This window comes from Cupriavidus sp. 01L45 (assembly GCF_056399885.1).
This window is the reverse complement of sequence record NZ_JBFTSG010000012.1, coordinates 57,672-145,212: the sequence shown is the minus strand read 5'-3', so window position 1 is coordinate 145,212 and position 87,541 is coordinate 57,672. Positions and strand designations below refer to the sequence as shown.

At 66.2% G+C, this 87,541-nt stretch carries 81 protein-coding genes, 1 tRNA gene and 1 pseudogene (1 of these 83 running past the window's edge); 44 read left to right on the top strand and 39 right to left on the bottom strand.

Annotation, left to right across the window (positions count from 1 at the left end; translation table 11 throughout):
• Window positions 1–326: pseudogene (locus AC1DT6_RS10880) on the bottom strand (NADP-dependent malic enzyme); the annotation flags it as partial.
• A gap of 350 nt (window positions 327–676) precedes the next feature.
• Here AC1DT6_RS10880 and thiL point away from each other — a divergent pair.
• The 3 genes from thiL to AC1DT6_RS10865 all read left to right on the top strand — a co-directional run bounded on the left by thiL (window position 677) and on the right by AC1DT6_RS10865 (window position 2,863).
• Window positions 677–1,657: a thiamine-phosphate kinase gene (gene thiL / locus AC1DT6_RS10875; protein WP_441635564.1), complete on the top strand. Its 981-nt coding sequence runs from the start codon at window positions 677–679 to the stop codon at window positions 1,655–1,657.
• A gap of 105 nt (window positions 1,658–1,762) precedes the next feature.
• On the top strand, window positions 1,763–2,329 hold the full coding sequence (locus AC1DT6_RS10870) for a phosphatidylglycerophosphatase A family protein (protein WP_035875449.1): 567 nt from the start codon (window positions 1,763–1,765) through the stop codon (window positions 2,327–2,329).
• Window positions 2,330–2,365: 36 nt separating this feature from the next.
• Complete coding sequence (locus AC1DT6_RS10865; RefSeq protein ID WP_035875451.1) at window positions 2,366–2,863, top strand: CinA family protein; 498 nt, start codon at window positions 2,366–2,368, stop codon at window positions 2,861–2,863.
• 39 nt (window positions 2,864–2,902) lie between these two features.
• On the opposite strand, the gene pyrF is transcribed toward AC1DT6_RS10865, so the two are convergent.
• The gene (pyrF, locus tag AC1DT6_RS10860; RefSeq protein WP_441635561.1) at window positions 2,903–3,721 is read right to left on the bottom strand and encodes an orotidine-5'-phosphate decarboxylase; all 819 of its coding nucleotides are present in this window, start codon (window positions 3,719–3,721) and stop codon (window positions 2,903–2,905) included.
• A 170-nt stretch (window positions 3,722–3,891) separates the two neighbouring features.
• On the opposite strand from pyrF, the gene AC1DT6_RS10855 reads away from it, so the two are divergent.
• Together AC1DT6_RS10855 and corA are read left to right on the top strand one after the other, a co-directional pair.
• A complete protein-coding gene (locus tag AC1DT6_RS10855) occupies window positions 3,892–4,794 on the top strand; it encodes a DMT family transporter (RefSeq protein WP_045237114.1) in 903 nt (300 codons plus the stop codon).
• 499 nt (window positions 4,795–5,293) lie between these two features.
• Window positions 5,294–6,256: a magnesium/cobalt transporter CorA gene (gene corA, locus AC1DT6_RS10850; protein ID WP_035875456.1), complete on the top strand. Its 963-nt coding sequence runs from the start codon at window positions 5,294–5,296 to the stop codon at window positions 6,254–6,256.
• A gap of 29 nt (window positions 6,257–6,285) precedes the next feature.
• Here the strand turns inward: corA and mtgA are convergent, their stop codons facing one another.
• The 8 genes from mtgA to mpl all read right to left on the bottom strand — a co-directional run bounded on the left by mtgA (window position 6,286) and on the right by mpl (window position 14,753).
• Window positions 6,286–6,987, bottom strand: a complete 702-nt coding sequence (mtgA, locus tag AC1DT6_RS10845; RefSeq protein WP_441635568.1) for a monofunctional biosynthetic peptidoglycan transglycosylase — start codon at window positions 6,985–6,987, stop codon at window positions 6,286–6,288.
• 93 nt (window positions 6,988–7,080) lie between these two features.
• Entirely contained in the window at window positions 7,081–7,974 is an 894-nt protein-coding gene (aroE, locus tag AC1DT6_RS10840; RefSeq protein WP_081862466.1) for a shikimate dehydrogenase, read from the bottom strand.
• The gene (locus AC1DT6_RS10835; RefSeq protein ID WP_441635566.1) at window positions 7,974–8,843 is read right to left on the bottom strand and encodes an energy transducer TonB; all 870 of its coding nucleotides are present in this window, start codon (window positions 8,841–8,843) and stop codon (window positions 7,974–7,976) included. Before AC1DT6_RS10835 ends, aroE begins: the two co-directional genes overlap by 1 nt.
• Window positions 8,844–9,004: 161 nt before the next feature.
• Window positions 9,005–11,116, bottom strand: coding sequence for a ribonuclease catalytic domain-containing protein (locus tag AC1DT6_RS10830; protein ID WP_477114662.1), 2,112 nt, complete (start codon window positions 11,114–11,116; stop codon window positions 9,005–9,007).
• Between the two features lie 181 nt (window positions 11,117–11,297).
• The gene (gene fabG / locus AC1DT6_RS10825) at window positions 11,298–12,038 is read right to left on the bottom strand and encodes a 3-oxoacyl-ACP reductase FabG (protein WP_441635557.1); all 741 of its coding nucleotides are present in this window, start codon (window positions 12,036–12,038) and stop codon (window positions 11,298–11,300) included.
• Between the two features lie 65 nt (window positions 12,039–12,103).
• Window positions 12,104–12,724, bottom strand: a complete 621-nt coding sequence (locus tag AC1DT6_RS10820) for a chorismate--pyruvate lyase family protein (protein ID WP_441635555.1) — start codon at window positions 12,722–12,724, stop codon at window positions 12,104–12,106.
• A 7-nt stretch (window positions 12,725–12,731) separates the two neighbouring features.
• Entirely contained in the window at window positions 12,732–13,352 is a 621-nt protein-coding gene (locus AC1DT6_RS10815; protein WP_441635553.1) for a YqiA/YcfP family alpha/beta fold hydrolase, read from the bottom strand.
• A gap of 12 nt (window positions 13,353–13,364) precedes the next feature.
• Window positions 13,365–14,753, bottom strand: a complete 1,389-nt coding sequence (gene mpl / locus AC1DT6_RS10810) for a UDP-N-acetylmuramate:L-alanyl-gamma-D-glutamyl-meso-diaminopimelate ligase (protein ID WP_441635551.1) — start codon at window positions 14,751–14,753, stop codon at window positions 13,365–13,367.
• A gap of 351 nt (window positions 14,754–15,104) precedes the next feature.
• Between mpl and AC1DT6_RS10805 the strand changes: the two genes are divergently transcribed.
• From AC1DT6_RS10805 to AC1DT6_RS10760, 10 genes are all read left to right on the top strand, one after another.
• Window positions 15,105–15,809, top strand: coding sequence for a UDP-N-acetylmuramate--alanine ligase (locus AC1DT6_RS10805; RefSeq protein ID WP_441635549.1), 705 nt, complete (start codon window positions 15,105–15,107; stop codon window positions 15,807–15,809).
• Window positions 15,810–15,886: 77 nt separating this feature from the next.
• Window positions 15,887–16,435, top strand: a complete 549-nt coding sequence (locus tag AC1DT6_RS10800; protein WP_441635547.1) for a TlpA family protein disulfide reductase — start codon at window positions 15,887–15,889, stop codon at window positions 16,433–16,435.
• A gap of 206 nt (window positions 16,436–16,641) precedes the next feature.
• Complete coding sequence (gene aroQ, locus AC1DT6_RS10795) at window positions 16,642–17,136, top strand: type II 3-dehydroquinate dehydratase (protein ID WP_441635545.1); 495 nt, start codon at window positions 16,642–16,644, stop codon at window positions 17,134–17,136.
• A gap of 160 nt (window positions 17,137–17,296) precedes the next feature.
• Window positions 17,297–17,755 (top strand): acetyl-CoA carboxylase biotin carboxyl carrier protein, encoded by a 459-nt coding sequence (accB, locus tag AC1DT6_RS10790; RefSeq protein ID WP_477114661.1) that lies wholly within the window; start codon window positions 17,297–17,299, stop codon window positions 17,753–17,755.
• 191 nt (window positions 17,756–17,946) lie between these two features.
• Window positions 17,947–19,314: an acetyl-CoA carboxylase biotin carboxylase subunit gene (accC, locus tag AC1DT6_RS10785; protein WP_477114660.1), complete on the top strand. Its 1,368-nt coding sequence runs from the start codon at window positions 17,947–17,949 to the stop codon at window positions 19,312–19,314.
• A gap of 43 nt (window positions 19,315–19,357) precedes the next feature.
• Window positions 19,358–20,272 carry a 50S ribosomal protein L11 methyltransferase gene (gene prmA / locus AC1DT6_RS10780; RefSeq protein WP_276291423.1) on the top strand — a complete coding sequence of 305 codons (915 nt, stop codon included), beginning with the start codon at window positions 19,358–19,360 and terminating at the stop codon, window positions 20,270–20,272.
• Between the two features lie 9 nt (window positions 20,273–20,281).
• A complete protein-coding gene (locus tag AC1DT6_RS10775; protein WP_477102592.1) occupies window positions 20,282–22,132 on the top strand; it encodes a DUF3426 domain-containing protein in 1,851 nt (616 codons plus the stop codon).
• Window positions 22,133–22,203: 71 nt separating this feature from the next.
• On the top strand, window positions 22,204–22,704 hold the full coding sequence (tpx, locus tag AC1DT6_RS10770; RefSeq protein ID WP_035875481.1) for a thiol peroxidase: 501 nt from the start codon (window positions 22,204–22,206) through the stop codon (window positions 22,702–22,704).
• Window positions 22,705–22,818: 114 nt separating this feature from the next.
• Window positions 22,819–23,766 (top strand): carbohydrate kinase family protein, encoded by a 948-nt coding sequence (locus AC1DT6_RS10765; RefSeq protein WP_477102591.1) that lies wholly within the window; start codon window positions 22,819–22,821, stop codon window positions 23,764–23,766.
• A gap of 21 nt (window positions 23,767–23,787) precedes the next feature.
• Window positions 23,788–24,255, top strand: a complete 468-nt coding sequence (locus tag AC1DT6_RS10760) for an outer membrane lipoprotein (RefSeq protein ID WP_441625527.1) — start codon at window positions 23,788–23,790, stop codon at window positions 24,253–24,255.
• Between the two features lie 244 nt (window positions 24,256–24,499).
• On the opposite strand, the gene AC1DT6_RS10755 is transcribed toward AC1DT6_RS10760, so the two are convergent.
• Together AC1DT6_RS10755 and AC1DT6_RS10750 are read right to left on the bottom strand one after the other, a co-directional pair.
• Entirely contained in the window at window positions 24,500–24,817 is a 318-nt protein-coding gene (locus AC1DT6_RS10755; RefSeq protein WP_441625529.1) for a DUF167 domain-containing protein, read from the bottom strand.
• A gap of 205 nt (window positions 24,818–25,022) precedes the next feature.
• Complete coding sequence (locus AC1DT6_RS10750) at window positions 25,023–25,601, bottom strand: histone H1-like DNA-binding protein (protein ID WP_441625531.1); 579 nt, start codon at window positions 25,599–25,601, stop codon at window positions 25,023–25,025.
• A 1,785-nt stretch (window positions 25,602–27,386) separates the two neighbouring features.
• On the opposite strand from AC1DT6_RS10750, the gene AC1DT6_RS10745 reads away from it, so the two are divergent.
• The 7 genes from AC1DT6_RS10745 (at window position 27,387) to AC1DT6_RS10715 (ending at window position 36,493) form a co-directional block, all read left to right on the top strand.
• The gene (locus AC1DT6_RS10745; RefSeq protein ID WP_441625687.1) at window positions 27,387–27,839 is read left to right on the top strand and encodes a DUF2147 domain-containing protein; all 453 of its coding nucleotides are present in this window, start codon (window positions 27,387–27,389) and stop codon (window positions 27,837–27,839) included.
• Between the two features lie 376 nt (window positions 27,840–28,215).
• Window positions 28,216–29,538: an MFS transporter gene (locus AC1DT6_RS10740; protein WP_477114659.1), complete on the top strand. Its 1,323-nt coding sequence runs from the start codon at window positions 28,216–28,218 to the stop codon at window positions 29,536–29,538.
• Between the two features lie 38 nt (window positions 29,539–29,576).
• Window positions 29,577–30,809, top strand: coding sequence for a metal-dependent hydrolase family protein (locus AC1DT6_RS10735; RefSeq protein ID WP_441625535.1), 1,233 nt, complete (start codon window positions 29,577–29,579; stop codon window positions 30,807–30,809).
• A gap of 266 nt (window positions 30,810–31,075) precedes the next feature.
• On the top strand, window positions 31,076–31,978 hold the full coding sequence (locus tag AC1DT6_RS10730) for a LysR substrate-binding domain-containing protein (protein WP_441625537.1): 903 nt from the start codon (window positions 31,076–31,078) through the stop codon (window positions 31,976–31,978).
• A gap of 169 nt (window positions 31,979–32,147) precedes the next feature.
• Window positions 32,148–33,131 (top strand): Bug family tripartite tricarboxylate transporter substrate binding protein, encoded by a 984-nt coding sequence (locus tag AC1DT6_RS10725; RefSeq protein ID WP_441625539.1) that lies wholly within the window; start codon window positions 32,148–32,150, stop codon window positions 33,129–33,131.
• Between the two features lie 344 nt (window positions 33,132–33,475).
• A complete protein-coding gene (locus AC1DT6_RS10720; protein ID WP_441625541.1) occupies window positions 33,476–35,716 on the top strand; it encodes a TonB-dependent receptor in 2,241 nt (746 codons plus the stop codon).
• A gap of 90 nt (window positions 35,717–35,806) precedes the next feature.
• Window positions 35,807–36,493, top strand: a complete 687-nt coding sequence (locus AC1DT6_RS10715; RefSeq protein WP_477102590.1) for a Fe2+-dependent dioxygenase — start codon at window positions 35,807–35,809, stop codon at window positions 36,491–36,493.
• Between the two features lie 56 nt (window positions 36,494–36,549).
• Here AC1DT6_RS10715 and AC1DT6_RS10710 read toward each other — a convergent pair whose 3' ends face one another.
• A complete protein-coding gene (locus AC1DT6_RS10710) occupies window positions 36,550–38,667 on the bottom strand; it encodes a TonB-dependent receptor (protein ID WP_441625545.1) in 2,118 nt (705 codons plus the stop codon).
• A gap of 249 nt (window positions 38,668–38,916) precedes the next feature.
• The gene (locus AC1DT6_RS10705; protein ID WP_441625547.1) at window positions 38,917–39,795 is read right to left on the bottom strand and encodes a LysR family transcriptional regulator; all 879 of its coding nucleotides are present in this window, start codon (window positions 39,793–39,795) and stop codon (window positions 38,917–38,919) included.
• 140 nt (window positions 39,796–39,935) lie between these two features.
• Between AC1DT6_RS10705 and AC1DT6_RS10700 the strand changes: the two genes are divergently transcribed.
• From AC1DT6_RS10700 to AC1DT6_RS10680, 5 genes are all read left to right on the top strand, one after another.
• Entirely contained in the window at window positions 39,936–40,328 is a 393-nt protein-coding gene (locus AC1DT6_RS10700) for a tautomerase family protein (protein ID WP_441625549.1), read from the top strand.
• A gap of 141 nt (window positions 40,329–40,469) precedes the next feature.
• Complete coding sequence (locus tag AC1DT6_RS10695; protein WP_441625551.1) at window positions 40,470–41,861, top strand: GntP family permease; 1,392 nt, start codon at window positions 40,470–40,472, stop codon at window positions 41,859–41,861.
• A gap of 130 nt (window positions 41,862–41,991) precedes the next feature.
• The gene (locus tag AC1DT6_RS10690; RefSeq protein ID WP_441625553.1) at window positions 41,992–42,825 is read left to right on the top strand and encodes an aldo/keto reductase; all 834 of its coding nucleotides are present in this window, start codon (window positions 41,992–41,994) and stop codon (window positions 42,823–42,825) included.
• 49 nt (window positions 42,826–42,874) lie between these two features.
• The gene (locus AC1DT6_RS10685) at window positions 42,875–44,278 is read left to right on the top strand and encodes an FAD-containing oxidoreductase (protein WP_441625555.1); all 1,404 of its coding nucleotides are present in this window, start codon (window positions 42,875–42,877) and stop codon (window positions 44,276–44,278) included.
• 28 nt (window positions 44,279–44,306) lie between these two features.
• Complete coding sequence (locus tag AC1DT6_RS10680; protein ID WP_441625557.1) at window positions 44,307–45,935, top strand: MFS transporter; 1,629 nt, start codon at window positions 44,307–44,309, stop codon at window positions 45,933–45,935.
• On the opposite strand, the gene AC1DT6_RS10675 is transcribed toward AC1DT6_RS10680, so the two are convergent.
• Window positions 45,932–46,180 carry a DUF6388 family protein gene (locus AC1DT6_RS10675; protein WP_441625559.1) on the bottom strand — a complete coding sequence of 83 codons (249 nt, stop codon included), beginning with the start codon at window positions 46,178–46,180 and terminating at the stop codon, window positions 45,932–45,934. The genes AC1DT6_RS10680 and AC1DT6_RS10675 overlap by 4 nt on opposite strands.
• A 189-nt stretch (window positions 46,181–46,369) precedes the next feature.
• A complete protein-coding gene (locus AC1DT6_RS10670) occupies window positions 46,370–46,765 on the bottom strand; it encodes a hypothetical protein (RefSeq protein WP_428178970.1) in 396 nt (131 codons plus the stop codon).
• A gap of 311 nt (window positions 46,766–47,076) precedes the next feature.
• Between AC1DT6_RS10670 and AC1DT6_RS10665 the strand changes: the two genes are divergently transcribed.
• Both AC1DT6_RS10665 and AC1DT6_RS10660 read left to right on the top strand, forming a co-directional pair.
• Window positions 47,077–47,655 carry a BPSL1445 family SYLF domain-containing lipoprotein gene (locus tag AC1DT6_RS10665; protein ID WP_441625562.1) on the top strand — a complete coding sequence of 193 codons (579 nt, stop codon included), beginning with the start codon at window positions 47,077–47,079 and terminating at the stop codon, window positions 47,653–47,655.
• A gap of 179 nt (window positions 47,656–47,834) precedes the next feature.
• Window positions 47,835–48,734: a recombination-associated protein RdgC gene (locus AC1DT6_RS10660; protein WP_035875521.1), complete on the top strand. Its 900-nt coding sequence runs from the start codon at window positions 47,835–47,837 to the stop codon at window positions 48,732–48,734.
• A 40-nt stretch (window positions 48,735–48,774) separates the two neighbouring features.
• Here AC1DT6_RS10660 and AC1DT6_RS10655 read toward each other — a convergent pair whose 3' ends face one another.
• Window positions 48,775–49,626 carry an IclR family transcriptional regulator gene (locus tag AC1DT6_RS10655; RefSeq protein ID WP_441625564.1) on the bottom strand — a complete coding sequence of 284 codons (852 nt, stop codon included), beginning with the start codon at window positions 49,624–49,626 and terminating at the stop codon, window positions 48,775–48,777.
• A gap of 218 nt (window positions 49,627–49,844) precedes the next feature.
• On the opposite strand from AC1DT6_RS10655, the gene AC1DT6_RS10650 reads away from it, so the two are divergent.
• Together AC1DT6_RS10650 and AC1DT6_RS10645 are read left to right on the top strand one after the other, a co-directional pair.
• Window positions 49,845–50,795, top strand: coding sequence for a Bug family tripartite tricarboxylate transporter substrate binding protein (locus tag AC1DT6_RS10650; protein ID WP_414629495.1), 951 nt, complete (start codon window positions 49,845–49,847; stop codon window positions 50,793–50,795).
• Window positions 50,796–50,849: 54 nt separating this feature from the next.
• Window positions 50,850–53,198, top strand: a complete 2,349-nt coding sequence (locus AC1DT6_RS10645) for a cytochrome P450/oxidoreductase (protein WP_441625566.1) — start codon at window positions 50,850–50,852, stop codon at window positions 53,196–53,198.
• 43 nt (window positions 53,199–53,241) lie between these two features.
• Here AC1DT6_RS10645 and AC1DT6_RS10640 read toward each other — a convergent pair whose 3' ends face one another.
• Together AC1DT6_RS10640 and AC1DT6_RS10635 are read right to left on the bottom strand one after the other, a co-directional pair.
• The gene (locus AC1DT6_RS10640) at window positions 53,242–53,868 is read right to left on the bottom strand and encodes a glutathione S-transferase family protein (protein WP_441625568.1); all 627 of its coding nucleotides are present in this window, start codon (window positions 53,866–53,868) and stop codon (window positions 53,242–53,244) included.
• A 62-nt stretch (window positions 53,869–53,930) separates the two neighbouring features.
• Window positions 53,931–54,287, bottom strand: a complete 357-nt coding sequence (locus tag AC1DT6_RS10635; protein WP_035875530.1) for a GFA family protein — start codon at window positions 54,285–54,287, stop codon at window positions 53,931–53,933.
• 56 nt (window positions 54,288–54,343) lie between these two features.
• Between AC1DT6_RS10635 and AC1DT6_RS10630 the strand changes: the two genes are divergently transcribed.
• On the top strand, window positions 54,344–55,189 hold the full coding sequence (locus AC1DT6_RS10630) for an AraC family transcriptional regulator (RefSeq protein ID WP_441625570.1): 846 nt from the start codon (window positions 54,344–54,346) through the stop codon (window positions 55,187–55,189).
• Window positions 55,190–55,215: 26 nt separating this feature from the next.
• Here AC1DT6_RS10630 and AC1DT6_RS10625 read toward each other — a convergent pair whose 3' ends face one another.
• Window positions 55,216–56,136 carry a LysR family transcriptional regulator gene (locus tag AC1DT6_RS10625; protein WP_477102589.1) on the bottom strand — a complete coding sequence of 307 codons (921 nt, stop codon included), beginning with the start codon at window positions 56,134–56,136 and terminating at the stop codon, window positions 55,216–55,218.
• A 124-nt stretch (window positions 56,137–56,260) separates the two neighbouring features.
• On the opposite strand from AC1DT6_RS10625, the gene AC1DT6_RS10620 reads away from it, so the two are divergent.
• Window positions 56,261–57,184, top strand: coding sequence for a DMT family transporter (locus AC1DT6_RS10620; RefSeq protein ID WP_441625574.1), 924 nt, complete (start codon window positions 56,261–56,263; stop codon window positions 57,182–57,184).
• A gap of 9 nt (window positions 57,185–57,193) precedes the next feature.
• Here AC1DT6_RS10620 and AC1DT6_RS10615 read toward each other — a convergent pair whose 3' ends face one another.
• The gene (locus AC1DT6_RS10615; protein ID WP_441625576.1) at window positions 57,194–57,430 is read right to left on the bottom strand and encodes a hexameric tyrosine-coordinated heme protein; all 237 of its coding nucleotides are present in this window, start codon (window positions 57,428–57,430) and stop codon (window positions 57,194–57,196) included.
• A 199-nt stretch (window positions 57,431–57,629) separates the two neighbouring features.
• Between AC1DT6_RS10615 and AC1DT6_RS10610 the strand changes: the two genes are divergently transcribed.
• Window positions 57,630–57,968, top strand: a complete 339-nt coding sequence (locus tag AC1DT6_RS10610; protein ID WP_441625578.1) for a thioredoxin family protein — start codon at window positions 57,630–57,632, stop codon at window positions 57,966–57,968.
• 91 nt (window positions 57,969–58,059) lie between these two features.
• On the opposite strand, the gene AC1DT6_RS10605 is transcribed toward AC1DT6_RS10610, so the two are convergent.
• The 7 genes from AC1DT6_RS10605 to AC1DT6_RS10575 form a co-directional block, all read right to left on the bottom strand.
• Window positions 58,060–59,262, bottom strand: coding sequence for a ribonucleotide-diphosphate reductase subunit beta (locus tag AC1DT6_RS10605; RefSeq protein WP_035875536.1), 1,203 nt, complete (start codon window positions 59,260–59,262; stop codon window positions 58,060–58,062).
• Window positions 59,263–59,344: 82 nt separating this feature from the next.
• On the bottom strand, window positions 59,345–62,287 hold the full coding sequence (locus AC1DT6_RS10600; RefSeq protein WP_441625580.1) for a ribonucleoside-diphosphate reductase subunit alpha: 2,943 nt from the start codon (window positions 62,285–62,287) through the stop codon (window positions 59,345–59,347).
• Window positions 62,288–62,788: 501 nt separating this feature from the next.
• On the bottom strand, window positions 62,789–63,406 hold the full coding sequence (gene ampD, locus AC1DT6_RS10595; RefSeq protein ID WP_441625582.1) for a 1,6-anhydro-N-acetylmuramyl-L-alanine amidase AmpD: 618 nt from the start codon (window positions 63,404–63,406) through the stop codon (window positions 62,789–62,791).
• Window positions 63,399–65,108, bottom strand: a complete 1,710-nt coding sequence (locus tag AC1DT6_RS10590) for a sigma-54-dependent transcriptional regulator (RefSeq protein WP_441625584.1) — start codon at window positions 65,106–65,108, stop codon at window positions 63,399–63,401. The genes ampD and AC1DT6_RS10590 overlap by 8 nt, the downstream gene beginning before the upstream one ends.
• Before the next feature lie 97 nt (window positions 65,109–65,205).
• A complete protein-coding gene (locus tag AC1DT6_RS10585; RefSeq protein ID WP_441625586.1) occupies window positions 65,206–67,275 on the bottom strand; it encodes a sensor histidine kinase in 2,070 nt (689 codons plus the stop codon).
• Window positions 67,272–67,547 (bottom strand): PP0621 family protein, encoded by a 276-nt coding sequence (locus AC1DT6_RS10580; protein ID WP_441625588.1) that lies wholly within the window; start codon window positions 67,545–67,547, stop codon window positions 67,272–67,274. The genes AC1DT6_RS10585 and AC1DT6_RS10580 overlap by 4 nt, the downstream gene beginning before the upstream one ends.
• A 7-nt stretch (window positions 67,548–67,554) precedes the next feature.
• A complete protein-coding gene (locus AC1DT6_RS10575) occupies window positions 67,555–68,487 on the bottom strand; it encodes a cytochrome C assembly family protein (protein ID WP_441625590.1) in 933 nt (310 codons plus the stop codon).
• A 103-nt stretch (window positions 68,488–68,590) separates the two neighbouring features.
• Between AC1DT6_RS10575 and ffh the strand changes: the two genes are divergently transcribed.
• Complete coding sequence (ffh, locus tag AC1DT6_RS10570; protein ID WP_441625592.1) at window positions 68,591–69,985, top strand: signal recognition particle protein; 1,395 nt, start codon at window positions 68,591–68,593, stop codon at window positions 69,983–69,985.
• Between the two features lie 79 nt (window positions 69,986–70,064).
• On the top strand, window positions 70,065–70,607 hold the full coding sequence (locus AC1DT6_RS10565) for a hypoxanthine-guanine phosphoribosyltransferase (RefSeq protein ID WP_441625594.1): 543 nt from the start codon (window positions 70,065–70,067) through the stop codon (window positions 70,605–70,607).
• Here AC1DT6_RS10565 and AC1DT6_RS10560 read toward each other — a convergent pair.
• The 6 genes from AC1DT6_RS10560 to AC1DT6_RS10535 form a co-directional block, all read right to left on the bottom strand.
• Window positions 70,591–71,211: a LysE family translocator gene (locus tag AC1DT6_RS10560; RefSeq protein ID WP_441625596.1), complete on the bottom strand. Its 621-nt coding sequence runs from the start codon at window positions 71,209–71,211 to the stop codon at window positions 70,591–70,593. The genes AC1DT6_RS10565 and AC1DT6_RS10560 overlap by 17 nt on opposite strands.
• A gap of 133 nt (window positions 71,212–71,344) precedes the next feature.
• Window positions 71,345–72,001, bottom strand: coding sequence for a LysE family translocator (locus AC1DT6_RS10555; protein ID WP_441625598.1), 657 nt, complete (start codon window positions 71,999–72,001; stop codon window positions 71,345–71,347).
• An 84-nt stretch (window positions 72,002–72,085) separates the two neighbouring features.
• Window positions 72,086–72,934 (bottom strand): helix-turn-helix domain-containing protein, encoded by an 849-nt coding sequence (locus AC1DT6_RS10550; RefSeq protein WP_441625600.1) that lies wholly within the window; start codon window positions 72,932–72,934, stop codon window positions 72,086–72,088.
• On the bottom strand, window positions 72,934–73,896 hold the full coding sequence (locus AC1DT6_RS10545) for a 2OG-Fe(II) oxygenase (RefSeq protein WP_441625602.1): 963 nt from the start codon (window positions 73,894–73,896) through the stop codon (window positions 72,934–72,936). The genes AC1DT6_RS10550 and AC1DT6_RS10545 overlap by 1 nt, the downstream gene beginning before the upstream one ends.
• Entirely contained in the window at window positions 73,893–74,651 is a 759-nt protein-coding gene (locus AC1DT6_RS10540) for a lytic transglycosylase domain-containing protein (RefSeq protein ID WP_035875556.1), read from the bottom strand. The genes AC1DT6_RS10545 and AC1DT6_RS10540 overlap by 4 nt, the downstream gene beginning before the upstream one ends.
• Before the next feature lie 5 nt (window positions 74,652–74,656).
• Window positions 74,657–76,378, bottom strand: a complete 1,722-nt coding sequence (locus AC1DT6_RS10535) for a proline--tRNA ligase (RefSeq protein ID WP_477114658.1) — start codon at window positions 76,376–76,378, stop codon at window positions 74,657–74,659.
• A 184-nt stretch (window positions 76,379–76,562) separates the two neighbouring features.
• On the opposite strand from AC1DT6_RS10535, the gene AC1DT6_RS10530 reads away from it, so the two are divergent.
• The gene (locus tag AC1DT6_RS10530; protein ID WP_035875560.1) at window positions 76,563–77,225 is read left to right on the top strand and encodes an RNA pyrophosphohydrolase; all 663 of its coding nucleotides are present in this window, start codon (window positions 76,563–76,565) and stop codon (window positions 77,223–77,225) included.
• Window positions 77,218–77,853: a CNP1-like family protein gene (locus AC1DT6_RS10525; protein WP_441625606.1), complete on the top strand. Its 636-nt coding sequence runs from the start codon at window positions 77,218–77,220 to the stop codon at window positions 77,851–77,853. The genes AC1DT6_RS10530 and AC1DT6_RS10525 overlap by 8 nt, the downstream gene beginning before the upstream one ends.
• A 92-nt stretch (window positions 77,854–77,945) precedes the next feature.
• On the opposite strand, the gene proB is transcribed toward AC1DT6_RS10525, so the two are convergent.
• The 4 genes from proB to rplU all read right to left on the bottom strand — a co-directional run bounded on the left by proB (window position 77,946) and on the right by rplU (window position 81,047).
• A complete protein-coding gene (proB, locus tag AC1DT6_RS10520) occupies window positions 77,946–79,064 on the bottom strand; it encodes a glutamate 5-kinase (protein WP_035875564.1) in 1,119 nt (372 codons plus the stop codon).
• A 92-nt stretch (window positions 79,065–79,156) separates the two neighbouring features.
• Entirely contained in the window at window positions 79,157–80,257 is a 1,101-nt protein-coding gene (cgtA, locus tag AC1DT6_RS10515; protein ID WP_477114657.1) for an Obg family GTPase CgtA, read from the bottom strand.
• Window positions 80,258–80,404: 147 nt separating this feature from the next.
• Window positions 80,405–80,665, bottom strand: a complete 261-nt coding sequence (rpmA, locus tag AC1DT6_RS10510; RefSeq protein ID WP_035875569.1) for a 50S ribosomal protein L27 — start codon at window positions 80,663–80,665, stop codon at window positions 80,405–80,407.
• Window positions 80,666–80,735: 70 nt separating this feature from the next.
• Window positions 80,736–81,047, bottom strand: a complete 312-nt coding sequence (rplU, locus tag AC1DT6_RS10505) for a 50S ribosomal protein L21 (RefSeq protein ID WP_006576525.1) — start codon at window positions 81,045–81,047, stop codon at window positions 80,736–80,738.
• Window positions 81,048–81,628: 581 nt separating this feature from the next.
• Between rplU and ispB the strand changes: the two genes are divergently transcribed.
• Complete coding sequence (ispB, locus tag AC1DT6_RS10500; RefSeq protein ID WP_051649341.1) at window positions 81,629–82,558, top strand: octaprenyl diphosphate synthase; 930 nt, start codon at window positions 81,629–81,631, stop codon at window positions 82,556–82,558.
• A 306-nt stretch (window positions 82,559–82,864) separates the two neighbouring features.
• Here ispB and AC1DT6_RS10495 read toward each other — a convergent pair whose 3' ends face one another.
• A complete protein-coding gene (locus AC1DT6_RS10495) occupies window positions 82,865–83,431 on the bottom strand; it encodes a hypothetical protein (protein ID WP_441625611.1) in 567 nt (188 codons plus the stop codon).
• Between the two features lie 85 nt (window positions 83,432–83,516).
• On the opposite strand from AC1DT6_RS10495, the gene AC1DT6_RS10490 reads away from it, so the two are divergent.
• The 5 genes from AC1DT6_RS10490 to AC1DT6_RS10470 all read left to right on the top strand — a co-directional run.
• Window positions 83,517–83,864 carry a transcriptional regulator gene (locus AC1DT6_RS10490; RefSeq protein WP_035875574.1) on the top strand — a complete coding sequence of 116 codons (348 nt, stop codon included), beginning with the start codon at window positions 83,517–83,519 and terminating at the stop codon, window positions 83,862–83,864.
• Between the two features lie 151 nt (window positions 83,865–84,015).
• Window positions 84,016–84,092: transfer RNA gene (locus AC1DT6_RS10485), tRNA-Pro, on the top strand.
• A gap of 247 nt (window positions 84,093–84,339) precedes the next feature.
• Window positions 84,340–86,094 (top strand): type IV-A pilus assembly ATPase PilB, encoded by a 1,755-nt coding sequence (gene pilB / locus AC1DT6_RS10480; protein ID WP_441625614.1) that lies wholly within the window; start codon window positions 84,340–84,342, stop codon window positions 86,092–86,094.
• Window positions 86,095–86,147: 53 nt separating this feature from the next.
• Window positions 86,148–87,413 carry a type II secretion system F family protein gene (locus tag AC1DT6_RS10475; RefSeq protein ID WP_441625616.1) on the top strand — a complete coding sequence of 422 codons (1,266 nt, stop codon included), beginning with the start codon at window positions 86,148–86,150 and terminating at the stop codon, window positions 87,411–87,413.
• Between the two features lie 3 nt (window positions 87,414–87,416).
• Window positions 87,417–87,541: the beginning of a prepilin peptidase gene (locus AC1DT6_RS10470; RefSeq protein WP_441625618.1), read on the top strand. Its footprint extends 793 nt past the window's final position; 125 of the gene's 918 nt are visible here — the first part of the coding sequence; it begins with the start codon at window positions 87,417–87,419; the stop codon falls past the right edge of the window.

Below are 87,541 nucleotides of genomic sequence, written 5' to 3'. Positions count from 1 at the left end.
CCTTCCATGACCGGCTTGGAAGCCGCCGGACCGATGTCGCCCAGGCCCAGCACGGCGGTGCCGTTGGTGATCACGCCGACCAGGTTGCCGCGCGCGGTGTAGCGGAAGGAATTGGCCGGATCGACCACGATTTCCTCGCACGCGGCGGCGACGCCCGGCGAGTAGGCCAGCGCCAGGTCACGCTGGTTGGACAACGGCTTGGTCGGCGTGACCGAGATCTTGCCCGGCGTCGGAAACTCGTGATATTCCAGGGCAGCTTTGCGCAGCGCCTCACGCTGCTGCTGCTTCAGGTCTTCTGGGGGCGTGGGCTGCTGGGGACTGGTCATCGGCGCATCTTCCGGTCGGTGGAGCCGTTATTGACGTTACTGGAAACGAAATGGCGGGCCGGCTCCACGTACCCGCGGTCTCTTCCTCTGGAACCCCGCATTTTATATTGTGAAATATTATTTCACAATAAGCGTTTTGCGCGGAGCACCTTTGCGTTTCGGTACAATATGCCGCAAGCCGCCAGGGCTGACCAGCAGGGCGAAACCCGCCCCGGCGCGGTCCTGGAGCCGGGATGTGAGTCACGCCGGCGAGCTGCCGCACCGCATGACGCCAGCTTGCCACCGCAAGCCATTCGTGTGGCGGTATTACCCAGCCCTTCGCCGAATCTCCGCCGCCTCGAAACCTCCCCATGCCCGAAACCTCCAGCGCCCAGCTCTCCGAGTTCGACCTGATCCGCCGTTTCTTTACCCGGCCCGCGCACAAGGCCGTGCTGGGTGTGGGCGACGACTGCGCGCTGATCGAGGGGCGGCCCGGGCACCACCTGGCCATCAGCACCGACATGCTGGTCAGCGGACGCCACTTCTTCCCCGACGTGGCGCCGCGGGCGCTGGGCCACAAGGCGCTGGCCGTCAACCTGTCCGACCTGGCGGCCATGGGCGCGGAACCCCGCGCGTTCACGCTGGCGCTGGCCTTGCCCGAAGCCGATCCCGAGTGGCTGGCCGAACTGGCCGCGGGCATGCTGGAACTGGCCGATGCCCACGGCTGCGAGCTGATCGGCGGCGACACCACCCGCGGCCCCCTCACGCTAAGCCTGACGGTGTTCGGCGACGTGCCCGCGCACAAGGCGCTGCGACGCGATGCCGCGCGCCCCGGCGACGACATCTGGATCTCCGGCACACTCGGCGATGCCCGCCTGGCGCTGGGCGACTGCCGCGGCGAATGGCTGCTGCCCGAGCCCGATTTCACCGAGGTGCGCCCGCGCATGGAGACGCCGACGCCGCGCGTGGCGCTGGGCATGGCACTGCGCGGAGTGGCTCATGCCGCACTAGATATCTCCGACGGCCTGGTTGGCGATCTCGGCCATATCCTGGCACGCTCCCAGGTGGGCGCCCTGCTCAACGTCGATGCCCTGCCGCGCTCGGAGGTGATGGCCGGCCAACCCGAGGCGCGCCAGCTGGAATGCACGCTGGCCGGTGGCGATGACTACGAACTCTGCTTCACCGCGCCCGCCGGCACCCGCGATGCCGTCGCCGCCATCGGCGCGCGGCTGGGGCTGCCGCTGACGCGTGTCGGCGCCATCACCCCCGAACCCGGCTTGCGCCTGGTCAACGAGGACGGCGACCCGAGCGCTTACTCGGGCAGCAGCTTCGATCACTTCGCTTCCTCCTGACAAGCCAGCGTCCGCCGTGTCATCATGCAGCCATGCCGGGCGCCAGACCCTGCCCGGACCCGTTGTCCGGAAAAATCCCATCCGAACCATACGAGCCAATCCTTGATGTCCGCCTACCCGCCCGGGCCTTCCGCGCACGATCCCGCCCTGACCCTGGAAGCCGGCCAGGCCGCCAAGGTCCTGCGCCCCACGGCGCGCTTCATGCTCTCCCACCCCGCCCACCTGATCGCGCTGGGCTTCGGCTCCGGCCTGTCGCCGGTTGGCCCCGGCACGGTCGGCACCCTGTATGCGTGGCTGTCATACCTGGTGATCTCGATGTGGGTGCAGCCGGAGGCCTGGCTATGGCTGATCGCCGGCGGCTTCCTGCTAGGGCTGTGGGCCTGCGCCCGCACTGCGCGCGACATGGGCGTGCACGACCACGGCAGCATGGTCTGGGACGAAATCGTGGCGTTCTGGCTGGTCATGGCCTTTGTGATGCCGACCGGATTCTGGGGCCAGCTTGCGGCCTTCCTGTGGTTCCGCCTGTTCGATATCGCCAAGCCGGCGCCGATCGGGCATCTCGACCGCACGCTCAAGGGACCCGGCCTGCGCGGCGGTTTCGGCGTCATGTTCGACGATGTGATGGCCGCCTTTTACACGCTGCTGGTGTTCGCCCTGTGGCGTTCGCTGTAATCCGCACTTCCCGCAACCCTTACTGAATCCGCCATCATGTCCGTCAGCCGCTTGCTCGACCAGCTTGCCGTCCAGGTCGGTATTTCCCTGAACGAGAAGTCGCTGTTGCTCGCTACGGCGGAGTCCTGCACCGGCGGGCTCGTGGCCGCGGCCATTACGGATGTATCGGGTTCGTCAGGCTGGTTCGAGCGTGGCTTCGTCACCTACTCGAACGAAGCCAAGTCGACCATGCTGGGAGTGCCGGCCAAGCTGATCCGCGATCACGGCGCTGTCAGCGAGGAAGTGGCGCGCGCCATGGCCGAAGGTGCCCTGCTCAACAGCCGCGCCCAGGTGGCGCTGTCCATCACCGGCGTGGCCGGACCGACCGGCGGCACGCCGGAAAAGCCGGTTGGCATGGTTTGCTTCGGCTGGAGCAACCGCATCACCACCACGGTGGAAACGCAGCGCTTTCGCGGCGACCGCCAGCAGATCCGCCGCCAGGCCGCCGAGTACGCCATCCGCGGCCTGCTGGAACTGGTCCGCAACGAGGCCTGAGGCATGCAGCGGCCTGACGGCCGCCAACGATGCGGCGGTTCAGCCCTGGCGGTAGCGGTTGATGGTTTCGCGTGTCTGCAGCGCGACGTTGCGCGCGGCGCTGGCGAAATCCTTCTCGCGGCTGGCATAGAGGATGGCGCGCGAGGAATTGATCATCATGCCAGTGCCAGCGGCAGTACGCCCGGCGCGAACGGTAGCCTCGATATCGCCGCCCTGGGCACCGATGCCCGGGATCAGCAGCGGCATGTCGCCCACGATCTCTCGCACCTTGGCAATCTCCGCGGGGAAGGTCGCCCCCACTACCAGCGACATCTGGCCGTTGGTATTCCAGCGCGTGGCGGCCGCTTCGGCCACCACCTGGTACACGGGCTTGCCGTTCACCGGCAGGAACTGCACATCCGAGCCGCCAGGATTTGAGGTGCGGCACAGCACGATCACGCCGCGATCGGGATAAGCCAGGTAGGGCTCCATCGAATCCAGGCCCATGTACGGATTGACCGTGACCGCATCGGCACGGTAGCGCTCGAAGGCTTCGATGGCGTATTGCTGCGCGGTCGAGCCGATATCTCCGCGCTTGGCGTCCAGGATCACGGGAATTCCGGGGTGGGCGTCATGGATATAGGCGATCAGCTGCTCAAGCTGGTCTTCGGCCCGCTGCGCCGCAAAATAGGCAATCTGCGGCTTGAAGGCGCAGACCAGGTCGGCGGTGGCGTCAACGATCTCGCGGCAGAAGGAGAAAATGGCGCCGCCCGCGCCCGTCATCGACAGGGGCAGCTTGCCGGGATCGGGGTCGAGCCCGACGCATAGGAGGGAATCGTTGCGCTGCCAGGCTGCAGCCAACTGCTCGGTGAATGTCATGGAATGCTCGCTAATCTGGGTCGGCCGCATCGGCTGCGCGCCGAGCCCTGTGGGCCGGGTCGGCGCTCCCCCGCGGCAACAGTCGTTCTGCGATTTTACCCGTTGCGTGCTATCTTCTGCCGTTCTTCCTCGATACAAAGAGCGGCGTCGCACACAGCCGCCACCCCGCCATGTCTCTCGACCGCCGCAGCCTGGTGCTGCTCGTCATCCTCACACTCGCCTGGGGCATCAACTGGCCCATCATGAAACTCGGCGTGGCGCAGTTCCCGGCCATGGGATTCCGTCTGCTCTGCATGGCCGGCGGCGTGCTGGCGCTGGGGCTGGCCTTGCGCCTGCGCGGCGAATCGCTGCGGGTCCCGGCGGGGCAGTGGCCGACCGTGATCAAGCTGGCGATACCCAACATGGTGTTCTGGCATCTGCTGGCGATCTGCGCCGTCAAGATGCTGTCTTCCGGGCGCGCCGCCATCCTTGGCTACACCATGCCGATCTGGGCCGTGGTCTGGGGCCTGGTGCTGTTCCGCGAACGCATTGGCGCCGCCGCCTGGATCGGCATCGCCTGCGCGCTGGCCGGCACCGCGCTGCTGCTGTCGGGCGAGATCGCGGCGCTGACCGGCAGCCCGGGCGGCACCCTGCTGATGCTGGGCGCCGCGGCCGGCTGGGGCCTGGGCACGCAGATGATGAAGCGCAGCAAGATCGAAATGCCGATCGGCGTGCTGACCTTCTGGATGCTGGTGGTCACGCTGCCCTTCCTGCTGCTCGGCACGCTGCTGCTCGAGCACGGCTGGCGCCTGCCCAATGCCGTGGAGTGGGGGGCGATCGCCTATAACGCGGTAGTGGTGTTCGCCTACTGCCATCTCGTCTGGTTCATGCTGGCGCGCAGCCTGCCGCCGGTGGTGTCGAGCCTGTCGATGATGTTCATCCCGGTGGTCGGTGTGTTCTCGGGCATGTGGATGCTGGGCGAGCAGCCGCACTGGCAGGACTATGCCGCGATCGTGCTGATGTTCGCCGCCATGGCCTCGGTGCTGCTGGTGCCGCTGTTGCGCCGCTGGCGCCGGAGCGCGCGGGCGGCATGACGGCAACACTGTGCGCCGGGGCCTGCATTCACCCAGATTTCACTTAACAAGCCCCCCTCGTTGGGCTACACTCGCGGCCATCATAATCCCGGAGAAACTACGTGGGCAGTAGCATCGGGTGTTCGTGTTGCCGCAGCCAGATTGCGATCGCACCGAATGCCATGTCACTGCGGGCTGCGTAACGACGACCGCCGGAGCCGGACCATCCCGCTCCACCGCCTCGTCGGACTCGCCCGCAGCACATACTGCGGGTGAGTGTTCTTCCGTGCCCCTGACGGCCGCCGCCGCGCGCGCCGCTTCGTCCCGGACTTTCCCTCTCCCGGCTTGCCAGCCATGAACGGCAAACGCCATCGCCTTGCACGCTCGCAAAAGCGCGCAGCGCGATCACGCTTGCCAGCGGGCTCATGCTTCGCCATTGCGCGCGAAGCGTGAGTTCGCCCGGGGCCGGCCAAGCCTAGCCTGCGCGTTTCTTCGCCAAACGCAACAAGGAAGCCCTGGGATGATCAACCTGTTCGTCCTGCAGAAAGGCCGGCTCGCACAGGAGCAGGTCGACGATCGCAATGAACTTCTGCAGCACAAGCCGATCTGGATCGACGTCATCAGCCCCGATGAAGAAGAACTCGCCTGGATCAAGGAAGCGTACGGCGTAGCCCTGCCGGAACTGGAAGACCTGGGCGACCTGGAAGCCTCGGCCCGCTACTTCGAGGGCGAAGACGAGAACATCCATATCCGCACCGACTTCCTGCTCGATGAGGAAGAGATCTCGCGCAACGTGCGCGTGGCGTTCGTGCTGACCCGCGACGTGCTGTTCTCCATCCACGACGAAGACCTGCCGGTGTTCCGGCTGGTGCGGTTGCGCGCGCGCATGCGGCCGGGTTCGGTGCGCAACGCCAAGGATGTGCTGATGGATCTGTACGCCACCGATGCGGAATACTCGGCGGACTCCATCGAGGAAGTCTACGAACGGCTGGAGGAAGCCAGCAAGCGCGTGCTGGCCGAAAACGTGACCGATGCCGCCGCCGCCGACGTGCTGGAAACCATCGCCCGCGAGGAAGACCTGAACGGCCGCATCCGCCGCAACGTCATGGATACGCGCCGCGCGGTCTCCTTCCTGATGCGCAGCCAGTTGCTGTCGGCCGAGCAGCAGGACGAAGCCCGCCAGATCCTGCGCGATATCGACTCCATCGAGAACCACACCGCGTTCCTGTTCGACAAGATCAACTTCCTGATGGATGCCACGGTCGGCTTCATCAACATCAACCAGAACAAGATCATCAAGCTGTTCTCGGTGGTGTCGGTGGCGCTGATGCCGCCCACGCTGATCGCCAGCATCTACGGCATGAACTTCAAGCTGATGCCGGAACTGGACTGGTCCGCGGGCTATCCGTGGGCGATCGGGCTGATGGCGGTGTCGGCGGCGATTCCGCTGGTGTATTTCAAGCGCAAAGGCTGGCTGAGCTAAGTGGCGGCGCGGCTGCCGCCGCGCTCAGCTCAGTCCGGCAGCGTGGCCGCGCCCATGCGGCGCGCGATGATATTGGCCTTGGCCTTGAAGTTCACGCGCACATTGGCGCAGTACTGCTTCTTGTCGAAGCACTTCGGCGCCGGCAGCGCGGCGGCCAGGCGCGCTGCCTGGCCCACGCTGAGCCTGGCCGCGCTGGTCTTGAAGTAGTGCTGGGCAGCGGCCTCGACCCCGAATACACCTTCGCCCCACTCCACTGAATTCAGGTAGATCTCGAAGATGCGTTGCTTGTCGAGCCAGAACTCGAGCATCCAGGTAATGGCCAGTTCCTGCCCCTTGCGCAGGTAATGCTGCTCTGATGAGAGAAAAAGGTTCTTCGCCAGTTGCTGGGTAATGGTGGAGCCGCCGCGCACGATGTGGCCGCGCTTCTTGTTGCGCTCCCACGCTTCGAGCATGGCGTCGAGTTCGTAGCCGGGATGGTTGACGAAATCGGCGTCCTCGCTGGCGATCACCGCGCGCTTGAGGCTGCGCGAGATATCGTCATAGCCGACCCAGCGGCGGTCCACCTGGCAGCTCCAGAATTGAAAGCCGCACAGCCGCCACTGCTCGGCCCGCATGAACGCCGTGGACGACGGGTTCACGTATTGCCAGGCAGCGATCTGCAGGAAGAAATAGACCTGCATGGCCAGCACGCCGGCGATCAGCGTGCCGAGCAGGTAGGCGAGCCAGCGCAGCGGCTTCAGACCGCCGCCGCGCGTGGCAGGCCCCGAACGGTCGGTACGCTTGCGCTCAGCCATGTTCGATGCCTGCAGGCCGCAGCGCCGCGCTCAACGCGCGGCTTCGGCCTGGAGTTCGGCGCGCAGCGCTGCCAGCACGGGGGCGGTGGCAGGCCGCACGCCGCGCCAGTTGTAGAAGGCTTCGGCGGCCTGCTCGACCAGCATGCCCAGCCCATCCGCGGTGCGCGCGCCGCATTGGGCGGCGAACTTCAGGAACACCGTGGGCTCGGCGCCGTACATCATGTCGTAGGCGAGCACATCCTTGCCCAGCAGTTCCGCCGGCACCGGCGGCAGTTCGCCCTGCAGGCTGCTGCTGGTGGCATTGATCACCACGTCGCAGGCGTCGTCCTCGGACAAACCCGCGAGCGCGTCGAAGCCGCCGCCCCACAATTCCACGCCGTACTCGTCGGCCTGCTGAGCCACGTTTTCCAGGATGTCACTGGCGCGCTGGGGTGTGCGGTTAGCCACCACGATGCGATCGGGCCGGCAGGCAATCAGCGGCAGCATGGCGCCCATGGCCGCGCCGCCGGCGCCCAGCAACAGGATGCGCTTGCCTTCGAGCAAGGTATCGAGATTGATCTCGATGTCCCGCGTGAGGCCGACGCCGTCGGTGTTGTCGCCATGGATCACGCCGTCCTCGATCCACATGGTATTGACCGCGCCGGCGCTTTCGGCGCGCGGCGTCAGGCGCTCCGCCAGGTCATAGGCTTCGAGCTTGAAGGGCACTGTCACGTTCAGGCCGTGGCCACCACCCTCGAAGAAGGCACGCACGGTGGCAACGAATCCGTCCAGCGGCGCCAGCAGGCGCTCGTACTCGACGGCCTCGCCGGTCTGCTGCGCGAAAGCGGCATGGATGGCGGGCGAGCGGCTGTGTGCGATGGGATTGCCGATCACCACATAGCGGTCGGCCTGGGTCTGGGATTGCATAGTCGTAGTAGAGGACATCATCGGGCCTGTAAGCGAGTTTCCAGCCCACTGCGCGAAAACTTGAAGGTGGAGATGACTTCGAGAATATCCTGGCGCGCCTGCATCTGCGCTGAGAACTGGCCAAACGGCGCCGCGGCCCGCACGATCGCCACCGCCTGGCGGTCCAGCGCGGGATCGCCCGAGCTCTTGACCACGTCGATGGCATCGATGTTGTAGCCGTCGCGGTTATAGCCGAGCTTGCCCTGCCGGTTGACGTTGATCACCAGGATCAGTTGCCCGTACAGCGGCTTGCCGTTGCGCTGGGGAAAATCGGTGGTGCCGCGCGCCTCGATCTTCTGGCGCAGGCGGTCGTAGTACTGCGCATATTCCACTTCCTGCGCGCTGGTGGCGGTGAGCTGATAGCGCTTGGGACGCTTGGCGTATTGCTCGAGGTTGCGGCCGATCTCGGCTTCGAGCTTGGCCATCTCATCGAGCGAGGTACGTTCGTCCTGCCCGCGCAGTGGATGCTCCATGCGCTGCTGGCCGGGCTTGAGCGGCTGGCTGTGCACGGACGGCGCGGCTTCGCGCGACTGCGTCATCAGGCGCTGCTGCTCCTGCTCCATCTGCTCCACGCGGCGCTGCATCTGGCGCACCAGGTCGCCGTCCTTGGTGACGGTCTGGGCCGGCAGTGGCGTGGTCGCGCGCTGCTGGTCCTGCTCGCCGCCACCGTCGAGGTTGGCCTGGGCCAGCACGGTGGGATTCTGCGGACGCTGCGCCGACTTGGAATTGACCAGCACCACGTCGAGCGCGGCATCGGTGCGCTTGATCTCGAACGCCTCCGGCGCCACCACGCGCACGGTCAGTAGCAGAACATGGGCAAGCACCGAGACGACCAGCGCCTTGGCCATCGTGCTGCTGGCGTTCCACCACTGGCGGGGAGAAAAAGCGGCTTTCACGATGGGCGGGACGTTGGCTGGACGGCGTCGATGGGACAAGACCGGGGCCGGGGTCGGTCGGACCCCGGTTCAGACTGCGATTGTAAGGGAGCGCCTCGTTTTTTCCGAGAACCTCAGCCCGCGCCGCCGGCGCCGGTGTCGCGTGTCTCCGACGAAGCGCCTTCGCTTGTGGCACCTTCGGCACTCGCGGCGTCGCCCTCGGCGCTGCCTTCCGCGGCCACGCCCTCGGCGGCGGCTTCGGCTACCTCCTCGGCGGCAGCTTCGGCCGACACTTCGCTGGCTTCGTCGTCGCCTTCCAGTTCTTCCGACGGCAATTCGCCTTCGCCGGCAAAGATCTCCAGGACCCGGCACGACACCTCCAGCGAGATTTCGTCGGTTGCGCCGATTTCCAGCAGCACCTGGGTTCCGCGCGAGGCCTGGACCAGTTCGGGCACGCGCGTGACCAGCGGGATCTCGGCAAAGCGCACCGCGCCTTCCTTGAGCACCGAGCCCATCAGGCGTTCGCGCTTTTCCTGTTGCAGCCAGCGCAGGCACCAGTAGCGTTCCATGGTCGACTGGTGATCGGCATAAGCGGCGTAGGTGCCTTCGAAGTCGGCTACGGCAGCCAGCAGGTCGGAGTCCTTGGGCTTGAACGGCGCCACCAGCTTGGCCGTGATCCCATGCTGGGCCACCGCCAGGATCTGCCACTGGTTGACCAGGTCGACATAGCGCCGCAGCGGCGAAGTGCTCCAGGCGTACTGCGCCACGCCCAGCCCTTCATGCGGGGCCGGATAGGTCTGCATGCGGGTGCGGTGCATGCCCCAGGCCTTCTGCGTGCGGTAGATGCCCGGCACGCCGTGGTCTGCGAGCAGCTTGCCCCAGGTGCTGTTGGCCAGGATCATCAGTTCGGCCACGATCTTGTCGAGCGGAGAGCCGCGCCGGCGCTGCTCGATGCGCACTCGCTCGCCGCCGTCGGCCAGTTCGTCGAGGTAGAAGTTGTAGTCGGCGCGGTTGTGCGACTCGGGCCGCAGCCCGCTCGCCAGGCGCGCCTTCTGGCGTTCATCGTGCAGCCATCCGGAGAAGTGCCACAGCTGGGTCAGCGCCTCGCGGAACGGGTAGTCGCCGGTGCCCGCGGCAAGCGCGGCCTCGGTCACCACGTCCTCAAGCAGGTTGTGGCGCAGGTTGGCCGCGATCATGACCATTTCGGCACGGGTCTCGCTGCTGACGATGGCTTGCTGGGCCGGATCGTAGACCACGTACAGCGACAAGGCCGGGCACTCGCGCCCTTCCTGCAACGTGTAGCGCTCCACCACGTCGTCGGGCAGCATGGTGATCTTGTCGCCGGGGAAATACACGGTCGACAAGCGCTGGCGCGCCACGGCATCGAGCGGCTCGCCACGGCGGATGCCGAGGCCGGGGGCCGCGATATGGATGCCCACGCGGATCTGGCCACCGTCGAGCGGCGTGACCGACAGCGCATCGTCGATCTCGGTGGTAGTGACGTCGTCGATGGAAAACGCCTCCACCTCCGCGCGCGGCAGGTCGCCGACGGGTTCCGGCACGGGCACGTCGGGAAAGCCCGTGCCCTTGGGAAAGCATTCGGAGAGGAATTTGGCCTCATGCAGCGCGCGCGGGCTGGCAATGCCGCCCACTGCCACCATCAGCCGCATCGGCGACATGCCAAGCGCGGTGCAGGCGGCGTCCATCGCCTTGTATTCGAGGCTGTTCTTGTCGGGCTTGAACAGCAGTTGCAGTGCCTTGCCGCGGAAGGCGTCGGGCAACGTCATGGCCTTGAGCTGGGCTTCGTACTCGGCCTGCACCAGGGCTTGCTGCTTCTTGCGCTCGAGCGCGGCGAGCGCAGCCTTCAACTGGTCTTCCGGCGCGCGCTGGTAGCGCCCGCGGCCCTTGCGGCGGAAATACACGGGATTGCCGTGCAGCGTCTGCGCCAGCGCAGCTTGCTGCACCACGCTCGCACCCGCACCGTAGTATTCGGTCGCCAGGTCGACAAAGCCGAATTCTTCTTCCGACGCGCATTCCCACAGGAATTCCAGGTCGACCTCGCCGGCCAGCTCGGCGGTCTGGCGCACCAGCTCGATCGCCGACGGCTGCGCGAATTGCAACAGTACGTCACGCGACTTGACCTTGGTGCGCTTGCCCGCGGGCAGCTCCACCTGGTACGACTCGCCCTGCTGGGTCAGCACGGTGCCGGCGCGAATCTCGCCGCCTTCTTCGAACAGCAACTGCATGGATCGGTACTTTCAGAAATGCCGGGAACCGTTCTGGAAAACAAGCGCCCTGGCGCCTTGTAACGCCTGTGGGAACGGCCCGGTGAGGGAAATGGTGCAAGGCCGCCCTCAGGCGAGACGGCAACCGGACCTGAGATGATACCGCACCGCGCCGGCCGCAAGCCCGGCGCGGGTCAAGCTGTTACAGCGACATGCCGCCGCTGGCCTCGATCGCCACGCCATTGACGTAGCTAGCGTCGTCGCTGGCCAGGAAGGTATAGATGCTGGCGATTTCCGCCGGTTCGGCCAGCCGGCGCAGCCAGCAGGACGATTTCATGCCGTCGAGCACCTTCTCCGGCACGGTCTGCAGGATCTCGGTCGCGACGAAGCCCGGGCAAACCGCGTTGACGCGCACGCCCTTCGGACCCAGCTCGCGCGCCCACGTCTTGGTAAAGCCGATCACGCCGAATTTGCTGGCCGCATAGTTGGTCTGGCCGAAGTTGCCGTACAGGCCCACCACACTAGATGCATTAAGGATCACACCGCTGCCCTGTTCGGTCATGATCGAAGCCACCGCCTGCGCGCAATTGAATACGCCCTTGAGGTTGACGTCGATAACCGCGTCGAACTGAGCCTCGCTCATCTTGGCCAGCCGCGCATCCTTGGTGATGCCGGCGTTGTTGACGAGGATGTCGATGCGGCCGTGTTTGGCGAGCGTGGCCGCGACCATGGCGTCCACTTCGTCGCGGCGCGTCACATCGACCTTGAAGGCACTGACGGTGGCACCCGTCGCGGCGAGGGTCCCGGCGGCGGCACGCACGCGCTCGTCCTTCACGTCGCAAAGCACCACCAGCGCGCCTTCTGCGGCAAAGCGCTGCGCGGTGGCAAAGCCGATGCCGGCGGCAGCGCCGGTGATGATGGCAACACGTCCCTGCAATTTCATGATGTTGGTCTCTTCTTCTTGGTAGTGGTCGTGGGATGTTCTTGCTTTGGATGGGTACTTGCGAGCTACTGGTCCGAACCGCCCTGATCGGACGCGGGCGCATTCGGGCTTTCCGGCGCGGGCCGCTGCCGCAGGTCCGGCAGGAATACCTCGGTCACCAGCATGACCCCGCCGCCGCGCCGGAAGACCGAGCGCCGCGCCGGCAACATGGAGGACGGCGGCGGTTCGCGCATCGCCGGGACCGCCTGCTCCAGCCGGCGCCGCAACGGGTGATGCGGCAACAAGCGCGCAAATGCGAACGGCTCGCGCAGCACGCGGGGATCGACAAACAGTGCACCGCCCAGGGGTCGCTCGCCCAAGCCGCGCAGGAACGGCCAGTCGCGCCGGGCATGGTCGGGTTTCACCACCGTATGGGCAAAGATGGCCGGGACGCCATCGCAGACCAGCAGTACCTCCCGCGCCAGCGCGCGATGGCGCGCTGGCAGGCCCAGCGCCTGCCATTCGTCGGCCAGGGCAAGCTCCATGCGCTGCGCCAGGCAACGCACCCGGAACCGGCTCGACGCCGCCACCAGCCGTGCAGTCAGCGAGCCGTCACCAATGACCCAGCGGCGCAGGTTCGCGCTGATGGCGGGATCTTCGGGTAAATGGGAGTGCCAACCGCTGCGGCGCACATGCGCCCCGCTCATACCGCGCTCATGCCTGCGGCTCCAGGTTGGCCGGGCTGATCTGTCCAGCGGGACCATAGCCGCAGAAGGCCAGGACTTGGTCGACGTAGCCGGCGAATTCGCTGATGCCGTGGTCGCTGCCCTCAATGACGCGCGTATGCGCGCCGGGGAACGCCGCCAGCATCTCGCGATAGTCCAGCACCTCGTCGCCGGTGGCGGCCATGAGGAAATAGCGCTCCGGCCGGGTGATGGCTTCGACCCGCAACGCCAGTAGTTCGTCCAGATGATGTCGTTCCACGCGCACCGAACCTCCGCCATGCCAGAGCGGCTGGTCGCCCAGGTAGCGCTCGAGGTCGGTCCACGGATGCACCGCCGGATTAAGCAGCACCGCGCGGCAGCCGTGGCGCTCGGCCAGCCGGCGGGCATAGAAACCGCCCAGCGAAGACCCGACGATGGTGAGCGGCTGCGCGCCGCCCGCCTGGGATGCCGCGATCGCCGCTTCCGCCTGGGCGATGGCCGCCGCCGGCGACACATTCAGCACGGGGCAGGCGTAATGGCGGCCAACGCCCCATTCGCGCATGCGCTCCTGGATCAGCCGCGCCTTGAACGACTGCGGCGAGGAGCGAAAACCGTGCAGGTACAACAACATGCCGGCCCCCGCTCAGGCTGTGGCGCCGGCAGCGAAGGCATCCAGCAGCTTCTGGTGCACGCCGCCGAAACCGCCGTTGCTCATCACCAGCACGTGGTCGCCAGGGCGCGCCGCGGCGCGCACCGCCCGCACCAGCGCGGGAAGATCGCTGAAGGCGGCAGCCCGCTCGCCCAGCGGCGCCAGTGATTCGGCCAGGTCCCAGCCCAGGGCATCCTTGCCGCTGGCCGCGCCGTAGCCGAATACGAGGTCGGCCGCCTCCAGGCTGGCCGGCAGTTGCGCCTTCATGACGCCCAGCTTCATGGTGTTCGAGCGCGGCTCCAGCACGGCCAGGATGCGCGCCCCGCCAACCCGCTTGCGCAGGCCGTCGAGCGTGGTCTGGATCGCGGTGGGATGGTGAGCAAAGTCGTCATAGACCGTGATGCCGTCGACCACGCCCCGCACTTCCATGCGGCGCTTCACATTGGCAAAGCGCGACAGGGAATCGATCGCCTGGGCCGGCGGCACGCCCACATGCCTTGCCGCCGCGATCGCAGCCAGCGCGTTCAGGCGGTTATGCGTGCCCTGCAAGTCCCAGGTGAGCCGTCCCTGCAGTGCCTCGCCGAACCAGACATCGAAGCTGTCTTGCGCCGCGCCGCCAGTGGCGCCGGCAGGCTCCCCGGCACGCCAGTCGCCCATGCCGAACTGCTCCGTCTCGCTCCAGCAGCCCCGCTCCAGCACGCGCGCCAGACTCTCTTCCGCCCCGTTGACGATCAGGCGGCCCTGCTCCGGCACGGTTCGCACGAGGTGGTGGAACTGGGTCTCGATCGCGGCAAGATCCGGGAAGATGTCGGCGTGATCGTATTCCAGGTTATTCAGGATGGCCGTGCGCGGACGGTAGTGGACAAACTTGCTGCGCTTGTCGAAGAACGCCGTATCGTATTCATCGGCTTCGATCACGAAGAAATCGGACTCGGTCACGCGCGCCGACACCCCAAAGTTCTGGGGCACGCCGCCAACCAGGAAACCCGGGTTGTAGCCCGCACCCTCCAGGATCCAGGCCAGCATGGAAGTCGTTGTGGTCTTGCCGTGGGTTCCCGCCACCGCGAGCGTCCATTTGCCGCGCAGCACATGCTCGCCCAGCCACTGCGGGCCGGATGTATAGGGCAGGTTGCGGTTGAGGATGGCTTCCATCAGCGGATTACCGCGCGAGACCACATTGCCGATCACGAACAGATCCGGCGCCAGCGCCAGTTGGCTCGGATCGAAGCCCTCGATCAGTTCGATGCCCTGGGCCTCGAGCTGCGTGCTCATGGGCGGATAGACATTGGCATCGCAACCGGTCACGCGGTGGCCAGCCTGCTTGGCCAGTACGGCAAGGCCGCCCATGAATGTGCCGCAGATACCGAGGATGTGAATATGCATGGGATTTGGGATTCGGCGGGCCTGGGCGGCCGGGCCTGTGGCTTCTGAATGAGGGGGAATTGTACCTGAGGGGGGCAGGGGGAATCCCGAGGGATGCCTGCGGCACCGGGCGGAAATCCACTTCCGCAGGGTGCCCAGCGAGCCCCGGAAGCCGTTCGGTTCGAGCCGTGCAACCCGCCCCGGAAGGTCGCTCCCCGCAGGGGGAGCCGTCTTTGACTTTGAAGTTAAACCGCTAAAGCTGGCTTTAACGGGAAATCCGCCAGCCAACGGAATCTCAAGCCTCCCAGCCCACTCTAAGAAACCAAACCCCGCTCGGGGCGCTTCCCCCAATCCCTCCGGTATCATCTCCACATGCCCCGCCGCCCCACCCTGGACCCCATCCGCCTGCGCGAAGAAATTGCGCAGGCCGCCGCCCGCATGATCGCGGAAGACGGTGCCGACTACGCCACCGCCAAGCGCAAGGCCGCGCGCCAGTTGCTGGGCGACATCCGCGTAACCGGCGAGTGGCTCCCCGACAACGAGATGGTCGAGGCCGAGGTCCGCGCCTACCAGGCGCTGTTCCATTCGGACAGCCAGCCGCGCGTGCTGGCGCTCCTGCGCCGCCTGGCCATACTGGTCATGAGTGACCTGGCCGCATTCCGCCCCTACCTGGCCGGGGCGGTACTCAACGGCACTGCCACCGAGCATTCGGACGTCTACCTCCAGTGCTTCTGCGACAGCCCCAAGGACCTCACCCTCCACCTGCTCAACGCCGGTGTCGATTTCGATACCAGCGAAAGCCGGCACTTTGCCGGCCGTGGCGAGGTCGAGACCTTGAGCTTCCTCTGGAAGGGCCAGTGGCCCACCCAGAGGGAGGCGCGGCTGCTGGCGGGGGAAATCCGCGCCGAGCTTGGCCAGCCCGTTGGCATTCATATAGCGCTGTATGATGCGGATGATGAACGTGGCGCGGTCCGGGCAGATGCCGGCGGCCGCGTTGCCCGTGCCGACCTGAGCGCCGTGCAGGCACTCGCGGCGGCGGCCGCGTCCGACACGCCCGACACGCCCGAAGCAGCCTGAGCACCCGAACGGCGTGGTGCCTTCCGTTCCGCCCCGGGCCTTTTCTGCCATCTATCAGCCGCTAACTTCCTGCTGCCATGCCCCCTTCCAATAGCACTTCCGTCCGCCGCAGCCGCCTCTGGGTCTGGCTCGCCGTTGCTGTCGTCGCTGCCGCTGCCGGCGCACTGGCCGGTCATTATGTGTTCTCGCCCAAGCCAGCATCCGACGAGGCGGTGGAGGCGTTCCTGCGTACGCAACTGCCTGACCCGACCGGCGCGCAGGTCGATTTCGCGAAGTTGCGGGGCAAAACCGTAGTTGTGAACTTTTGGGCACCCTGGTGCGGGCCATGCGTCGAGGAGATGCCCGACCTGACCGCGCTGCACAAGGAGTACTCGGGGCGCAAGGTGGAATTTGTCGGCATCGGCATCGATTCGGCCAACAATATCCAGCAGTTCATCCAGAAAGTGCCGGTCTCTTACCCGCTGGTGGTGGCGGGCTTTGCCGGTACGGAGTTGTCGCGTAATTTCGGCAATGCCGCCGGCGGGCTGCCCTATACAGTGATCATTGCGCCCGACGGCACGGTCAGCTACCGCAAAATGGGCAGGGTTTCCCCTGATGAGCTGCGCGCCGCGCTGCCTCGCGGCTAGGCATAAGATTCTTGATTTGGGGCCATTTTCATCTAATCTTTAGCGATCATCAGGCAAATTAACCGATTTCCGATGGCACAGATCGAAAGTGCCGGATCAGACCAAAAAACTCGCCCGCCTGGAAGCTGCCTATGTCTGCGCTGCTAGACAAATCACTCTAAGCTACGGTAATCTCCGCGCAATTTCGTTGAAATGGTCGAGCCGCCGTGATCGATACGCCTCCCGAACGCCGCTCCGCCCGCTACCGCAAGGTGCTGGTCCTGCATGGACCTAACCTGAACCTGCTGGGCACGCGCGAACCGGAAACCTATGGACACACGAAACTGGTCGATATCGACTTTGCTCTTGCACAGCGCGCAAGGCAGGCCAATATCGCCCTGGCTACGTTCCAGTCCAACCACGAGGGGGCACTGGTCGATCGTATCCATGCAGCGCGCGACGAGGGCGTTGACTTCATCATCATCAACCCGGCCGCCTACACGCATACCAGCGTGGCGTTGCGCGATGCGCTGGCCGGGGTGGCGATCCCTTTCGTGGAGGTCCACTTGTCGAACGTGCATCGGCGCGAGGACTTCCGTCACCACTCCTTTTTCTCGGATGTGGCGATCGGCGTGATCTGCGGACTTGGCTGGCAAGGCTACCTGCTGGCGCTGGACTATGCCCTCGGGCAGGAGCTGGAGCAGGCGCCCCTAAAGGCCTGACCCGGCCGCTTTATTTCATGACATTTACCGCGCCCCCGGCGCCTGTCACGTCCCCGCTGTCTCGCGCGGCGGACGTAGGCAGCCCGCCGGACGCATGAGTTTTTCCCGGACGAAGCCGCCAGAGCGGCAAGCCGGACAACCCGATTCAGGAGGATAGAAGATGGACCTGCGCAAGCTGAAGACGCTGATCGACCTGGTGGCCGAGTCCGGCATCTCCGAGCTGGAAGTCACCGAAGGCGAAGGCAAGGTGCGAATTGTCAAGGCACCGCCGCAGGTCATCGCCGCGCCGATGGCGATGCAACCGATGCAGGCACTGCCCCCGGCCGCCGGCCCCGCCGCGGCGCCCGTTGCCGGCGCCGAGCCGACCGCACCGCAACTGCCGGYTGGCCAYGTGGTGACSTCGCCGATGGTSGGCACCTTCTATCGCGCCCCSTCGCCGGGCGCCKCSSCSTTCGTCAACGTGGGCGATACCGTCAAGGAAGGCCAGACTGTCTGCATCATCGAAGCGATGAAGCTGCTCAACGAAATCGAGTCCGACAAGGCTGGCGTGATCAAGGAAATCCTGGTCGAGAATGGCCAGGCGGTGGAATACGGCCAGCCGCTCTTCATCATCGGCTGATACTGACCGGCATGCCGCGCCGCCCGCAGCCTGCGCCGGATGTTCCGGCCGACCGCGCCGGCGCAGGCGAACCGGACGTGCCGCACGGGCCTCGCCCCGGTGCCAGCTCCCCCGCCCGCACTCCGGCCACCGCGCCGGGGGCGCCATGATCCGCCGCGGTGGGACCGCCTTTCTCCTCGCAGAGAGTGACTATGTTTGAAAAAATTCTGATCGCGAATCGCGGTGAAATCGCCCTTCGCATCCAGCGCGCCTGCCGCGAGCTTGGCATCAAGACCGTAGTGGTGTATTCGGAAGCCGACAAGGAAGCCAAATACGTCAAGCTGGCCGACGAAGCCGTCTGTATCGGCCCGGCGCCTTCGCCGCTGTCCTACCTCAATATGCCGGCCATCATCTCGGCCGCCGAGGTGACCGACTCGCAAGCCATCCACCCAGGCTACGGCTTCCTGTCGGAAAACGCCGACTTCGCCGAACGCGTGGAAAAATCCGGCTTCGTCTTTATCGGCCCGACCTCGGAAAGCATCCGCCTGATGGGCGACAAGGTMTCGGCCAAGCAMGCCATGATCAAGTCCGGCGTGCCGTGCGTGCCGGGCTCCGAAGGCGCCCTGCCCGACGATCCCAAGGAAATCCTGGCGATCGCGCGCGCCGTCGGCTACCCGGTCATCATCAAGGCGGCGGGCGGCGGCGGTGGCCGCGGCATGCGCGTGGTGCACACTGAAGCGGCCCTGGTCAACGCGGTCAACATGACGCGCGAGGAAGCCGGCCGTGCCTTCGGCAACCCGGAGGTCTACATGGAGAAATTCCTGGAGAACCCCCGGCACGTCGAAATCCAGATCCTGGCCGACCAGCATCGCCAGGCGATCTGGCTGGGCGAGCGCGACTGCTCGATGCAGCGCCGCCACCAGAAGGTGATCGAGGAAGCGCCCGCGCCGCATATCCCGCGCCGCCTGATCGAGCGTATCGGCGACCGCTGCGCCGAGGCCTGCAAGAAGATCGGCTACCGTGGCGCCGGCACCTTCGAGTTCCTGTAYGAGAACAACGAGTTCTACTTCATCGAGATGAACACGCGCGTGCAGGTGGAGCACCCCGTCACCGAGATGATCACCGGCATCGACATCGTGCAGGAGCAGATCCGCATCGCCTTTGGCGAGAAGCTGCGCTGGCGCCAGAAGGACGTGCAACTGCGCGGCCACTCCATCGAATGCCGCATCAATGCCGAGGATCCGTTCAAGTTCACCCCGTCGCCCGGCCGCATCACCGCCTGGCACATGCCCGGCGGTCCCGGCGTGCGGGTCGACTCGCACGCGTATGATGGCTACTTTGTGCCGCCCAACTACGATTCGATGATTGGCAAGATCATCACCTACGGCGCTACCCGCGAGCAGGCCATTGCCCGCATGCGGATCGCGCTGTCGGAAATGGTGGTGGACGGCATCCAGACCAACGTACCGCTGCACCGCGAGCTGATGCTCGATGCCAACTTCGTCGAAGGCGGCACCAGCATTCACTATCTCGAACACCGCCTGGCCCAGAAGAACGTGGCCAAGGGCGGCAAGATCTGAAGCCCCGGCGCGGCCAGCATTAACGGATCGACAAGGATCGCCTGTGGCATTTCAGGAATGTGTGATCGAAATCGCACAAGACCAGGCAGAAGCCTGGTCTGACGCACTGTTCGACCTCGGCGCGCTGTCGGTATCGGTGGAAGACGCCGATGCCGACACGCCCGACGAGCAGCCGCTGTTCGGCGAGCCCGGCATGGAGCCGACTCGCCTGGCATGGAACCGCTCGCGCGTGGTGGCGCTGTTCGACGACAGCACCGATCCCGTGCTGGTGGTGGCCGCTGCTGCCAATGCGCTGGGTATCGACCCGGTGCCGCCGTACCAGTTGCGGCCGGTCGAGGACCAGGACTGGGTGCGCCTGACGCAATCCCAGTTCGAGCCTATCCGCATCGGCGAGCGCATCTGGGTGGTGCCGTCGTGGCACGAAGCGCCCGAACCCGACGCGGTGGTGCTGGAACTCGATCCCGGCCTCGCCTTCGGTACCGGCAGCCATCCCACCACGCGGCTGTGCATGCAGTGGCTGGAACAGAACATCAAGGCGGGTGAAACCGTGCTCGACTACGGTTGCGGCTCGGGCATCCTCGCCATCGTGGCGCGCAAGCTCGGCGCGGGCGACACGCTCGGCATCGATATCGACCCCAACGCGGTGGAAGCCTCGCGGTACAACGCTGAGCGCAATCGCGTGGAAGCCACTTTCGCGCTGCCGGAAACCGTTTCCGAGGCCAGCTACGACCTCGTCGTCGCCAATATCCTCTCCAATCCGCTCAAGCTGATGGCGGCCATGCTGAGCGCCCGCGTGCGTCCCGGCGGCCGACTGGTGCTGTCGGGCGTGCTGGAGCGGCAGGCGGAGGAAGTCGCCGCTGCCTACGCGCCCTGGCTGCCCATGTCAGTCTGGCGCAGCGAGGAAGGCTGGGTGTGCCTGCACGGCACCCGCGGTGAAGGCCCCGGCGTCCAGCCCTGAGCCCCGCMAATGGCCGCAGCCAAGCTCGTCACGCGTTGCCCGGCCTGCCGCACGGCGTTCCGGCTGGTTGCCGATCAGTTGCGGCTGCGGCAGGGCCTGGTCCGCTGCGGCCAGTGCGACACCGTTTTCGACGCGCGTGAACACCTGATCGAACTGCCGGCGCCCGAACCGGCCAGCGAGGCCGCGGTCGCCGCCGAGGCTGCCGCAAGCGTGGCTGCCCCAGCGCCGCCGCAGGAGACGGCCCCGGAAAAGCCCCACCGCCGCTCGCCGCGCACGCCGCACGAGAAGTCCCACGAAGAAGCGATCGAGGGTGCTCACGACACGGCACACGGGCGCGCGCCGCGAACCCCACGCAAACGGCACCATGCCGAGGCGCCCCCTGAAACGGCAGCACCTGACGCGCCTGGCCCGCATGCTGCCGAGGCCCTCGCCGCGCCCCAGGAAGCGCCGCATGACGAGGCTGCCGAATCCGGTGAGGACCGCCCCTACATCCCTCCTTTCGATCCCGGCTTCGATCCCGGTTACGACGTGCCGGCGCTCGACGCGCCCACCGTGATGCTGTACCAGACGCAAGCGGAAGCCGATGAGGCTGCGCACGCCGTCAACCTGCAGGCGGAGCCGGAAACAGGCGCCGTGGAGGCCGAGGAAGCGGCTTCCGCCGTGTTCGTGCCCGGCATTGTCGATGGCGAGGAGGCTGACGTTTCCGCCACGGACCAGGCAATCGAAGCATCTGGCGCAACTGAAGCAGTCGAACCAACCCAGGCAACCGAGTTAGCCGATGCAACCGAAGCATCCGATGCAACGCATACAGCCAGCGTAGCCGACATAGCCGGTGCCGCCGCCGACGCCTGGCACGAAGCCGGCGTCCCGGCAGCGGGCGACACACCCGCCGCCACGCCGCAAGCCACCCCCTGGCCACAACTGGACCCCGGGACGCTGGCCGACGACCTGCCACCGCAGGCCGCGCCCCAGGCCATCGCCGGGGCCACCGCCCTGGACGACGATGCGGAACGTGAAGCGCAGGCCGCCCATGGACATGCGGCGCAACTGCCGCCACTAGCGGCCGGCGACAACGATGCAACGCATGCCGCGGACATCGCCGATACCGCGGACACGGCGCAAGCCAGCGATGCGGTGAACGACGTAGCCACCGCCGGCCACGCCCCCGCCAGTGCCCGCGCCGAAGCCGACGCCGCGGCGGTCCCGAGCGCGAGCGGCTACCTGCGCGCCGAAGCGCAAAGCGACTTTCCCGAGATTCCCGAGCCCGTGGCGCGCGAACAGGCGTCGCGCCTGCGGGCGGCGAGCGAGGAGGCCGCGGCGCCGGCCTTCGCGCCGGACTTCCTGCGGCACGCACGCGAGCGCGGGCCGGGCCCGGCCCGGCGCAAGCGCACGCTGCAACGCCTGGCGATCGCCTTGCTGGTGCTGGCAGGACTGGTGCAAGTAACCTATCTGGCGCGCAGCCAGCTGTCGGGGCGCTTCCCGATGCTGCGCCCGGCCTTCGAGGCGGTCTGCGCACCGCTGGGATGCGAGGTGGCGCCGTGGCGCGACATCGACGCCCTGCGCATCGAAAGCTCGCTGCTGCAAAAGCAGGACGAGGACTCCGACGCATACCTGCTTGCCGTCACCTTGCGCAACCAGGGCCGGGCGACCGTGGCACTGCCGGCCATCGAGCTGGTCATGACCGACCTGCAGGACCAGTTGCTGTTGCGCAAGGTACTGCAGCCGGCCGATTATCTCGACGCCGGACAGCAGGCCTTTGCCACGCACGGCCTGCGCGCAGGCACGGAGCTTCCGGTTCGGGTACGATTCCGTTCGCAGCAGGCGGCGGCGAACTACCGCGTGCTGATCTTCTACCCCTGAATTCCACACGGGCCCGCCGCTCATCCCGGGCGCCCCCGAATCACGGGCCCGCATTTCACACAGGAGCACATATGAGCAACGTCACCCTCGGCGGCAACGCCATCGAAGTCGGCGGCAAATTTCCGCAAGCAGGCGACAAGGCCCCCGCGTTCTCGCTGGTCGGCAAGGACCTGAAGGACGTCACGCTGGGCGACTTCGCCGGCAAGCGCAAGGTGCTCAATATCGTCCCCAGCCTGGACACCCCGGTGTGCCAGGCCTCCGCGCGCAAGTTCAACGAAGCCGCCAGCGGCCTCGCCAACACCGTGGTGCTGACTATCTCGGCCGACCTGCCCTTCGCCATGGGCCGCTTCTGCACCGCTGAAGGCCTGGCCAACGTGGTGCCGCTGTCGCTGATGCGCGGCGCCGATTTCAAGGGTAACTACGGCGTGGACGTCAAGACTGGCCCGCTCGCCGGCGTGACAGCGCGCGCCGTGGTGGTGCTCGATGAAAACGACAACGTGAAGTACAGCGAACTGGTCTCGGAAATCAAGAACGAGCCGAACTACGACGCCGCACTGGCCGCGCTGAAGTAAGCGCGCCACCAGCCAGGCGCGGCCACCCGGATGACCGGGTGGCCGTTTTTACATTCAGTGGGCACCGCCACGAGCGGGCGCCCCATAGCAAGCACTGCAAGAATTGGAGAGAGCATGTCCAGCCTGATCTGTGGCTCCGTCGCCTACGACACCATCATGACGTTCGAGGGGCATTTCCGCGAACATATCCTGCCCGACCAGATCCACATGCTGAACGTGTCCTTCCTGGTCCCGTCCATGCGCCGCGAGTTCGGCGGCTGCGCAGGCAATATCGCCTACTCGCTGAAGCTGCTGGGCGGCGAGCCCGTGGTCATGGCCACCGTGGGCGCCGACGCCGAGCCTTACCTGCAGTACCTGCGCGCGCTCGACATCAGCACCGAGCACATCCGTACCCTGCCCGATACCTATACGGCGCAGGCCATGATCACCACCGACCTGGACAACAACCAGATCACGGCGTTTCACCCGGGCGCGATGAACCAGTCGCAGCTCTCGCAGGTGCAGGATGCGCTCGGCGGCAGCAACGCGCCTACCCTGGGCATCGTCGCTCCGGACAGCCGCGAAGGCATGCTGCACCACGCCCGTCAGTTCGCCGAGGCCGGCGTGCCCTTCATCTTCGACCTGGGCCAGGCCATGCCGCTGTTCAACGGCGACGACCTCCGCCAGTTCGTTGAACTCGCCAGCTACGTGACGGTCAATGACTACGAAGCGCAAGTTCTGTTGTCGCGTACCGGCTGGACCAGCGAGGAAGTTGCCGCGCAAGTCCAGGCCTTCATCGTGACCCACGGTGAGCAGGGCGCGAGCGTCTTCGCCAACAAGCAGAAGTACAATATCGCTTCCGTAAAAGCGGATCGGGTCATCGATCCCACGGGCTGCGGGGATGCGTTCCGCGGCGGCCTGCTTTACGGCATCGAACGGGGCTTCGACTGGGAAACAACAGGCCGCCTTGCCAGCCTGATGGGTTCCATCAAGATCGCGCACCAGGGTCCGCAGAACCACAAACCGTCGCGCGACGAAATCGGTGAACGCTTCCAGTCGGCTTTTGGTTATCGCTACGAGTAACACCTTTACGGGATGGATCCCATGCATACCCTGCTTCGCACCAGCGCCATCGCGCTCGCTGCAGCCGCCACCCTGGTGGCCGGCTGCGCTTCGCAGTCGAACTCCGCCAGCATCTATACGCCGGGCCAGGCTCAGCGCGAGCAGACCTTGCGCTACGGCGTGGTCGACACCGTGCGCGAGGTGCTGATCCAGGGTAACCAGACGGGCGCCGGCACCATCGCCGGCGGTGCCATCGGCGGCATCGCCGCCGGCAGCACCATCGGCAGCGGCGGCGGCTCGGTAGCCGCGGGCGTGCTGGGCGCGGTGCTCGGCGGTATCGCCGGCAGCATGGCGGAGAACAAGATCAACCAGCGCCGTGGCCTGGAGATCACCGTGCGACTGGACAACGGCGAGATGCGCGCCATTGTCCAGGACGCCGACGAAGCCTTCCGCCCGGGCGAACGCGTGCGCCTGCTGTCTTCCGGCGGCACGACCCGCGTTACGCACTGAGCACGGCACCCGGGCCGCGCGCAGCGCGCCTGTCCGCTGCAGCGGGGGCTGGCGCTACACGGGTACGAGAAGGCCGCCCAACGGCGCCTGCGACAGTTTAAGGCGACCTCGGGCCGCAACCCCGACCCTGACCTGCCAAAGCGCTGCCTCCTCTACGGAGGCAGCGCTTTTTTCTTGCCGCGATCCGCGCCCGCCCGAGCCTCGCCTGTGGAAGCAGGCCGACGGCCTGGCCGTCCGGATGCACTCAGCTTCCTGTCGCCAGCAACGTCGCGGCCACTTCGTCGGGATCCCGCCCCGCCGCGGCCAGCACCAGGGTCTTGCGTCGTGAGGCCTGACCGCTCTTCAGCGTGACCGAACGGCGCGGCAGGCCCAGCGACGCGGCCAGCCACTGGCACAGGGCTTCGTTGGCCTTGCCGTCCACGGGCGGTGCCGCCAACCTGATCTTCAGCACACCGTCATACTCGCCCGCGGCCGCGGTCGTCCTGGCGCCGGGCTGCACATGCACCGTCACCACGATCTCATCTTGCCCGGAGCCCTTGCCCTGGCGGCACCATGCGGCCATCTACGCCTCTCCTGCTTTCCGGATGTTCAAATGCGCAATCGCCAGGGTGATCCGGTGCCCGGGCGCGCATGAAAAAACCCGCCGGGCTTTCACCATCGGCGGGTTGGCAAGACTGACGTCTTGCGGACCGGATACGCAGTATCCGGTCAGTGCGACACGCGATGCGTGCCCTGGCAATTCCCAGCGCTGGCCGTTGCCGGCACGCTTACGGACGGGTGCCCGTCGGGAAGGGCCATGCCGCAGCCGGGTTCAGCGCGGTCTTGGCAGCCGTAGCGGGTGCGACAGCAGGCGCAGCGGCAGGCTTCGAAGCCGGCGCAGCCTTCTTGGCGGCAGCCTTCTTGGCCGGAGCCTTCTTGGCAGCAGCCTTCTTGGCCGGTGCGGCCTTCTTGGCAGCAGCAGCCTTCTTGGCCGGTGCAGCTGCCTTCTTGGCCGGTGCGGCCTTCTTGGCGGCTACCTTCTTGGCCGGTGCGGCCTTCTTGGCGACAACCTTCTTGGCTGCAACTTTCTTGGCCGGTGCGGCCTTCTTCGCTACGACCTTCTTGGCGGCGGCCTTCTTGGCCGGCGCTGCCTTCTTGGCCGGCGCTGCCTTCTTCGCTACGACCTTCTTGGCGGCGGCCTTCTTGGCCGGTGCTGCAGCCTTCTTGGCCGGCGCAGCCTTCTTCGCCACTACCTTCTTGGCGGCGACCTTCTTCACAGCGGCCTTCTTGGCCGGGGCGGCTGCCTTCTTGGCGGCCGGCTTGGCGGCCTTCTTAGCCGCCGGTTTCTTCTTTGCAGTCGTTGCCATGGATAACTCCTTCACTAGAGAGTGAATATCGAATGACCTAAGTTGGCGACCCGACCGACCCGAGGCGCGTTACCGCGATGCGACCCCAATCGAGCGAGCGATTCATCGGCGCACGGAAACATTGCGACCCCACGCTAATGAATTCGGTGTCAGGGGCACCGCGGCGAGCGGTGCGATAGTGGCCAAGCGGAGCCCGCAGCCGGGCTTCTGACGCTTGCCGCGCCCTGGAATATTCGATCTGCCCGCGCCATCCGCCGGATCGGCACGCGGCATGAAAAGAAGAGATATCGGCCGGCATTTCCATGATGCGGGCAAAGCCACGCGCACCACGTACGGCATTCGTTTGGGGGTAGTTCGCCCATCCCGTTACTGGGCCAAAGGAGACTGCACGCGTTTTAGTAAACCAGTACGGCTTGGTCTGCGTCAAAGTTCTAGTGCTCCTGAGCTACCTGTTCCATTGCATCGAAGTGGGTGGCGCTCGTCGATCGGCATCACGTCCAACATCATCGTTCCATCTGCTGCCTTGCCTGCCTCGCAGCCATGCAATGAAGTGAGACTCTTGTCAAGGCGAATCATAATTCGTTTGTTGCGCGATGTTAAGAAAAAAGTGCAAAAAAACTTGCGCGCGAGCATGACAACTTCATCGTCTTCATCGCCGCGCTCCGCTCGCCTCGTCTTTGCATGCGCGCGACACGCTCTCACCGCGTCGGACGCGAATGCGCATCGCTCCTCGCGCACACGATCGACGCATCGCTGATGCCGCGTCGAGCGAATGAAAAACCATCGCCGGCGCGCTCCGTTTTATTCACGCGAGCATCGCTGCCGGTACGCACTCGACGCGCGGCGACGGCGCGCTTCACGACGTTTCACGAACGCCGGAAACCCGCATGAACAAAGGCTTTTCGGGAAACCAAGAATGCCCGACAGATAACTGCGCGCACGCGTCGCGGCATCGTCCTCTCACACTTCGCGCGAGTACGAACTAGCGCCGCGCATGCAGCTACCGGGCCTTCGTGCAGCCGTGCATGGAAGACACGGCGCGATGCGCGGACGATGCGCGCATCGAAGTCCGGCTCGCACGCTCGCGTGCTGCTTGAACAGTGATGCGCCGACGCAACGGTCTGAGAATCGTCATTGCGACACACGCACGCAAGCGAGGTTCGGACACAGCGTCTTGCATGCATCGCGCGGCTCCATCGATGCACGCGAGACGACTGCGTGCCCTCCATCGGCCGGCATCCGCAATCGACAGCATCGACCTGTTCACCGACGAGGCATCCCGGACCCTGCATGTAGTGTCGCGCGGAGTCGGGCACTCTCTACCAGGCCGAACGCGCAGTGCGTGATGAAGAGGTTCGCCAGGCGTTCAATGCGATGCGCGCACTCGTCGCGCAAAGCAAAGCGAGACTCCGCGATGGCGACTACGATGCGTGGCCGGACAGGTGCCGCAGGCATGGCGGCGCCGCACGGAACATGCCGCCTAGAGGATTGCTTCAAGTGCCGCCGGCAGACAATTTTGCTGCATGACAGAATACGCCAGCAACCAGCAACCACGCCGGTTTCCGGCGAGCGACCAGCTCGCTTTGATGCGTACGCAAACACGGCCGGGAGATTGCGGCGCGAGCCTATCACCAGTAGATTGGCGTACCCGCGCCGCCAGGCTCGCCGAATCCGGCCGGTGACGATCCTGGTAGCGCCACGGCACGCAGTCATGGCGCGCCCCAACCCAAACAGGAGATCCCGATGCACTTTACTGCCCCCCGCTCCGTCGCACGCGCCGCCGTCATGGCGGCACGCGTCACCGTGCTCGCCGGTGCGCTGCTGGGTAGCGCCGCGGCGCTGGCCCAGGCCACCCCGGCTGGTTCATGGAAGACCATCGACGACGCCACCGGCAAGCCACGCGGCCTGGTGGAGATCAGCGAGCATAACGGCGTCTACAGCGGCAAGCTCGTCAAGAGCTTCGGCGAGAGTGACGGCAAGAGCGACGGCAAGCCCAAGGTATGCGACAAGTGCACCGACTCGCGCCGCGACCAGCCCATCATGGGCATGACCATCATCACGGGCTTGCGCAAGACCGGCGACAACGAGTGGAGTGGCGGCGAGATCCTCGATCCGGAAAGCGGCAAGCTCTACAAGACCAAGATGTCGCTGGCGGACGACGGCAACAAGCTCAAGGTGCGCGGCTTCATCGGCATCAGCCTGCTGGGACGCACCCAGACCTGGGAACGCGAACGCTAGCCTGCGTGCCAGGCGGTACCGGCACCGCCTGGCAACCCACGGCGCAGTCCTTGCGCCGTCCCTGCCTTCATCGTTGCATCGTCTCAGCGCCTCGCCTGCCTCTCCGTCCTTCGGCAACCCGTCCCGGCCGATCCGCCTTCGCGCCGCCTCCGGCTCTGCCGCCTCGCTTCCCGCCCGACCACTCAGCCAGCCGATTGCCATGCGCTGCCCGCATGACGACATGCGCAGAATTCGTTTTCAGGGTGACGGCGCGGCTCCTAACATCGGCCTTACCTGCCGTGCGCCGTTTCATCCCCCCACCGCGCCGGGCGGCGCTGCCACGCCGACCCGGTACCGAAGCGGTTCGCGCACCGGCGCCGCCAACCAGGAGGAAGTCATGCACGCAAGCGCCCGTCCAGAAGCGCCACCGAACGTCAGCGGCTCGCAGCGCCGCCGCGCCATCGTCGCCACCGTGATCGGGAACGGTCTGGAGTGGTTCGATTTCACCGTCTACAGTTTCTTCGCCGTCATCATCGCGAAGCTCTTCTTTCCCACCGGCAACGATCTGTCCTCGCTCCTGCTGGCGGTTGCCACCTTTGGCGTGGGATTCTTCATGCGGCCGGTCGGCGGCATCATCCTCGGGGTGTACGCCGACCGCGTCGGCCGCAAGGCAGCGCTGTCTCTGACCATCCTGCTGATGGCGCTGGGCACCACCATGATCGGCCTGGCGCCCACCTTTGATCAGATCGGCGTCTTCGCGCCGCTGCTGATCGTGGTGGCGCGCCTGCTGCAGGGCTTTTCCGCCGGCGGAGAGATGGGCGGCGCGACCGCCTTCCTGACCGAGTACGCACCGGTCGAACGTCGCGCCTACTATTCGAGCTGGATCCAGGCGAGCATCGGCGTGGCGGTGCTGCTGGGCGCCGCGGTCGGCACCTTCGTGACCTCCGCGCTGAGCACCGAATCGCTCAATAGCTGGGGCTGGCGCGTGCCTTTCCTGCTCGGCATCGTGATTGGTCCGGTGGGCTACTACATCCGCCATCACCTCGACGAGACGCCGACGTTCCGCGAGGCCACCGACAAGTCCGAGTCGCCGCTGGCCGAAGTGCTGCGCSACTACCCGCGCCAGACCGCGGCCAGCTTCTCGATGGTGATCCTGTGGACGGTCTGCACCTACGTGCTGCTGTTCTATATGCCGACGTACTCGGTCAAAGTGCTCCATGTGCCGCAGTCCACCGGCTTCATTGCCGGCATGGTCGGCGGCCTGGCGATCATGGTATGCGCGCCGCTGGTCGGCATGCTGGCGGACCGCATCGGACGCCGCGTGCTGCTGTCCGGCTCGGCGCTGCTGATCCTGGTGCTGGCCTATCCGATGTTCGTCTATATCAACCAGGCGCCGGGGCTGGCTTCGCTGGTGGTCTTCCAACTGGTGTTCGGCGTGCTGATCGCCACCTACACCGGCCCCATCCTGGCCGCGTTCTCCGAACTCTTCCCGGCCAAGGTGCTGTCGACCGGATTGTCGGTGGCCTACAACCTGGCGGTCACCATCTTCGGCGGCTTCGCTTCCTTCATCATCACCTGGCTGATCGCCAGCACGGGCAGCACCATGGCGCCGGCCTTTTATGTGATGTTTGCCGCCGCCATCAGCCTGGCCGGCACGCGCCTGGTGCGCGAGCCCGCTTACCTGCAAACCGTGCAAGTGCAAGCCGCGCAACCCGTCTAGTTCCAGCTCTTGTTCATCTTGTTCATCTGGTATCTCGTATGAAACAGATCCTACTCAGGGGCGGCAACGTCCTCGACCCCGCCCGCGGCAGTCTCCTGCAACGCCACGATGTACTGATCGAAGGCGAGCGCATCGCGGAGGTGTCGGCCACGCCGATCCACGCGCCCGCCGCGCAGGTGATCGACCTTGCCGGCAAGACCGTCATGCCCGGGCTGATCGACTGCCACGTGCACGTGCTGGCGTCGCTGGCCAACCTCGGACTGAACGCGGTGCAACCCAATGTGCTGGTGGCGTTCCGCGCCATGCCGATCATGAAGGCCATGCTGGAGCGCGGCTTCACCACCGTGCGCGATGCCGGCGGCGCCGACTGGGGCCTGTCGCAGGCGATCGAGACCGGCCTGGTGCCCGGCCCGCGCATCTTCCCGTCCGGCAAGGCGCTGTCCCAGACCGGCGGGCACGGCGATTTCCGCCCGCGCGCCGACGTGCTGGAGCCATGCTCGTGCGCTTTCCGCGCCGGCGCTATCGCCCGTGTGGCCGATGGCGTGGAAGCGGTTCGCCTGGCGGTGCGCGAAGAAATCCAGAAAGGCGCCACACAGATCAAGATCATGGCATCCGGCGGGGTGGCCTCGCCCACCGATCCGATCGGCAACACGCAGTACAGCGAAGACGAGATCCGCGCCATCGTGGCCGAGGCCGAGGCGGCCCAGACCTATGTCATGGCGCACGCCTACACCGGCCGCGCCATCGCGCGCGCGGTGCGCTGCGGGGTACGCACCATCGAGCACGGCAACCTGGTCGACCGCGCCGCCGCCCGCGTGATGCGCGAGCATGGCGCCTTCGTGGTGCCCACCCTTGTCACCTACGAGTCGCTTGCGCGCGACGGTGCGCGGCTGGGCCTGCCGGCGGAATCGGTGGCGAAGATCGAGACCGTGCGCCAGGCCGGGCGCGACTCGCTAGCCATCTATGCGGAAGCGGGCGTACCGATGGGCTTTGGCTCCGACCTGTTGGGCGAGATGCACCAGGACCAGTCGGACGAGTTCCGCATCCGCGCGGAACTGCTCGGCAACCTGGAAGCGATCCGCAGCGCCACTTCGATTGCGGCCGCCATCCTGCAGCGCGAAGGCGAGCTGGGCACCGTGCGAGCAGGCGCGCTGGCCGACCTGATCGCGGTGGATGGCAATCCGCTGGCGGACATCGGGCTGCTCTGCGGCCAGGGCGAGCACCTGACGATGGTGATGCAGGCGGGGCAACTGCATCGCCAGCCTGGCTGAACCCCAAGGCACTAGACGAAGCCGACAAAGATGCGCCAGAACCGTCTGCAATGACGACGGCTGTCACGCCCTCTCCCCTCGGGGGAGAGGGTTGGGGAGAGGGGTGGCTTAGCTAGGAACCACCTGAAGCAAAGCCAACAGTTTTCTTCAGCACGACGGCATAACGAGCACCCGCCCCATCCCGCAAGCGGGGGGGAGCAAACCTGTAGCACCGAATCAAGCCCTCCGCGCACTATCATGGCGACTGAACCCTCCCACTCGCCGCCATGCGCATCTCCCCCCTTCCTCCCCTGCCCTGCCTGGTCGCCTTCGAGTCCGCCATGCGCCACGGCAGCTTCACCCGCGCCGCCACCGAACTGCATCTGACGCAAAGCGCCATCAGCCGGCAGGTTGCCCAGCTCGAGCACTTCCTGGGCAAGAAGCTGTTTATCCGCGAGCCGCGCGCGCTGCGCCTGACAGTGAGCGGCCAGGCCTATGCCGAGGAAGTGCAGCGGCTGCTGGCAGCATGCGCCGAAGCTACCGAGGAGGTGATGAAGCGCAAAGGCCATGGCGAGCTGACGGTGGCCTGTTCCTCCGGCGTGGCGGTGCTATGGCTCACGCCCAGGCTGTCGCGATTCCGTGCCGCGCATCCCGACATCCACCTGCGCCTGCTCATCAACGACAGCCTGGCGTCGCTGTCGCCTGCGGAGTTCGACGTGGGCTTGTACTACCTGCGCGAAGGCCCGCCGCCGGGACTGGCTTCGCGCCGCCTCTACGACGAGGACGTGTTCCCCGTCTGCGCCCCGCAGTACCTGGACGGCCGCCGGCTCAAGCCTGCCGACCTCCCCGGCGAGACCTTGCTGATGCTGGAAGACGGACAGCGCCAATGGATGTCGTGGCAGACATGGCTGGCCCATAACGGCGTAGCCGATGCGCGCCCGCCACACAAGCTGGTGGCCAACCAATATCCCATCCTGCTGCAACTCGCGATCGAGGGCCAGGGCATCGCCCTCGGGTGGCGGCACATGATCGACCGCTGCCTGCACGAGGGGCTGCTGGTGCGCGCCTGCGAAGCGAGCGCAAGCCTGGGCGGCGGCTACTACGCGGTGTGGCCCCAGGACCGCGCGGAAGCCGCGGCGGCGCGCGCGTTCCGCAACTGGCTGGCGCAACAGACCGTGGACGGCCAGTAGTCGCCAACCCCGGCAAGCGGGAGGAGGCAGTGGAGCGCTTATGGAAGCGCATGCGCAGATTCAGCGAATTGACAGCTTCGCTGGTTATCATCGGTCGCTCGGCGTAGCGCTGGCCACAACGTTGGCCTGGCCAGGCGCCCGGTACCTAAAACAGCCAATGGAGACAACCATGCGTATCCCCGCCACCAGCCGCGCGCTGACCCTTGCCGTTCCCGCCCTGTTCGCCGCCGCCGGCCTCGCCATGCCGGCCCACGCCGCCGATGCGTGGCCGACGCATGTGATCAAGTTTGTCGTGCCGTTCACCGCGGGCGGGGCCAACGACCTGGTGGCGCGCGCTGCCGCCGACGCGGTTGGCAAGCGGCTCGGCCAGGCGGTGGTGATCGAGAATCGACCCGGCGCCGGCGGCGTGGTGGGCGCGGACTATGTGGCCAAGAGCAAACCGGATGGCTACACCTTCCTGGTCGGCGCGGTTGGCACCGTCACCAACAGCCTGATCCGCAGCAAGATGCCCTACGCGCCGGACGACCTGGTGCCGGTCTCACTGGTAGCGGTGAGCCCCTCCGTGATCGTGGTATCGCCGTCGCTACCCGTGAACAACCTCAAGGAACTGGTCGAGTATTCCAAGAAGCAGGCATCGGGCGCCAACTTCGCTACCGCAGGCAGCGGCAGCACGCCGCACTTTGTCGAAGAGATGCTCAAGGAGAAAGGCGCTGTGCTGACTGTCGTGCCTTACAAGAGCGGTTCGGAGAGCATTACCGCGGTGATCGGCAACCAGGTGACGGCCACCTCCGAGGCCAGCGTGGTGGTGCTGCCCAACATCAAGGCCGGCAAGCTCAAGGCGCTGGGCGCGACCTGGGACAAGCGCATGAGCGCGGCACCGAATATCGCGACCACCGCCGAGCAAGGCATGCCGGAAGTGCGCATCGGCCACTGGGCCGGCGTGTTCGCGCCCAAGGGTACGGACCCCGCCATCCTGAAGAAGATGAACACCGAGATGAGCGCTGCGATGCAGACGCAGGAAACGCGCGACCGCCTGATCCCCAACGGCATCGAGCCCGCGGGCGGCACGCAGGAGAGCTTCATTGCCTTCATCAAGTCGGAGCGCGAGCGCCTTGGACGCATTGCAAAGAAAGCCAATATGACGGCGGATTAATAAATTTTCTACCAGTCCTGTCTGCCAGGACTGCAAATGTCTGCATCAGGCCTGTTACGTACAGGCCTGTTTCATTTCTGAAATGCGCCCCATGCTCCGCAATTAGAAATTAAAGTGCTGTAATAGCTGTGAAATACAGCATTAATGTCTTCCAACAAATACATTCAACACCAACACCAATGTCTGTGAAAAAAAGCCAACGCGAATTGCAACGCTAATCATTCGCATTTATATTCCGGATCGCCCAAACGTATTTTTCCCGCCGTTGTCCGAACCGCAGGCTTGCACTTCTTGCAACCGCCGGCTGACTCGTACCTACGGCCGTACCGGAATCGAGAATCGACATGAACCGCCGCACTCCGATCGCGACTGCACTGCTCGCGCTGTTCGCCACCCCCGTTGTCACCCTGGCCCAGACGGCCGCTCCCGCGCCTGCCGCCAGCCAGGGCGCGACAACGCTGCAAGAGGTCGTGGTGCAAAGCGGACGCGTCAATGACGACTACAACGCGGTCAAGAATTCGATCAGCAAGCTGCCCGAGGAACTGCGCGACATTCCGCAATCGGTAACGGTGGTCAACAAGGCGCTGATCGATGCACAGGGCGGTACCTCGCTGACGGATGCACTGCGCAACGTGCCGGGCATCACCATCGGCGGCGCCGAAGGCGGCCAGATCGGCAACAACATCAACCTCAACGGCTTCTCCGCGCGTACCGACATTTATCTCGATGGTTTCCGCGACCGCGGCCAGTACTATCGCGACGTCTTCGCGCTGGACTCGGTGGAAGTGCTGATGGGACCGTCGTCGATGCTGTTCGGGCGCGGATCGACCGGTGGCGTGATCAACCAGGTCAGCAAGAAGCCGTCGCTGAAGGCCGCCACGGAGGTCACGGGGTCGGTCACCACCAATGGCCTGGTGCGCGCCACCGCCGACTACAACACGCCCACCGGCGAGACTTCGGCATTCCGCATCTCGGCGATGGCGCAGGACGGCGCACCGAGCACGCGCGACCAGACCAAGGTGAAGGATTTCGGCCTTGCTCCGTCCTGGCGCCTGGGCATCGGCACGCCCACCGAGATCACGCTCTCGGCGCTGCTGCAGCATAACGAGGACCAGCCCGATTACGGCCTGCCGGCGATCAACGGGCATCCGGTCAACGTCGACCGCAAGACGGCGTACGGCTTCAATGACGACCGCACCATCCAGGACGTCGTCGCGCTCAATGGCACGGTCGATCACAAGATCTCGCCCAACCTGCGCCTGCGCAACCAGACCCAGTACAACTACGTCAACACCAATGCGCGCGAGACGGCGCCGAATGCCGTCGGCACGGTCAACGCCAAGGGCTTCACCCCCCTGACCACCACCACCCTGCCACTGGGTTCGCTGTTTGTCCGCCAGCAAAGCCACGACCGCCATATCCGCGACTACTCGATCTTCAACCAGACCGAGCTGACCGCCAAGTTCGACACCGGCCCGGTCAAGCACACCGTGCTGATGGGCGCCGAGATCGGCCACGATGGCTATGACAACCAGAATTACTACCGCAACGGCACCTGCAACGGCGTGCCGCTGAACCCCGGCGCTACCGCCACTGCGGCAGCGGGCACCAGCGGCTACGCCGCATGCGAACCGGTGGTCAACCCGACCTACATCAACTCGCCGGCTACCGCGCCGAGCGCAGTTGGCAACCGGCAGGGCGCTTCGGCCAATACCCTGGCGGTCTATGCCAATGACTCGATCGAATTCAGCAAGCAATGGAAGCTGGTGGGCGGGCTGCGCTACGACCGATATCTCGCCAGCATCACCAACTCGGTCAACTCGAACAATACCAAGGGCAACACTGCGCTGGCCAACGCCGAGCAGACCGTCAACTTCACCAGCGTGCGCGTGGGTGGCCTCTGGCAGCCGACCGAGGCGCAGTCCTACTACCTGTCGTACGGCACTTCGTTCAATCCGTCGCTGGAGCAACTGGTCGGTACCGTGGGCCAGACGAACCTGGACCCGGAAAAGAACAAGTCATATGAAGTAGGCGGCAAGTGGGACCTGATGGGCGGCGACCTGTCGCTGACTTCGGCGCTGTTCCAGATCACCAAGGACAATGCCCGCAGCCAGATCGATACCACCACCTACGCGCTGACCGGCAAGATCCGCGTGCGCGGCTTCCGTGCCGGCGCCACCGGCCGCATCACCAACAAGTGGCAGGTCTTCGCGGGCTACACCTACCTGGACGGCGAGATCGTCAACGGCATTGCCGCCGGCACCCAGGGCATGGTCCCGACCAATACGCCCAAGCACACCGCGACGGCATGGACCAGCTACCGCGTGCTGCAGGACTGGGAAGTGGGCGGCGGCGCCTTCTATATGTCGCAACGCTATGCCAACAACACCAACACCGTGCAGGTGGGCGGCTTCGTGCGCTGGGACGGCATGATTGCTTACCACCAGCCGAAGTACGATGTGCGCCTGAACCTGTTCAACGTGTTCGACAAGAAGTACTACGATGCGCTGATCCAGTCGGACGGCGGCCGTTCGGTGCCGGGCACCGGCCGCACGGCGATGCTGTCCCTCATCTACCGCATGTAAGCTAAGGTAGAGTGGCGTGGCGCCATGTCGCGCCACGCGGCAACGCCGGGACCTCTCCCGGCGCCGCTATCGAACCCTGCCGAGATCGTCATGCTTGTCTGCATTCCCAAGGTCCTCAATGCGGAACAGCTCGCCGTACTGCGCGAGCTGCTCGACCAGGCCGGCGACGCCTGGGTGGATGGCCGCGTATCGGCCGGCTACTCCGGCGCCCCGGTCAAGTTCAACCAGCAGATCGACGAGCGCGCCGACGTGGCGCTGCAGTGCCAGCAACTGATCCTGAGCGTGCTGGAACGGCATCCGCTGTTCATCAGTGCGGCGCTGCCCAATATCGTCTACCCGCCGATGTTCAACCGCTACGGCGAGGGCATGACGTTTGGCCCGCATGTGGACGGCAGCGTACGCATCCATCCGCATAACGGCCGCAAGCTGCGCACCGACATCTCGGCCACGCTGTTCCTCAGCGACCCCGCCAGCTACGACGGCGGCGAGTTGCAGGTGGAAGACACCTACGGCGTGCACAGCGTCAAGCTGGAAGCCGGCGACATGGTGGTCTATCCCGCCACCAGCCTGCACCAGGTGACGCCGATCACGCGCGGCACGCGCGTGGCGAGCTTCTTCTGGATCCAGAGCCTGGTGCGCGACGACGCGCAGCGCACACTGCTGTTCGACCTCGACAACGCCATCCAGAAACTCAACCAGACCGGCGCCGACGATGGCGCGCGCCGCTCGCTGGTGGGTTGCTATCACAACCTCCTGCGGCAGTGGACCGACACCTGAATCCGCCTGTATCCACCTGATGGCTGGCGGCGGCGCGGCGCGCCGCCGTGCCAGCCTTACATCCGGTAGCGCAATGTCGCCATCACGCTGCGCGGCGCGCCGGGCATGTTCAGGTTGGGGCTGGTACCGTGGGCTGAGACGATATAGCCCTGGTTGAACACGTTATTGAGGTTGAGCTGCGCCTCGAACGCACCACGGCGGTACCACGCCATCATATCGGCGGTGACGTAGCCCGGCAGCGTGACCGTATTGCCCGGATTGGCAAAGCGCGCGCCGACGAGGTTGAGGCCGCCACCCACGCCAAAACCATAGCCCAGCGATTTGGTGAGCCACACGTTGCCGCTGTGCATCGGCGTCAGCGTAGCGCGCTTGCCCTGTACCTGCTGGCCGGCATCGACCGCAACCGATCTGGTCACGCGCGCGTCAAGATACGCATAGCCCGCAAGCACGCGCCAGCCCTGCGACAGGTCCGCCGAGGTGGTGAGCTCCACGCCGTCGGTACGTTGCTCGCCGATCGGCACCAGCTGCAAGGTGAGCGGATTGGTTGCCTTGATACCGTTTCGCTCCAGGCGGAACACGGACACCGTAGTGCTGGCGCGGCCATCCAGCCAGTCGTACTTGGCGCCTACCTCGGTATTGCGCGTGCTTTCCGGCGCGATATCGGCGTTGTTGGCCGCCAGCGCGAAGGCCTCTCCCGAGGGCTGGAACGAACGGCTCCACGAGACATAGTAGGACTGCGTCCTGGTGGGCTGCCACACCAGGCCCGCGCGCGGACTCCAGGCGTTGTCGGTGCGCGACAGGCCAGGCTGGCCGGGGCGATGATCGACGGTCTCTTGCTGGAAACGGTCGTGGCGCAGGCCGATCAGCGCCTTCCAGTGTTCGGTCAGGCTCACCATGTCCTGCGCATAGACGCCGAGGGTCTTGAAGGTGCCCAGGCTGTTGGCGGTGAGCGCGCCGCCGTTCAGCGGCAGCGTGGGAAGCACAGGATTGAACAGCGATACGGTGGCCACCGTGCCCGCGGAATAGCTGACGAGGTCCTTGTTCTGCTGGCCGATCTCCACACCGTAGAGCAACTCGTGCTTCATGCCGAACAGCGTGGTCTTCTGCATCAGGTCGGTCTGGTTGAACCAGCCGCGCTCGGCGCGCGCCACGTTCGAGCGCGTCAGCGTGACGGTCTGGCGCGCCTCGTTGACCAAGCCCGGCAGCGTGTTGTTCCGGTCCAGCGTGTAGTGGTAGTAGCGCGTGGCATTGCGCAGCGACCATTGCTCGTTGAAGCGGTGGTTCAGCGTGGCGGTGCCGGAGTACACACGCGACTGGCTGTAGTCCACGTCGCGCGCGTTGGCGGCGCCATAGTAGGTGGAAGCGGGCACGTTGACCGGGCGGCCCTGGTACGCCGGGATGCCGAAATCGGTCACGCGCCGGTCTTGCAGGTAGTCGGCCTGCAGCAGCAGCGTGGTCTCGGGCGCCAGGCGCAGGTCCAGCGACGGCGCCACGGCAAAGCGGTCGATGAACTGCTGGTCGCGGTAGCTGTTGCCCTTCTCCACGGCGCCAGTGATGCGCCAGGCGGCAGCGTCGTTCACCACGCGGCCGACATCGGCTTCGGCGCGCCGGCTTTGCCAGGAGCCATAGCTGAGCGCCAGATCCGTGACATCGAGGCCGGGCTTCTTGGTGACGCGGTTGATCAGGCCGCCGGACGAGCCACGCCCGTAAAGCACCGCTGCCGGGCCTTTGACGACTTCGATGCGGTCGACGTTGGACAGATCGCGAAAGTACAACGCATCGTCGCGGATACCATCGACGAACTGGTCGGCGATGGCCGAAAAGCTGCGGATGCTGACCTGATCCCGCTGGCCGTCGCCGGTGGAGAAACTCACCCCCGGCACATTCTTCAGCGCGTCCTGGATCGAGGTAGCGTGCTGGTCGCGCATCACTTCGGCGGTCACCACATTGACGGTCTGCGGGATATCGCGCAGCGGTGCGTCGATCTTGGTCGCGCTGCCGGTGCTGGCCGGGTTGTAGCCCTCTCCCGGGTCGCTGCCAGCGGCGGCCTTCACAGTGACTTCGGGCAGGCTGGCCGTGCTATTCGCCTGCGCCTGCGCGGTACCGAAGACGGCGGATTGGGAAACAAAGGCGCCGAGCACGGCGGCATGGATTGGGCGAAGAATAAGGCGCATCGATGTAATGATTTGTAACGATTGAAATACAAATGCGACGCATTATCATTTTCACTGGCAACAATTGTCAATGAAAAACGCGGATGCATATCCGGGCGCGATAAAAGCGGCCAAAACAGCACCCAACATGCTGTTAGTCGATTAAGGAAAAGAGAAAATACCGAAAAGACCAAAAATGCGAGGCAATTGGAAACAGGTCCATGCCTGGCGCATGTCCGGCAGTCTCCGCGCGCAAACGGTCAGGCCATTTCAGGCGAATTGCTCCGCCAGGGCCGCGCGCACCTTCGCCACCAGAGGCGCCTCGCCGGGCCGCGCGGGCAGCAGGTAAAACTCGGCGGCCGGCAGCGCGGGAAGCTTCAGGCGGCTGACGGTCTGGGCATCGATGCGCGCCACTCCGGGCCCGATCGCCGACTCGTTCAGGCAGGAGATACCCAAGCCGGCGGCCAGCGCGAGCTGCAGCCCGGCCACGCCCGAGGCGGAATGCGCGATTACATGGTCCAGCCGCCGGCGCAGCAGCATCTGCACCACGTACTGGTGCAGCGAGCAGGTATCTGGCAGCAGCACCAGCGGCAGCGGCGCGCTGATGCCCTCGGCCTCCCCTTCGGCCGCCACCCACGCCAGCGCCTCGCGGCGCAGCACGGTGCCGCGCGCTCCCCGCTGGCCGCCGCGGGCGCCCGGCAGCCGCATCGACAGGCCGATATCGAAGGCATCCGTCAGCGCTCCGGCGTCGATCATGCCGCTCTTCATCACGGTGACATGCAGCCGCAGGTGGGGATAGCGCTCGCGCAGCCGGCGCAGCATGCCGGCGATCTCGCCAGGCCGGAAGTAATCCGTCACCGCCAGCCGCAGTTCGCCGTCCAGCGTATGGCCGCGCAAGTCCTGCAACGCCAGTTCGGACAGCGCCAGGATGCGCCGCGCATGTTCCAGCAGGCGCATGCCGGCGGGCGTGGGCGAGGCGCCCTGCTTGCCGCGCGTGAGCAGCGGCACGCCCGCGCGCTCCTCCAGCTTGCGCAGTTGCTCGCTGACCGATGACTGCGACAGGAACAGCCGCGGCGCGGCGGCCGACAGGCTGCCGGCCTCCGCCACGGTGACGAAGGTGCGTAGCTGATCGAGTTCCAGGGCGCGCATCGACCACCTCCCTCATGTTTCGGTATTGACGATGGATAATATCGCAAATTCCCGTTTTCCCGATGGAAGGCAGAAACCTAGAATGGCATCACTTACCCGCTGAACCGAAGCAACGCCAACCTCAGGCCAAGGAGCCCGTCATGCCCCACATCAACCTCCAGATCTCCGGCAAACCCGATGCATCGCTGACCCGCCGCAGCGCCGCCGCCGTGGCCGGGATCACGCAGCGCGTACTCGGCAAGAAGCCGGAAGTCATCGTCGTCTCCGTGCAATACATCGATCGCGACGCCTGGATCGTCGGCGGCGAACCGCTCTCGGAGCTCGGCCGCAATGCCTTCCATCTCGATATCAGCGTGACCGATGAAACGAACACGAAAGGCGAGAAGGCGCAGTTCCTGAAGGAAGTGTTCGAGTCGCTGTCGGAGCTGATCGGCAACGTCCATCCGGTCTCGTACATCCACGTTGTCGACGCGCGCGCGGCCACCTACGGCTATGGCGGGCTGACGCAGGAGTACCGCTATCACCACGGTTGAGCAGCGGGCCGGAGCTACCGGCCGGCACCGGCCTTTGAGGCAGGACATTCCGCAGCGCAGCAAGCTGTGGCAAAGTCGGCACCTGGTCCGTTGCGCGCGGAGCCAAAAGCACCGCGCGCACGGGAAACACAAGGAGAACCGATGTCTTTCCTGATTGTCCTGGCCGCGCTGGCCTTCCTGATGTTCGCCGCCTACCGCGGCTACAGCGTCATCCTGTTCGCCCCGGTGGCCGCGCTCGGCGCCGTCCTGCTGACCGAGCCCGCCGCCGTGGCGCCCGTCTTCTCCGGCATCTTCATGGAGAAGATGGTCGGCTTCGTCAAACTGTATTTCCCTGTGTTCCTGCTTGGCGCCGTATTCGGCAAGGTGATCGAGCTGTCGGGCTTCTCGGAGTCCATCGTCGCCGCCGCCATCCGTTATATCGGCCGCTCGCGCGCCAATGCGGTAATCGTGGCGGTCTGCGCGCTGCTGACCTACGGCGGGGTTTCGCTGTTCGTGGTGGTGTTCGCCGTCTATCCCTTCGCGGCGGAGCTCTACCGGCAGAGCAATATTCCCAAGCGCCTGATGCCGGGCGCCATCGCGCTGGGCGCGTTCTCTTTCACCATGGATTCGCTGCCGGGTACGCCGCAGATCCAGAACATCATCCCCACCACCTTCTTCAAGACCACGACCTGGGCAGCGCCGTTGCTGGGCGTGCTTGGCTCACTGTTTATCGTCGGGGTCGGCCTGTCCTACCTGGAGTGGCGCCGCCGCGCGGCCATGGCGCGCGGCGAAGGCTACGGCACGGCGCTGCGCAACGAGCCGGAGCGCAGCCAGACCGGGCACCTGCCGCACCCCGCGCTGGCGCTGCTGCCGCTGGTGGTGGTAGGCGTGGCCAATTTCGTCTTCACGCGGATGATTCCGCAGTGGTACGGCAGCAGCTACAGTGTGTCGCTGCCCGGCCTGGCCAAGCCCGTGGAAACGCAGATCGCCACCGTGACCGCGATCTGGGCGGTGGAAGCGGCCTTGCTGCTGGGCATCGTGGTGGTGATGGCGACCGCCTTCGGCGCGGTGCGCGACCGCTTTGCCGAGGGTAGCAAGAGCGCCATCGGCGGGGCGCTGCTGGCGGCCATGAACACGGCCTCGGAGTATGGCTTCGGCGGCGTGATCGCCGCCCTGCCCGGCTTCCTGGTGGTCAGCGACGCGCTCAAGAGCATCCCCAATCCCCTGGTCAACGCGGCCGTCTCCGTCAGCACGCTGGCCGGCATCACCGGCTCGGCTTCCGGCGGCATGAGCATCGCGCTGGCCGCCATGTCGGACACCTTCATCCATGGCGCGCAGGCTGCCGGCATCCCGCTCGACGTACTGCACCGGGTGGTGTCGATGGCCAGCGGCGGCATGGATACGCTGCCACACAACGGCGCGGTGATCACCCTGCTGGCGGTGACGGGCCTGACCCACCGGGAGTCCTACCGCGACATCTTCGCGGTCACGGTGATCAAGACCATGGCCGTGTTCTTCGTGATCACGGTGTACTACCTGACCGGCGTGGTCTGAATGCGGCGCTGCGCCGCACCTTGTGCATCGCGCCGTCCTTACCTAGTGTGTGTGAGTAACCGGGCGTCGCGTGCGTGCTGTTTGCGGCGCACGCTGCCCGCCCCTGCCTGCTCCTTCACCGGATTACCACATGAAGACCGCGATTTTGCCTGGCGGCGAAACCGTTGCCGCGCTTGGCATGGGCACCTGGAACATGGGCGAGAATCCGGCCGCGCGCGCGGAGGAACTCGCCACGCTGCGGCTTGGCCTGGATCTCGGCATGACCCTGATCGATACCGCCGAGATGTACGGCGAGGGCCGCTCCGAGGAACTGGTCGGCGAAGCCATCGCGGGCCGGCGCGACGAGGTCTTCCTGGTCAGCAAGGTGTACCCGCACAACGCCGGGCGCAAATCCGCCGTGGCCGCCTGCGAGCGCAGCCTGCGCCGGCTGGGCACCGACCGGCTGGATCTCTACCTGCTGCACTGGCGCGGGGGCGTGCCGCTGGCCGAGACCATGGAGGCCTTCATGGCGCTGCAGAAGGCGGGCAAAGTCCGGCATTTCGGCGTCAGCAACCTCAGCCTGGACGATATGCGGGCGCTCTGGCGCGTGCCCGGCGGCAACCAGGTCGCGGCCAACCAGCTGCTATATAACCTCGCCCGCCGCGGCATCGAATGGGACCTGCTGCCCTGGCTGCGCCAGCACGGGGTGCCGTTGATGGCCTACTCGCCGATCGAGCAGGCCACGCTGCTGCGCAATGCCGGGCTCGTCCGCTTCTCCGGGCAGCACGGGATCACGCCGGCGCAAGCCGCGCTGGGCTGGCTGCTGGCGCAGGACAACGTCATAGCAATTCCCAAGACCAGCCACCGCGAACGCCTGCGCGAGAATCACGGCGCGCTGGCGCTGCGCTTGTCGCCACAGCAGTTGGCCGCGCTCGACGTGGCTTTCCCGCCGCCGCGCGGCCCGCATCCGCTCGAAATGCTGTGATTCCAGGCGCTGGCCCATCACATCGCAGTCCGTCCCAGGAGCCCCCGCCATGACCATCGACTACGACGCCATCATCATCGGCACCGGCCAGGCCGGTCCCCCGCTGGCAGCGCGCCTCGCCGCCGACGGACAGAAAGTGGCCGTGATCGAGCGCCAGGCGTTTGGCGGGACCTGCGTCAACAACGGCTGCATCCCTACCAAGACCATGGTGGCGAGCGCCTATGCCGCCCGCCTGGCGCGGCGCGGGGCCGAATACGGCGTGGTGCCCACCGGGCCGGTGACGGTCGACATGGCGCGGGTCAAGGCACGCAAGGATGGCGTGGTCGGCAACGCCAGGCATGGCGTGGAAACGTGGATGCGCAAGCTGGACCACGGCACCGTCTATCTCGGCCACGCCCGCTTCGAAGGCCCCGATACCGTGCGCGTGAACGACACCGTGCTGCGCGCCGGCAAGATCTTCATCAACGTGGGCGGGCGCGCATCGGCGCCGCCGATGCCGGGGCTGGACCAGGTGGATTACCTGACCAACGCCGGCATGATGCGTGTGGAGTCGCTGCCCCGGCATCTGCTGGTGGTTGGCGGCAGCTATATCGGGCTGGAGTTCGGCCAGATGTTTCGCCGCTTCGGCAGCGAGGTCACCATTGTGCAGCGCGGCCCGCGCCTGATCGAGCGGGAGGACCCCGATGTGTCTGACGCCGTGCGCGACATCCTCGCCGCCGAGGGCATCGGCCTGCGCCTGGACGCCGAGTGCATCGAACTGGAGCAGCGCGGCGGCGAGGTCGCGGTGAAGATGGATTGCGCGCATGGCGCGCCCGAAGTCGTCGGCTCGCACGTGCTGCTGGCGGTGGGCCGGCGGCCCAATACCGACGACCTCGGCCTGGACCGCGCCGGCGTGGCCGTCGACGCGCGCGGCTATATCCAGGTCGACGAGCAATTGCGCACCAATGTGCCGGGCATCTGGGCGCTGGGCGACTGCAACGGCCGCGGCGCCTTCACCCATACCGCCTACAACGACTTCGAGATCGTCGCCGCCAATCTGCTGGACGCGGCGCCCGGCGAAGCCGCCCGCACCGTTGGCGACCGCATCCCGGCCTATGCGCTCTACACCGATCCGCCGCTGGGCCGGGTCGGCATGAACGAGCACGAGGCGAGGCAGTCCGGGCGCAAGGTACTGGTGGGCATGCGGCCGATGACCCGGGTGGGCCGAGCCGTGGAAAAGGGTGAGACGCAGGGCTTCATGAAGATCCTGGTCGATGCCGGCAGCCGCGAGATCCTTGGCGCGGCGGTGCTGGGCGTGGGCGGCGACGAGGTGATTCACTGCATCCTCGACGCGATGTATGCGCGCGCGCCGTACACCGTGGTCCAGCGCGCCATGCACATCCACCCCACGGTGGCCGAGCTGATCCCGACCATGCTGGGCGAGCTTCGCCCGCTGGAACCGGCGGCACCGTGACCGGGGGGCGGCGAGCCTGCCGCTGAACATGTCCACAACCCCGCTGGCCCAGGGCCCGTGCGACGACGCCGCGATCCGGGCCAGTCCCGGCGGGCCGCCCTGCGCCAGGGCCGACGAGCCGTGGGTGCTGGCCGCCACCATCCTGGCTTCGAGCATGGCCTTTATCGATGGCACCGTGGTCAACTTGGCGCTGCCCGCGCTGCAGAAGGACTTCGGCGCCAGCCTGAGCGGCATGCAATGGGCGGTGGAATCCTATGCGCTGCTGCTGGCGGCGTTGCTGCTGGTTGGGGGCGCCGCCGGTGACCGCTTCGGGCGGCGCCGCGTCTTCGCGCTGGGCGTGGCGATCTTTGCCGCCAGCTCGGCATGGTGCGGCCTGGCCGGCAACATCGGCCACCTGATCGCGGCGCGTGCGGCGCAGGGCGTGGGCGCGGCGCTGCTGGTGCCGGGCAGCCTGGCATTGCTGTCGGCTTCTTTCGACGAGAGCCGGCGCGGCAAGGCCATCGGCACCTGGTCCGGCGCCACCGCCATGACCACCGCGCTAGGCCCGGTGGTGGGCGGCTGGCTGATCGAGCACCTGTCGTGGCGCGCGGCCTTCCTGGTCAACCTGCCGCTGGCTGCGGCGGTATTGCTGATCGTGTTCTGGCGCGTGCCGGACAGCCGCGGCCCCAGGCAAGCGGGCGGCCTCGACTGGGCAGGCAGCCTGCTCGCCGCGCTGGGCCTGGGTGGCCTGGTCTATGGCCTGATCGGATCGCCGGCGCTGGGCTGGGGCCACCCTGCGGTGTGGATACCGGCTGCCGCCGGCGTGCTTGCGCTTGGCCTGTTCGTGATCGTGGAGGCCCGCGCACCGAATCCCGTCATGCCGCCGGCGCTGTTCCGCTCGCGCGCCTTCCTGGGCGCCAACCTGCTCACCCTGCTGCTCTACGCCGCGCTGGGCGGCGGCCTGTTCTTTTTCCCGCTCAACCTGATCCAGGTGCAGGGGTATTCCTCGACGGCCGCCGGTGCCGCCCTGCTGCCGTTTATCCTGCTGATGTTCCTGCTCTCAGGCTGGGCCGGCGGGCTGGTGGACCGGCACGGCGCGCGCAAACCCCTGATCGTGGGCCCGCTGGTGGCGGCAGCGGGCTTTGCCCTGTTCGCGCTACCCGCCAGCGGCGGCAGTTACTGGCTGACCTTCTTTCCCGCGGTGCTGGTGCTGGGCGTCGGCATGACGATCAGCGTGGCGCCGCTAACCACCACGGTCATGAATGCGGTGCCGCCGGGCGCGGCCGGTACCGCGTCGGGCATCAACAATGCGGCGGCACGCGTGGCCACGCTGCTGGCGATTGCGGTGCTGGGGATTGTGATGGCGCGCGTGTTCGACCACCGGCTGGAGCGGGCGCTTGGCGCGCCGCCTGGTCAATCGCCGGCGGCCGGCGCCCTGCCGCCACAGGTGACGCTGGCCGTACTGGCACAACGCGGGAAGCTCGCCGCCATAGAGATCCCGATGGTGGCGGATCCCCTCGTGACAGCGGCCGTCCGGCAAGCAGTGGACAACGCCTTCGTGGCAGGTTTTCGCTGGGTCATGCTGCTCTCGGCGCTGCTGGCCACCGGCGGAGCGGCCTGCGCCTGGCTATTTCTGCGCCCGGCGCGCGGCCCGGTAAAGCAAGCCCCGGGCCCTTAGCGTCTGGGTGCCGGCGCCGCGCGCTCGCCCAGGTACACAAGCAGCAGTTCTTCGACGCTCAGGCGCCGAAGCCTGGCTTCGCGGCCGATGGCACGCTCCAGTTCGGAGCGCTGGAAGGCTTCCACGCTCATGCCGGCAGCGCGTGCATGGCGCTCAGTGATCACCTTGAGCAGCGCCACCACTTCGGGATTGTCGGCAAGAAAACGCTCGTGGGCTAGCTGCAGGCGTTCGGGAGAGAGAGTCATCGGAAGGGACCGCTTTGAGGTTGGTGGGGCGCGGCTGCCGCGTCGGCCGACGCGGCCCGGAACGGAACCGGACGGGACCGGACTTGCGCGCCAGGGCCCGCGCATTACACCACAGTACGCGATCCCCCTCAGGCATGCGAGGCAAGAACGGCGTGAGCGGCGGCCCATGCACGCCGCCCATCCATGCCGTTACTGCCTGGCGGTGTAGCGCTCCCGCTCCACGTAGCGAACCAGATAGTTGCGGGTCTTGGCTTCGGTATCCCGGCTCACGCGGTCCGCGGCCTGGCGCGCGCCGTCGCGGCCATGCGAGGACACCATCTGCGCGTCCAGGTACTCGCGAAATGCCGTGCGCATGGCGTCCAGCCGCGGCTGGCAAGCCTTGAGCGCGGAGGCGGCGAGATCCTGCGCCGAGGCGCGGCCGGACATGCCGGCATCGGCCTGGTCCTTGGCGCACGTGGTGTACGCGGCGCGCAGTGATTGCCATTGCTCGTTGGCTTCGGCGGAGGCTTGCGGATCGGCGGGCGCGTGCGAAGCACAAGCCGCTGCCAGCAAGGTAACGGGAATGAGGGCGAGAACGGATTTCATGTGTCATGGACTTATCTCGCGCGGCCGGGTTCCTGTCCAGATGAAACAGGTTGTTGCAAAGCGCCCACGCTTGTAGGACGCCGCGCCTCAAAAATGCATTCTCCGTCCTACAGCCATTCGCAAGAATGCCTTGTATATTGCTCCAGAAACGGTGGGAGTACGCCGGCTTTTCGGGAAAACCCGAGAACAAGATTAGCGGCGAGATTTCAAGTTTCTACAAGTGCCGATTACGCCTATCCTTTATGTGGGGTGCGCAGAGTGGCTCCGGGGTATCCGGTGCAGTGAGAGGTAAAACAATCAGGAGAGTGAGCATGGAACGCAGATCGTTTCTGACGGTAGGGGCTGGACTGGTGGTGGCAAGTTCAGGCCTGCTGGGCGCGTGTACCACCACACCCAATGCCCCCACCGACAAGGCGGCCAAGCGCCGCGAGATCGATGGCGGCGTGGACGGTACGCTCAACAAGCTGTACGAGACGGCGAAGGGTTCGCACGAACTCGCCAACCGCGCGCGCGGCATCCTGGTCTTCCCCAACGTCATCTCGGCCGGCTTCTTCGTGGGCGGCGAATATGGCGATGGCGCACTGCGCGCGGGCGGCGCCAACCGTGGCTATTACCGTCTCATCACGGGCTCGTTCGGCTTTCAGTTCGGGGCGCAGTCCAAGGCCGTCATCCTCATGTTCATTACGCAGGATGCATTCGACAAGTTCGTCGCCAGCAGCGGCTGGACCGCTGGCGTGGACGCCACCGTGGCTTTGGCGACGATCGGCGCGAATGGACAGCTGGACACCAATACCGCCCAGCAGCCTATCGTTGGCTTCGTGGTCACCAACGCGGGCCTGATGGGCGGCGTAAGCCTGACAGGCTCGAAGATCAGCAAGCTCGATATCTGAAGCCACGCAAGCCGGCCTGACGCCGGCCTGCATGCGGGGCCGGGTTGCGAAAGCAGCCCGGCCCCTGTCTTTTCCGGCCCTGCTGCCACTGCGCCGCCACTCCGGCCAAACTCCCTCACGCATTGTTACCGCATCCGACACGCTAACCGGCTAGAATCGCTCCCTTTGGCCGAATTCCCATGTGGTTCAAGAATCTCCAGCTGCACCGTCTGTCCGCACCGTGGTCCCTCGCCGCCGACGAGGTCGAAGCCTGCCTGGCGCGCCACGCCTTCTTCCCCGGCACCAGCCTGGAAATGCAGACCCAGGGTTGGGCCTCGCCGCGTGAAAACGGCGCCCTGGTGCATCAGGTCGGCAAGCAGATGCTGCTGACCATGCGCACCGAGAAAAAACTGCTGCCCTCCACCGTGGTCAACCAGGTCACCAAGGCGCGCGCCGCCGAGCTGGAAGAGCAGCAAGGCTTCAAGCCGGGCCGCAAGCAGATGCGCGAACTCAAGGAACAGATCACCGAAGAGCTGCTGCCGCGCGCGTTCAGCATCCGCCGGGACACCCGTGTGTGGATCGATCCGGTCAACGGCTGGCTTGCCATCGACGCCGCCGCCCCCGCCAAGGCCGACGAAGTGCGCGGCCTGCTGTTCAAGGCGATCGACCCGCTGCCGCTGGAAAACCTGCATGTGAACCAGTCGCCGGTCGCCGCCATGACCGACTGGCTGGCCACCGACACGGCGCCGGCCGGCTTCACCGTCGACCAGGAGATGGAACTGCAATCCAGCGCCGAAAGCAAAGCCACGGTGCGCTATGTGCGCCACCCGCTGGATGCCGAGGACCTGCGCCGCCATATCGCCGCCGGCAAGCGCTGCACGCGCCTGGCGATGACCTGGAACGACCGCGTGTCCTTCGTGCTGACCGAGTCACTGACGATCAAGCGCGTGGCGCCGCTGGACGTGATCAAGGAACAGGCCGGCGCCAGCGCAAGCGATGAAGACGAACGCTTCGACGGCGACTTCACCATGATGGCCGGCGAACTGGCCAATATGTTGTCGGATCTGACCGAAGCACTGGGCGGCGAGCGCAAGGCCTGAGCCGGCGGGCCTGATTGACAGGCCCGCGCCCTGGCAAGCATTAAACAGCACCGCCGCCCTGCGGTGCCGCGGCGTATCCCAGCAGCGCGCTGGCCGCCTGCGCCTCGCGGCGCACGGCGATGGCAATCGGCCCGTCCATCGCGGCATCGAAGCCGCCCGTGGCGCCCAGCGCCGTGATTACCCCACAGATGCGGCCTGTGTAGTCGTACAACGGCGCGGCCACGGCGCTGATGCCCTTCAGGTTGGTATCCCGCACCACCGCGCACCCCGCTCGCCGCACTTCCTCTCGCAGCACCCCGACAGGATCGTCACGATCGAGCTGCGCGCGCAACTCCGGCGCCGCCGCGGCGAGCTCTTCTTCCGCCATCGCGCGCACGCGCGGCTCGTCCAGCAGGCCGAGCAGCGTGCGCCCCGTGGCCGACCACAACATCGACAACACCGATCCCACGCGCACATTGACCGTCACGGGAAGCCCGGGCTCCTCGAAACGCACGATGGTCGGGCCCTTGTTCCCCATCACGGCCACGAAGCAGGTGACGTCAAGGCTCTCGCGCAAGCGGATCAGCGACGGCTCGGCGATCCGGACCGGATCCACCTGCCGCATCGCCGCCAGGCCGATCAGCATGGCCTCCACGCCGAGAAAATACTGCTGCGACCCCGACTCCTGCGCCACCAGCCCCTCATCGATCAGGCTGGCCAGGTAGCGGTGCACCTTGGCCGGGCTTTCGGCGATATGCGCGGCCAGCGCGGTCAGGCTGGCGCGCCCGCCGAGATTGGCCAGCCCCTTGAGCACGGTCATGCCGGTCTGCGCCGATTGCACGCGCTGCCGCCGCTCGCGCGCCGGCGGCTCCGCGGGCAACGCGGCGTCGTCTGGATCGAGTGTTGTCTTCATGGCCGGAGATTCTAGTGCGGTGCGGGCCGCCGCGTCAGGAACATTGGCACGGCGCCCGCAAACCCGCGTTAATCCACGTTAACCCGCATCGCCAGATTACGCAATGCGTATATCATTTACGCATAACGAAGTCGAAGACGCAAACAGCCGCCAAGCCGCTGCCGACAACAAAACGGGAAACAGGAGACAAGATGATCACAGTCCGCAAATGCATCGCCATGGGCCTGGCCGCCATCCCCTTGCTGGCGGCCACCGCCAGCGCGGAAACCGCCTTCCCGTCCAAGCCGGTCCGCTGGGTGGTGCCCTATGCGGCCGGCGGCGGATCTGACTTCCTGGCGCGCTCCATCGGCCAGGCGCTTTCCGCCCGGCTTGGCCAGCCGGTGGTGGTAGACAACAAGCCGGGCGGCAACACGGCAATTGCCGCGGCGGAGACCGCACGCTCCCCGGCGGACGGCTATACGGTGCTGTCGGCGGACAACGGCACGCTGGTGTTCAACCCGGCACTGTACAAGACCCTTTCCTACAATCCGGTCAAGGATCTGGCACCCGTCACCCTGCTGGGCCGCTTCCCGATGATCCTGGTGGTCGGCCCCGGCATGAACGTCAGCAACGTGCAGGAGTTCATCGCCCGCGCCAGGTCCAAGGCGGGCGGCATCGACTATGCCTCCGCGGGCGCGGGCAGCCCGCACCATCTTGCGATGGAACTGCTCAAGGTGGAAGCCGGACTGAATATGGTCCACGCCCCTTATCGCGGCGCGGCGCCCGCGCTGGCCGACGTGGCCGGCGGGCAGGTCCCGGCCATGATGGTCGACCTCGCCGCGGGCGCGGGCTTTATCAAGGGCGGCAAGGTCAAGGCGCTGGCCGTGGCCAACCCGACCCGCCTGCCCCAGTTGCCGGACGTGCCAACCTTTGCCGAGGCGGGCTACAAGAACGTGGAAGCCGCGGCCCTGGTCGGCATGGTAGTGCCGGCCGCCACGCCGCCGGACATCATCGCCACGCTGAACAAGCAGGTGGTGGCCGCCATCAAGGAGCCGGCCGTCAACAAGCGGCTGGTGGACTTCGGCGTGGAGCCTGTGGGCAACACGCCCGCGCAATACGCTGAGCTGCTGCGCAGCGAGACCACACGCTGGCACAAGCTGATCCGCGACCTGAAGATCACCCTGGACTGACCGCCGCGCCTTGTCGCGCAAGGACCCCGCAAAACGAACACCGGAGCAACAAGCATGGCCAACGCCACCCCCAATCCGCGCGCCTCGGGATGCCCCGTTGACCACAGCTTGCTGGCGGCGCAACGCACGCCAACCGGCTGCCCGGTCAGCCAGGGCGCCGCCGGCTTCGATCCCTTCGAGGATGCCTACCAGCAGGACCCGCCCGAATACGTGCGCTGGGCGCGCGAACAGGAGCCCGTCTTCTACAGCCCGAATCTGGGCTACTGGGTGGTGACGCGCTACGACGATATCAAAGCGATCTTCCGCGACAACCTCACGTTCAGCCCCTCCATCGCGCTGGAGAAGATCACGCCGACCGGGCCGGAGGCCAACGCCGTGCTGGCCTCTTACGGCTACGCCATGAACCGCACGCTCGTCAACGAAGACGAGCCCGCGCACATGCCGCGGCGCCGCGTGCTGATGGAGCCTTTCACGCCGGAGGAACTCAAGCATCACGAACCCATGGTGCGCAGGCTGGCGCGCGAGTATGTCGACCGCTTTATCGACGACGGCCGCGCCGACCTGGTCGACCAGATGCTGTGGGAAGTGCCGCTGACCGTGGCGCTGCATTTTCTCGGCGTGCCCGAGGAAGACATGGACCTGCTGCGCAAGTATTCCATCGCGCATACGGTGAACACCTGGGGGCGGCCCAAGCCGGAGGAGCAGGTGGAGGTCGCGCATGCGGTGGGCAACTTCTGGCAGCTCGCCGGCAAGATCCTCGACAAGATGCGGCAGGACCCGTCCGGGCCGGGGTGGATGCGCTACGGCATCCGCAAGCAGCAGGAGCACCCGGAGATCGTGACGGACTCCTACCTCCATTCGATGATGATGGCCGGCATTGTCGCCGCGCATGAAACCACCGCCAATGCGACCGCCAATGCCATCAAGCTGCTGCTGCAGCATCCGCGCGCATGGCAGGAGATCTGCGAGGACCCGGGCCTGATCCCGAACGCGGTGGAGGAATGCCTGCGGCACAACGGCTCGGTGGCCGCCTGGCGGCGCCTGGCCACGCGCGACGTGCAGGTTGGCGGCGTGGACATTCCCGCCGGCTCCAGGCTGCTGATCGTGACGTCGTCGGCCAATCACGACGAGCGGCACTTCGCCGACGCGGATCTGTTCGACATCCGCCGAGAAAACGCCAGCGACCAGCTCACCTTCGGCTACGGTTCGCACCAGTGCATGGGCAAGAACCTGGCGCGCATGGAGATGCAGGTTTTCCTGGAGGAACTCACGCGGCGCCTGCCCCATATGCGCCTGGCGGAGCAGCGCTTCAGCTACGTACCCAACACCTCGTTCCGCGGCCCCGAGCACGTGTGGGTGGAGTGGGACCCGAGGCAGAATCCCGAGCGCGCCGACCCTGCCTTGCTGGACGTACAGGTGCCGGTACGCATCGGCGAGCCTTCGGGCCATGCCCTGAGCCGGCCGGTGGTGGTGGCTGGCGCAGCCCGCGCGGCCGAGGGCATCGTCAGGCTGCGGCTGGTATCGCCCGATGGCCAGCCGATGCCGCGCTGGACACCGGGCTCGCATATCGACGTGGAATGCGGCGATACCGGCCTGTCGCGGCAGTACTCGCTGTGCGGCGATCCGGACGACAGCGGCGCGCTGGAGATCGCCGTGCTGCGGGAAGCGCAAGGCCGCGGCGGCTCCGCATGGGTCCATGACAGCGTAAAGGCCGGGGACCGGCTGAAGATCCGCGGACCGCGCAATCACTTCCGGCTGGACGAGAGCGCGGGCAAGCTGATTCTTATCGCCGGCGGCATCGGCATCACGCCCGTCAGCGCGATGGCGCGGCGGGCGAAGCTGCTCGGCATGGACTACGAACTGCACTACAGCGGCCGTTCACGCGCATCCATGGCACTGCTCGACGAACTGTCCGCGCTGCATGGCGATCGCCTGCATCTCTACGCCAGGGACGAAGGACGGCGCAACGATTTCGCCAGCCTGCTCGCGCATCCCGAGCCGGATACGCAGATCTACGCCTGCGGCCCGGCGCGCATGCTCGAAGCCCTGCAGCAAGCCTGCGCGGGCTGGCCCGAGGACGCGCTGCGGATCGAGCATTTCCAGTCCGCGCTGAGCACCCTGGACCCCGGCCAGGAGCAGGCCTTCGAAGCCGAGCTGAAGGACTCCGGCCTTGTCGTCACGGTGGCGCCCGGCCAGACCCTGCTGGCCGCGCTGCGCGCCGCAAACATCGACATGCAGAGCGATTGCGAAGAAGGCCTGTGCGGCTCGTGCGAAGTGCGCGTGCTGGCCGGCGAAGTGGATCATCGCGACGTGGTGCTCACCCGCGCCGAGCGCGAAGCCAATACGAAGATGATGGCGTGCTGCTCGCGCGCGAAGTGCACGCGGCTGGTGCTGGAGCTGTGAGCGGCGGCGCTTGTCCGCGCGCCGCCGTCGTTGGCCGAGTCGATCAGCCGCCCTGCTCCGCCACCAGCCTGGCGTCGATCGCACGCGCGCGCGCCACCGCCGGACGCGCGTTGATGCGGTCGATATAAGCCTGCACCACCGGCGTCGCCTCGACCAGCTTGAACATGGTGGTCCAGGTCAGCGCGGTGCCCCACAGCACATCGGCGGCGGTGAAGGTATCGCCCAGCAGGTAGGGCCCTTTTTCCAGCTGGCCGAGCAGCGTGCCGATCGTGGTGTCGTAGTCTCCATAGGGACACATCGCGCGCGGCGTCTCGCGCTGCTGCGAGCGGTCCACCAGCGCCGGCTCGAAGCACGAGCCGTAGAACGCCATCCAGCGCAGGTAAGGCCCGCGCAGCGGATCGGTCAGCCCGGGAGCGAGTCTTGCCTGCGGGAAGAGGTCGGCCAGGAAGATGAACACGGCGGTCTGCTCTGTCACCAGCGCGTCGCCATGAAGAATCGCCGGCACCTTGCCCATCGGATTGATGGCCAGGTAAGCCGGCTCGCGCTGCTCGCCGGCCTTCATGTTGAGCGGGTGGAGGCGATACGGCACGCCCAGTTCCTCGAGCAGGGTCAGTGCGCCGGTGGAACGCGTATTGGGCGAGTGGAACAGGGTGACTTCAGGCTGGGACATTGCGTTGGCTCCAGAGGGGGAAAGCAATCGGTAAGATCGGATCGGATCGGAAGAGAGCGCCGCTACAGGCTGGCGCCATCCACTTTCCTGGGCTGCAGTTGTGTCAGGTCGACGCCATCCAGGCAGCGCACATTGATGGCCGCCACGCGCGAGCCGTCCGGCATGCTGCCCAGCGCGTAGGCCTCCACGCCGCAGGTCTCGCAGAAGCGATGGTCGATCACATGCTTGTTGAACTTGTAAGTGCGCGTGGCCTGCGCGCCGTCGGTCAGCGTGAACTTGTCCGCGGGGGTGAACGACCAGATGAACCCGCGCTTGCTGCATAACGAGCAATTGCACTCGATGGCGCCAGCCAGGTCGATGTCCACTTCATACCGTACAGCGCCGCAATGGCAGCCGCCGGAGTAACGGGATTCTGGCATGGTTGTCTCCGATATCATGGCGCTTTGCCGAAGCCCATAGTTTTGCACCGATCCTCATGCCCAGATTGGAAAAACGCGACACGCATGCACCCGTCACCGCCGAGCCCAAAGGCATCGTTGACCCGCGCGGCACCGGGCGCCGCATCCGGCTCGGCCGCTATCTGCCATCCGAGGCGCTGGCGCCCTTTGTCGAGCACTACTGGATCGTCGAGTGGAACCTGGAGGGCCACGCGCCGGAGGTGCAGCGAGTGCTGCCCTATCCGAACGCCAACCTGGTGTTCGACCACAGACAGACGGCGATTTTCGGCGTGGTGCGCGGTGTCTTCGACCGCAAGCTCGAAGGCGCTGGCCATGTGCTCGGCGCGCGCTTTCGCGTGGGCGGCCTGCGCCCCTTTCTGGATGAGCCGATGTCGGCGTTGACCGATGGCACGCGCCCGGCGCGCCCTCTGCTGCAGTGCGACGAACGCCACGCGGAAGCACTGGTGCTCGATGCCGGCAGTGACGAGGCCATGGTGAGCGCCGCCGAATCCCTGCTGTCCGGCGCATTGCCCGCGCCAGACCCGGCCGTGGAGCAACTGCAACGCGTGGTGGCGCATGCCGCCAGCGCGCAGGGCCCGGCCAGCGTGGAAGCGCTGGCGCAATACGCCGGCGTGGGCGTGCGCGCCCTGCAGCGGCTGTTCCAGGAATATGTGGGCGTGTCGCCCAAATGGATGCTGCGGCGCTATCGCCTGCAGGAAGCGGCATGGCGGCTGGCGCGCGGGGAGCCAGTCGGCCTTGCCCAACTCGCCGCGGATCTCGGCTATTTCGACCAGGCCCACCTGACGCGCGATTTCACCAGGCTGGTCGGGGTTTCGCCGGGCGACTACCAGCGCTCGCAAAACACGTCGGCAAACAGCCGCTGACCGCCACGGCAGCAGCGCAAGCTTTGTCAGCCGGCGCTGCCGATGTGTTCCGCCAGGTAATCGATCAGCACCCGCACCTTCGGTGGCAAAAAGCGATTGGGCGGATAGAGCAGCCACACCGAACCCACATAGGCGCGCGCCTGCAGCTCCCAGTCGGCCAGCACCTGCACCAGTTCGCCACTCTGCAACGCGCCGGCCGCGGCGAAATCCGGCAGGCTGGCGACGCCGAAGCCCTGCTGCGCGGCTTCAAGCCGCGCGCCAGCGTGGTTCGCGATATAGCGCCCCCGTACCTCCACGGTCTGCGTCTCGGTGTCTCTGCGAAACCGCCAGCGGTTGTCGTCGGCGGTTTCGCCAAGGTACAGGCAATCGTGCTGCGCGAGCTCGCGCGGATGCGCCGGCGTGCCGCGTGCGCGCAGGTAAGCCGGCGAGGCGCACAGCACCCAGCGCACCGTGCCCAGGCGCCGGCCCGCAAGGCCGGGCGGCGGGTGCTGGGTCGGGCGGATCACGAGATCGAGGTCGTCATCGAGCGGATCGACCTCGTGATCGGTAAACAGCAACTGGAGGTCGATCTCCGCGTACGCGCGCAGGAAACCCGGCACGAGCGGATGGATCACCGTCTTCGCAAACGCGGTCGGCGCGCTCAATCTGACCCGGCCTTGCGGCCGGCCCATCAGGTGACCGGCCGCATCCATCGCCCCCGACGCGGCGCTCACCACGTCGCGGCAGTACCGGTACACCTGCGCACCCGACTCCGTTACGCGCACCTTGCGGGTCGACCGCTCCAGCAGGCGGGTCGCCAAGGCTTCCTCCAGCCGCTTGATCTGGCGGCTGACCGTGGAAGGCGTGCTGCCGAGCTGGCGCGCGGCGACCGAAAAATTGCCCGCATCGACAACGCGCGCAAACACCGCCATGTCGGGCAGCAAGGCGAAAAGTTCGGTTGGGTTCATATGGCGTGATCGCGGCCGGTGCACTGGATTAATGCATCTGTGACATAAAGGCTTTGCACATCGACCCGATTATCACCGTGGATGCAAAATTCGACAATGCAGGACCCATTGCCCGAGAACCGCCATGCCTGCTCAAAAACGCTTACTCCTGCTGTCCGACCTGATGCTGCTCGCGGTTGCCGTGGTCTGGGGCAGCAGCTACGGCGCGGTCAAGAGCGCGCTCGTGTTTTATCCCGTACTGGGCCTGCTGGCGTTGCGCTTCGGCATCACCTTCCTGGTGTTGTCGCCCACGCTGGCCAGGCTGCGCCACGCCGACGCCGCCACGATGCGCGCCGTGCTTGGCACCGGGGTACTGCTGCTGGGCATCTTCCTGTGCGAGACGTTTGGCGTGCTGCTCACGCGCGCGTCCAACGCCGCCTTCCTGATCAGCTTGTGCGTGGTGCTGACGCCGCTGGTCGAATGGCTGCTGCTCAAGCGCAGGCCGGGCACCATCGAATGGGCGGCGGTAGCCCTCTCGTTGCTGGGCGCGTGGTTGCTGGCCGGCGACGGCGAGTTCGTCCTCAATCCCGGCGATGGACTGATCCTGGCCGCCGCGGTGTTGCGGGCGCTAATGGTGTGCGTGACCAAGCGAGTGATGCGCGCGGCGCCGCTGCCGGCTCTGACGATGACGGCGGTGCAAGCGGGCGTGGTGGCCGCAGGCAGCGCGGCCCTGGCGCTGGTCCTGATGCCCGCCCAGTGGCAACCCATCCCGTCGCTCTCCGGCCACGGGGCATTCTGGGCCACGGTGCTGTACCTGGTGATCGCCTGCACGCTGTTCGCATTCTTCGCGCAGAACTACGCCATCAAGCGCAGCAGCCCCACGCGCGTGGCCTTGCTGATGGGCAGCGAACCCGCGTTTGGCGCCCTGTTCGCAGCCTTGTGGCTGGGGGAAAGGATCTCGGCCACCGCGTGGACCGGCGGTGGCCTGATCGTCGCGGCATCGCTGCTGGCCACGGTGCGCTGGCGCAAGCCGGCCAAGGCAGAGGTACCGCAGGCCACGCAGGCCTGACGCCCGCGCTCAGCCGCGCCAGTGATTGTTCGCGGCGGCGATGGTCGCAAACTCCGTTGCGACGATCTGCCCGACCTGCAGCAGCATGGTCGCGTCGTTGGCATAGACGGCCCGCAGCGTTTCGCGGACCTGGTCGTCGGGCTGGGTCGCCCTGATGATCAGCCTTGCCATTTTCACGGCCAGCTGGCGGCCTTCTTCGGCGGTCGGGGTAATCAGGGTTCCGTTGGGGACAAGCGGGAATGACATGGTCACGCTCCTTGGTGTTTGTGGGAGTCCATCAGGACAATCCAGCCTAGGAGGCGGAACGCGCGGGGGCAATAGCCAGTGTCGGGGATTTAGAGGTAGCCAGCGGCATTGCCCAATCGGCTGGTAGTCGGCAGTGCGATGCCGCGTTCGCAAGAATTACAATTCACAAACGGAGATCCGGCAAGCGAGGGGACTGACCATGACGATGACCGATGTGTACGCTGCGCGCGAACCGGCGCGGGCCGAGATCGACGAGATGAAAGGGGCGGCCGTGATCGAATTCGGCGCACCGTGGTGCGGCCACTGCGTGCGGGCCCAGCCCCACCTGGCCAGCGCGATGAACGCCCATCCGGCAGTCCGGCACATCAAGATCGAGGACGGCAGCGGCAAGCGGCTGGGCCGCGCGTTCAGGGTCAGGCTATGGCCCACGCTGGTGTTTATGCGCGATGGCCTGGAGGTCGCGCGGCTGGTGCGGCCGGGTGATGCGGGGGCGATTGAAGAGGCGTTGACGCGAATCGACGGAGCGCCTTCATCCTGATGCGGTCAATGAAAACAAAAAAGCTCCCGAAGGAGCTTTTTTGTTCATGCGTCACGCCATGCCGCGTGCGACAACAACATGACAACGACGCTCAATCCCAGGACAACGCTCCACCCGTCTGATACTCGATCACACGCGTCTCGAAGAAGTTGCGTTCCTTCTTCAGGTCGATCATCTCGCTCATCCACGGGAACGGGTTTTCCTCGTTCGGGAACAACTGCTCCAGGCCGATCTGCTGGCAGCGGCGGTTGCAGATGAAGCGCAGGTAGCCCTTGAACATCGGCGCGTTCAGGCCCAGCACGCCGCGCGGCATGGTGTCCTCGGCGTAGCGGTATTCGAGGTCCACGGCCTTCCTGAATAGCGCGGTGATCTCTTCCTTGAACTCGGCGGTCCACAGGTGCGGGTTCTCGAGCTTGATCTGGTTGATCAGGTCGATGCCGAAATTGCAGTGCAGCGATTCGTCGCGCAGGATGTACTGGTACTGCTCGGCGGCGCCGGTCATCTTGTTCTGGCGGCCCATTGCCAGGATCTGCGTGAAGCCCACGTAGAAGAACAGGCCTTCCATGATGCAGGCGAACACGATCAGCGACTTGAGCAGCTTCTGGTCGTTTTCCGGCGTGCCGGTCTTGAAGGCCGGGTCGGTCAGCGTGTCGATGAACGGGATCAGGAACTCGTCCTTGTCTCGGATCGACTGCACTTCGTGGTACGCGTTGAAAATCTCGGCTTCATTGAGGCCGAGCGACTCCACGATGTACTGGTAGGCGTGCGTGTGGATCGCCTCCTCGAAGGCCTGGCGCAGCAGGTACTGGCGGCATTCCGGCGCGGTGATCTGGCGGTAGGTGCCCAGCACGATGTTGTTGGCGGCCAGCGAGTCGGCGGTGACGAAGAAGCCGAGGTTGCGCTTGATGATGCGGCGCTCGTCTTCGGTCAGGCCGTTCGGGTCCTTCCACAGCGCGATGTCGCGCGACATGTTGATTTCCTGCGGCATCCAGTGGTTGGCGCAGCCGGCCAGGTATTTTTCCCAGGCCCACTTGTACTTGAACGGCACCAGCTGGTTGACGTCGGTCGAGCCGTTGATGACGCGCTTGTCGGCGGCATTCACGCGGCGGTCCGTCGGCGCGTCGGACGCCGGCAGGTTGCCGAGGATACCCGTGCCGGCCGGCTGCGTGGCGGCCGGCGGCAGCACGCCGTGCTGGTCGACAGAGCGTGCGGCGGCAGGCGTGGCGGTGGGGTTCGGCGCGGGCTGCGGGGCAGCCTGCGGGGTGGCTTGAACGTCGTCGTCCCAGCTCAGCATGGTGTGGTTCTCCGTGGAATGCTTTGGTTTGCCGTGGCCCTCGCCGCGCAGCGGCGCGGCGAGGGGGCCGGCAGGTAATGACTTACTGGCAGGCTTCGCACTCGTCGAAGCCAGCGTCGCCCGGGCGCATCGTGCAGACCGCGCCCTCGGCTTCCGGCATGGCCGGTGCGGAGGCGGCGGCCTGGTCGATACCGGCGGCGCCGATGCCACCGTCGCTACCCGACGACACGGCATTCAGCGAGCCGCGCGACACCGTGGATTTCTCCACGTGGGTGGCTGCCATCGTGCGCAGGTAGTACGTAGTCTTCAGGCCGCGCAGCCAGGCCAGCTTGTAGGTGTCGTCCAGCTTCTTGCCCGAGGCGCCGGCCATGTAGATGTTCAGGGACTGAGCCTGGTCGATCCACTTCTGGCGGCGGCTGGCGGCTTCCACCAGCCAGCTCGGCTCGACTTCGAAGGCCGTTGCGTAGATATCGCGCAGGTCTTGCGGGATGCGGTCGATGCGGGCCAGCTTGCCGTCGAAATACTTCAGGTCGGCGACCATCACTTCGTCCCACAGGCCGCGCGCCTTCAGGTCGCGCACCAGGTAGTCGTTGACCACCGTGAACTCGCCCGACAGGTTGGACTTGACGTACAGGTTCTGGAAGGTCGGTTCGATGCAGGCCGACACGCCGATGATGTTCGAGATCGTTGCCGTCGGCGCGATCGCGATGCAGTTCGAGTTGCGCATGCCGTGCTGCTTGATGCGCGCACGCAGGCTGTCCCAGTCCATGGTCGAGGAGTGATCCACTTCCAGGTAGCCGCCGCGCTCTTCGGCCAGCAGCTTGAGCGAGTCCTGCGGCAGGATGCCGCGATCCCACAGCGAGCCTTCATAGGTGCTGTAGCGGCCGCGTTCCTCGGCCAGCTCGCTGGAGGCGCGGTAGGCGTAGTAGCACACCGCTTCCATCGAGGTGTCGGCGAACTGCACGGCGGCGTCGCTGGCGTACGGCAGGCGCAGCATGTGCAGGCAGTCCTGGAAGCCCATGATGCCCATGCCGACCGGACGGTGGCGCAGGTTGGAGTTGCGGGCCTTCTCCACGGCGTAGTAGTTGATGTCGATCACGTTGTCGAGCATGCGCATCGCGGTGCGGATGGTCTTCTCGAGCTTGGCGTGGTCGAGCACCTGGGTGCCGTCGGCCTGCTGCTTCAGGTGGGCAACCAGGTTCACCGAACCCAGGTTGCACACGGCGATTTCGCTGTCGTTGGTGTTGAGCGTGATTTCCGTGCACAGGTTGGAGCTGTGCACCACGCCCACGTGCTGCTGCGGGCTGCGGATGTTGCAAGGATCCTTGAAGGTGATCCAGGGATGGCCGGTCTCGAACAGCATGCCCAGCATCTTGCGCCACAGCTGCATGGCGGGAACCTTCTTGAACAGCTTCAGCTCGCCATTGGCGGCCTTGGCTTCATAGCCCAGGTAAGCGGTCTCGAAGGCCTTGCCGACCAGGTCGTGCAGGTCCGGGCAGGTGGCGGGCGAGAACAGGGTCCACTCGCCGCCTTCCATCACGCGCTTCATGAACAGGTCGGGAATCCAGTTCGCCGTGTTCATGTCGTGGGTGCGGCGGCGGTCGTCGCCGGTGTTCTTGCGCAGCTCGAGGAATTCCTCGATGTCCAGGTGCCAGGTTTCCAGGTAGGCGCAGACCGCGCCCTTGCGCTTGCCGCCCTGGTTGACCGCCACGGCGGTGTCGTTTACCACCTTCAGGAACGGCACCACGCCTTGCGACTTGCCGTTGGTGCCCTTGATGTGCGAGCCGAGGGCGCGCACATTGGTCCAGTCGTTGCCCAGGCCGCCGGCGAACTTCGACAGCAGCGCGTTTTCCTTCAGCGCTTCGTAGATGCCTTCCAGGTCGTCCGACACGGTGGTCAGGTAGCACGACGACAGCTGCGAGCGGCGGGTACCCGAGTTGAACAGGGTCGGCGTGGACGACATGAAGTCGAACGACGACAGCAGCTGGTAGAACTCGATGGCGCGTGCTTCGCGGTCCTTCTCGCCCAGTGCCAGGCCCATCGCCACGCGCATGAAGAATGCCTGCGGCATTTCGATGCGGGTTTCGTCGATGTGCAGGAAGTAGCGGTCGTACAGGGTCTGCAGGCCCAGGTAGTTGAACTGGAAGTCGCGCTGGGCGTCCAGTGCGGCGCCCAGGCGGGCCAGGTCATAGGTGGCCAGCTTTTCGTCCAGCAGCTCGGCTTCGATGCCGCGGGCGATGAACTTGGGGAAGTATTCGGCGTAGCGCGACACCATTTCGGTCTGGGTGACTTCGGCTCCCAGGATTTCCTTGCGGATGGTGTGCAGCAGGATACGCGCGGTGACCTGGCTGTAGGCCGGGTCCTTCTCGATCAGGGTACGCGCGGCCAGGATGGCGGAGTCGTAGACCTGGGTCATCGGCACGCCGTCGTACAGGTTCTTCAGCGTTTCCTTCAGGATCGGCTCGGCGCTCACGGCGTCGCCAAGGCCCGAGCAGGCATTGTCGATCAGGCCGTGCAGCGCGTTCAGGTCCAGCACGCGGGCCACGCCGCCATCGGTCACGTTGAACGTGACGCCGCCTTCCTGCACGCGGGCGACTGCCTGGGCATTGGCCTGGGCGCGCTCCTGGGTGCGCTTTTCACGGTACAGCACATAGGAGCGGGCCACTTCATGCTCGCCCGAGCGCATCAGCGCCAGTTCCACGTGATCCTGCACGTCCTCGATATGGAAGGTGCCGCCGTTGGGGCGGCTGCGCAGCAGGGCGCGGACCACGTTCTGGGTCACTTGCTCGACCACTTCGCGCACACGCGCCGAAGCGGCACCCTGCCCGCCGTTGACGGCGAGGAAGGCCTTCGTCACCGCCACCGAGATCTTGCTCGGCTCGAACGCCACAACGGCACCGTTGCGGCGGATGATCTTGTAATCCTGGTAGCTGCCAGCGCCGGCAGTAGCGGGGCTCGACTGCGCGTTCGCTGCTGCACCGGCGGCGGCGGCGCCGGTGGAAATGTCGTTCTGGGCTGTCTGCATGAGGAACTCCTGTTCTGACCCGTGTTTTATGAGTGACAAAGAGTCCCGGGCAAAATGCGCAAAAAGGCTCTGACACGCCGGCCGGTCTTACCCGGGAGGGCGCGCTGCTTTGCTGGATTCTGCTGGGACTCTTGTGATGCGCCGGCCCTTCGGCGGACCGCAGCCATTGCTGCGGCGGAAACTGCACACCTAGGCCGGCTCCCCGAAAGCACCACTAGATCTAGTGGTCGATGCGAAAAACTGGACTAAGTATAGTGAAATGGGGCGGATTCACCAGTCTTGACAAGCGCTTTTTTGGCGCGATTTCTGGTGCGGGCGCAGCATGCGGCGCTGCGCCAAACCCGCCAACCCAAGCGACTCAAGGGATCCCGCCCGACGGTGCGTTACCGCACTGTGACGCGAAATTTTTTTGATTGAGCTGGCCACTCCGATAGGCGCGGACTTTATCAGGGTTTTCCCCAGATTCACGCTATCCCCCAGGCCCCGCAATTGAGGCTTGCTTCAAGGCTGGTCTTTGCGGTAAGGCAACTGCCCCGGAGCCACGCCAGCAGCGGCGGCAAAGCCGGCCCAGTCGAAATGCGGGCCAGGATCGGTCTTGCGTCCGGGTGCGATATCGCTGTGCCCCGCCACCGCGCGCACCGGATAAGCGCCGAGCAGGGCACGCACCAGCGCGGAGGTGGTGTGGTATTGGGCCAACGCGAAAGGCTGGTCGTCGCTGCCTTCAATTTCGATGCCGATGGAAAAGTCATTGCAACGCGGCCGCCCGAAGAACTCGGATTGGCCGGCATGCCAGGCCCGGTCCAGGCAGGAAACGAACTGGACCAGTTCGCCCTCCCGCGTCACCAGGAAATGCGCCGAAACCCGCACCTGATGGATCGTCGCGAAGAAAGGATGGCGGGACGGGTCGAGGCGGTTCTGGAAGAAGGCCTCGATATCGCCGCTGCCGAACTGGCCCGGCGGCAGGCTGATATTGTGGATCACCACCAGGTCGACCGGCATGTGCGCGGGCCGGGCGTCGAAGTTGGGCGACGGAACGCGGCGCGCCGCGGGCACCCAGCCGGCCGGATCCGGGTGGAATCCAGGCCCGGGCGCGATCTTGCCGTTGTCGTGCTCAGGCATCGCGCTCTCCATCGGCGGCCAGCAGCCCACCCATCGGGCCGTCGCGCATCGCTTCGCTGGCGTCGGCACCGTCGGCCGCGTCGTCGCGGCCCTCGCGGATGCCAAGTTGCTGGATGCGGTAGCGCAATTGCCGGAAACTCAGGCCCAGCAGCGGCGCGGCGGCGGTGCGATTGAAACCGGTCTGCTGCAGCGCCTGCAGGATCAGGTCGCGCTCAAGCGCTTCCAGGCGGCCGGTCAGGTCGATCGGGAAGGTCGCGCGGCAAGCCGCTCCCTCCCCATCGCCCAGGCTTGGCGCCGCTGGCTGCGAAAGCGCAGCCGCGTGCGCGCCGGATCGGGATTCCGGCGGCGCTTCATGCTGGAGATCCGGCCTGAGACCGGACGGCGCTGCCGGCACAGCAGGCAGCGGCGGTGGCGCGCCGGCCCCTGGGTAGGCGACAGGCGCCGCCCAGGGCGCCGCGTCCGCCGAAGACACAGAGGCAGGCGGGCGCGGCAAGGCCGAATACCCCGTGCCCGCGTCCAGCGGGCCAAGGTCGTCCACCTCGATGGTTTCGCCTTCCGCGAAGGCGTAGGCCCGCTCCAGCAGGTTCTCCAGTTCGCGCACGTTGCCGGGGAACGAATAGTCGGACAGGCGTTGCAGCGCGGCCGCCGAAAGCCGCTTGGGATGGGGATCGCCGTAGCGCACCGCCAGGTGCTCCAGGATGGCGCCCGCCAGCACCGGGATATCTTCGTGCCGTTCGCGCAGCGTCGGCACGCGCAGCGCCAGCACGTTGAGCCGGTAGAACAGATCCTGGCGGAACTGGCCGGACGCGACCATCGCGGAGAGATCCTTGTGGCTGGCGCACAGCACCCGTACATCCACGCTCTCTTCGCGGCTCGCGCCGATCTTGCGCACGCGCCGCTCCTGCAGCACGCGCAGCAGCTTGACCTGCATCGCCAGCGGCAGATCGGCCACTTCGTCGAGCAGCAGCGTGCCGCCGTTGGCGGCCTGGAAGAAACCGCCGCGCTCGGCGTCGGCGCCCGTGAAGGCTCCCTTCACATGGCCGAAGAACTCCGATTCCATCAGGGTTTCGGGGATGGCGCCGCAATTGACCGCGATAAAGGGATGCGCGGCGCGCGCGCTCACCGCGTGAATGGCGCGCGCGGCGCGCTCCTTGCCGCTGCCGGACTCGCCGCTGATCACGATCGGCGCCATGCTGCGCGCCAGCCGGGACAGCGAGCGGCGCACCTCATGCATGGCCGGCGAATGGCCAGGCAGCAGGCTGGCCGCGCGGTCCGCGCTCTCCCGCACAACCGCGCCGGCACCCTCGGCGCCGTCACGCTGCTGGCGTCCCAGCGCATTGAGGATCAGGCTGCGCAACTGGTCCAGCGAGACCGGCTTGGCGATGTAGTCGAACGCGCCGGCCTTGAGCGCCTCCACGGCGTTGTCGGCGCTGCCATAGGCTGTGATCACGGCGACCGGCACCCGTTCCGGCGCACTCGAGAGCTGGCGCACGATATCGATGCCAAGCCCGTCGCCGAGCCGCATGTCGGTCAGCACCAGGCTATAGCGGCGCGCGGCTAGCTGCTGGCGCGCCTCCGCCAGCGAGCCAGCCAGCACCACGTCGTGGCCCATGCGGCGGATCGAGATATCGAGCAGTTCTCGCAGGTCGGCCTCGTCGTCGATGACGAGAATCGGATCGGGGCCTGGCGTCTTGAGGAGCATGGGTCTGCGTCTGGCGGTCTGGCGAAGTGGAATTGGTGCATTGGCGCGCGGCGGCCTGGCTGACGGCCTGGCGAACCGTTCGCGGCGGCAGCGCGGCTCAGCCGCCCGCGTTGTCCGGCGCGTCGATGCGCAGGGTCAGGACAAAGGCCTTGGCCGGCAGTGTATCGCGTGCCGCGGGCGCCAGCATGCCGGTCTGCGCCAGCAGCGCGTCAAGTGAAATCGTACCGTAGCGTACCTGGGCGTCGTTGGCGCCGCATAGCTCGCGCGCCATGAACAGGCCCAGGCCGGTGCCCTGGGCGTTGCTGGTAAAGAATGGCTCGAACAGCGTGCGCTGGTGCTCGCGCGACACCTCGACGCCATCGTTCCAGATGATCAGCTCGACGTGGTGCTGGTCCAGCGCGTGGGCCAGCAGCCGGATCGCGCCGGGCAGGCGGCTGCAATAGCGCCAGGCGTTGTCGAGCAGGTTGCCAAGGACCTGCTGCAGCTGCGACGGATCGAAGATGACCGGGCGCGCTACATCCACCGTGAGCCGCACCGCATTGGCGTTGATCTCCGCCGGCCGCGGCACGCGCCGCGCGCCGACCGGATCGTCGTTGACGGAGCGCGAGCGCATCTCCAGCCGCCAGCGGCTGATGATCTCGGGCAGGGCCTGGTTCAGGTCCACGGCAGAGCGCTCGGTGCGCGGGCGGCGCGACATCTGCAGCACGTCCGACACCACCTGGTCGAGCCGGCGCACATTGTCGTGGATGATGCGCAGCAGCCGGGCATCCACATCGCCTTCGGGCCGCCCCGCCTCGCCGGGACGCACGCCCCGGCGGCTGGTCTCGGCCAGCAGTTCGCTGGCCTGGCTGATGGCCGCCAGCGGATTGCGGATCTGGTGCGCCACGCTCGCCACCAGCCGCCCCATGGCGGCCAGTTTTTCCTGTTGCACCTGCTCGGCGATGCGTTCCCAGCTCTCGATGTGCACCAGCACCGTATCGCGCATCTCGCTGCGCAGCAGGGCCTCGTCCTCCGGGCGCCAGGCCATGGCCTCGCTCTGCGCGATGGCCAGGCGCAGCCGCGCCGCCGCCTCGGGCGACAGGTCGTTCCAGGTGCCGGTGTTCATGGCGCTCTGCGCCCCGAGCGAGACCGACAGCGAGGATGCAAAGGTCGAGCGCAGGCTGGCCAGCCCCGGCAGCAGGAAGCGCAGCCGCAGCCGCGTATGCAGGATGGGGCCCCGGCCCGAGGAGGGCCGCGAAGGCAGCGGCAGCAATTGCAGGATGCGCGGCGCGTCATCCTTGCTGCGCACCCAGTCGCGCAGCATCTCCATCAGCGGCTGCAGGCGGGGAATCTGGCGCAGGTCGAACAGCGCGTCGCGCCCGGTAGCCGGCGTGGACGTCTGCTTGCCCCGTTCGGCGGGCTGCACGCCCAACAGCACCACCGCGGCCGGGTTGGCCGCCACCACCACGCCGTTGGCGCGCAGCAGCATCACGCCATCCTGCATGTCGTTGACCATCAGCCGGTTGACCAGCTGCTGCAGGCGCAGCTCCTGCTCGCGCGCCAGCGCCAGCCGCTCCTGCGCAAGCTGGCGGTTGGCCAGCAGGTACATCAGCGAGGCCGCGATCATGAAGACCAGGCCATACAAACCCGAGCCCAGCAGGCCAGTGTCCGCCTGGCGCAGCAGCAGGGTCTGCGCGAAGGGGGCGCTCATCACCACCAGCGCCGAGACCGCCGCGGTGAATAGCGCGAACAACAGGCTGGTGAGCGCGCCGGCCTGCAGCGCCGGCAGCAGGAAGATCATGGCCAATCCCTCGCCGCGGTGGCCCTGCGCGAGAAAAATCAGGCCCAGCAGGACAAGGTCGGCCAGCACCTGGAAGCGCACCCGCAGATGAAAACCGCGGCGCCACCACAGCGTCGCGATCACCATCGCCAGCGCCACCCCGGCATACGGCACGGCCAGCGGCAGCGCGGCCAGGCCGTTGCCCAACCCCTGCGCGACCCGCTCGGTATCGCCGCGCTGCGCCGGCAGCCAGGCGTAACCCAGCAGCAGCACGGCCACCGCCAGCCGCGTCCAGCTGAAATAGCGCAGCAGGCGCCAGTGGAATTCGGGAGGCTCCAACTGGCGCCACAGTGCGGTGACGGCGCGCCAGGCATTCAGGCGGGACCAGAACGAGATGCTACCGTTCATGCGGCCGGGCTGTCCGGATCGCTGTCGGCAGGCAGGTGGGCGCGCCGGCAGTAGTGCAGGCCGCGATAGGCGATCGCTTCGCCCAGCGGCAGGTGCACGCCGCATTGCGCGCACTGCACCATGGGTTCCTGCGCGGGCTGGGTGCGGCCTTGCGACCCTTGCGCGGAACCATGCCGGGCGGCGCGATCCTCCCGCTGGCGCGCCTCGGCGCGCTGGCGAAGCCACCAGAAGAAGCCCAGCACCACGGCCAGGACCAGGAAGATGCGTGCCATGCCGGCCTCAGAGTCGGTGCAGGATGACTTCGATGACGAAGCGGCTGCCGACATAGGCCAGCAGCAAGATGCCGAAGGATGCGATCACCCAGCGCAGCGCGGTGCGCCCGCGCCAGCCATAAAAGGTACGTCCGGCCAGGATGCCGGCGAACATCGCCCACGACAGCAGCGCGAAGACGGTCTTGTGATCGAGCCGGAAGGCCCGTCCGAACAGTTGCTCGGAGAACAGCAGGCCCGACAGGATCGTCAGCGTCAGCAGCACGAAGCCGGCGCCGATCAGGCGGAACAGCAGTTTTTCGAGCGTCAGCAACGGCGGCAGCAGGTCCAGCCAGCGGCCTATCCATTGCGCCGGCTCGCTGGCCTGGCCGATCTGGGGCGAGCGGTTGAAACCGTGCAGGCGGCGTTCAGCCAGCAGCATCAGGAAAGCATGGAAGGCTGCCAGCGTGAACAGGCCGTAGGCCACGTTGGCGATGATGAAGTGCAGCTTGAACAACGGCCGCGCCGCATAGCCCAGGATCTGCGCACCGGGAAAGGCCAGCGGCATCAGGCTGGCCAGCATCGCCACCGGGATCACGATCAGGCCGAGACCGGCCAGCGAGAAGAAGAAGCTCTCGATCCAGTAGATGCCCACGCCCAGCCACAACATGGCCGACAGCGCGAAGGCAAAGCCGAACACCATGCGGTCGGCCGGGAAGATGGTTTCGTGCAGCAGCAGGCCGTGGCTGGCCACCGCGGCCAGCATCAGCACATGCCACCAGGCCGGGCGGTCCTCGCCGCGTCCGCCGGCGCCCCCGCCGCCCTGCAGCAACACGGTGGTCGCCGCGCCCCCGATGGCGCCGCCGGCGCCGGCAGCCGATAGCTGCGGGTTGCGCGTCGCCCAGCCGTGATAGGCCAGGCCGCAATAGAGAAGTGCCGTCAAGGCATACAGTACAATGGCCATTTGCACAGTTTACCTTAGCGCCCCGTCCCGGTGGCGCCCCGCTTGAGCCGGGTCCCGAGCCCGCATCAAGCCTCGATCAAGCCCTATCCCCCGGACTTCTGCCATGCTGGACAATCTCACTCAACGCCTGGCGCGGGTCGTAAAGACCATGCGCGGCGAGGCTCGCCTGACCGAAGCCAATACCGCCGAAATGCTGCGCGAGGTGCGCCTGGCCATGCTGGAGGCCGACGTCGCCCTGCCCGTGGTGCGCGAATTCATCGCCCGCGTGAAGGAAAAGGCACTCGGCGAAGACGTGGTGTCCAGCCTGACGCCGGGCCAGGCGCTTGTTGGCGTGGTGCAGCGCGAGCTGACCGCCGTCATCGGTGGCGAGGAAAGCCTGGCCGCCGGCGACAAGAGCGGCGAGCTGAACCTCGCGGTGCAGCCGCCCGCCATCATCCTGATGGCCGGCCTGCAGGGTGCGGGCAAGACCACCACCGTGGGCAAGCTGGCCAAGTGGCTCAAGGAAAACAAGAAGAAGAAAGTGCTGACGGTGTCGTGCGACGTGTACCGGCCCGCCGCCATCGCCCAGCTCAAGACCGTGTCCGAGCAGGTCGGCGCCGATTTCTTCCCCTCCGAGCCGGACCAGAAGCCGGTGGACATCGCCCGCGCGGCGGTTGACTGGGCCCGCAAGCATTATCACGACGTGCTGATCGTCGATACGGCAGGCCGCCTGGGTATCGACGAAGCGATGATGCAGGAAATCGCCGCTCTCCACGCCGAGATCAAGCCGGTCGAAACCCTGTTCGTGGTCGACGCCATGCTGGGCCAGGACGCGGTCAACACCGCGCGTGCCTTCCATGACGCGCTGCCGCTGACCGGCGTGGTGCTGACCAAGCTGGACGGCGATGCGCGCGGCGGTGCCGCGCTGTCGGTGCGCCACATCACCGGGCGCCCGATCAAGTTCGTCGGCGTTGGCGAAAAGCTCGATGGCCTGGAGCCCTTCTACCCCGATCGCATGGCCCAGCGGATCCTGGGCATGGGCGACATCCTCGCCCTGGTCGAGGAAGCCCAGCGCGGCGTGGACATGGAAGCCGCCGAGAAGCTGGCCAAGAAGATCAAGAAGACGGGCGACTTCGACCTCGAAGACTTCAAGGCCCAGATCGGCCAGATGAAGAAGATGGGCGGCCTGGGCAGCCTGGTGGACAAGCTGCCGGCGCAGTTCGCCCAGCAAGCCCAGGGCGCCAACATGGACGTGGCCGAAAAGCAGGTGCGCCGCATGGAAGGCATCATCAACAGCATGACCGCCGCCGAACGCGCCAAGCCGGAACTGATCAAGGCCAGCCGCAAGCGCCGCATCGCCACCGGCGCCGGCGTGCCGGTGCAGGAAGTCAACCGCCTGCTCAATCAGTTCGACCAGATGCAGAGCATGATGAAGAAGCTCAAGGGCGGCGGCATGATGAAGATGATGCGCTCGATGGGCGCGATGAAGGGCGGCATGAAGGGACTCTTCAACCGCTAAGCCATCCGGCGTGGCGGCGCCCTTTCCCGGCGCCGCCGTTTCACCCGCAAAAGATCAAGACAGAGACAGGATCCACATCATGATGACCGTCGAACAGGCCCGCGAACTGTGGGCCAACTCCGAGGAAATCGTCAGCGCGCAAGCCGTCCAGGAATCGCTGGACCGCATGGCCGGCGAGATCACGGAAAAGATGGGCGACACCTTCCCGCTGGTGCTGTCGGTAATGGGCGGCGCGGTGGTCTTCACCGGCATGCTGCTGCCCAAGCTGGCCTTCCCGCTGGAATTCGACTACATCCACCTCTCGCGCTACAACAACAAGACGGTGGGCGGCGAGATGCAATGGCGCGTCGCGCCGCGCGAGTCGGTCAAGGGCCGTACGGTGCTGGTGCTGGACGACATCCTGGATGAAGGCGAAACCATGGCCGCCATCCGCCAGCGCATCATGGACATGGGCGCCACCGCCGTCTACGCAGCCGTGCTGTGCGAGAAGGTGTTGCAGAAACCCAAACCCATGCACCCGGATTTCTGCGGCTTCACTGTGCCGGAACGCTATGTATTCGGTTGCGGCATGGACGCCCACGGCTACTGGCGCAACCTGCCCGCCATCAGGGCCTTGCGCTAAGGATCGGCCACAGCGAGGCCAGCAGCAACAGCGCCATCGCCACGTTGAACAGGCGCAGCACCCGCGGCTGCGCCAGCCAGCGCCGCAAGGCCGATCCGAACACCGCCCACATCGCCACGCTGGGCAGGTTGATCACGGCGAACAACCCCGAGAGCAGCAACACATTCAGCCAGACATTGCCGTGCAGCACGTAGGTGCTGCACGCGCCCACCGCCATCACCCACGCCTTGGGGTTGACCCACTGGAACGCGGCCGCAGCCAGGAATCCCATGGGCTTGCCCACCTCCTGGTCCTGCACGCCGCCCGACGTCGCCAGCTTCCATGCCAGCCAGGTGAGATAGAGCGCAGCCACGACGCGAAGTACCTGCCAGGTCCACGGCAATGCCGCGAACAGCGATCCCAGGCCGAGTCCGACCACCGCGACCATCAAGCCGAAACCGGCGCTGATGCCCAGCACATGGGGCACGGTGCGGGCGAAACCGAAGTTCACGCCCGAGGCCAGCACCATGGTGTTGTTGGGGCCCGGCGTGATCGAGGACACAAGGGCGAACGCGCAGAACGCGGCAAACACGCCGGATCCGGCGACAAGCTGGGGCACGGCCATGACTGACTCCATCGCATGCAAAAGGGAATGATGGCAGTCTAGCCACGGGGAACAGTACAGTACCGGTACAGTTAACCAGAAAACTGGCAATACGCCTTTGCGTGTCGCCAATGGCACCCCGCATCGGGCTGCTTCACGGGTTCGCCGCATTGACTGCCACGGCCAGCGCGATGCCCCAGAGGATGACACCGGTGGCACGTTCGACACCGCGCACCGAGCGGGCAAAACACGCCCGCACCAGCGGATGGCGCACGCCCCAGGCCACCAGGACGTCCCAGCCGAACACCATGGCGAACATCCAGGCACCGTAGCCAAGCTGGACCGGCAGCGGCGTGCGCGTGCCAGCCAGTACGGAAAACAGGCTGGCGTAGAACAATGCATTCTTGGGGTTGAGCACCGCGGAGAGAAAGCCGGTGGCGAGTTGCGCCGCGTAGGCGGCGTGGCCGGCGCCATGCGCCTGCGGGCCGTCAGCGCCCGGCATCCGCGTCTCGCCGCGGGCGCTCAGCAACCGCCAGCCGAGCCAGGCCAGGTACAGGCAGCCGGCCCACTGCAACACCGCGAACACGCCCTGGCTGGTACGCGTGGCGGCCAGGCCCGCAATGGCGAGGCCGATGAACACGCCATTGCCGAGCGCAATGCCCAGGCATACCGCGCTGGCACGTCCCACGCCATGCACCAGCGCGCTGCGCACCACCAGGAAGAAATCGGGGCCCGGACTGAGCAGCGCGAGAAAGTGCGCGCCCGCCACCATGGCAAATTGGCCGAAGCCGGAATCGAGGGGAAAGTCCACGCCAGTCCTTTCGTGTCTTGTGATGGGCACGAAGTGTGGGCTGCGAGGTAGTGGCGCGTATTGGAGAAAATTGCGTGCGGAGGCTCAGCCGGCGCGGCGCTGGTAGCCGCGCGGCGTCAGCGCGACACGCTGCTTGAACGCGCGCTGGAAATGGCTCTGGTCGGAAAAGCCCAGCGCCTGGGCGATCTCGGCGGGCGCCCCGCCCGCCCGCAGCAACTGGCGCGCATGGTTGATGCGTTGGTCCAGCTGATAGGCATGCGGCGTCATGCCGACCTCGGCGCGGAAGGCACGGATCAGCTGGTAGCGGCTCATGCCGGCGCCGCGCGCCAGTTCGGCCAGCGGCAGCGTTTCCGCGTGGCGCGCCTGCAGGATCGCCACAAGGCCAGCCAGGCGAGCCTCGGGCGTGCCGGGCGGGCGCGGCGCGCGCACCGCCTGGCGCCGGTCGGCGCAGCCGAACAGCGCAGCGACGAAGCCAGCCAGCATGGATTCCTTTTGCGCGATGGAAGCCGCGGAGAACAGCACATGGTTGAGGCGGCACAGGCCGGCATAGGTGTCGGCCGCGCTGGTGACGCGCACCCGTGCCAGCGCCGCCGGCAACGCCTGCCCGGCGCCGCGCGCCTCCACCACCGCGCCGGCCCAGGCCTGGTCCAGGTGCAACATCTGGTAGCTCCAGCGCCCATCCGGCTCCGGGTTGCAGGCGTGCACCTGGCCTGCCGGAATCACGACCACATCGCCTGCAGCGAGCCGCACCGACTCGGTTTCCGTACTGAATATGCTGTGGCCGCCATCGACGGCGCCGATCGACAGGGTGGGATGGGTATGCGGCAGGTAGGCGGCGCCGCTGTCGCTGGCGCGGCGGCTTTCGACATAGGGCATGGCCGGATCGAACCAGTAACAGGCCTGCTCCGTGCCGGCGCGGCCGCAGCGGCGCATCACTCGCTCCGGTACGGCCGCTCGCGCAGCCATTTGGTGGCGATCCATTTCTCGCCCGCCCCGACCGGCAGGCCGGCGTGCAGCGTGCGCTCATCCAGCGAGCCGTCGGACTTGCGATAGCTGAAATAGACGGCATTGCCCTTGACCGGCGCCACCTCCAGGCCAAGCTTGGGAAAAGCGGTGGCACCGCCGGCTGCCGGGCTGTTCAGGTAGATCACCAGGGTGGCCACACGTTGCCCGCCCACCCTTAGTTGCCGCGCCTCCCCGGGCCGCTGGGGATTGAAATAGTCGTAATGCGGCTGGTACTCGCCGCCAGGCTTGTAGTTGAGGATCTGCAAGCCCTCGCCGCGATCCGCCGCAATCCCCGTCACCGCGGCGATGCAGTCCTCGATGCGCTCGATCAGCGGATGCTCGCCAACCTGGAACATCGCGCCCAGGCTGGTGCGCGCTTCGATCAGGTTCTCGTCGCCGGTATCGGGGTTGATCACCGGCGAACGCGCCAGGCGACCGCGCGCCAGCTCCACCAGGCCATCGCACTCGGCATCGGTCAGCAAATGCTGAAACAGGGTGACGCGCGGCGCCGCGAGAGTAAACAGGATGGGAATCTCGCGCCCGGCATGATGGGCCGCGTTGCGCCCGGGCTGCGCGCCGGCCTGGCCCTTGCCGCCGGCACATTCGCCAGCATTGCCGGCGGGCTTGTCGATGCCAAGCTCGGCCGCCATCTCCGCGGCGGTGTCGGCTGCGGTCCCGCGCGCCTCTGCCCTCGCCGCGACAGCCAGCGCAGCAGCCACGGTGGCCTGTGCGAAGGCTTGGTCGTAGCCCGACTGACACATCGACTGCACCAGCGCCTCGGCGCCGAAGCCCTGCCCGATATGGCGCCGCAGCCAGCGCTCCAGGTCCGCGGAGGAACTGGTGTAGCCCGCCTTGCCGGTGCTACCGGGCGTGCCGGGTGTATTGCTCATGAGGGGTTGGCCAGGCGCTGCGGCGAGAATGGATTGCGCGACGGCGCTTCGGGCGGCAGCACGCGGCTGCGGGTGGCCGTGCCCGTTTCGGGATCGCCGGCCACGGTAACGGTGGCTTCGGAGTATTGCCAGCGCTTCCAGGCCGCCAGCACTGCGTTGGGGTAGTCGGGGCGGCCCCGRCTGCCGTTGTAGCGGCCCAGCGCCAGGAACAGGTCGCCCTGCTCGCGGTCGAGATAGTGCCGCAGGATGGTACAGCCGTAGCGCAGGTTGCTCTGCAGGTGGAACAGCTTGCGAGAGTCGCCATCGCCGATGCTGCGCACCCAGAATGGCATCACCTGCATCAGCCCGCGGGCGCCGGCCGAGCTGATCGCGTACTTGCGAAAGTTGCTCTCGACCTGCACCAGACCGAGCACCAGCGCCGGTTCCAGCCCGGCGCGCTTGGCTTCGTAGTAGGCGGTCTCGATCAGTTCGATGCGCACCTGCGGCTCCGGGATACGCCCCGCGAGCCGGTGCGACATCTCCTCCAGCCACTTGATATACGCCAGCTGTTCGCCACCGGTGGCGAACGCCGGGCGCAGGGGACGGCTATCCGCGATAGCCGCGGCAAGCGCGCCGCGCACCGAATCCGCCAGGTCCTCCTCCTTTTGCGCCCCCGCGTGCGCGGCGGCGCTCAACGCCAGCAGCAAGCCGGCGCCGGCCCGCGCCAGGCGCAGGCGGCGGTCCGGGGTCAGGTCCTGCAGGCGCGGGAGGCGCATGGCGTTCAGGCGGACAGCAGTCCGCGCACGTGGGCAACCACGTCCGCGACCGGCAGTTGGGTCGCTTCGGCGTCGCGGCGGCCCTGGTATTCGACCCGGCCTTCCTTCAGGCCGCGGTCGCCTACCACCACGCGGTGCGGCACGCCGATCAGCTCCCAGTCGGCGAACATGGCGCCGGGTCGCTCGCCGCGATCGTCCAGGATCACGTCGACGCCGGCCGCCAGCAGTTCTGCATGGATACGGTCGGCTTCGGCCTTGACGGCCTCGGAGCGGTCGTAGCCAACCGGGCAGATCACCACCGCGAACGGGGCGATCGCCGCCGGCCAGATAATGCCGCGCTCGTCGAAGTTCTGCTCGATGGCGGCGCCCAGGATACGGGTCACGCCAATGCCGTAGCAGCCCATCTGCATGGGCTGGGTCTTGCCGTTCTCATCCAGGAACGTGGCGCTCATCGACTCCGAGTAGCGCGTGCCGAGCATGAACACGTGACCGACCTCGATGCCACGGCAGATTTCCAGCGTGCCCTTGCCGTCCGGCGAGGCATCGCCCGCCACCACGTTGCGCAGGTCGGCCACCACCGGCTCGGGCAGGTCGCGGCCCMAGTTGACGCCTGTCAGGTGGTAATCCTTTTCGTTGGCGCCGCAGACGAAGTCGCTCATATTGGCCACGGTACGGTCAGCCACCACCTTGACGGGCTTCCTGGTGTTGATCGGCCCGAGGTAGCCAGGGGGCGTGCCGAAGGTCTCGACGATCTCCGACTCGGTGGCAAAGCGGAACTCGGCCAGGCCGGCCACCTTGGTGGCCTTGATCTCATTGAGCTCGTGATCGCCGCGCAGCAGCAGCAGCCAGATCTGCGAACCGGCCTCGCTGTCGGTGGCCAGCACGATCGACTTGACCGTGCGCGCCAGCGGAATGCCAAGCAGTTCGGCCACTTGCTCGCACTTGGCCTTGCCCGGGGTGGGCGTATTGACCATGTCTTCGGCCGGCGTGGCGCGCTGCGCCAGCAGCGGCAGGGCTTCGGCCGCTTCCATGTTGGCGGCGTAGTCCGAGGTGGGGCAATAGACGACGGCGTCTTCGCCGGTATCGGCGATCACATGGAACTCGTGCGAGCCGGAGCCGCCGATGGCGCCGTTATCCGCCGCCACGGCACGGAATTCCAGGCCAAAGCGCTGGAAGATGCGCACGTAGGCGTTGAACATCTTGTCGTAGGAGACCTTCAGCCCCGCCGCGTCGCGGTCGAAGGAGTAGGCGTCCTTCATGGTGAATTCGCGCCCGCGCATGATGCCGAAGCGCGGCCGGCGTTCGTCGCGGAACTTGGTCTGGATCTGGTAGAAGTTGACCGGCAGCTGCTTGTAGCTGCGGATTTCGCTGCGGGCGATATCCGTCACCACCTCTTCGGAGGTGGGCTGCACGGCAAAATCGCGCTCGTTGCGATCCTTCAGGCGCAGCAGTTCCGGGCCCATCTTGTCCCAGCGGCCGGTTTCCTGCCACAGCTCGGCCGGCTGGATCACCGGCATCGACAGCTCGACCGCGCCGGCGCGGTTCATTTCCTCGCGCACGATGGCCTCCACCTTGCGGATCACCCGCAGGCCCACCGGCATGTAGTTATAGATGCCCGCGCCGAGCTTCTTGATCATGCCGGCGCGCATCATCAGTTTGTGCGACACGATTTCCGCGTCGGAGGGGGCTTCCTTGAGGGTGGAAATGAAGAATTGCGAGGCTTTCATCCGTTGCTTTCTCGTGAGGCCATGCCCGCCCCGGCGGGTTCCGGGTGCGGGATGGCGCGAATCCATTGCGCGTGCGCCTGATGCGGCGCTTTCTGCTCGGGGAAAACCAGCACCCCGTTGCACAAAGCCCCATTACGCGCTTCCTTTATAATCGACGTAATTCTAAAGGATTCGAGGTGCAGTCATGCTCGATCGTGAAGGCTTTCGCCCGAACGTCGGCATCATCCTCATCAACGCACGGAACGAGGTGTTCTGGGGCAAGCGTATCGGCGAACATTCGTGGCAGTTTCCGCAAGGCGGCATCAAATACGGCGAAACGCCGGAACAGGCGATGTACCGCGAGCTACATGAAGAAGTCGGTCTGCTGCCCGAGCATGTCAGGATTGTTGGTCGCACGCGCGACTGGCTGCGTTATGAGGTGCCGGACAAGTTCATCCGCCGCGAAATCCGCGGCCATTACAGGGGACAGAAGCAGATTTGGTTCCTGTTGCGCATGGCGGGCCGCGATTGCGACATCCGCCTGCGTGCTACCGACCACCCGGAGTTCGATGCCTGGCGCTGGAGCCATTACTGGGTCCCGCTCGATGCTGTCATCGAGTTCAAGCGCGACGTCTATCAACTGGCGCTGACCGAGCTGTCCCGCTTCCTGCAGCGCAATACCCGCGCGCCGCTGAGCCCTTACGGCACGCATGGCCGGCACGGCTCCGCGCGCTCCGGTTATGCCCGCGGGGGGCTGGACGAGCATCCCGACAGCGTGCCGGCCCTGGCGCATCAGGACCTGGCCCGCGATCCGGGCCCAACTTCGCCGGCCGAACCGGCGTCCACAGAACGGAGTACCGATGATTGAATTCGCCGGCCGCGGCTTGCGCCCGAGCCTGCCTGCCGCCTGCTTGCTGGCGGCAACCCTTTGCCTCGGGCTGGTTGGCTGCGCCAGCAAGCCCACGCCGCAGCCGCAGCCGCAGCCAGCGGATGAGGCCGAGAACTACACGCCGCCGAAGAAGGAATGGAGCATACTCGACCCCTTCGCCCCGAAGGACTTCAAGGAAGTCGAGGTCCCGCTGCCGGCATTGCCGCGCGATGCGGACCTGATCACGTTCGAGGTCAGCCCCGCAGGCAACTTCAATTTCGCGGTGGACGCAAAGTCGGTGTCCGTGGGCGCGGATGGCGCGGTGCGCTATACCGCGGTCGTTACAGGTGCAAGCGGCATGCGCAACGTCAGCTTTGAAGCCGTGCGCTGTGACACGTTCCAGCGCAAGATGTACGCCACCTTGCCCAAGGGGGCGACCGACTGGGTGCGCAACCGCAGCGACGACCGCGAAGGCTGGACCCAGCTGGCCGGTATCTCGCGCAACAACTACGCTGGCACGCTGGCCAAGGATTTCATGTGCGAGGGCCGCGGGGCGGCCGGCACGGCACAGGAGATCGTCAGGGACTTGCGTGGCGAGGCGCCGCGCAAGAGCGCGATCCAGCGCTGAGAACGCATGCGGCGCGGTAGTAGGGCGCCGTATCAAACACAAAGGGCTGCCTGGGCAGCCCTTTGTGTTTGTTGCCGCGCGCTTCGCGCCATTCAGACCAGCACGAGATTGTCCCGGTGGATCAGTTCGTGCTCATTCTGGTGGCCCAGCACACGTTCGATCTCGGACGACGGCTTGCGCGCGATCAGCTTTGCCTCTGAACTGGAATAGTTGGTGATGCCGCGAGCCACCTCATGCCCGGCGGCGTCGATGCAGGCGATGACTTCGCCGCGCGCAAACTCGCCCTGCACTTCCACCACGCCGATCGGCAACAGGGACTTGCCGCCGCTGGTGAGTTTGTCGACCGCGCCAGCGTCGATCACCACCCGCCCGCGCAGTTGCAGGTGATCCGCCATCCACTGCTTGCGCGCGGTAAGACGTCCGGTCGGTGCCAGCAATTGCGTGCCGATGCCTTCACCGCCAGCCAGCCGTTCGAGCACATTGGCTTCGCGTCCCGACGCGATCACGGTGTGCGCGCCCGACTTGGCGGCGCGCTTGGCGGCCAGGATCTTGGTCAGCATGCCGCCGCGCCCGATCGACGTGCCGGCGCCGCCGGCCATGGCTTCCAGCTCCAGCGCGCCGGCCAGCGCCTCATCCACGAATTCGGCCTGGGGATTGCTGCGCGGATCGGCGGTATAGAGGCCACGCTGGTCGGTCAGGATCACCAGCGCATCGCCTTCGATCAGATTGGTGACCAGGGCGCCCAGAGTGTCGTTGTCGCCGAACTTGATTTCGTCGGTGACCACGGTGTCGTTCTCGTTGATGATGGGCACGACGCCTAGCGACAGCAGGGTCAGCAGGGTCGAGCGCGCATTGAGGTAGCGCTCGCGGTCAGCCAGGTCGGCGTGGGTCAGCAGGACCTGGGCGGTGCGGATGCCGTAGCGGCCGAACTGGCTCTCGTAGACCTGGGCCAAGCCCATCTGGCCCACCGCGGCGGCGGCCTGCAATTCGTGGATTTCCTTGGGGCGCCGTACCCAGCCCAGCCGCTGCATGCCCTCGGCAATGGCGCCAGAGCTGACCAGCACGACTTCCTTGCCGGCCATGCGCAGCTTGGCGATCTGCGCCGCCCAGCGGGCGATGGCCTCGTGATCGAGACCCTTGCCGTCGTTGGTCACCAGGCTGGACCCAACCTTGACGACGATACGTTTTGCCTGGGCGATGACCGATTGCATGGAGAGAATCCTGTCTGCTGGGTACTGTCGTTTTTTGGCGGGCGAGCGCATCGTCTCGCCCTGGTGCCGGGCTGCCTGTCTGGCCCCCCGGCTTAGTTCTGCTCGCCGCCGGACTGGTCAACGTTGTGCAGCCGCTCATCCAGGCGGATGTCCGGCTCCGCCAGCGCGGCCACTTCCTCGGCCTTGATCGCGGCCAGGTGATCCTTGATCGCGTAGATCAGTTCGCGGCAACCTTCGCCGGTCAGGGCGGAGATGCGGAACACCGGGCCCTTCCACTTGTAGCGCTTGACGAAGTCCTTGACGCGCGCCTCGCGCTCTTCGTCAKGCACCACGTCCAGCTTGTTGAGCACCAGCCAGCGCGGTTTTTCGTAAAGGCTTTCGTCGTACTTCTTCAGCTCGTTGACGATGGCGCGGGCTTCGGCCACCGGGTCCACGCTTTCGTCGAACGGCGCCAGGTCGACGATATGCAGCAGCAGCCCCGTGCGCTGCAAGTGGCGCAGGAACTGGTGGCCCAGCCCGGCGCCTTCCGCCGCGCCCTCGATCAAGCCGGGGATGTCAGCCACCACGAAGGACTGCTCGTGATCGACCCGCACCACGCCCAGGTTGGGATGCAGCGTGGTGAAGGGGTAGTCCGCCACCTTCGGGCGCGCATTGGAGATGTGCGAGATAAAGGTCGACTTGCCGGCATTGGGCATGCCCAGCAGGCCCACGTCGGCCAGCACCTTCAGCTCCAGCTTGATCATGCGGCGCTCGCCGGGCTTGCCGTCCACCTGCTGGCGCGGCGCGCGGTTGGTACTGGACTTGAAGTGCAGGTTGCCCCAGCCGCCCAGGCCACCCTGGGCCAGGCAGACGCTCTGGCCATGCTCGGTCAGGTCGGCGATCAGGTCGCCGGAATCCATGTCCAGGATCTGCGTGCCGACCGGCATGCGCAGCTTCACGTCCTCGCCGCCCGCGCCGTAGCAGTCGGCGCCGCGGCCGTTCTCGCCGTTGCGCGCCACATGCTTCTTGGCATAGCGGAAGTCAATCAGGGTATTGATGTTGCGGTCTGCCACCGCATAGACGCTGCCGCCGTCGCCGCCGTCGCCACCGTCCGGGCCACCGAAGGGCACAAATTTCTCGCGCCGCATCGATGCGCTGCCATTGCCGCCGTTGCCGGCGATGACTTCAATTCTGGCTTCGTCGATGAACTTCATGATGACCTTCCGTGGTGGAGCGGCCGCAGCGCGTGCCCGGCCAGGATGGCGGGGCCGCGCGCTCGGCGGATGGCGACACTGATATTGTCGCCAGAAACGAAAAAGCCCCGCAAGTACTGCGGGGCCTTCATGCTGCAAAGGCTGTGATCAGACTGCCGGAACGACGCTGACCTGCTGCTTCTTGGCAGCGCCCTTGACGGCGAACTGCACGTGACCGTCGACCAGGGCAAAGAGGGTGTGATCCTTGCCAATGCCAACGTTCTCGCCCGGGTGCACGCGGGTACCGCGCTGACGCACGATGATGCTGCCGGCGTTAATGGCCTGGCCACCAAACACCTTGACGCCCAGACGCTTCGATTCGGAATCGCGGCCGTTCCGTGTGGAACCGCCGCCCTTTTTCTGTGCCATGACTAACTCCTGTCGCTTTACTTTACCTAGTTACGCTTGAATTCGATTTCGATGAGGACTGAGCGCGGGCTCAGGCAACGATCGCTTCGATGCGCAGCTCGGTGTAATTTTGACGATGGCCTTGACGCTTTTGATAGTGCTTGCGACGGCGCATCTTGAAGATCTTCACCTTATCGTGACGACCTTGGGAGATAACGGTAGCCTTGACGGAAGCCCCGCTAACCAGCGGCGTACCAAACTTGATTTGGTCGCCTGCGCCCACTGCGAGCACCTGGTCGAGCGTGATTTCTGCGCCAATGTCTGCCGGTATCTGTTCTACTTTAAGTTTTTCGCCAGCAGCAACCTTATATTGCTTGCCGCCGGTTTTTACGACCGCGTACATTGTCGAACCTCTCGATGTGAAATAAAACGCCGAAAACCAACGCCGGCGCGCCCTTGCGTCCGTTTCATCCCGCCGCCGCCGATCCTGGGATCAGCCGCAAGCTAGGAAAACAGACAAGCCGGACGGCCCAATTGGCCCGGTTATCTCCCGCCAGCGCACCCGCAGACAACACAAAGCGGCCGGAGGAAACCCACGATTCTATACCAAAGCCAGGAAAAGTACAAAGAAAACAGACACATAGCCTGCCCGGCGGCGTCCGGCGCCGCCTGAGGCACTTCTCCGCCCGCCTGGGTCAGATCAGGTCCGCCAGCAAAAAACCGGCCAGGGCGGCGAAAGCTGCCCACAGCRCAGTGCGGCGCAAGCGGCGGCTTGAGGAGGAATGTTGCTGGGTCATGCCCGCATTATAGGTTGCCCCAGCGGCCGCGGCCGCGCTCTTCCTGGCAAGGCTGCGACACCGCTGCACCCTCCGTTTGGGGGACATACATACACCCGCATCGCTTATAATCGGCGGGTTTTGCGTAACGGTGAACATCTTGTCCCAGTCTTCCGCCACTGCCTTGCTTGCCCCGGTCGCTGCCGACATGCGCGCCGTTGATTCGGTTATCCGCCAGCGCCTCGCATCGGAGGTGCCACTGATCGAGCAGATCGGCGAGTACATCATCAGCGCGGGCGGCAAGCGCCTGCGCCCGGTGATCCTGCTACTGTCCGCGCGGGCCTTCGGCTACGACGGCAACCGGCACCACGACCTGGCCGCGGTGGTCGAGTTCATCCACACCGCCACCCTGCTGCACGACGACGTGGTCGACGAATCGGAGCTGCGGCGCGGCCGTCAGACCGCCAACGCGGTATTCGGCAACGCCGCCAGCGTGCTGGTAGGCGACTTCCTCTACTCGCGCGCCTTCCAGATGATGGTCGACGCCGGCAGCATGCGCATCATGGAGATCCTCTCCAATGCCACCAATGTGATCGCCGAAGGCGAGGTCCTGCAACTGCTGAACATGCACGACCCCGACGTCACGGTGGAGCGCTACCTGCAGGTGATCCGCTACAAGACCGCCAAGCTGTTCGAGGCGTCTGCCCAGTTGGGCGCCGTGCTGGCCGGCGTCGACGCCGCCACCGAGGAAGCCGCCGCGGAGTATGGCCGGCGCATCGGTACCGCCTTCCAACTGATCGACGACATGCTGGATTACACCGCCAGCGCCGAGCAGATGGGCAAGAACGCCGGCGACGACCTGCGCGAAGGCAAGCCGACCCTGCCGTTGCTGCATCTGCTCGAGCACGGTACCGCCGAACAGCGTGCGCTGGCCCGCGAGGCCATCGTGCAAGGCGGCACCGAGCATTTCGATGCCGTGTTCGCGGCAATCCACGCCTGCGGCGCACTGGAGGTCACCTTCCAGGCAGCGCAGCGCGAAGCCGATGCGGCGGAAAAAGCGGCCCGGCAGTTCCCCGACTCCCCCTTGAAGCAAACGCTGATCGAGCTGTGCGCGTTTTCGCTGCAACGGCTGTCCTGATACCGTAGCGCGAACAGCGCGCGGCGGCCCGCAAGGGAGCGGCGGCCCGGCCGCTCGCTCCGTTCGGCAAGAAAGGCCGCCGCGCTGAGGATGCACCTGACGACAGTACTCTCCTGCCCTAGATGCTGATGGCCCACCGTTGTGCGCCGTTAACAAATCAAGCAAACCCAACATCTGGCACTTGCACCTGATTCTCGCACTGCCCCGCAGCGTAGCTAGCGCCGGAAAAGAATCCGGCAGGGGAGGTGCGAAAGCGGAATCAGGGATATTGCTTTCGCGTCGCCTAACATCTGGCCCTGTTTGCCCCTATTTGCCCGCCATCTGCATCAGAGTCTTGCGCGTAGGCATCAACAACAGGAGCCCCTTGATCGCGTAGATCACGATCAAAGTTCCACTCAGATCCCCTGCGAACATGACCAGAAAGCCTTGCACAAGATTGCTGCTATCGCCATGCAGGGCGAACCAGATATGGTGCAACAGCGGGCTAGCGACGGCATACGCAACAACGCAGAGCAATAGCCGCTTCGGCGTCAGATTGGTAAGCGACGCGCGCAGGCCGAAAATTTGCTGCGCAAGCCGATAGACCAGGTAGGGGGCGACTGTTGCCACGATGCCGCCCATGAATGCCCTGCTGAAGTCGTTCGGGAAAAAGTAGAAGAAGCTAACCAGCCACGATACGAGCAGCAACCCGATCGCACCAGCTTCTCCGAACAGCAGCGTGCACAAGAGCCGCATGCCAGCGGGCAGATAAACCCAGTTGATGCCGGGCACGAATTCCAGGTTGCGGAACAACCATTCGTTGAGCACCAACATCAGGATGAACATCACGATTGTCGTGATGACCATGCCGAGTTGCAGGCGTAGGTTTGACATTGGCGTAGAATTCCGCGGTGGTGAGTGGATGATAGCTGATCCGCGAACAGCACAAGTGCAGCCCCTCGCTTCTGGGGACGAATTCATGACCCGACCCGCTGATATCTACCTGCGATTCTTGCAGCTTGCCGAAGCGTTGCGAGGCCTGCCTGCGTTACCGGCCCTGGACCCGCTCGAGGAACGCATTCTCGAACTGGTAGCGCGGGCAAGCCAGACGCAAGAACGCTTATCCGTCAGGGACATGATGGCCAATAGCGATCTGGGGTCGCCCGCGACCCTGCACGCCCGCCTGAAGTCCATGCGCAAGAAGGGCTGGATCACGCTGTCGGATACGGAAGATGCGCGGCGCAAGCAGGTGGAACTGACGCAGGCCGCACTTCGCCATTTCGACAAGCTTTCCGAGTGCCTGGTAAAGGCAACGTCTGGCAAATAGGCGCGCTTTTTCAGCGTCTATCCCGATGCCATACTGCCCAACTGCGAGAGTCGGCACGTACAAGCGCTCGCCCTCTTCCATTCTGAAAAAAAGGCTGCTACACTTGTGTGCTTTCGCGCTGCAGCAACTTTCTGGCGCTGAAAATAACAAACGGGGTGTAGCTTAGCCTGGTAGAGCGCTACGTTCGGGACGTAGAGGCCGGAGGTTCGAATCCTCTCACCCCGACCAGTTTCACGGTCCCCGAGACCGTACAAAAAAGGCCGCACAGCAATGTGCGGCCTTTTTTCATTTGCGCGCGCGCCACCGCTCCGGCCGAATCCCACCTCTTGCTCGTCCCCCCGCGCAAGTAGGGTTGCGCCCGTGTCGCGCAAACGCCAATACCCCTCCCGGCTCGCCTTTACAAAAAGTGACCCCGGCGGCAAACTGCCCCGATTCGGGGTCTTTCGGCCGCTTGCCGGCCAACTAGCGTTTTGCCATGACACTTGGTCTAGCTCTTGCACAGAGCCGGCGTATCGCGCCGGCCCTGCTCGCCCAGCTTGAACAGTCGGCACGAGAAAAAAAGTCGCAGCTGATCGACGAGATCATCGCCAGCGGCACCATGACTGCGCATGATGTGGCGATCTTCGCGGCTGATAAATATCAGCTGCCCCTGGTCGATTTGAGTCAGTACAACCTGAACAAGGTGCCGCCGGCATTGGCGGGCAACCGTGAATTCCACGCACACCGGCTGCTGCCGCTGGGCCGGCGCGAAAACCGGCTGGTGCTGGCGCTGTCGGACCCCGGCAACCAGGCCGGGCTGGACGCCATCAAGCAGAAATACAACCTGCCGGTGGACGCCGTCGTGGTCGAGCACGACAAGCTGATGACCTACGTGCGCTCCGCCACTGACGACAGCGGCGGCACGCTCAAGTCGATCGCCCCGGCGCAGGCCGAGCGCAAGATGATCGAGTACGACCCGGTCGCCTCCGCCAGCGCGCTGCGCAACAAGACCGCGGCCGATATCGACGATGCGCCGGTGGTGCGTTTCCTGCACAAGCTGCTGACCGAAGCCTTCCACCGCGGCGCCTCCGACCTGCATTTCGAGCCTTTCGAAACCTTCTACCGCATCCGCTTCCGCGTGGACGGCGTGCTGCAGGAGGTCGCGCGTCCGCCGGTGGATATCCGCGACAAGATATCCACCCGCATCAAGGTGCTGTCGCGCCTGGACATCTCCGAGAAGCGCGTGCCGCAGGACGGCCGCATGAAACTGCTGATCGCGCTGCCCAAGGAGAAAGGCGGCGAGAAGGACGCCAAGGACAGCAAGGAGCCCAAGGAAACCATTGAGAAGGCGATCGACTTCCGCGTCTCTACGCTGCCGACCTTGTTCGGCGAGAAGATCGTGATCCGGATCCTGGAGTCGTCCTCCGACAAGCTGGACATCGACCAGCTCGGCTACGAGCCGGCGCAGAAGGCCATGCTGCTGGACGTCATCAAGCGCCCCTACGGCATGGTGCTGGTGACCGGCCCCACCGGCAGTGGCAAGACGGTCTCGCTGTACACCTTCCTGAACCGGCTGAACCAGGGCGACATCAATATCTCAACGGCCGAGGACCCGGCCGAAATCCAGTTGCCCGGCATCAACCAGGTCAACGTCAACGAGAAGGCGGGCCTGACCTTCGCCGCGGCGCTGCGCTCCTTCCTGCGGCAGGATCCGGACATCATCATGGTCGGCGAAATCCGCGACCTGGAAACCGCCGACATCTCGATCAAGGCCGCGCAGACCGGCCACCTGGTGTTCTCCACGCTGCACACCAACGATGCGCCGACCACGCTCACGCGCCTGATGAACATGGGCGTGGCGCCCTTCAATATCGCATCGAGCGTGCTGATGATCACCGCGCAGCGCCTGGCGCGCCGGCTGTGCTCCTGCAAGCGGCCCGGCGAACTGGCGCGCGAGGTGCTGGTCGACGCCGGTTTCCAGGAGGCGGATCTGGACGGCAGCTGGCAGCCGTATCACCCGGTCGGCTGCGAACGCTGCAACGGCAGCGGCTACAAGGGCCGCTGCGGCATCTATCAGGTGATGCCGATCAACGAGGCCATGCAACAGATCATCCTGACGCACGGCACGGCCTTGCAGATTGCCGAGCAGGCGCGCAAAGACGGCGTGCTATCGTTGCGCGAAGCCGGGCTGGCCAAGGTGAAACAGGGCGTCACCTCGCTCGAGGAAGTGCTGGCAACAACAAATACGTAGAAGCGTAAAAGCGTAAGAAACGCAAAACAACAAGATGTCATTGGGGGTCAATCATGGCTACACGCGCACCAGCCGCCGCCGCGCGCAAGGCGGCTGCGCCCAAGGGGAAATCCGGGCGTAAGGCGCCCACGCAGTACATCTTCGAGTGGGAGGGCAAGGACCGCAAAGGCAAGACCTTTTCGGGCGAACTGCGCGCCGAAAGCCAGGCCGAGGTCAATGCCACCCTGCGCAAGCAGGGGCTGACCGTCGTCAAGCTGAAGAAGCGCCGGGCGGCGCGCGGGCGCAGGATCACAGAGAAGGACATCGCGTATTTCACGCGCCAACTCTCCACCATGCTCAAGGCCGGCATCCCGCTGCTGCAGTCGATCGACATCATCGCGCGCGGGCACTCCAACCCCAACTTCACGCAACTGCTGGCCGAGATCCGCTTCGATATCGAATCGGGCAGCAGCATGGCGCAAGCCTTCCGCCGCCATCCGCGTTACTTCGACACGCTCTACTGCAACCTGATCGATGCCGGCGAGCAAGGCGGTATCCTGGATGCCCTGCTGGAGCGCTTGTCGCTCTACATGGAAAAGACCATCGCGCTGAAAAGCCAGATCAAGTCGGCCATGATCTACCCGATCGCCGTGCTGTCGGTGGCCTTTGCCGTGACGGTGATCCTGATGATTTTCGTGATCCCGGCCTTCAAGGGCGTGTTCTCCAGCTTTGGCGCCAACCTGCCGGCGCCCACGCTCGCCGTGATCGCGATGTCGGATTTCTTCGTCGACAACTGGTACCTGGTCATCGGCGCGCCAATACTGTCCATCACACTGTATATACGGAGCCTGAAACGATCGGAAAAAGTCCAGCGCGCCAGCGACCGCATGCTGCTCAAGCTGCCGATCTTCGGCTCGCTGTTCCGCAAGGCGGTAATCGCCCGCTGGACGCGGACGCTGGCGACCATGTTCGCCGCCGGCACGCCGCTGGTGGAGTCGATGGAATCCGTGGCCGGCGCCGCCGGCAACTGGGTCTACTACGACGCCACCAAGGAGATCGAACAATCGGTGCGCATCGGTACCAGCCTGACCAACGCCATGCAGGCCACCCATGTGTTCGACAATATGGTGCTGCAGATGACGCAGATCGGCGAGGAGTCGGGCGCGCTGGACAATATGCTGCTGAAGGTGGCCGAGTTCTACGAGCGCGAGGTCGACGACGCCGTGGCCGCCATCTCCAGCCTGATCGAGCCGCTGATCATCGTGGTGCTGGGCGTGCTGATTGGCGGCATGGTGGTGGCAATGTATCTTCCGATCTTCAAACTGGGACAGGTGGTGTAAGGCATGTGGCTGTTTTCCGCGGACGGCGCCAGCGGCGCGATTTCCTCACTGGCTGCCCCCGCGCAGACCATCGCCGGGCTTGCGGCGCTGCCGCCCTGGTTCCTGGTGGCCGCCGCCGCGCTGGTTGG

Coding starts and splice junctions, on each gene's coding strand:
- AC1DT6_RS10545 (WP_441625602.1), bottom strand. CDS start 73,896: ATGAGCAATACACCCGGCACGCCCGGTAGCACCGGCAAGGCGGGCTAC.
- AC1DT6_RS10805 (WP_441635549.1), top strand. CDS start 15,105: ATGCCCCGCCGCCCCACCCTGGACCCCATCCGCCTGCGCGAAGAAATT.
- AC1DT6_RS10690 (WP_441625553.1), top strand. CDS start 41,992: ATGAAGACCGCGATTTTGCCTGGCGGCGAAACCGTTGCCGCGCTTGGC.
- pilB (WP_441625614.1), top strand. CDS start 84,340: ATGACACTTGGTCTAGCTCTTGCACAGAGCCGGCGTATCGCGCCGGCC.
- rplU (WP_006576525.1), bottom strand. CDS start 81,047: ATGTACGCGGTCGTAAAAACCGGCGGCAAGCAATATAAGGTTGCTGCT.
- AC1DT6_RS10640 (WP_441625568.1), bottom strand. CDS start 53,868: ATGTCCCAGCCTGAAGTCACCCTGTTCCACTCGCCCAATACGCGTTCC.
- AC1DT6_RS10700 (WP_441625549.1), top strand. CDS start 39,936: ATGCCCCACATCAACCTCCAGATCTCCGGCAAACCCGATGCATCGCTG.
- AC1DT6_RS10635 (WP_035875530.1), bottom strand. CDS start 54,287: ATGCCAGAATCCCGTTACTCCGGCGGCTGCCATTGCGGCGCTGTACGG.
- AC1DT6_RS10870 (WP_035875449.1), top strand. CDS start 1,763: ATGTCCGCCTACCCGCCCGGGCCTTCCGCGCACGATCCCGCCCTGACC.
- AC1DT6_RS10625 (WP_477102589.1), bottom strand. CDS start 56,136: ATGAACCCAACCGAACTTTTCGCCTTGCTGCCCGACATGGCGGTGTTT.
- AC1DT6_RS10680 (WP_441625557.1), top strand. CDS start 44,307: ATGTCCACAACCCCGCTGGCCCAGGGCCCGTGCGACGACGCCGCGATC.
- AC1DT6_RS10615 (WP_441625576.1), bottom strand. CDS start 57,430: ATGTCATTCCCGCTTGTCCCCAACGGAACCCTGATTACCCCGACCGCC.
- AC1DT6_RS10530 (WP_035875560.1), top strand. CDS start 76,563: ATGCTCGATCGTGAAGGCTTTCGCCCGAACGTCGGCATCATCCTCATC.
- AC1DT6_RS10865 (WP_035875451.1), top strand. CDS start 2,366: ATGTCCGTCAGCCGCTTGCTCGACCAGCTTGCCGTCCAGGTCGGTATT.
- AC1DT6_RS10585 (WP_441625586.1), bottom strand. CDS start 67,275: ATGAACGGTAGCATCTCGTTCTGGTCCCGCCTGAATGCCTGGCGCGCC.
- AC1DT6_RS10645 (WP_441625566.1), top strand. CDS start 50,850: ATGGCCAACGCCACCCCCAATCCGCGCGCCTCGGGATGCCCCGTTGAC.
- AC1DT6_RS10830 (WP_477114662.1), bottom strand. CDS start 11,116: ATGCAGTTGCTGTTCGAAGAAGGCGGCGAGATTCGCGCCGGCACCGTG.
- AC1DT6_RS10660 (WP_035875521.1), top strand. CDS start 47,835: ATGTGGTTCAAGAATCTCCAGCTGCACCGTCTGTCCGCACCGTGGTCC.
- aroE (WP_081862466.1), bottom strand. CDS start 7,974: ATGTCCTCTACTACGACTATGCAATCCCAGACCCAGGCCGACCGCTAT.
- AC1DT6_RS10730 (WP_441625537.1), top strand. CDS start 31,076: ATGCGCATCTCCCCCCTTCCTCCCCTGCCCTGCCTGGTCGCCTTCGAG.
- AC1DT6_RS10800 (WP_441635547.1), top strand. CDS start 15,887: ATGCCCCCTTCCAATAGCACTTCCGTCCGCCGCAGCCGCCTCTGGGTC.
- AC1DT6_RS10760 (WP_441625527.1), top strand. CDS start 23,788: ATGCATACCCTGCTTCGCACCAGCGCCATCGCGCTCGCTGCAGCCGCC.
- corA (WP_035875456.1), top strand. CDS start 5,294: ATGATCAACCTGTTCGTCCTGCAGAAAGGCCGGCTCGCACAGGAGCAG.
- AC1DT6_RS10725 (WP_441625539.1), top strand. CDS start 32,148: ATGCGTATCCCCGCCACCAGCCGCGCGCTGACCCTTGCCGTTCCCGCC.
- ampD (WP_441625582.1), bottom strand. CDS start 63,406: ATGCCTGAGCACGACAACGGCAAGATCGCGCCCGGGCCTGGATTCCAC.
- AC1DT6_RS10775 (WP_477102592.1), top strand. CDS start 20,282: ATGGCCGCAGCCAAGCTCGTCACGCGTTGCCCGGCCTGCCGCACGGCG.
- AC1DT6_RS10655 (WP_441625564.1), bottom strand. CDS start 49,626: ATGAAGACAACACTCGATCCAGACGACGCCGCGTTGCCCGCGGAGCCG.
- mpl (WP_441635551.1), bottom strand. CDS start 14,753: ATGCATATTCACATCCTCGGTATCTGCGGCACATTCATGGGCGGCCTT.
- tpx (WP_035875481.1), top strand. CDS start 22,204: ATGAGCAACGTCACCCTCGGCGGCAACGCCATCGAAGTCGGCGGCAAA.
- AC1DT6_RS10590 (WP_441625584.1), bottom strand. CDS start 65,108: ATGCTCCTCAAGACGCCAGGCCCCGATCCGATTCTCGTCATCGACGAC.
- AC1DT6_RS10665 (WP_441625562.1), top strand. CDS start 47,077: ATGGAACGCAGATCGTTTCTGACGGTAGGGGCTGGACTGGTGGTGGCA.
- AC1DT6_RS10605 (WP_035875536.1), bottom strand. CDS start 59,262: ATGCTGAGCTGGGACGACGACGTTCAAGCCACCCCGCAGGCTGCCCCG.
- AC1DT6_RS10735 (WP_441625535.1), top strand. CDS start 29,577: ATGAAACAGATCCTACTCAGGGGCGGCAACGTCCTCGACCCCGCCCGC.
- AC1DT6_RS10525 (WP_441625606.1), top strand. CDS start 77,218: ATGATTGAATTCGCCGGCCGCGGCTTGCGCCCGAGCCTGCCTGCCGCC.
- AC1DT6_RS10565 (WP_441625594.1), top strand. CDS start 70,065: ATGATGACCGTCGAACAGGCCCGCGAACTGTGGGCCAACTCCGAGGAA.
- AC1DT6_RS10715 (WP_477102590.1), top strand. CDS start 35,807: ATGCTTGTCTGCATTCCCAAGGTCCTCAATGCGGAACAGCTCGCCGTA.
- AC1DT6_RS10755 (WP_441625529.1), bottom strand. CDS start 24,817: ATGGCCGCATGGTGCCGCCAGGGCAAGGGCTCCGGGCAAGATGAGATC.
- AC1DT6_RS10820 (WP_441635555.1), bottom strand. CDS start 12,724: ATGAGCGGGGCGCATGTGCGCCGCAGCGGTTGGCACTCCCATTTACCC.
- AC1DT6_RS10600 (WP_441625580.1), bottom strand. CDS start 62,287: ATGCAGACAGCCCAGAACGACATTTCCACCGGCGCCGCCGCCGCCGGT.
- AC1DT6_RS10495 (WP_441625611.1), bottom strand. CDS start 83,431: ATGTCAAACCTACGCCTGCAACTCGGCATGGTCATCACGACAATCGTG.
- AC1DT6_RS10855 (WP_045237114.1), top strand. CDS start 3,892: ATGTCTCTCGACCGCCGCAGCCTGGTGCTGCTCGTCATCCTCACACTC.
- AC1DT6_RS10610 (WP_441625578.1), top strand. CDS start 57,630: ATGACGATGACCGATGTGTACGCTGCGCGCGAACCGGCGCGGGCCGAG.
- AC1DT6_RS10580 (WP_441625588.1), bottom strand. CDS start 67,547: ATGGCACGCATCTTCCTGGTCCTGGCCGTGGTGCTGGGCTTCTTCTGG.
- AC1DT6_RS10835 (WP_441635566.1), bottom strand. CDS start 8,843: ATGGCCAAGGCGCTGGTCGTCTCGGTGCTTGCCCATGTTCTGCTACTG.
- AC1DT6_RS10720 (WP_441625541.1), top strand. CDS start 33,476: ATGAACCGCCGCACTCCGATCGCGACTGCACTGCTCGCGCTGTTCGCC.
- AC1DT6_RS10490 (WP_035875574.1), top strand. CDS start 83,517: ATGACCCGACCCGCTGATATCTACCTGCGATTCTTGCAGCTTGCCGAA.
- rpmA (WP_035875569.1), bottom strand. CDS start 80,665: ATGGCACAGAAAAAGGGCGGCGGTTCCACACGGAACGGCCGCGATTCC.
- AC1DT6_RS10670 (WP_428178970.1), bottom strand. CDS start 46,765: ATGAAATCCGTTCTCGCCCTCATTCCCGTTACCTTGCTGGCAGCGGCT.
- AC1DT6_RS10710 (WP_441625545.1), bottom strand. CDS start 38,667: ATGCGCCTTATTCTTCGCCCAATCCATGCCGCCGTGCTCGGCGCCTTT.
- thiL (WP_441635564.1), top strand. CDS start 677: ATGCCCGAAACCTCCAGCGCCCAGCTCTCCGAGTTCGACCTGATCCGC.
- AC1DT6_RS10575 (WP_441625590.1), bottom strand. CDS start 68,487: ATGGCCATTGTACTGTATGCCTTGACGGCACTTCTCTATTGCGGCCTG.
- AC1DT6_RS10475 (WP_441625616.1), top strand. CDS start 86,148: ATGGCTACACGCGCACCAGCCGCCGCCGCGCGCAAGGCGGCTGCGCCC.
- AC1DT6_RS10685 (WP_441625555.1), top strand. CDS start 42,875: ATGACCATCGACTACGACGCCATCATCATCGGCACCGGCCAGGCCGGT.
- AC1DT6_RS10695 (WP_441625551.1), top strand. CDS start 40,470: ATGTCTTTCCTGATTGTCCTGGCCGCGCTGGCCTTCCTGATGTTCGCC.
- AC1DT6_RS10620 (WP_441625574.1), top strand. CDS start 56,261: ATGCCTGCTCAAAAACGCTTACTCCTGCTGTCCGACCTGATGCTGCTC.
- AC1DT6_RS10815 (WP_441635553.1), bottom strand. CDS start 13,352: ATGTTGTTGTACCTGCACGGTTTTCGCTCCTCGCCGCAGTCGTTCAAG.
- AC1DT6_RS10675 (WP_441625559.1), bottom strand. CDS start 46,180: ATGACTCTCTCTCCCGAACGCCTGCAGCTAGCCCACGAGCGTTTTCTT.
- AC1DT6_RS10750 (WP_441625531.1), bottom strand. CDS start 25,601: ATGGCAACGACTGCAAAGAAGAAACCGGCGGCTAAGAAGGCCGCCAAG.
- AC1DT6_RS10560 (WP_441625596.1), bottom strand. CDS start 71,211: ATGGCCGTGCCCCAGCTTGTCGCCGGATCCGGCGTGTTTGCCGCGTTC.
- pyrF (WP_441635561.1), bottom strand. CDS start 3,721: ATGACATTCACCGAGCAGTTGGCTGCAGCCTGGCAGCGCAACGATTCC.
- ffh (WP_441625592.1), top strand. CDS start 68,591: ATGCTGGACAATCTCACTCAACGCCTGGCGCGGGTCGTAAAGACCATG.
- AC1DT6_RS10745 (WP_441625687.1), top strand. CDS start 27,387: ATGGCGGCACGCGTCACCGTGCTCGCCGGTGCGCTGCTGGGTAGCGCC.
- ispB (WP_051649341.1), top strand. CDS start 81,629: ATGCGCGCCGTTGATTCGGTTATCCGCCAGCGCCTCGCATCGGAGGTG.
- AC1DT6_RS10650 (WP_414629495.1), top strand. CDS start 49,845: ATGGGCCTGGCCGCCATCCCCTTGCTGGCGGCCACCGCCAGCGCGGAA.
- proB (WP_035875564.1), bottom strand. CDS start 79,064: ATGCAATCGGTCATCGCCCAGGCAAAACGTATCGTCGTCAAGGTTGGG.
- fabG (WP_441635557.1), bottom strand. CDS start 12,038: ATGAAATTGCAGGGACGTGTTGCCATCATCACCGGCGCTGCCGCCGGC.
- AC1DT6_RS10765 (WP_477102591.1), top strand. CDS start 22,819: ATGTCCAGCCTGATCTGTGGCTCCGTCGCCTACGACACCATCATGACG.
- AC1DT6_RS10630 (WP_441625570.1), top strand. CDS start 54,344: ATGCCCAGATTGGAAAAACGCGACACGCATGCACCCGTCACCGCCGAG.
- AC1DT6_RS10705 (WP_441625547.1), bottom strand. CDS start 39,795: ATGCGCGCCCTGGAACTCGATCAGCTACGCACCTTCGTCACCGTGGCG.
- AC1DT6_RS10550 (WP_441625600.1), bottom strand. CDS start 72,934: ATGCGCCGCTGCGGCCGCGCCGGCACGGAGCAGGCCTGTTACTGGTTC.